Here is a 115,343-nt window from a genome sequence, read left to right on the forward strand (position 1 = left end):
TAGCAACCATCTTTTGATGGAACCAGAGTGAGTGCTGAAGCATTCACTCCGGTCGACACAGGCTTGCAATATCCACCGTCTTCATTCTCGCAAAAAGCGTGTTAGTCTCAAATCAATCTTGATTTGAAGTCAACAATGAAAACGTCCACCGATGAACTGCTGGTGTTCGTCACCGTGATCGACAGCGGCTCGATCACGGCGGCGGCCGAAAAGCTGGGACAGACCGTGTCCGGCGTGAGCCGCGCGCTCACGCGCCTGGAAAAGAAACTCGACACCGCGCTGGTGCGGCGCACGACCCGCCGCCTGCACCTGACCGAAGAAGGCGAGGCGTTCCTGCAGCGCGCGCGGGCGATTCTCGACGCGATGGAAGAGGCCGAGGAATCCGTCGCGCGCGGACGCGAGCGGCCGTCGGGGCGCTTGCGGGTCGATGCGGCGTCGCCATTCATGCTCCACTGCGTGGCGCCGCACATGACCGCGTTTTCGGCGCTGTATCCGGAGATTCGTCTTGAACTGACCAGCAACGAACGGATCGTCGATCTGCTCGAACAGAAGGTGGACATTGCGATCCGGATCGGCGCGTTGCAGGACTCGACCTTGCATGCGCGCGCGCTGGGCAGCAGCAAGCTGCGGGTGCTCGCGAGCCCGGCGTATCTGGCCGAATATGGCGAGCCGAAAACGGTGGACGCATTGCGCGCGCATCGGCTGATCGGCTTCACGGCGCCGGAGTATCTGAACCGCTGGCCGCTGCGCGAAGGACGCAAGGACAACGCCGCGTCGCTGAAGATCGAGCCGGCGATCACCGCATCGAGCGGCGAGACGCTGCGGCAACTGGCGCTGTCGGGCTGGGGCATCGCCTGTCTCGCGGACTTCATGACTGCCGCCGACATACGCGACGAGCGCCTCGTGCCGATTCTCGGCAACGTCTTGATCGACGAGCGCCAGCCGGTGAGCGCGGTGTATTACCAGAGTGCGTCGCTGGCGGGGCGCGTGCAGTGCTTTCTGGATTTCATCGCGGCGCGCGTCAAGCTTTAGCGGGGCGTTTCGTCTCGCGTTTTCCTTTTTCTGCTCACGACATAGGCCCGCTGCCCGTACAGGCACGGGCTTTTTTTCGCCGCAGCAGCTCGCAACCTGTGGGTCGCATGTTTCGGCGAGCATGCGGAATGTTTTTGATCGCATGACTCCGCGCGTTATTAACGTGTATATACAACTTAATGGGCAGGACGCGGCAAGCCTCTTCGTTTCAACTGCAGCCCAAACCGGGATTCACGAGACGAACAAGCCTGGCGGGCCTTCATCTAATGGAAAATCCCTAGCCCCGAAGCTCGAAAAACAAGTTGTATATACAAGACCGCCCAGCTAGACTTCTTGAAATTGTATAGACAGGACAACGACACCATGAAACTGACACCCGGCCACCTGACTCTCCCGCAACTGCGCCAGATCGCACGCCAGCATGTCCCGCTGCAACTCGATCCCGCCAGCCACGCCGCCATCGACGCCTGCGCGCAAGCCGTCGCCGACATCGCTGCGAAGGGCGAGCCGGCCTACGGCATCAACACCGGCTTCGGGCGGCTCGCCAGCACGCACATCCCGCACGATCAGCTCGAACTGCTGCAACGCAATCTCGTGCTCTCGCACGCGGTCGGCGTGGGCGAGCCGATGTCGCGTCCGGTCGTGCGTCTGCTGATCGCGCTGAAACTGTCGAGCCTCGGCCGCGGCCACTCGGGCATCCGCCGCGAAGTGATGGAAGCGCTGATCACGCTGTACAACGCCGACGTGCTGCCGGTGATTCCGGTCAAGGGTTCGGTCGGCGCATCGGGCGACCTCGCGCCGCTCGCGCATATGTCGGCGGCGCTGCTCGGCGTCGGCGAAGTGTTCGCGAAGGGCGAGCGCATGCCCGCCACCGAAGGTCTCGCGCTCGTCGGCCTCAAGCCGCTCACGCTGCAAGCGAAGGAGGGCCTCGCGTTGCTCAACGGCACCCAGGCATCGACCGCGCTCGCGCTCTACAACATGTTCGCGATCGAAGACCTGTACCGCACCGCGCTGGTGGCCGGCGCGTTGTCGGTGGATGCGGCAATGGGTTCGGTCAAGCCCTTCGACGCGCGCATTCACGAACTGCGCGGCCATCAAGGTCAGATCGACGCGGCGGCGTCTTATCGCTCGCTGCTGCAAGGCTCGGGTATCAACGTGTCGCACGCCGATTGCGACAAGGTGCAGGACCCGTACAGTTTGCGCTGCCAGCCGCAAGTGATGGGCGCGTGTCTGGACCAGATGCGCCACGCGGCCGACGTGCTGCTGCTCGAAGCCAACGCTGTCTCCGACAATCCGCTGATTTTCCCGGACACCGGCGAAGTGCTGTCGGGCGGCAACTTCCACGCCGAGCCGGTCGCGTTCGCCGCCGACAACCTCGCGCTGGCCGCCGCCGAAATCGGCGCGCTGGCCGAGCGCCGCATCGCGCTCCTGATCGACGCGACGCTGTCGGGCCTGCCGCCGTTCCTCGTCCGCGATGGCGGCGTCAATTCCGGCTTCATGATCGCCCACGTGACGGCCGCTGCGCTTGCGTCGGAAAACAAGACGCTCGCGCATCCGGCCTCGGTCGATTCGCTGCCCACTTCGGCGAACCAGGAAGATCACGTGTCGATGGCCACGTTCGCCGCGCGCAAGCTCGGCGACATCGCGGAGAACACCGCGAACATCCTGTCGATCGAACTGCTCGCCGCCGCGCAAGGCGTCGACCTGCGCGCGCCGCACAAGACCAGCCCGAGCCTGCAGAAGGTGATGGACGCGGTGCGCAAGGACGTCGCGCATTACGAGCTCGATCATTACTTTGCGCCGGACATCGCGGCGGTCACGAAGCTCGTGCAGGACGGCACGATCGCGAAGCTGAGCCCGTTCTCGTTCGTGTCCGAACAGTAAATGTCGAGTACGCGGATCTCGCCAATGAACGCACCGGCTTATCAGGGCATCAAGGACTTCATCCTCGCACGCATTCATGCGGGCGAATGGGCTGAAGGCGATCAGGTGCCCTCCGAAAACGAACTGGCACGCGAGTTCAACGTCGCGCGCATGACGGTCAACCGCGCGCTGCGCGAGTTGACCTCGGAGCAGGTGCTCACGCGCGTGCAGGGTTCGGGCACGTTCGTCGCGCGTCCCAAGTACGAGTCGACGCTGGTGGCGATCCGCAGCATCTCAGATGAAATCGTCGCGCGCGGTCATCGCTATCAGGCGAAGGTACTGCACATCGGCGCGAGCATCGCCGACGAGGCGCTCGCCGAAGAGATGCGGGTGAGCGCGGGCAGTCCGGTGTTTCATTCACGCGTGCTGCATTTCGAAAACGACGAGCCGGTGCAACTCGAAGAGCGCTGGGTCAATCCCGCAGTCGCGCCCGACTACGCGTTGCAGGACTTCACGAACACCACGCCGAACCAGTATCTCGTGCGCGTCGCGCCATTGCAGCGTGTGGAGTACCGGATCGAAGCGCTGGCGGCGGACGCCGGCACGCGCGAACTGTTGACGATGGACGAACTCGAGCCTTGTCTCGTGCTGCATCGGCGCACGTGGTCGCAAAGCCAGGTCGCGTCGATCGCCAATCTGTGGCATCCCGGCAGTCGCTACCGCTTCACCGGCCATTTCTGATGACGCTTTGCCGAATCTTTTGCTGAATCTTTCCTGAACCTCTCCACGCCTTCCGAGGGCCACCATGAACAACCCGAAACACATCGACCCGCGACTCGACCCCACCCGCACGATCCGCGCACCGCGCGGTGCGGAAAAGACCTGCAAGACGTGGATCGCGGAAGCCGCGTACCGGATGATCCAGAATAATCTGGACCCCGAAGTGGCCGAGCATCCGCACGCGCTCGTCGTGTACGGCGGCATTGGCCGCGCGGCGCGCAACTGGGACTGCTTCGATCAGATTCTCGCTTCGCTGAAGGATCTGAACGAAGACGAGACGCTGCTGATTCAATCGGGCAAGCCGGTCGGCGTGTTTCGCACGCATGCGGACGCGCCGCGCGTGCTGCTGGCCAATTCGAACCTGGTGCCGCATTGGGCGACGTGGGAACACTTCCACGAACTCGATCGCAAGGGCCTGATGATGTACGGGCAGATGACCGCGGGCAGCTGGATCTACATCGGCAGCCAGGGCATCGTGCAGGGCACCTACGAGACGTTCTTCTCGGTGGCGAACCAGCATTTCAACGGCGATCCGAAGGGCCGCTGGATTCTGACCGGCGGTCTCGGCGGGATGGGCGGCGCGCAGCCGCTCGCGGCGACGATGGCCGGCTTCTCGATGATCGCCGTCGAGTGCGACGAGACGCGCATCGACTTCCGCCTGAAGACGCGCTATGTCGATAAAAAAGCGAAGACGCTCGACGAAGCGCTCGCGATGCTCGACGCCGCGAAGCAGACCGGCAAGCCGGTGTCGATCGGTCTGCTGGGCAATGCCGCCGACGTGTTCGCCGAATGCGTGGCGCGCGGCATCACGCCGGATTGCGTGACCGACCAGACCAGCGCGCACGACCCGATTCACGGCTACCTGCCGCAAGGCTGGAGCGTGGCAGACTGGCGCGAGCGTCAGAAGACGGCGCCGGACAGCATCGTCACGCCGGCCAAGCAGTCGATGGCCAGGCAGGTGCAAGCGATGCTGACGCTGCAGGAACGCGGCGCGGCCACACTCGACTACGGCAACAACATCCGTCAGATGGCGCTGGAAATGGGCGTAGAAAACGCGTTCGATTTTCCGGGCTTCGTGCCGGCGTATATCCGGCCGCTCTTCTGCGAAGGCAAGGGCCCGTTCCGCTGGGTCGCGCTGTCGGGCGACCCCGAGGACATCTACAAGACCGATGCGAAGGTCAAGGAACTGATCCCCGACGATCCGCATCTGCACAACTGGCTCGACATGGCGCGCGAACGCATTGCCTTCCAGGGCCTGCCCGCGCGGATCTGCTGGGTCGGCGTGAAGGATCGCTATCGTCTGGGCCAGGCGTTCAACGAGATGGTGAAGAACGGCGAGCTGAAGGCGCCGATCGTGATCGGCCGCGATCACCTCGACACCGGTTCGGTGGCAAGCCCGAATCGCGAAACCGAATCGATGAAGGACGGCTCGGACGCAGTCAGCGACTGGCCGCTGCTGAACGCGCTGCTGAACACCGCGGGTGGGGCGTCGTGGGTGTCGCTGCATCATGGCGGCGGCGTCGGCATGGGCTTCAGCCAGCACTCGGGTGTCGTGATCGTCGCGGACGGCAGCGACGCGGCGCACCAGCGCCTGGGCCGCGTGCTGTTCAATGATCCGGCCACCGGCGTAATGCGTCATGCGGACGCCGGCTATGAACTCGCGCAGCAAACCGCGCGCGAGGCGGGTCTCAATCTGCCGATGCTGGGCCGCTGATCGTGTCGGGTGCCGGCAACATGGCAACGCTCACGCTGATTCGCGGCGCCGACCTCTTGGCGGCGCCGTGGAAGAATGGCGGCGGCGTCACGCGGGAAGTGGCGGCGTTTCCGCCGAACGCGGGGCTCAACGATTTCGTGTGGCGCGTGAGCATCGCCGATGTCGCGCAAGCCGGGCCGTTTTCGCGCTTTGCGGGCATCGATCGCACGCTGGTGCTGTTGTCCGGCGCGGGGATGGTGCTTGACGAAATGGACGTCCTCAAAGCGGTGAAATCGCACTCGTTGACGCAAGTACTCGACACCGCGCGCTTCGACGGCGAGGCGCACATCGACGCGCGGCTGACCGACGGCGCGACGCGCGACTTCAACCTGATGGTGCGGCGTGACGCGGCGCAGGGCGAAGTCGACGTGTGGCATGGCCAATGGCAGCAAAGCACGCAGCGTACCTTGTCGGCCGACGTGGCGCTGTTGTTCTGCGCGAGCGGTTCGGTCACGGTCGCACCTGGCGACCTCGAACCGCTGTCGCTCGACGCTGGCGACACGCTGCGCATCGACATGTCGAACGCGCTGCCATGCACGCTCGAAGGCGCGGGCGCAGTGCTCGCGATCAGCATCCGCTATACGCAAAGATGACGACGCTTCGCGTGAGCGCCCAGCCGCTGCACGGCACGCGCACGCGAACCACTACAGACAACGCAACGAGCTGCAACGAGCACGCGATGAAGCAAACCGTCTGGCATCACCTGAAGCTCTGCCCGCAGGGCGACCCTCAACACACGCTCGCCGATGCCGCGATCGCCGTCGAAGACGGCCGCATCGCATGGCTCGGCGCAGCTGCCGAATTACCCGCCCACTACGCTGCATGGCCACGTGAAGATCTGCACGGCGCATGGGTGACGCCGGGCCTTGTCGATTGCCATACGCATCTGGTGTACGGCGGGCAGCGCGCGGACGAATTCGCGCAGCGTCTGGCCGGCGTCAGTTATGAAGAGATCGCGCGGCAGGGCGGCGGGATCGTCTCGACGGTGCGCGCCACGCGCGCCGCGGACGAAGCCACGCTGTTCCGGCAAGCGGCCGCGCGGCTCGAACCGCTGCTGGCCGAAGGCGTGACGGCGATCGAAATCAAATCCGGCTATGGCCTCGATCTCGACAGTGAGCGCAAGATGCTGCGCGTCGCCCGGCAGCTGGGCGAACGCTATCCGGTGACGGTCTACACGACGTTTCTCGGCGCGCACGCGTTGCCGCCGGAATTCGCGGGCCGCGCGGATGCATATATCGACGAAGTCTGCAGCACGATGCTGCCCGCGCTCACCGCTGAAGGCCTGGTCGACGGGGTCGACGTATTCTGCGAGCGCATTGGTTTTTCGCTGGAGCAAAGCGAGCGTGTTTTCGACGCGGCACAACGCTACGCGCTGCCGGTGAAGATGCACGCCGAGCAGTTATCGAACGTCGGCGGCACGGCGCTCGCCGCGCGTCATCGCGCGTTGTCCGCCGATCACCTCGAATTCCTCGACGAAGCCGGCGTCGCCGCGATGAAAGAGGCGGGCACAGTGGCCGTGCTGCTGCCGGGCGCGTACTACTTCATTCGCGAGACGCAATTGCCGCCGCTCGACTTGCTGCGGCGCTACGAAGTGCCGATCGCGATTTCGACCGACAGCAATCCCGGCACGTCGCCCGCCACGTCGTTGCTGCTGATGCTGAACATGGCGAGCACACTGTTCCGTATGACCGTGCCCGAGGTGCTGCAAGGCGTGACGACGCACGCGGCGCGCGCACTCGGCAAAGCGGACACGCACGGCTCACTCCAGCTCGGGCGTGCGGCGGATTTCGCGGTGTGGTCGGTCGATTCGCTGGCCGAGTTGGCTTACTGGATTGGGCGTCCGCTGTGCGCACGAGTCGTGCGTGCGGGCGAGACTGTTTATACGCGCCGTGAACTGAACCAAGACCCGCGCTAAGACCTGAGAGACGACTTAAGCGATGACACAATCGAATCAATCGCTGTTCGCCGAACATGCGTACCTGCCGGATGGCTGGCGCCGCAACGTGCTGCTGGAGTGGAACGCGCACGGCACGCTCACGGCGGTCACGCCGGACACGCCGGCCGCGCCTGCGGGCGTGCGTCAAGCGGCCGGTCCCGTATTGCCTGGCATGCCGAACCTTCATTCGCATGCATTCCAGCGCGCGATGGCCGGCCTCACCGAGTATCGCGCCGTCAGCGGCACAGGCGCCGCCGACAACTTCTGGAGCTGGCGCGACCTGATGTATCGCTTCGCCGCGCGCATCACGCCCGAAGGCCTCGCTAGCGTCGCGCAATGGCTGTACATCGAAATGCTCAAGGCGGGCTATACGTCGGTGTGCGAATTCCACTACGTGCATCACGCGCAGGACGGCGGCCGGTACGCGAATTCGGCGGAGCTTGCGCAACGCGTGGTCGATGCGGCGTCGGCGAGCGGGATCGGCATGACGATGCTCCCGGTTCTGTATCAGTACAGCGGCTTCGGTTCGCGCGCGCCGCGCGACGATCAGCGGCGCTTCATCAATACGCCGGAGAGCCTGCTCGATCTACTCGGCACGCTGCGCGCGGCGCGTCCCGAGAGCGCCGCGCTGCGTTACGGCGTCGCGCCGCATTCGCTGCGCGCGGTCTCGGCGGAGTCGTTGCGCGCGCTGCTGGGCGGCATCGACGCCGATGCGCCCGTGCATATCCATATCGCCGAACAGACCGCCGAAGTCGACGCGTGCGTCGAAACCGAAGGCGCGCGGCCGGTGCAATGGCTGCTGGATCGCTTCGATGTGGACAGCCGCTGGTGCCTCGTGCACGCCACGCATGTCGATGCGAACGAAACGCTGGCGCTTGCGAAGAGCGGCGCGGTGGCCGGCTTGTGCCTGACCACCGAAGCCAATCTCGGTGACGGTATCTTCCCGGCACAGGAATATCTCGATGCGCAAGGGCGCATCGGTGTGGGCTCGGATAGCCATATCGGCGTCGACTGGCGCGCCGAATTGCGGCTGCTCGAATACGGCCAGCGTCTGACCCGCCGGCAGCGCAACGTGCTGGCGGCTGCCCAATCCACGCATGTCGCGGACCGTCTGTTCGACGCCGCGCTCGACGGTGGCGCGCACGCCACCGGCCGCGCGGTCGGCGCATTGCAGGCCGGGCGCCGCGCGGACTGGCTTGTGCTCGACGCCGATCATCCGAGCATCGCCGAGCACGCGCACGAGGCGTGGCTGTCGGGCGTTGTATTCTGCGAGCATGGCGACACGCCGATTCGCGATGTCTACGCGGGCGGCGACAAGGTCGTCGACAACCGCCGGCATCGCGATGAAGAGGGCGCTTACGCGCGCTATCGTACGGCGCTCGCGGAACTGCTCAAATGAGCCCACGTGGCTTGCTGAACCGATCCTTCGATCCCTTCGATTCGGGACTGACATGACTGCACTGAATACTCCGCCGGTTTTCTCGCTGCATCAGGGAAGCCTGCCGTTGCTGATCTCGATCCCGCATCTGGGCACGCAGATCCCCGCCGACATCGCCGCGACGATGACCCCGGTCGCACAACGCACCGACGATTGCGACTGGCATCTGGACCGTCTCTACGGGTTCGCCAAACGGATGGGCGCCTCGATTCTCGCGCCATCCTATGCGCGCTACGTGATCGACCTGAACCGTCCGCCCGATGGTGCCAACCTTTACCCGGGGCAGGACACGACCGGTCTGTTGCCGGTCGACACGTTCGACAAGGAACCCTTGTACCTCGTCGGCCATCTGCCGGACGACGCCGAAATCGCGCGCCGCCGCGACGCATACTGGCAGCCGTATCACGACGCGCTGAGCGGCGAACTCGCGGCGCTCAAGTCGAAGCACGGCAAGGTGCTGCTGTGGGAAGCGCATTCGATCCGCTCGCAAGTGCCGCGTTTCTTCGACGGACGTCTGCCGGATTTCAACTTCGGTACGTCGAATGGCGCGAGCGCGGTGGCGGGTGTGGCCGAGGAACTGGCCGCGCTGGTGGAGCGGCATGGCGGCTATACGGCGGTCGCCAATGGCCGCTTCAAGGGCGGCTACATCACGCGGCAGTACGGGCAGCCCGTGCAAGGCGTGCATGCAGTGCAACTCGAGTTGTCGCAGATCACGTATATGGAAGAGCAACTGCCGTATGCGTATGACGAAACGCTGGCCGCGAAGGTCGAGCCTTTGCTCGAAGCGCTCGTGACGACGGCGTTGGAGCGCGTGAAGGCGGCCTGACTGCGCGCCGCTGGCCGTTCGGGTTGCTTAAAGCGCACGCCACCTGAACGCCCTATAACAGGCCTAGGAAGCACCACCGTCGCTGTCGTTGAATTCTTCGCTTCACCACGCGGTTCACTCATGGGCTTGTCCGCAAGCCCATGAGTGAATCGCGTCGGCTTACACCGCGAAGGTGTAACAGCATGTGTCCGTGATTGTGTGTCGCCGATTTCGCGCGGAACGTAGTGGGCGTCGCACGTGTCTGCGTGCGCCATGTTGCATCAAACTCCGCGTGCCGCAAAAAAAGCCCCGCATGTGCGGGGCTTGCGATGCGTGCCGCGCCCATGGGGCACGGCATCACCACCATTAATGGCAGCGCTTTTCCCAGTGATGATGCACACGCACCTTGTGGCATTCCTGATGATGCTCATAAGCTTGTGCGGGAGCGATCGCGCTCAGGGTAACGACGGCTGCGGCAACGGCGAGAACGATTTTCTTCATTACAAAACCCTTAAGTCAATGTTGTGGAGCTACCGATCCAGCACGGGGCGTGCCGCATCGGCATAGAAGGATGCCACATTGCGCGGATCGAGCGTAGGAACACTGCACGGATCCGTGTGTCAATGCAACATACGGCACGTCGCGAGCGCCGGCAGAGGGGCGCGAGCGCGTGCAAGCGTGTATTTTCGACACATCAGCGCGCGGCTACGCCAACCGGCACGCCGGGATTGCGCGCAATGATGCGAAGCGGCTACCCTTTCAAAACGATGACGTGCGCAAGCGCGCCATCACGTCATCGGGCAAAAGATGGAAGACCCAGCGATGGAAGATTCCGACGAATTGCTGCTGCTCCCGGTCTGGCGAGCGAACCTGGTGCTGCTGACCCGCGAGGTCGGCGCGGCGACCCGTCTCGCGCGCATGATGACCTTCTCCGCGAGTTACCTGAAACTGATGCTGTCCGGTCAGCGAGAATTCAGCGAGGAATTCGTGCGCGGGATCGAAGCGGTCACGGGTTTGCCCGGGGGCTGGATGAACGTGCCGCACTCCGAGCACGACATTCCGCCCAACGCGCGCGAGGCGATCGACAACGAACAGCCGCTCGCGCGCTTTCGCGGCACCGCGCATCCGGTACGCAAGAAGACAGTGCTGCGCCCGCCCGAGCCGATCTTCGGTCAGTCGGGGCCTGCCAGACGCGTCGAGGAAGAGCCGCTCGACGTGGAGGCGCATCGGCGCCAGGTGCACTTTCGCCAGGTCCGCGAGCTGGCGATCCAGGAAGTGCGGCGCTTCGAGCGGCATCTGAGTCACGCGCCGGTGGAATTGTCGTCGATGCGCGCGAAGGTGGAGGAGGTGATCGCCGCGGCCGATCTCGACGATCCGATCCAGGCGGATCTCGCGGGCCGGCTGGAGCAGATCGAGAAACATCGCCATTTGCTGCTCAGGCATGTGGAGCGGCTGCAGGCGCTGCTGGTGCAGCTCGGCGAACAGGACTGACGCGGGCGGCGAGGGGCGGCTTGCCGCAGGGCGGTTCAACCGCTTCGCGGGCGTAAAGCCTCGCCAACCGCTCCGACCGCCCGCCCGATCACCCTCATCGCGCCGCGCACGCGCCCCTGCGCCGCGCATGAAACTCGGCTTCCAGCGTCCACGTCACGCCGTCCGGCGCGAGCGCGACACCGGTCCAGCAGAACGAGTCGCGCGTGATATCGGTGAAATTCCAGCGGATCGGCGTGCCGTCGGCATGTGTGCCGATCTGCACCAGATCGTTGCCGATGCGCCGGCCTCTCAGCTCATCGCGCTGGCCGGTCAGCGGATTGACGTAGGTGACGCGCCACACCCGCAGCGCCGCGTCCCAGATGCGTAACGTGGTGCCGTACATCGCGAGGTCCGCGTCGCCCGCAGCGTCGCCGCCGGCGGAACCGCCGCGCGGCGGCATGATCCATACGTCCTGCACGGCGCGGCCTTCCAGCACCCAGCCGAAATGAATCTCGCCGCGCCGCGGCGCATGCCGCAGATCGACGCGGTAATGCACCACGTCCATGTCCCAGCTGCCGATCAGCCAGCCGTACAGGTCGTCGTCGGCGGCGATGTCGGCGGCGCGCGCGGGCGCGCTCAACGCAGCGAGGAAGCCGCCTGTGAGGTCGGTTTCAAGTCTGTTCATCGTCGATACTCCACGGGCTCTAAGTCGGATCGACATCGACGGCATCGGCCGAACCGCACCCGCCGCCGATGTGCTAAAACCACGATACGGACTCAGCTGAGGTGCATCTTGGGGAAAATTGCCGTCACGTTGCAGCAGGCGCTCGGTTCGCGCGACCGCGACGGCGCGCGCGGCGCCACAAGCGCGCGGTCGCTCGCGCAAGGCGCGGGCTGGGACGCCGCGGATTTGCTTTGCACGTTCGGCCCCCGCGACCAGCCCTTCGAGGAACGGCACACGGGCGTATGCATCGCGATGGTGGTGGCCGGCTCGTTCGACTATCGCGCCGCGCCGGGCCGCGAAGTGCTCACGGCCGGCGCGCTGCTGCTCGGCAACCCGGGCGAGTGCTTCGAGTGTGGGCATCGGCACGGGGCGGGCGACCGCTGCATCGCGTTTCACTACGCGCCGGCTTACTTCGAGCGCCTTGCCGCGGATGCGGGCCTGGCGAGCGGTCAGTTGAATTTGAGGCGCGCGCGCATCCCGCCGCAGCGCAGGTTGGCGCCGCTGATCGCGCGGGCCTGTGCGGGCGCGCAAGCGGATGACGCGAGCGCAACCGTGTGGAATGAGCTGGCCGTCGAGCTGGCTGCCGCGACGCTGCGAGCGGCCGGCGCGCCGATGCGCGCTGCAGCGGCCGCGAGCGGCGCGGCCGGCGCTGTGGCCACGTCGCGCGTCGCGCAGGTCGTGCGCCTGATCGACGACACGCCCGCCGCGCCGCATACGCTGACGAGTCTCGCCGCCGTCGCTGGCTTGAGCGAGTTCTACTTCCTGCGCACGTTCCAGCGCGTGACCGGCGTGACACCGCATCAATACCTGTTGCGCGCCCGCTTGCGGGCTGCGGCGCTGCGCCTGCAGGACGGCGGCGCGAAGATAGTCGATATCGCGCTCGACTGCGGCTTCAACGATCTGTCGAATTTCAATCACGCGTTTCGCGCGGAGTTTGCCGCGAGCCCGCGTGCGTGGCGTGCGCGGGGCAGGGCGCAGCGCTCATGACGGGCAGGGTGGCGTTCGTCGCACTGGCCGCTGCTTTGACGCTAGGCGCACACGCCGCCTTCAGCTTCGCCGACGACGACGCGTCGGCCACCGCCAGCGACGACAGCGCGCCCTCGACGATGGAGCGCGACGTCCACCTGTTCACGATCCAGAAAGACGGCTCGATCGAGGAGCACGACGACACGGTGTTGCGGGCCCACACCACGAGCGGCGTCGACGACATCGCGCAACGCTACGTGTGGTTCAACAAGGACATCGAACAGGTGCAGCTGCTCGCCGCCGAAACGATCGACCCGAACGGCGCCGTCCATCCGGTCGGTCCCGAGGCGATCCGCGACGTGCAGGAGCCGCGCTCGGCCGGCGCGCCGAGTTTCGAGGACGGCGTGTTGCGCACGGTGATCTTCCCCGGCGTGGCGCCCGGCTCGCGCGTGCATCTGGCGTTTCGCAAGACCCGCGCGAAGCCGCTGCAGGCGGGCACCTTCGCGTATCTGGTCGAGCCCACGCGCGAGCCCGTCGAGCAGCAACGGCTGATCTTCGACCTACCCGCCGATGTGCCGCTCTATGCCGACGCGCGCGGCTACGTCGCCGTGCCGCCGGTGACGGCCAACGGGCGCACGCGCTACGAGTTCGACTACCGGCACGGTCCCTATGCGCCGCTCGAAGCGGGCGCGGTCGGCTACGCGAACTGGGGCGATCGGCTGATGGTGTCGACGGTGCCGGACTTCGCGAGCTTCGCCGCGCGCTATCGCGGGGCCGCCGCCGACCCGACGATGGACGACCTCGCGATCGTCCAGCTCGCCCAAAGCCTGACCGCCGGCGCCGCCGATCCGCGCGCGAAGGCGCAGGCGCTATACGACTGGATGCGTCTGAACATCCGCTACGTTGCGCTGTTTCTCGGCGAGACGGCCGCGATCCCGCACAAGGCGATCGACATCCTGCACAACCGCTATGGCGACTGCAAGGATCACGTCGCGCTGTACAGCGCGCTGCTGGCCGCGGTCGGCATCCGCAGCGAGGCGGTGCTGCTCAATCTCGGGCCGTACTACAGCTGGCCGGACGTGCCCGGTTACGGCGCGAGCGCGATCAATCATGCGATTGTCTGGATTCCTGAGTTGTCGCTGTTCGCGGATACGACGGCGGGCGGCATGGCCTTCGGCTATCTGTCGCCCGGCGTGATGGACCGGCCGGTGCTGCTGGTCGGCCAAGGCGTGTTGTCGCGCACGCCGGCCACGCAAGCGCGCGAGCGCACCGCGCGGCTGCAGATCGATATCGATGAAAGCGGCGCGGCGAACTACGCCTACCGCGTCGAGGACGCCGGCTACACGGCCGAGCTGGAACGCAATACGTTTCGGCGCGCGACCCGGCAGCGCGCGCAGCAGATCGCGGCGAATCGTCTCTTGCAGACGGGCTTGCACGGCACCGCGCAATTGAGCACCGACGACGTGTCCGCGACGAGCGGACCCTTCGCCACCTCCACCCAGGGAAGCGTCGCGAACTTCGTGTGGCGCGACGGCACGACGGCGGTGCCGGTGCTGTCGAGCCTGTCCGGCGGCATGGACTCGCAGGTGCAGACGTGGCTCGCCGAGCCGGCGCGGACCCAGCCGTGGGCGTGCATCGGCGGCGAATTCGACGAGACGCTGGAAATGACCCTGCCGCGCTTTGTCCGCATGACCGATTTGCCCACGGATACGGCGCTGCAGGACCGCTTTCTGACGTTCTCTTCGCGCTACGTGTTCGATCCCGCGACGCGGATGTTGCAGGTCAGCCGGCACCTGCGCGCCGCGTTCGGGCATCAGATGTGTTCCGCCAGCGACTTCGCCGACATCAAGGACGACCTCGTGCGGATCGAGCGCGATCTCGACGCGCAGCTGGTGGTCAAAGTCGCGAACACGAAGCCATAGCGACGGCCCTGGGCGTGAAGCGAGACCAGGGCCGCATGCGGTTCGACCTTACGTGCCGCTCTTCGTGACGATCGGCACCCAGGCGCCGCTCTTCACCTGATACAAGGTGGACGCGCCGCTCTTCAACGCGCCGGCGTTATCGAACGAGATCTTGCCGGTCACGCCGTCGAAATCGATCGCCTTCAACACGGGCCGGTACGTCGCCGGCGAACTCGATTTGGCCTGCTGCATCGCCTTGATCGCGGCCCACGCGCCGTCATAGCCGAACGGCGCATACGACAGGATGTCCTCGCCGTAGCGCTTCTTGTACTTCGCGGAGAAGTCCTTGCCGCCCGCCAGCTGCGCGAGCGGCCGGCCGTACTCCCAGGCCATCACGCCGTCGGCCGCGTCGCCTGCGAGCTTGATGAAGTCCGGGTCCATCACGCCGCCGCCGCCCACGAGTTGCGCGTTCAGGCCCAACTGCTTCATGCGCCGCGCGAAACCGGCCGCCTGGTTGTCCAGTCCGCCGAAGAACACCAGGTCCGCGTTGGTCCCCTTGATCTTGGTGATCTGCGTGCTGAAGTCCACCGCGTGATTGTCGGTGTATTCGCGCGCGACGATGGTGCCGCCGTGCGCCTTGACCGCCTTCTCGAACTCGTCGGCTTCGCCCTGGCCGAACGCGGTGCGGTCGTCGATGATCGCGATGCGCTTCGCCTTGGTCACGTCGACCGCATACGCGCCCGCGTTGCCGGCGTTCTGGCCGTCGGTGGAGATCACCATGAAGGTGTTCGCAAAGCCGCGGCCGGTGATGATCGGATTGGTGGCGGCCGGGTCGATCACCGGAATGCCGGCCTGTTCATACACCTGCGACGCGGGAATCGTCGTGCCCGAATTGAAGTGGCCCACCACCACCGCGACGCCCGAGTCGACCAGCTTCTGCGCGGCCTGTACGCCGATGCGCGGGTCGGCCTGGTCGTCCTGTGAGACGAGCTCGAATTGCGCCACCTTGTCGCCGATCTTGATCTTCTGCGCGTTGGCCTCGTCGATCGCGAGCCGGACGCCGTTCTCCAGGTCTTTGCCATAGCCGGCATTGGCGCCGGTCAACGGCGCGGCGAAGCCGATCTTCACCGGCAGCTCGTCGGCGAAACCGGCGAGCGGCGTGATTGCAAAGATGGCGCCAACGAACAGGGCAAGCGGTTTCAGCGTGTTGCGAACACTCATGGTCTCTCCTTCCATCGACAGTTCAGTGAGAAAGCGGCAAGAAAGTAACGCTGATCGACACGGGGACCGAGGGATCGGCTCGCGCGCATCGAGAGACTACGAATGATTGATCGCCCTCAACAATGCTGGAATACGCTCAGTGGCGCTCGCGGCGTTTATGTGCGGTCAATCTGGCGCGAATATAGAAAGCCAATTTCCCGCCGTCTTGGCAATTCGAGGCGTTTTGGATGAGCATTTCGGCACAGGCCGAAGGGCGGGCTGGCGGCGGGCTGGCTGGCGGGGCGGGTGCGCCGCCGCGTGGGTTGCGGATTTCGGCACATGCTTAAGAGCGTCCGGCGCGGCTGCGCCGGGCCGGTCGTTCATTTGGGTTTTCGACGATTGACCACGGGAATCGCGGTGGCCTTGGGCTTTGGTGAAAGCCTTCGCGCCAGGCAGCTTCGTGACGACGAAGCCCCTGACAGCCACGCGTCAAGCCACAGTCTTCAACGCTCGCCTTGCTGGCGCAACAATTCTTCTCGCAGACGCAGCAGCGGCGCTTTGGTGTCCTCGTCGGCCCAGGTATCGAGATCGTCGATCGCGCGCTGGCAGCCGTCGAGCACCAGGTCGAGGTCCACCGGCACGCCGTTGTTCAGCGCGAATTCGATGGTCTCGGCGAACTGCTGGCACTCGTCCTCGCCGTACGAGATGTCGAGGTTGTCGGCGATCACCTCGGCGATGTTGCTGCGTGCGCGGTCGTCGGGCGTCACCATCTCGACGATGCCGCGCGCGACCGCCGGCGAGTAGTACAGCGCAATGTCGAGCCATTGCGCCGGATCGAAATCGGCCTGGTCGAACTGGTTCTCGAAGTACTCGATCGCTTCCTGTTCGTGCGCTTCGTCAGCGTCGACGCTGATGCACAACTGCTCGAAAAATTCTTCCCGCTCGCTGCGGATATAACCGTCCATCGATGCCTCGTCTACTGAATGCCGAATGCCAGAAATTGCCGGGTGGACGGGCGAGTGCCTCGTCCACGCGGCACGCATTATAGGACGGCTGGCTGACGACACGGCCGCCTGGCCGCAGCCGGCCACGCGCACGCCGTGCGTGTCGAAAGCGATTGAGTGCCGGTTGCTGCCGGTTGCTGCCGCTTGCTGCCGCTTGCTGCCGCTTGTTGCTGGCAGTTTGCTGAGTGAAGGGAATGCCGGTGAATGCCGCCGAACACCAGTCAGCGGCCCGTCAATGGCGGCGCAACGCACCCCTAAGCCGTCTCCGCCACCCACGCATCGAACCACTCGCGCGGCTGCGCGATTTCGTTCTGCGCGGCCACCAGTTCCAGTTCATAACGTCCGGCCTGCCACGTCGTCTTGACCACCGCATTCACCGCGGCCAGCGTGTGCTCGAAAGCCGCGTGAATCGAATCGCCCAGCAGAATGCGCGCGACGAACACCGCACTCGTCAGATCGCCGACCCCCACCGGCTGCCGCGCGAACGGATAGAGCGGGCGTTGCCCCATCCACGCCTCGCGTTCGGTGACGACCAGCATATTGAAGCGGTCGGCGAGACTGTTGCGGTCGAGCAGATGTTTGACCAGCATCAGCTTCGGCCCGCGCGCGATCACTTCGCGGCAAGCCGTCACGGCTTCTTCGAGCGTCTCGATCTCGCGGCCCACCAACCGCTGCAATTCGAAGTGATTCGGCGCCATCGCGTCGGCCACTTTCGGCATGGTGCGCACGAGAAACTCCTGGATGCCCGGCTCGACCTTGCAGCCGCTCGCCGCGCCCATCGCCGGATCGCAGAAGTACCACGCGCGCGGATTGGCGGCCTTCACCGCCGTCACGATCTCCACCACCGACTGTGCCTGCTCGGGCGTGCCCAGATAGCCGGAGAGCACGGCGTCGCAGCGCGGCAGCATGCCGATCGCGCCGATGCCTTCCACCAGTTCTTCCATCTGCGACGCATCGATCGCGCTGCCGCTCCAATGGCCGTATTGGGTGTGATTCGAGAACTGCACGGTATTGAGCGGCCAGACATTGACGCCGAGCCGGCGCATCGGAAACACGGCCGCGCTGTTGCCGGCGTGTCCGAAGACGACGTGTGACTGGATGCTCAGAACATTTTTCGTCATGGTATGGCCCGCGCAACCGGTGATGCGCGATCAAAAGAAGCGGGAAGGTGCGCCGCGCCGAGGATCCGAGGTGAGCCCGTCGCCGCGCGGCAGAACTGCTTTCAGATGGTGCAAGAAAAATGCGCGCTTTGCATTGTCAGGAAACAATACATGAGTTTGCGGCGCGCGAGTCGATCCGTCCCTGCGTTTGTTGCGCCGAACCATCAGACAGAAGGCGCAAGGCAGGTCGGTGAAGCGAGTCGAGTCAGACCAGTTCGCGGTACAACGCCAGATAGCGCTCCGCCGATGCCCCCCAGCCGAAATCCTGGCGCATCGCGCGCCGTTGCGTGGCTTTCCACTCGGTGCGCCGGCCGTAGAGGGCGAACGCGCGGCGAATCGCGGCGGCCAGCCCCTTCGGTTCGAACCGTTCGAAGACGAAGCCCGTGGCGAGATCGTCGGCGAGATTTTCGAGCGATGCGTCCATGACCGTATCCGCGAGGCCGCCCACGCAATGGACGAGCGGTAGCGATCCATAAGCGAGCGCATACAGTTGCGTGAGCCCGCACGGCTCGAAACGCGACGGCACCGCAATCACGTCGCTGCCCGCGACGATAGTGTGCGCGAGCGTTTCATCGAAGCCCAGCTCCACCGCAACCGACTCCGGATGCGCGTGCGCGACCCGCTTCAGGCCGTTCTCCAGCGCCGGATCGCCGGTGCCGAACACGACCAGCTGGCCGCCGTGCTTGACGATCTCGGGCACCGCGCCGAGCAGCAGATCGAGGCCTTTCTGTTCGGTCAGCCGGCTCACCACGCCGAACAGCAGCACGTCGCTTTTCTGCGCGAGGCCGAAGCGCTTTTGCAGTGCTTCCTTGCACGCTGCTTTGCCGGCGAGGCGCGTGGCGCTGTAGTGAGTGTCGAGCAGCGCGTCGCCGGCGGGATTCCAGACGGTGTAGTCGACGCCGTTCAGGATGCCGCTCAGATCATGCGAGCGCTGGCGCAGCAGCCCGTCGAGTCCGCCGCCCTGGGCGAGCGTCTGGATTTCGCGCGCATACGTGGGGCTGACGGTCGTGATGCGGTCGCTGTAATAGAGCCCCGCCTTGAGAAACGACAGCTGCCCGTAAAACTCGATGCCGTAGACGCTGAAAAAATCGTCCGGCAGCGCGAGCTGGCCGAACTGATGCGCGGGAAAAACACCCTGATACGCGAGGTTGTGCACCGTGAACACGGAGCGCGCGAAGATGCGGCCATGCTGGCGTTCGGCCGCTTTCAGGTAGGCGGGGGCAAGCCCCGCGTGCCAGTCGTGCGCGTGGACGATCTGTGGCGACCACGCGCGGTCCAGTTGCTGCGCCAGTTGCGCGGCGACCCAGCCGAGCAGCGCGAAGCGCTGCGCATTGTCGCCGTAGGGCACGTGCTCGTCGTTCAGATACGGATTGCCAGGCCGGTCGTACAGCGCGGCGGCGCGGATCACGTAGACCACCAGACCATTCGACGGCAGCGTGCCCTGTTCGAGCGTCACGCCCGGCGTGTCGAAACGGCGCCCCAGTTGCGCGACCGGCCGCAGGTCGGCAAGACCGGCGAGCACGGCCGGAAAGCCCGGCAGCAGCACCCGCACGTCGGCGCCGCGCTCGATCAGCGCGGGCGGCAACGCGCCCGCGACGTCGGCGAGACCGCCCGTTTTGAGGAGGGGATACAGCTCGCTTGCGACATGCAGGGCGCGAATCGTCATAGGCCGGCTCTCGTTCCTGTGGGTGGGTTCCGCTGATTGGTCCGTGTGGTCCGTCTGGTTAGCGCAAGCTCGATCCGCTCGGGCATGCGTGGGCAGGCATGCCTGATGGTCGAACAGGTCAACAACCCGGCGGATTCATGCTATTCGCGGCGAGGCCCGCCCGCGCGCCGCGCGCGGGCCACGACTGCCCACCGGCCTTACGTCATCGTCTGCTTCTGCTGCAACGCCTCGGGCGTGACCAGCACGACGCCGTCGTCCGTGCGGTAAAAGCGCTCGGCATCGGCGGCCGGATCTTCGCCGATCACCGTGCCGTCGGGTATCGCGCAGCCACGGTCGATCACCACCTTCTGCAGCCGGCAACTCGCGCCGACCGTGACTTGCGGCAACAAGACTGCCTCATTGATATTACAGAACGAACTCACCTTCACGTTCGACGAAAGCACCGAGCGCGAAATCTGCGAGCCCGAGATCACGCAACCGCCGCACACGATCAGGTTGTTGCCGGAGCCTTGCAGCCCCTTCAGATCGCGCACGAACTTGGCGGGCGGCAACTGTTCCTGATACGTCCAGATCGGCCAGTTGCGGTCGTACAGATCGAGGGTAGGGATGGTCGACGCGAGGTCGAGATTGGCGGCCCAGTACGCGTCGATGGTGCCGACATCGCGCCAGTACGGCTCCACGTCCGGATTCGACGACACGCACGACATGCCGAACGGATGCGCGATCGCCGTGCCTTGCGTGACCACGCGCGGCAGGATGTCCTTGCCGAAGTCGTGATCGGTGTCGATGCTGGAGATGTTTTCTTCGAGCAGCGTGTACAGATAGTCGGCGCTGAACACGTAGATGCCCATGCTGGCGAGCGCCGTATCCGGGCGGCCGGGGATCGCCGGCGGGTCGGCGGGCTTTTCGACGAAGCCGCTTACGCGGCGGTGTTCGTCCACCGCCATCACGCCGAACGCGACCGCGTCCATGCGCGGCACCTCGATGCAGCCGACCGTGCAGTCCGCGCCGCTATCCATGTGATCGGCGATCATCCGCGTGTAGTCCATCTTGTAGATGTGGTCGCCCGCGAGCACCACCACGTATTTCGGCCGGATCGAGCGGATGATGTCGAGATTCTGGAACACGGCGTCGGCGGTGCCGCGATACCAGTGCGCGCCCTCCACCCGCTGTTGCGCCGGCCACAGGTCGACGAACTCGCCGAACTCGCCGCGCAGGAAGCCCCAGCCGCGCTGCAAGTGGCGCAGCAGCGAATGCGCCTTGTACTGCGTGACCACGGCGATGCGACGGATGCCCGAGTTCAGACAGTTGGACAGCGCGAAGTCGATGATCCGGTATTTGCCGCCGAAGTGCACCGCCGGCTTGACGCGCTTGTTGGTGAGCGGCCCGAGCCGCGTGCCCCGTCCGCCCGCGAGGACGATGGCGAGGGTGGTGCGCTGCACGTCGTTCAGCCGTGCCGAAGTGTCCATGTCTGCCTCCTTTGTTGACCGCGGTGGGCGCTTTGGCGTGTCGACCGGCGTTGGCGCGTTAGCGCCTGCTCCGGTGCCGTGCTTCAGCACTTACTCCGGTCCCATGCAAGATAGTTGCTGGTTTGTGTATGCCCCGGATGATCTGGTCACTTGCTCTGCGCTGATGATTGGTGTTGCCAGGCGCTCCGTCTTCGCGGGCCCGTCAGCTAGTTCTAGCACCGATTGCCGGCGAGCGAGAGAGTGAATTGCGCGGATGCTGTCCGCGCTCATCCTGCGCACGATCAACTGTTGCGGGGCGGACATCCGTGCGGCACGACACATAGAGCGCGATCTGAGAGGGGCAATATGCATGCCACGCTGGCCGCCGCGGCGCCCGGCCTGCGCGCGCGGCAGCGCGGTGGCGCGCCGCGTCGTAGAATCGTGCGCTCGTGGCCGCGGGTTCCGGCGCGTCGGCCAGCGCGCGCCCGCACTTCGCATGCTCCCTGCCAAGTCCTTTTTGCAAAATATATCGATGAGTCTTCGACGTTGTTGCCTGCTTGCGCTATTGACCGCTTCAGTATGCGCCGTTGCGCCCGCCGTTTCTTCTGCTTCTGCCGCCACGCTGGCGAACGCCGCCGCTGCCACGGCGGCAGCGAGTGACGCGAGCCCGGCCGCCGCCAGCGCCGCTGCGCCGTCCCGCGGCGACGCCGCCGGCGGCCCGGCGTATGGGCCCGAGCTGCAAGGCTTCAACTATCCCGCGCCGGTCGAGCGCTTCGAATTCATGTCGCAAGGCGTGCCGCTGCACATGGCCTACATGGACGTGAAGCCGGCGCATCCGAATGGCCGCACGGCGGTACTGCTGCACGGCAAGAACTTCTGCGCGGCGACGTGGGGCGCCACCATTGATCGGCTGAGCGACGCAGGTTATCGCGTGATCGCACCGGACCAGATCGGCTTTTGCAAATCGAGCAAGCCCGAGCACTATCAGTACAGCTTTCAGCAGCTCGCGCGCAATACCCATGCGTTGCTTGCATCGCTGGGCGTGAACGACGCGACGATGATCGGCCATTCGACCGGCGGCATGCTGGCGATCCGCTACGCGCTGATGTATCCGCACGAGACGCAGCAACTGGTGCTGGTGAACCCGATCGGTCTCGAAGACTGGAAGGCGAAGGGTGTGCCGTCGCTATCGGTGGACGAGTGGTATGAACGCGAGTTGAAGACGAGCGCTGAGGGCATCCGCCGTTACGAGCAAGCCACCTATTACGCGGGCCAGTGGCGCGCCGACTATGAACCGTGGGTGCAGATGCTGGCGGGGATGTACCGGGGGCCGGGCAAACAGATCGTCGCGTGGAATTCCGCGCTGCTGTACGACATGATTTTCACGCAGCCGGTTTTTTATGAACTCGGGCAGTTGACTATGCCCACGCTGCTGCTGATCGGCCAGAAGGACACCACCGCGATCGGCAAGGACGCTGCGCCTCCCGCAGTGCGCGCGAAGATCGGTCATTACCCGGAACTGGGCAAGGCAGCCGCGAAGGCGATTCCGCATGCGACGCTCGTCGAGTTCGCGGGGCTCGGACATGCGCCGCAGATGCAGGACCCGCAGGCGTTTCATAAGGCGTTGCTCGATGGGCTGGCGGCGCTGCCGACGATCCGCTGAGCGTTCAAAAGGCTTTCTGTCCCACCGTGCTCCTGCGTCGCTCGCCGCAGGCGAAACTGCATGGAGCTACTTTGCGGGTCATCCCGGATTGCCGGGGAGGCCGCTTGCGGACGGGCAGTAGCCGGGCCATGAACGGACCGGCGATGGTGCACGGCTACGGCGGCGGCATCTTCGGCATGCTTGCCGGCAGGGTTCGCCAGACCGTCAGTGTGAGAATCGTCGGCGATGGTCGCAACCACTGGCCTGCCGTGCACCTCGATGATCTCGCCACGGCATATCTGAGCGCGATCACGCTCGCCACGCCGCTCCCGGCGCTAGCGTACGGCAGTGATAATCCAGACTACGATCACTGCATCCTGCATTCGTTGGGAAACAGTCAGCGCAGCTTTGCGGCTCGCGAGATTAGCAACTCGTGCGAGGCGCTTTACAGAAATGGCGCAATGCTTTTGCCGCGCGAAAGAGCGTATCACCTATGTGTCCTGCAAAATGTGCAGACCGTGAGAGGACCATTTGCGGTCAACGAGATTCTGCATGCATGCCGACGTCAAAATCAGATGTAGGACAGACGCCGTTGACGATTGCAGCCCTGAGATTCGCAAGATTCGATTTCGATATCGTTCATTGACCTGGCCCGGTGGAGACGTGGCCTGACCCCGGCACGAACGGCTGCTTCAGGAAAATGCCAAGGTTCGCTTCGGGTCCGCATTGGGCCGGTCGAGACGGAGCTGACATGCCGGGTTTAATACCCAGATATCGCCGACAGCTACCCAGAAACGTAGTAGACACTTCCGAGCCGCCGCCACCGTGTGGAGCGTCGGACAAACAGGCCGCACATCATGACCAGACCGGGCAGACTGTGCCGCTCAGTCGGTCGAAGCGCCAAAGCAGCGCCCGCACGAACGCGCCTTGCCTAGTCGCAGGCGCCCGGCACTCACTTTCGCCTCACCACCGCAGTCGCACCGGCAAAGCCACAAACCATCGCCGGCGTACCGATCGGTGGTCAGTTGGCCGAACACCTCACCGCCCCGCAGCGCAGGTGAGCCCGGTCGGGACCGCCACACACGACGCTGCTCACGGCAGCCGCAATCCCGCGTTCGGCCGCCCTCTACCGCCGCCAACCTAGCAGTCACGTGGCCGCCGCACCGGCACCTCCAGAGCCACACGTCGGCGCCGCGATATTGAAGCGCGACAAGATCGCCGAAGGTGCGACCAGCGACATCGCGGCTCGGCGGAAAAGGCCATTCATGCGGCAACGGGGGACGGATACGCGGGTTCACAAAAGGTAAATGGAATTCGGCATCCTACTCTCGAGGCGCAACTGCCAGCCTTCGATTGCGGGCTACGCGTTGGCGGCCATCAACTCTTCACGCACTTGCGCGCCGATCTCGAACGAGCGCAGCCGCGCGTCGTGATCGTAGATCTGCGCGGTCAGCATCAACTCGTCCGCGCCGGTCTGGGCGATGATCGACCGCAGTCCTTCGCGTACCGCGTCGCGATCGCCCAGCGCGGTGCACGCGAGCGAGTGTGCAACGTTGTCCAACTCCATCTCCGATGCGTCCAGCCGCTCGACCGGCGGCTGCAACTGGCCCGGCGTGCCGCGCCGCAGATTGATGAACTGCTGCTGCAGCGACGTGAACAGAAGCCGCGCTTCGTCGTTGGTCCCGGCGGCGAACAGATTGACGCCGACCATCGCATACGGCTTGTCGAGTTCCGCCGACGGCCGGAACTGCGAGCGATAAACCTGCAGCGCGGTGATCATGTAGTCGGGCGCGAAGTGCGACGCGAACGCGAACGGCAAGCCGAGCGCCGCCGCCAGCTGGGCGCTGTACAGCGACGAGCCCAGCAGCCACAGCGGCACATGCAGCCCCGCGCCCGGCACCGCGCGAACGCGCTGGCCCGGCACCGGATCGGCGAAATAGCGCTGCAGCTCGACGACGTCGTCCGGGAAAGACTCCGCGCTGTTTTGCAGATCGCGGCGCAGCGCGCGGGCGGTGCTTTGATCGGTGCCGGGCGCGCGGCCGAGGCCAAGATCGATCCGGCCCGGATAGAGCGACGCGAGCGTGCCGAACTGTTCCGCGATCACGAGCGGCGCGTGGTTGGGCAGCATGATGCCGCCGGAGCCGACGCGGATCGTCTTCGTGCCGCCGGCGACATGGCCGATCACCACCGAAGTCGCCGCGCTCGCGATGCCTGTCATGTTGTGATGTTCCGCTAGCCAGAAGCGGCGGTAGTTCCAGCGTTCCGCATGCTGCGCGAGGTCGAGCGTGTTTCTGAATGCGTCCGCCGGCGTGGCGCCCGCGGCGACCGGCGAGAGGTCGAGGACCGAGAAGGGGATCATTGTCTGTTCACTTGCTGTTTGCGGCGCTTTCGCGCGATAGGGCATTGTGGCAAAGCCTGAGGTTTTCTGCTGACCGCGTGACGATGTCCACGTTCATCGAAGGGGGTTTGTGTGCGTTCAAGCAGCCATTACGTGCGACGGCGATATGCATATAGACGATCGATATTCAACAGGCGCATGCGGTGCCGCTAGGCTGGAGCCCTCGGCCAGGTCGATTTCGAGCGGGTGGCGGCATGATCGACCCTCTGGCCACGCCACCCCGATCCATGGCCACGCCGTGCAGGGCTCGATTGGCGTGCTGCGTGGCGCGGAAATTGCGACCCTACCGTGCCGATGCACACGCCGCATCGTCGCGTGAGCCATGCTTTTGGTGACCGTACGTCGCTCGGCATTCGAGAGTACGGTGGAAACATCGGCGCGACGACGCGCCCGGTCTATTCCGGCGACGCGGTTCGCAAGCCCTTTTATCCCAGGCTATCCGAACGACGTGTCGGAATGATCTGCCATGTTACGAAGGAGTTTTACATCTCATGAGTGTCGCAAACGAATTCCGTACCCGAGGCTTCGAAGACGTGCGTTGCACGCTGATCGAAGGCGAGGAAATCGCGCTCGTCGATGTGCGCGAGGAAGATCCGCACGCGCGCAGTCATCCGCTGTTTGCCGCCAGTCTGCCGCTGTCGCGGCTCGAACTGGAGGCGCCGGAACGCTTGCCGCGACCGGCGGTCCCGATCGTTGTGTTCGACGCGGGTGAAGACCTCGCGCAACGCGCCGCGCAACGTCTGACCGAACTGGGCTATACCGACGTCGCGTTGCTCGAAGGCGGCCTGCAAGGCTGGCGCGAGGCGGGCGGCGAGCTGTTTCAGGATGTCAACGTGCCGAGCAAGGCTTTCGGCGAACTGGTGGAGAGCGTGCGCCACACGCCGTCGCTCGGCGCGCCGCAGGTGCAGGCGCTGCTCGATCACGGAGCCGACGTGGTGGTGCTCGACGCGCGCCGCTTCGACGAATATCAGACCATGAATATTCCCGGCAGCATCAATGTGCCGGGCGCCGAACTGGTGTTGCGCGCTCGCCAGCTCGCGCCGAATCCGGCCACGCAGATCATTGTCAATTGCGCGGGGCGCACGCGCAGCATCATCGGCGCGCAGTCGCTGATCAATGCGGGCATGCCGAATCCGGTCGCGGCGCTGCGCAACGGCACGATCGGCTGGACGCTTGCGGGTCAGCCGATCGCGCACGGCGGCTCGCGCCGCTACGAACCGGTGATCGACGACACGTTGCGTCTGGCCACCGCCGACGCCGCGCGCGCGGTGGCCGATCGCGCGCGCGTGGGCCGCACGTCGCGCGACGAAGCGCGCCGCTGGGCGGGCGAAGCGGTGCGCACCGTGTATCGCTTCGACGTGCGCTCGCCGGAGGAATACGAAGCGGGTCACGTGCCCGGTTTTCGCAGCGCGCCGGGCGGGCAGCTGGTGCAGGAAACCGAGCGCTTCGCGCCGGTGCGCGGCGCGCGCGTGATTCTCGCGGACAACGACGGCGTGCGGGCCAACATGAGCGCGTCGTGGCTCGCGCAGATGAACGTCGAGGTGTACGTGGTCGATGGTCTGACGGCTGCGGATTTCGCGGAAAAGGGCGCGGCGCCGCCCGCGCGTTATGCGAGCGCGCCACCCGCCGTCGATGAGATCGCGCCGGCCGAACTGGCCGCGCTGCTGCAATCGCCGGGCACGGTCGTGCTCGACTTCACGAGCAGCGCCAATTATGTGAAGCGGCACATTCCGGGCGCGTGGTTCGTGATTCGCAGCGACCTGGACGCAGCATGGCGCAAGTTGCCGGATGCGCAGCGGTATGTGGCGACCTGCGGCAGCGATCAGCTTGCGCGCTTTGCCGCGCCCGATCTGGCAGCGGCGACCGGCCGCCCGGTGCAGGTGCTCGCTGGCGGCACGGCGGCGTGGGTCGAAGCGGGCTTGCCCGTCGAAAGTGGCGCAACGCGGCTTGCTTCGCCGCGCATCGACCGTTACCAGCGTCCGTATGAAGGCACCGACAACTCGCGCGAGGCGATGAGCGCATACCTGGAGTGGGAGTATGGACTGGTCGAGCAGCTCGAACGCGATGGCACGCATGGGTTTCGCGTGATCTGAAGCGGGTTTGCGGATCGGCGGCTGCTGCGGGTGTGAGTAACGGCGTCAGTGAGCGGGCGCGGCGCATCGCCGCGCCCGCTTAGCCTCGCCGCTCAACAAAAATCCGCCTATTTGCTTAGCAGAATAATGCGTTTGTCTTATACGGAAGCGTGCCTTATCGTCGATGGCAAAATCACTTCATTCCATCGGGCAAGCGCCGCCATGCCGACCTTCCGTTTTTCCTTCGATATCCTCTCTATTTTTCGCCGCGCGTGGTCGAGGCCGCTCGGCGCCGTCGCGCTGGCGATCTCGGGTGTGGTTTGGGCCGCACCTTCGCGCGCGGCTGATCTGCCGGTGCTGAAGGTCGGCGATCAGTCTTTGCAGACCCGCGGCATTCTCGAAGCGTCCGGCCAGTTGAAAGACCTGCCGTATCGGATCGAATGGTTCAACTTCCCGGCGGCGCAACCGCTCGGCGAAGCGTTGAACGCGGGTGCCGTCGATGTCGGCGGGCTCGGCGACGCGCCGCTCGTGTTTGCGCTCGCGGCAGGCGCACGGGTGCGGGCCGTCGCGGCGACCCGCTCGAATCCGCTGGATCTGGCCATCGTCGTCGGCGCGCAGTCGCCGCTGAACGACGTGGCGAGCCTGAAGGGCAAGCGCATTGCGACGACGCGCGGCTCGATCGGCCACTATCTCGCGCTTGCCGCGTTGAAGAAGGCTGGCGTGCCCGCGACCGGGGTCACGTTCGTGTTCCTCGCGCCAGCCGATGCGAAGGCGGCGCTCGCGTCGGGAAGCGTCGATGCGTGGTCGGTGTGGGACCCGTACACGGCGCTCGGCGAAGCGCGTGATCACGACCGCATCATCGCGAACGGGGTCGGCCTGTCGGAAGGGCTCAGCTACCAGGTGGCGACGGAACGCGCGATCGCCGACAAGCACGCGCAACTCGCCGACTTCCTGCGGCGCGTGGCGATCGGGCAGCGCTGGGCGCTGTCGCATCCCGACGAAGTCGCGGCGATGCAGTCGCGCGTGACCGGCCTGCCGGTCGATGTGCTGAAGACCGTCTATCAGCACGGCCAGGTCCATCCGGTGACGATCGACGACAGCGTGGTCAGCGCGCAGCAGCACACCGCCGATACCTACGAAGCCGCCAAGGTGATTCGCGCGCATCTGGACGTGCGCACGAGTTTCGACCGCAGCTTTCCGTTGCCTTGAGGCGAGCAGTGACAGCGTCCGCATGAATGCGCGGCGGGGGAATGACACACCCGTGATGCACTGCTTGATGGCGATGTGTTTGGGGCGCGTCGATCAGGCAGTCGCATGTTGCGCAATGCGCACGCCGAACGCGTGATGCTCGTGATGTGCCGCTCGTCAGACGCCCCGGCAGCGGACCCGATGATCGAAGCGTCGCAGCCGCTGCACGACATGAACGCCGCAGCCAGCGCGGCCGCCATGACGAGCGAACTGGCAGCCACGAAATTCGCGCCAAACTGCCCTCGCAGAAAGCGTCTCACGCCCGCGCAAACATCTGCAAATTCGGTGTAAACGCGCTCTCGTCTAAATCGCCCAATGCGATTAAATTGAATGCACTTGGAAGGCTTATCGAGGGACCAGGGCGACCAGACAAGCGGCGGTTTGCCATTCCGGCGATGGCGCAAGGTGTGTAGCCAAGGTTGCTCACCGCTACGTCCGGAACCAGACCGCTGCGTGTCGTCCGAGGTGCTTCGTATCGCGGCCGGTGGCCGCTTCACTTCCGGTTGACCGTATCAACCGACCTGGCGACGCTTTGTACAGCGTCGCCTTTTTGCTTCTGGCGACGCTTTTTTCGCGGCTCGGGCCGCCTCGGCAAAGAACCGCGCGCCAGCTTGCAGTCCGCCGCCGCAACGAGCGCGGCACCTGTGCCGCATTTTCTTCGCGCCATTGCGATGTGCCGCGCAGACTTCCTCGAAGCGCAGGGTTGCAATCGGCTGGCGGACACGCCGGCCACGCGCCGACTTGCCCGTCTCGCTCGCGGTTTTCCGCGTGCGCGGTTATCGTTGGAGCAGACACTACACACCAGAAGGCGCGCGCACGCCGCGCATCTGAACAGGGAATTCGCTGTGAGCCTCAAACTGCTTACCGTCGCGATGTTGGCCGCGTGTGTCGCGCTGACCGGCTGCGACGATCAACAGAGCGACCGCGCCGTGCAAAAACTCAAGGACTTCTTCAACGCCGTCAAACCGGATGCGTTGCTGCTCAGGAACATGACGCCGGGCGTCACGAGCGAAGCGCAGATCCGCGAGCAGATGGGCAAGCCGGAAACCGAGCGCACGTTCACCGACGGGTCGAAGCGCTTCGAATATCCGCGCGGTCCGCCAGGGCTGAACACGTACATGGTCGACATCGACCGTGACGGCAAACTGCAAGCCATCACGCAGGTGCTGACCGCCGCCAACTTCGCGAAGATCCGCTTGGGTATGAGCGAGGACGAAGTGCGCCGGCTGCTCGGCAAGGCGGGCGAGATCGCGGTGTTTCCGCTGAAGCCGGAGACCGTGTGGAGCTGGAAGTGGCGCGAAGGCGGCGTGACCCAAGAAGGTTTTTTCAACGTGCACTTCGACAGGGATCTGAAGGTGTACACGACATCGCGTTCGGACGTGATACGCGGGCGCTAGAACGCAGAAGCGAAGACAGAAAGCGGGGTAAGCATGATACGTCGACGTCGATCCAGCCGTATCGGGCTGGTGTTGGGAGGCGGCGCCGCGCGCGGCTGGGCGCACATCGGGGCGATTCGCGCGTTGCAGGACGCGGGCATCAAGCCCGATGTGGTGTGCGGCACGTCGATCGGCGCGCTGGTGGGCGCCGTGTATGCGAACGGCGACCTGGACTGGCTGGAGGAGTGGGTGTCGCGGCTCACGTGGCAGACGGTGGTGCGCCTGCTCGATCTGCGCATCTCGGGCGGCCTGCTCGGCGGGCGCAAGGTGATCCAGCTTTTCGCGGACAAGTTCGACGGCCGTTCCATTGCGCAGTTGAACATGCCGTTCGCGGCGGTCGCCACCGAACTCGATACGGGCCGCGAAATCTGGCTGCAGGACGGCAGCACGGTCGACTCGGTGCGCGCGTCGATTGCGATCCCCGGCATTTTCACGCCGGTGTGGCACAACGGCGTGTGGCTGGTGGACGGCGGCCTGTGCAACCCGGTGCCGGTGTCGGTCGCGCGCGGCATGCGGGCGGACTGCGTGATCGCGATCGACCTGAACAACGACATTCTGAACGGCCGCGATTTCGGCGGCGCGGTGGTCGAAACGCCTTCGCTCGATCCGGCTGCGCCGCCGCCGGTGGCCTTGCGCCGCAACGGCAAGCCCTGGCCGCGCTGGCTCGCGCCGGCCGACGGGGCGGTCACCGACGACGTGCGCGTGCCGCCCGCGCCGAGCGCGCGCGTGCCGTCGATGCTGAGTTCGATCGCGCAAAGCATCGACATCATGCAGGTGCGGATCTCGCGCAGCCGGCTTGCCGGCGAGCCGGCGGATATCCTGATTCAGCCGCGCCTGGGCGGGATGGGGATTTTCGATTTTCACCGCGCGGCGCCGGCGATCGAGGAAGGGCGCGCGGCGGTCGAACAGATGCTTCCGGCGATTCGCGCGCGGCTGGGGATGGATTAGGCCAACGACGAGCAAAAACGACGAGGCGACGAGGCGAGCGAATCGGCCGGCCTCGCGTCAAAAGGCAGCCTGTGCCTTCGCGCGATCCGGCACGACGCATGAACCGCCTTCGTGGCTCGCCCCTGACCGATCGGCACACAACGCCTGTGCCGTCCGCCCGGCACCGACTTTACGCATCCCTCAGCGCGCCTGGTCTATCGCAAAAGCGACCCGAAACTTGCGAAATCGCCGCGGCGCGTGCCCTCCGCGCCGGGCCTTACAAAAACATATCTCCCGCAAAACCAAGCGCTAACGGCTCCCGTCGCTCGAAACCGTGCGATGTTGCATCGCAGCACAGTGCGCTCCCGCCATTTGAGAAATTGATTTTCGCTTGAGAGACTCCGCGCCATGCCGGACGAGTCGGGCAGGCGCAAGCCGCCGCCGTCCGTGACACTTTCAATAAACCTGGATGGAGACGCGCGTGTTCCTTTACGGCTTTGGTCCGGTGTTGCTGGCCGGCACGATCCAGACGATCGAACTGTCCGTCCTGTCGCTGGCCGCCGCCGTGCTGCTCGGCCTCGCGGGCGCGGCGGCGAAACTCTCGTTCAACCGCCCGCTGCGGTCCATCGCGACCGGCTATACGACACTGATCCGCTCGGTGCCCGATCTCGTGCTGATGCTGCTGCTGTTCTACAGCATTCAGATCGCGGTCAACAATCTCACCGACGCGCTGGATCTGCCGCAGTTCGACATCGATCCGTTCGTGGCCGGCGTGCTCACGCTCGGCTTCATCTACGGCGCGTACTTCACCGAGACCTTTCGCGGCGCGTTTCTGGCGGTGCCGCGCGGCCAGCTCGAAGCGGGCAGCGCGTACGGCATGAGCGGCGTGCGCGTGTTCACGCGCATCCTGTTTCCGCAGATGATGCGCTTCGCGCTGCCCGGCATCGGCAACAACTGGCAGGTGCTGGTCAAGGCGACCGCGCTGGTGTCGATCATCGGCCTCGCCGACGTGGTAAAGGCCGCGCAGGACGCGGGCAAGAGCACCTTCAACATGTTCTTCTTCATTCTGATCGCCGCGCTGATCTATCTGGCGATCACCACGGTATCGAATCTCGTGCTGATCTGGCTGGGCCGGCGCTATTCGATCGGCGTGCGCCACGCGGAGCTCTGAGCGACCATGATCGACATCCTCAATCAATTCTGGCGCGCGTTCCTGTTCTGGGACGGTCAGCGCATCTCGGGTCTCGCGGTCACGCTGTGGCTGCTGGTGGCGTCGATCGGCATCGGCTTCGTCGTGTCGATTCCGCTCGCGGTCGCGCGCGTGTCGAAGAAGCGCTGGCTGTCGACGCCCGTGCGCATCTACACCTACGTGTTCCGCGGCACGCCGCTGTACGTGCAGTTGCTGCTGATCTACACCGGCATCTACAGCCTCGCGTTCGTGCGCTCGCACGACCTGCTCGATGCGTTCTTCCGCAGCGGCTTTCACTGCGCGATTCTCGCGTTCGCGCTGAACACCTGCGCGTACACCACGGAGATTTTCGCCGGCGCGATCCGTTCGACTTCGCATGGCGAAGTGGAAGCGGCGCGTGCCTACGGCATGAGCTGGTTCACGATGTACCGGCGCATTGTGATACCGTCCGCGCTGCGCCGGGCGTTGCCGTTGTACAGTAACGAAGTGATCCTGATGCTGCACGCCACCACGGTCGCGTTCACGGCCACGGTGCCGGACATCCTGAAGGTGGCGCGCGACGCGAACTCGGCCACCTACCAGTCGTTCAATGCGTTCGGTCTGGCGGCGCTGCTTTACCTGGTGGTGTCGTTTGCGCTGGTCGCCTTGTTCCGGCGCGCCGAGCGTCATTGGCTGGCCTATCTCGCGGTGCGCGCGCATTGAGCGCGCGCTGTTGGCCCCGGGCGGCGCCGCGCATGCGCGCCGTCACAGATCGATCCGTATTTTCAAAAGGGAGAGCATCTTGCTCCACACCACCCAGACCGAAGCCTGCAAGCTCGCCGTGCAGGACATCCACAAGCGCTACGGCGACAACGAAGTGCTCAAGGGCGTGTCGCTCAACGCGAACAAGGGCGACGTGATCAGCATCATCGGCGCGAGCGGGTCGGGCAAGAGCACCTTCCTGCGCTGCATCAATTTTCTCGAACGGCCGAACGCCGGGCAGATCGTCGTCGACGGCGAAACGGTCAAGACGAAAGCCGATCGCGCCGGCAATCTCGAAGTGGCCGATCACAAGCAGTTGCAGCGCATCCGCACGAAGCTCGCGATGGTGTTCCAGCACTTCAACCTGTGGGCGCACATGAACGTGATCGAGAACATCGTCGAAGCGCCGATTCACGTGCTGGGTCTGAAGCGCAAGGAAGCCGAAGACCGCGCGCGCGAATATCTGGAGAAGGTCGGCCTCGCGCCGCGTCTGGAAAAGCAGTATCCGTCGCATCTGTCGGGCGGCCAGCAGCAGCGTGTGGCGATCGCGCGCGCACTGGCGATGAACCCGGACGTGATGCTGTTCGACGAGCCCACGTCCGCGCTCGATCCCGAACTGGTCGGCGAAGTGCTGAAGGTCATGCAGAAGCTGGCCGAGGAAGGCCGCACGATGATCGTCGTCACGCACGAAATGGGTTTCGCGCGCAACGTGTCTAACCACGTGATGTTCCTGCATCAGGGCCGCACCGAAGAGGAGGGTCTGCCCGCCGAAGTGCTGAGCACGCCGCGCAGCGAACGGCTCAAGCAGTTCCTGTCCGGCAGTCTTAAGTAACGCGCGGCTCGCGCAGTCGCGTCATACCACCCAGCGATGGCCCGCACGCCCAGCCCGGCTCGCACCACCCAGGTCGCCATCGTCGCGCTGCCGCCCGTGTCGATGTCGGGCGTCGGGCCGATTGTCGACGCGCTCAATCTCGCCAATGAAATCGACGGGCGCGCGCTGTACCGCATCCAGGTGTGTTCGTGGGACGGCCGCGCGGTGCCGCTCGCGGGCGGCGCGCAGTGGCCCGCCGACGCCGCGTTCGGCGACGCGATCGCGTGCGACTGGCTGATCATCGTCAGCGAACGGTTTCAGCAATTCGCCGACTATCGGCTGTTTCTCGCCAGTCTGTCGCGCGTCGGCCAGCGCACGCCGCTCGTCACCGGCATTCATCACGGCGTGTGGTGGCTCGCCATGGCGGGGCAGTTGTCCGGCTACCGCGTGAGCGTGAACTGGGAAACCTATCAGCAGTTCTCCGAGCAGTTCGAGCGCTCCATCGTCACCCAGCAGATCTTCGAAATCGACCGTGATCGGGCCACCTGCGCGGGCGGTCAGGCGACCGTCGACTTCATGCTGGCGATGATCGGCCGCGAGCACGGTCCCGAGCTGGCCGACCGGATCGCCGACGCGCTCGGCGTGGGCGTATTGCGCGCAGGCGAGGAGCGCCAGCGCATTCCGTTCGTGACCGCGCCGGGCGAGCGCCATCCGCGTCTGAACGATGCGTTGCTGCTGATGGAAGCGAACATCGAAGACCCGCTCACCACCGATGAAATCGCCGGTCTCGTGGGTGTGTCGCGGCGGCAACTGGAGCGCCTGTTCCGCCAGTATCTCGGCTCGATGCCGTCCAAATACTATCTGGGGCTGCGGCTGTCGAAAGCGCGCACGCAATTGCAGCGCACCAGCAAGTCGGTGGTGCAGATCAGCCTCGCGTGCGGGTTTTCGTCGGCGGCGCACTTTTCGAATGCTTATCGCGAACGTTTCGGTGTCACGCCGCGAGAGGATCGACGCAACTGGATCGACAAGCAGACCGGCGCGAGCGGCGTCGCGGCGAGCGAGCCGCGCCCGGCCGCGCTGATCGAGCGGCCCGATCTGGCGGATTGAAGCGATTGAAGCGATTGCGGCTGCATGCCTCGAAGCTCCCGGCCCGCCGCGCGCGCGGAACCTCATAGAAAGCGTCGCGTATGCGCAAGACGTATCGCGCGCGGTTTCCTACACTAGCTGTATTACCTCTCACCCGTAACGAGGATTTGCCATGAACGACCTGACTGTGACACGCCAGACCTTCGACGAAGTCATGGTGCCGGTGTTTTCGCCCGCCGCCTTCGTACCGGATCGCGGTCTCGGCTCACGCGTCTGGGATACACAAGGCCGCGACTATATCGACTTCGCCGGCGGCATCGCCGTTACCGCGCTCGGCCATGCGCACCCCGAGTTGCTCAAGGTGCTGCACGAGCAGGGCGGCAAGCTGTGGCACATCGGCAATGGCTACACCAACGAGCCGGTGCTGCGTCTGGCGAAACGTCTCGAAGACCTGACCTTCGCCGACCGCGCGTTCTTCGCCAACTCGGGCGCGGAAGCGAACGAAGCGGCGTTGAAGCTGGCGCGCCGCGTGGCGTTCGACCGTCATGGCGCCCACAAGGCCGAGATCATCTCGTTCACGCAGTCGTTTCATGGCCGCACGTTCTTCACCGTGAGCGTCGGCGGCCAGCCGAAGTATTCGGAAGGCTTCGGCCCGGTGCCGGCCGGCATCACGCACTTGCCGTACAACGACATCGAAGCGGCGAAGAAGGCGATCGGTGCGCAAACCTGCGCGGTGATCGTCGAGCCGATCCAGGGCGAAGGCGGCGTGATCCCCGCCGATCCGGCGTTCCTGAAAGCGCTGCGCGAAGCCTGCGATCAGCACGGCGCGCTGCTGATTTTCGACGAAGTGCAAACCGGCGTAGGCCGCAGCGGCTATTTCTACGCGTACCAGGACACCGGCGTGACGCCCGACATCCTGACCACCGCGAAGGCGCTCGGCAACGGCTTCCCGATCGGCGCGATGCTGACCACGAATGAACTGGCCGCGCATTTCAAGGTCGGCGTGCACGGCACGACCTACGGCGGCAATCCGCTCGGCTCGGCGATCGCGGAGAAGGTGGTCGAACTGGTCAGCGACCCGAAGCTGCTCGAAGGCGTGCGCGCGCGCGGCGAGGCGCTGAAGGGCCACCTCGCGAAGCTCCACGAGCGCTTCGGTCTCTTTACGGAAGTGCGCGGCAAGGGGCTGCTGATCGGCGCGGAACTGACCGACGCGTTCAAGGGACGCGCGAAAGACTTCGTCACCGCGGCGGGCCAGCACGGCGTGATCATGCTGATGGCGGGTCCGGACGTGCTGCGTTTCGTGCCGTCGCTGATCATGCCGTTCGACGACATGAGCGAAGGCTTCGAGCGTCTGACGAAGGCCTTCGCGGAGATCGCCGGCGCGACTGCGCAAGCGGCGTCGCGTTGATTCACGACACCGTTTTCATGCGCCGGCAGATGGGCCCGCGCATGCGTCACATTCAACAGGATCGATGATGTTCTTCGTACGTCCCGGCCGCCTCGCCGATCTCGATGCACTCGAACATATGGCGCGCACTGCGCAACCGGTGCTGCATTCGTTGCCGCACGACCGGCGCGCGCTCGAAGCGCGCGTCGCGTTGTCGGAAGACTCGTTTCGCGCGGATGTCGATTTTCCGGGCGAGGAGTTCTATCTGTTCGTGCTCGAAGACAGCGAGAGCGGCAAACTGATGGGCACCGCGAGCATCGTCGCCGCGGCCGGTTATTCGGACCCGTTCTACGCGTTTCGCAACGACGCGCTGATTCATGCGTCGCGCGAACTGCACGTGAACCGCAAGATTCACGCGCTGACCATGTCGCACGAACTGACCGGCAAGAGCCGGCTCGCGGGTTTTTACATCGACCCGTCGCTGCGCGGCGAGCCCGCCCCACATCTGATGTCGCGCGCGCGGATGATGTACATCGCCGCCAATCGCAAGCGCTTCACGCCCGAGGTGTTCTCGCTGCTGCTCGGCGTCACCGACGAGAACGGCGTGTCGCCGTTCTGGGAAGCGGTGGGCCGTAAGTTCTTCGGCCGCAATTTCGCCGACATCGAAATCGAATCGGGCGGCCGCAGCCGCACCTTCATCGCCGAAGTGATGCCGACCTATCCCGTGTACGTGCCGCTCCTGCCGGAAACGGCGCAGCGCGTGCTCGGCGAGCCGGATTCGAAGGCCCTGCTGGCGTATGAAATTCACCTCGAGGAAGGCTTCGAGACGGATCGCTTCGTCGACATTTTCGACGCCGGGCCGGTGCTGACCGCGCAGGTGGATCGCAGCGCCTGCGTCACGCGCAACGAAACGCGGCTGGTCCGCGAGTCGGCCGCGGCGCACGGCTCGACGTATCTGATCGCGCATAACGGCGCGGCCGGCGAATTCCGCTGCGTGCTCGGCGAGTTGGCCGCGGGTAAGGCGGCGGGCGCGTCGCTGTCGCACGCGGCGCGCGCCGCGCTCGGCGTGGAAGAGGGCGATGCGGTGCGTTGCGTGCCGCTGCATGCGCCGCATCAGGATGAACAATCGGGAGACGCGCAATGATCGTCGTTCGCGTTGTACAACGAGGCGATGTGGACGCGTTGATGCGGCTCGCGCAGGAAACCGGCCCGGGCCTCACCACCTTCAAGCCGGACCGCGAGGCGCTGGCCGCGCGGGTCGAACGTGCGCGCCGCACGATGGAAGACAAGGCCGAGCCGCATGAAGCGGGCTACTTCTTCGTGATGGAAGACACCGACACCGGCGACGTGGCCGGCGTGTGCGGGATCGAAACGGCGGTCGGCCTGCGGCAGCCGTTCTATAACTATCGCGTGAGCACCGTGGTGCACGCGAGCCAGGACCTCGGCATCTGGACGCGCATGCGCGCGCTGAACATCTCGCACGACCTGACCGGTTATGCCGAAGTGTGCTCGCTGTTTCTGAGCCCGCGTTATCGCACGAGCGGCGTGGGCGGGCTGCTGTCGCGCTCGCGCTTTATGTTTCTCGCGCAGTTTCGCGAGCGTTTCCCGCAGCGTTTGTGCGCGGAATTGCGCGGCCATTTCGACGCGGAAGGCACCTCGCCGTTCTGGCGCGCGGTCGGCTCGCATTTCTACCAGATCGATTTCAACGCGGCGGACTACCTGAGTTCGCATGGCCGCAAGGCGTTTCTCGCTGAGTTGATGCCGCGCTATCCGGTGTATGTCGAGCTGTTGCCGGAAGAGGCGCAGCGATGCGTCGGCCTCACGCATAGCGACACCATTCCCGCACGCCGCATGCTCGAAACGGAAGGGCTGCGCTATGAGAACCACGTCGATATCTTCGACGCGGGTCCAGTGCTCGAATGCCATATCGCCGACTTGCGCACCGTGCGCGAAAGCGTGCTGGTGCCCGTCGAGATCGTCGATACGGCGGCCGCCGCGCCGCAGGATGGGCCCAGGTCGATGGTGTCGAATACGTCGCTGGGCGATTTTCGCGTCGGCGTAGTGGCCGGGGTGCCGCAAGACGGCGTGTTCCGTCTGCGCGCGCCTGAAGCCGCCGCACTCGGCGTCAACGCAGGCGACCCGGTGCGGGTGCTGCCGCAGAAACACAAACAAGGATGATCATGAGCGAGCTTTTCATCGACGGCGAATGGGCCGCCGCCACCGGACCCGCATTCGCATCGCGCAACCCCGGTACGGGCGCGACGGTGTGGGAAGGCAACAGCGCGTCGGCGGACGATGTCGATCGCGCCGTGCGCAGCGCGCGCCGCGCCTTTCCGGCGTGGTCGGCGTTGAGCCTCGACGAGCGTTGCGGCGTGGTGCGCCGCTTCGCCGCGCTCGTCACTGAGCGCAAGGAAGCGCTCGCCGAAGCGATCGGCCGCGAGACCGGCAAGCCGCTGTGGGAAGCGCGCACCGAAGCGGCGTCGATGGCGGCGAAGGTCGAGATCTCGATTCAGGCCTACAACGAACGCACAGGCGAAAAGCGTTCGGCGATGGCCGACGGCACCGCGGTCTTGCGGCATCGCCCGCATGGCGTGGTGGCCGTGTTCGGGCCGTACAACTTTCCGGGCCACTTGCCCAACGGGCATATCGTGCCGGCGCTGATCGCGGGCAACGCGGTCGTGTTCAAGCCGTCCGAACTCGCGCCCGGCGTGGCCGCCGTCACCGTGCAGATCTGGCGCGACGCGGGCTTGCCCGCCGGCGTGCTGAATCTGGTGCAGGGCGAAAAGGAAACCGGGATTGCATTGGCAAATCACCGGCAGATCGATGGCCTGTTCTTCACCGGTAGTTCGGACACCGGAACATTGCTGCACAAACAGTTCGGCGGCCGGCCGGAGATCGTGCTGGCGCTGGAGATGGGCGGCAACAATCCGCTCGTGATCGGCCCGGTCGCGGACGTGGATGCCGCCGTGCATCACACGATTCAATCGGCGTTTCTCTCGGCGGGGCAGCGCTGCACGTGCGCGCGCCGACTCTTCGTGCCGAACGACGCGTTCGGCGACCGCTTTGTCGAACGCCTCGTCGATGTCACCTCACGCATTAGCGTCGGCGAATATAACGCCGATCCGCAGCCCTTCATGGGCGCGGTGATTTCGGCCCGCGCGGCGTCACGGCTCGTCGCCGCGCAGGAACGGCTGCTTGCCGACGGCGCGAAGGCGCTGCTGAAGATGGAGCAGCGCGATCCGCAACTCGGCTTCGTCACGCCGGCGATTCTCGACGTGACCGGCGTGAAGGATCTGCCCGACGAGGAGCACTTCGGCCCGCTCGCGCAGATCGTCCGCTACGGCAGCTTCAATGAAGCGCTGGAAAAAGCCAACGACACCGAGTTCGGCCTGTCCGCGGGCCTGCTCGCCGACGACGAAGCGCTGTGGACGCATTTCCAGCGCACCATCCGCGCGGGCATCGTCAACTGGAACCGGCCGACCAATGGCGCGTCGTCCGGCGCGCCGTTCGGCGGTCCGGGCCGCTCGGGCAATCACCGGCCGAGCGCGTACTACGCCGCCGACTACTGCGCGTACCCGATGGCTTCCGTCGAAAGCGCGCAACTGCAAATGCCCGCGAGCGTCTCGCCGGGCCTTCAATTCTAAGGATCGACGATGCAAGCCACTGAAGCCAATTTCGATGGCCTGGTCGGCCCGACTCACAACTACGCGGGGCTGTCGTTCGGCAACGTCGCGTCGCAGAACAACGAGAAGTCGGTGGCGAATCCGAAGGCCGCGGCGCGCCAGGGTCTGCGCAAGATGAAGCAGTTGGCCGACCTCGGTTTCCATCAGGGCGTGCTGCCGCCGCAGGAGCGTCCGTCGATGCGCCTGCTGCGCGAACTCGGTTTCTCCGGCGACGAAGCGACGGTGATCGCACGCGTCGCGAAGAACGCACCCGAGTTGCTCGCGGCGGCGAGTTCGGCCTCGGCGATGTGGACCGCGAACGCGGCGACCGTGAGCCCCTCGGCCGATACGCACGATGGCCGCGTGCATTTCACGCCGGCCAATCTGTGCAGCAAGCTGCATCGCGCGATCGAACACGAATCGACGCGCCGCACGCTGCGCGCGATGTTCAACGATGCCGACCGTTTCGTGGTGCACGAGGCGCTGCCCGGCACGCCGGCGCTCGGCGACGAAGGCGCGGCGAATCACACCCGCTTTTGCGCGGACTACGGCGCACGCGGCGTCGAATTCTTCGTGTACGGCCGCAGCGAATATCGTCGCGGTCCGGAGCCGAAGCGCTTTCCCGCGCGTCAGACGTTCGAGGCGAGCCGCGCGGTCGCGCACCGTCACGGGCTGGCCGATGCGGCCACGGTGTTCGCGCAGCAGAACCCCGACGTGATCGACGCGGGCGTGTTCCATAACGACGTGATCGCGGTCGGCAACCGCAACACGCTGTTCTGCCATCAACTTGCGTTCGTCGAGCAGAACGCGGTGTACGACGAACTGCGCACGAAACTCGCGGACATGAGTGCCGCCTTCAACGTGATCGAAGTGCCGGACGCGCAGGTGAGCGTGGCCGATGCCGTCACGTCGTATCTGTTCAACAGCCAGTTGCTGACGCGCCCGGACGGCAAGCAGGTGCTGGTGGTGCCGCAGGAATGCCGCGAGAACGCGCGCGTCGCGGCCTACCTCGACGAGCTGGCTTCGCACGCGGGCCCGATCGACGACGTGCTGGTATTCGATCTGCGCGAGAGTATGAAAAACGGCGGCGGCCCGGCGTGTCTGCGGCTGCGCGTGGTGCTCGACGACATGGAGCGCGCGGCGGTCGCGCCGGGCGTGTGGATCGACGACGCGCTGTTCGGCCGCCTGGACGCATGGATCGAAAAGCATTATCGCGACCGCCTCGCGCCGGCCGACCTGAGCGATCCGAAATTGCTCGTCGAGTCGCGCACCGCGCTCGACGAGCTCACGCAGATTCTCGGTCTGGGCTCGCTGTATGACTTCCAGCGCTGAACACGCGATGCCTGTTCCGATGATGCTCGACGATCTGCTCGCCTATACGCTGGCGGGGACGCGGCCCGCCGCGCATGACGCGCAAGGCGTAGGCGCGAACGGCGTGCGCTGGTCATGGCTCGACGACGGCGTGCTCGTGATGGAGCCCGCCGCGCCGCGTGCCGATGTGCGCAGCGTGCTGGTGTCGGCCGGCATCCACGGTGACGAGACCGCGCCGATCGAATTGCTGTCGCGGCTGGTGCACGATATCGCGCAAGGCGGCGCCGCGCTGACGTGCCGTCTGCTGGTGATTCTCGGCAACGTCGACGCGATGCGCGACGCGGTCCGTTATCGCGACGACGATCTGAACCGGCTTTTCAGCGGCCGTCATCAGGAGGTGCCGCACAGCCATGAAGCGCCGCGCGCCGCGGCGCTGGAGCAGGCCGCGACGCGCTTCTTCGCGGCGGCGCCGCAGGCGTGCGGCGCACGTTGGCATATCGACATGCATACCGCGATTCGCGCATCAGCGTTCGAGCAGTTCGCGTTGCTGCCGCATACCGGCAAGCCGTTTTCTCGCGCGATGTTCGAATGGCTCGGCGACGCGCGCATCAGCGCGGTACTGTTGCACACCACCAAAGGCAACACGTATTCGCACTTCACCGCGCAGACCTGCGGAGCCTATGCGTGCACGCTCGAACTGGGCAAGGTGCGCCCGTTCGGCGAGAACGATCTGACGAGCTTCGCGGGCGCGGACGCAGCGTTGCGGCGTCTGCTGGCAAGCGCGCCTGCGAACGCGGACGCTGCAATGCCGCGCGTGTTCACGGTGATCGGCCAGCTCACCAAGCAAAGCGAGGCGTTCGAATTGCTGTTCGCGGCGGACGTGCCCAACTTCACGCCGTTCGCGAAAGACACCTTGCTCGCGCGCGACGGCGAGTATCGCTACACGGTGCGTCACGACGAGGAGCGCATCGTGTTTCCAAACGCGACGGTCAAGCCTGGCTTGCGCGCCGGTCTGCTGGTGATCGAGACCACTGCGGATACCTTGTCGCAACTTGTCTAGACATGCGGGCCGGCTGTCTCCCGAACCCTGTAGAATCCCGCGCGTCGCGGCTGTTGCACCGCACCACGCCAGTCGCGCGAGTCTGGATCGCACTCCCGCGCGGCAAGCCTGTCCGCCTGACCCGGCTCCGTTCATTCAATACCGTAGAGGAACACCCGTAATGAAGATGAATTGGCGAAACATGGCCGCGCTCGCGCTGTTCGCGGCGACGGCGGTTGCGGCGGGCGCCGCGTCGGCGGCGCAGATCGAGGAAGTGCGCTTCGGCGTCTAGGCGTCGTATGCGCCGTTCGAATCGAAGTCGCCGTTGGGCGAGCTGCAAGGTTTCGATATCGATGTCGGCAACGCTGTGTGCGCCAAGCTGAAGGCCAAATGCGTGTGGGTCGAGAATTCGTTCGACGGCCTGATCCCGGCGCTGGCGGCACGCAAGTTCAACGCGATCAACTCGGACATGACGATCACGGATCAGTGCCGTCAGGCGGTCGATTTCACCGATCCGATCTACACGATCCCGAATCAGATGATCGCGAAGAAGGGCAGCGCTCTGCTGCCGACGCCGGCCTCGCTGAAGGGCAAGCACGTGGGCGTGCTGCAGGGCACGATTCAGGAAACCTACGCAAAGGCGCGCTGGGCGCCGGCTGGCGTCGACGTCGTGCCGTATCAGACCCAGGACCAGATCTACGCCGACCTGGCGTCGGGGCGGCTGGACGCATCGTTCCAGGACGCGGAAGCGGCATCGAAAGGCTTTCTGAAGAAGCCGCAAGGCGCGGGATTCGAATTCGCAGGTCCGGCCGTGACCGATGAGAAGTTGCTCGGCGCGGGCGTGGGCTACGGCATCCGCAAGAACGACAAGGCGCTCAAGGATGCGCTGAACGAGGCGCTGAAGGAACTGAAGGCGGACGGTACGATTGACCGCCTTGCCGCGAAGTACTTCGACGTGAAGGTCGTGTTGAAGTAAAACGCGACGAAGCTGGATTCTGATGCAAACGGCCGCAAATTGCGGCCGTTTGCATTTGGCCTTCGGCAAACGACGACACTCGCGTCGAGCGCGATGTCGGCCAGCCGTTCAGCGCGCGTTCGCTTCGGGTTGGTCGAGATAGTCGAACACCACCTCACTCAGGTCCACCGTCAGATTGGCGACCAGACGGCGCGCCTCGACGCCACGCAGTATCGTCGATTCGCGTGCCGATCGCCGCCCAACCCCTCACCAATTATTTCGAGATATTGCGTCGCTGCCGTGTCCGGGCCTGACGGGCTGCGCTAAAATCGGCGGGCATACCGTCGGCGTCACGGGCTCACCCGGGTCAACGAACGCGCGCCACGGGGCGGCTAAAACCAAAATACAGCGGCAAGCGCCGAAGGCGCCGCGCGGGGGAACGGAATGACCACCATCGCAATCGAGACTCAGAGCCGGACCGGCGCGGCGGACGACGCGCCATTGCTCGCCAGCTTCGCCCGGCAGCCGATTCTGAACCGCGACGGCATGCTGTGCGGCTACGAGATCAAGGTGCGGGCTGCGGCATTGCCGCCGGTCGAAGCAAACGTTGCAAACGTTGCAAACGATGCAATCGATGCAAGCGAGGCGGCAGACCCCGATGCATTGCCGGGCCGCGCGAGCGATCCCGCGCAACAGGTGGCGCGAGGCATCGTCCGCGGCCTGGTTCAAGGCGATGTGCGCGGTGCGCTCACCGGGCATATCGCGTACGTCGACGTCAGCCGCGAAATGCTGCTCGACGATTTCATTCTGCGGCTGCCCGCCGATCGCTTCATGTTCGAGCTGTCGCCCGCACTCGAGGTCGACGACGAACTGATCGCGCGTATCGTGCATCTCCATGGCCGGCGCTATCGTTTCGCGCTCGACGAGGTGACGCAGCCCAACGAGGCGTTCGCCAGACTGCTGCCTTATGCCGAGGTCGTCAAGATCGACCTCGCGGGTGCGCCGCGTGCGCTGCTGCCCAAGCTCGCGAGCGTGCTGAAGTCGGCGGGCAAGCTGCTGCTCGCCTCCGGCATCGATACCCAGGCTGATTTCGAAGCGACGCAGGCACTTGGCTTCGACCGCTTTCAGGGCTACTTTTTCGCGCGGGCGCAAAGCTCGGCGTCCCGCCGTGTCAGCGCGCCGCGTCACGCGCTGCTCAATTTGCTGCAATTGCTGGCGGGCGATCCCACCGTCGCGCAACTCGAAGCCGAACTGAAGCTGAATCCGGTGCTGGTGATGCACCTGATGAAGCTTGCGAATTCGAGCGGTCTCGCAGTCGGCCATAAGGTAACGACGCTGCGCGACGCGATCAACGCGACCGGCACCGACCGCATCGCGCGCTGGACGCAATTGCTGCTCTATGCCGACGGCCGCAAGGTCGCGCTCGAGGACGACCCGTTGCTGCAACTCGCGGCGACCCGCGCGCGCTTCATGGAACTGGCGATCGAGCGCCTGCCCGAGGCGGGCCGCGACGAGGCCGACGCGGCGTTTCTGACCGGCGTGTTCTCGTTCGTCGACGCCGTGTTCGGCGGCTCGCTCGAAAGCACGTTGAACGTGCTGACGCTGTCGCGTCCGATCCAGGCCGCGATCCTGCGTCGCGAGGGCGTGCTGGGCCGACTGCTGAGCGTGGTCGAGGCACTGGAGTGCGCGCAGTGGGAGAAGCTCGCCGCGTTGTGCGAACGCCTGCAGCCGTTGACGCTGGAAGAGGTCGCGCAGATGGGGCTGGCCGCGGGCGCGTGGGCGGGCGTCGCGGACCGCAGCGCGCAAGGGTTGGAAAGGATCGAGGATTGACGCGTGAGGGCCGCACGCGCCGCGGCGCTAAAGCTCGAAGCCGGCGCCACGTCATGGACCGCATGAACTACGGAGGGCGCGTGGCTCGCATGCGCGGCACCCGCCGGACTGAACAGACTCGAACAGCGTTGAAGCAGGGCAGATACTAAATTGGTGAGAGTGAATTCGAAGCACCGTGATCAACGATCACGCCACGTCCTCACATCGTCTCCATTTCCCGCATCTGCCCCAAGCCAAAAAAACGCCCTAACTCCTTCGCCAGCTCGTTCAACACGCTCATCTCCTTCTGCGAGATGCGGCGCGGCTCCTGAGTATGAGACCAGTCGCCGTATAACAGCGCGACCGTCTGGTCGCTCTCATCGACGACCGGCAACAGCACGAAGGCGCGGGTGTCGTCGAACGAGCGGCGGAACCATTCCGGTAATCGCGCGACGATCTTCGGGTCGCGCGCGTTCTCGATGAAGATGCCCACCGAATTCGCAATGGCCAGATGAAACACGTCGGGCTCGAACGCGCTGTTGAAGGTCAGCTTCGGCAGCGCCGCGTCGGTCTTCGGACCAAGACCGAGGCGCGCCTTGAACGTGCCGTTGCTGTGCTTGACGAAGACCACCGTGCGGGCGAAGCCGAGGCCGGCCAGCACGGTTTCCGCGGCCATCGCGAGGGCCGGCGCGAGCGGGCTGCCGTCGGGCAGGTCGCGCAGATCCTTGACGCCCACCGCGATGCGCGCCTCGGGGTCGAGCGCCTCGCGCGCGATCGCATCCGCATTCGCGCGCAGCTCGACGATCTCCGCCATCACGCCGTCGCCGCCTTCCTCGCGGGCAAGCGCGACGCTCATTTCGAGCAGCACCTCGGGGTCCGTGTTCAACGCGCCGCTATATTCCTGCGCGAGTTCGGCGATGCGCGCCTCGCGTTCCCAGTCGGGCATGCTCTGCTGGGTCAGCACGCCGGCGACCGCTGTCGAGTAATTGGTGATTGCGCGCAGCCACTGCACCTGGCGCGGCTGCTCCACGTCCTGCGGATCGAACTCGCCCATGCCCGAGCGGATCATGTCGGGCAGACGCCAGCGCACGGCGGCTTCGGCGCCGATCTCGTCGAACGTCACGCCGAGCACCAGCACGCAGGCATCGGCTTCGAGCGTGCCGTCGTCGATATGCCGGCGAATCTGGTCCCACTCGGCGTCGAGATAGAACACCACCAGCAGCTTGCCGATCTGCCGCATCAGCGTGCAGACCACCGCTTCCTCGCCGGCGCGCAGATCGCCGCGCTCGGTCAGCTTGCGCGCGACGCAGCCCGACAGCAGCGTGCGGTTCAGTTCCAGTTTTGCGTCGATGCGGCGCGGCGCGCTGTGATGAAAGTGATCGACGATCTTCAGGCCGACGACGAGATGACCGACCGCGTCCATGCCGAGCACCATCAACGCGCGCGACACGGTGGTGATATTGCCGCCGAACGCCATGTACATGGCCGAGTTGGCGAGCCGCAGCACTTTTTGCGTCAAGGCGAAGTCCGACAACACCACTTGCACGAGGCCCGTGAAGTCGAGGTCGTCATTGTTCATCGCCGCCATGGTGGTGCGCAGCGACTGCGACAGCATAGGGAAATCGCCGCGCTCGCTCATTCGCGTCCAGAGCCGGTCGAGCACTGCCGCTTTTACCATGTGAGTCCCGCAAGAACCATACACGTTCCAATGATTGCCACGCCGGCTGGTGGCCGGCTTGTTCCGCTGCGTAAGCGCTGCGCCCGCATGGCTAGGCGCAGTGCAGGTGAAGCGTGCGCGCTTCGAAACGCTGCGCGAGTTCTTCCGAGGGCAGCGCCTTGCAGACGAGCCATCCCTGAATATGATCGCATCCCATCTCGGTGAGCAGCGTGCGCTGCGCTTCCGTTTCTACGCCTTCGGCCACCAGTTCGAGATCGAGTGTCTGTGCGAGTCCGACGACCGCGCTAACGATTGCCTGATCGTTGCGCGAGGTTAGCAGATTCTCGACAAAACTCCGGTCGATCTTGAGCTTGGCAAGCGGAAATCGTTGCAGGTAAGCGAGGCTCGAATAGCCGGTGCCGAAATCGTCGACGGCAAAGCGGATGCCCATCGCGGTGAACTCTTCGAGCAGCCCCTTCGCGTGGGCCGGGTCGTGCATCAGCAGGCTTTCGGTGATCTCGAACACGAGGCGGCGTGGATCGATGCCGGTCAGCGCGATCGCCTCGCTCACGGAGTCCTTGAAGCGCGGATCGCGGAACTGCTGCGGCGACACGTTCACGGCCACGTATTGCAGCGAGATGCCTTGAGCGTCCCACTGGATCAACTGCATGCAGGCGACCTTCAACACCCAGTTGCCGAGGAAGTTGATGAGACCGATCGACTCCGCGAGCGGAATGAACATCGACGGCGGCACGAGGCCATGCACCGGATGCGCCCAGCGGATCAGCGCCTCGACGCCGACCACGCCGTGCGTGCGGCTGCTCGTGATCGGCTGGAAGTGCAGCGAGAACTCGCCGTTGCGCACGCCGTCGTACAGGTCGGCTTCGAGCTTCAGGCGTTCGGCGTCGGCGGGGTTGTCGTCCGGCACATAGAACGCGAGCGTGTTGCCGCCGGCCGACTTGGCTTGCAGCAACGCATGATCGGCCCAGCGCAGCAGGTGGGTGTCGTGCGCGGCGGTGTCGTTGGCGTGGCGCACATCGGGATAGAGCGCGATGCCGATGCTCGCCGACAGATGCACCTGCTGGCCCTTGAACACATAGGGCTGCTGGATCGCCGTCAAGAGGCGCCGCGCCAGCGCTTCGGCGGTGGCGGCCGCGTCGGTGCGGCTCGCGGCGGGCTTCACGAGGATCGCGAACTCGTCGCTCGCCACGCGCGCCACGGTCTCGCCCGGACTCGTCATGTTCAACAGACGGCGCGACGTGTCGCGCAGCATCTCGTCGCCGGCGTCGTAGCCGAGCGCGCGGTTCACGCGCTGATAGTCGTCGAGGTCGAGCAGCAGGAGCGCCGCCGGCGTGCCGTGCGCGTCGGCCTGCTGCTGGGCGTCGAGCAGCGCGGGCAGCAGCGCCGACTGGTTGGGCAGACTGGTCAGACGATCCAGATGCAGCGCCTGGGTCAGACGCTCCTCGGTGGCGCGCCACGCCGACACGTCGAAGCCGGCGATCGCATAGCCGTCGATGCCGTCATGGATGCTGCGCACCACGCGCAGTTCGACGGTGATCGGATAGGTCAGCGACTTGATCAGGCCGAGCGTCGCCTTCTCGACGTTGCCCGTGCTGGACGCGCGCGCCAGCAGCGCGTCGAGGCGCGGCACGTCGGCGGGCGCGACGAGGTCGTGCAGCGCGATCGTCTCCAGATACTCGCGGTGGTAGCCGATGAAGCGCAGGCTCGCGTCGGACACATAGATGAAGCGCAGCGCGGCATCGACGTGCGCCAGCAGGTCGACGGCGCCGACCACCTGTTCCAGTTGCGCAGCGCGGCTCGCGCCGGTCTGCTGAGTGCCGTCCACGCGCCGGCCGAACGCACGAAGCCGGTCGATGACCGTGCGCAAGGAGCCCCGGCGGGGCGCGGTGATCCTGTTCGCTTCCATGTTTGTCGCTGGCAACCTGTGTTCGTCTGGCTGTCGGGGCGGTCTCCGGCTCCGCCGGTTGGGCGGTTAAGCCGTATCACGCCGCCCCATCAGAACGAGATAACGACCCGCGCCGGAAAATCTTTAGCGGGTGCAGCAAAAAACAACCGCTCAGGACGCGGGGGCGAACGACCTGCATACGCGCGGGCGGCGGCGCGGGCGCAATTCGGTTAAAGTGGCGGCGCTTCATGTCGTTAATAGGGCAACCCTTAATATGCAGCGCCGGCCGTGACGTCGCTGCCGCGTAGCTTTTACGAACACTTGCACCGATGATCCATGTCCGAACGTCATTCTGCCAGGACCCGTGCCCGGCGCATCGAGGTGCCTGACCCGTCCGCCGGGGCCGGTGAGACGACGGCCGCCGCGCAGTTCGTCTATCTGGGCCGCCAGCCGATTCTCGATCGCGACGGCGCGATCAATGCCTATGAGCTGCTGTTCAGAGCCGGTGCGCATAACTACGCCGAGATCGACTGCGACACCCAGGCCACCGCGCAGGTCGTCGCGCATACGATCGGCGGGATCGGTGTGCAGGCGGTGCTCGGGCATCACCGCGGCTTCGTCAACATCGACCGCGCGCTGCTGTTCAACGACATCGTCCATCTGATGCCGCCCGAGCGTTTCGTGCTCGAGATCCTCGAAACCGTCACGTTCGACGCGCAACTGACGCGCCGCCTCACCGAGTTGCGCCGCGCTGGCTTCCAGGTCGCGCTCGACGATGTCAGTGAACCGTCGGACGAGCTGATCCACGTGCTGCCGCACACGGATATCGTCAAGATCGACTTTCTGCAGACCGGGCGCGCCGCGCTCGGCGAACTGGCCGCTATCGTGCGTAGCCACGGCAAGACCTTGCTCGCCGAGAAGGTCGAGACGCGCGCGGACTTCACGCTCGCCCGCGAGCTGGGCTTCGATCTGTTCCAGGGCTACTTCTTCGCGCGGCCTCAGGTGCTGACCGCGCCGCGCAGCCGCTCGCTGCGGCCGGGCCTGCTGCGCCTGCTTGCGCTGCTCTCGCGCGATGCCGGCATCGGCGAACTCGAAGCCGAGCTGAAGCTGAACCCGAGCGTGGTGGTGCAGCTACTGCGGCTCGTCAATTCGAGCGCGTTCGGGCTGGGTCGCAATATTGCGTCGCTGCGCGAGGCGATCATCGCCACCGGCACGCGGCAGATCGCGCGCTGGGCGCAACTGCTGCTGTACGCGGACAGCGGCGATCTGCCGTGGCGCGCCGATCCGCTCGTGCAACTGGCTGGCACGCGCTCGCGGTTCATGGAGTTGACCGCGAGCTGGCTGCGCCCGTCCGATGACAAGTTTGCCGATGCCGCGTTCATGACCGGTATTTTTTCTCTGGTCCACGTGGTGCTCGACAGCACGCCACGGAGGGTGCTGGAGAAACTCGGCCTCGCCCCGCACATTCGCGAAGCGATCGTCGCGCGCACGGGCGAACTCGGCGCATTGTTGCGTCTGGCCGAAGTGGCGGGCGAGGGCGGCGACGCCGCGTCGGTCGCCGCCGCGCCCGAGGCGCCGGCCGGCTTTGCGGCGCTCACGCCGGATGTGTTGTCGGAGCTGAATCTGTCCGCCGCGGCGTGGTTCGGCGCGCATGTCGAGGAAACGGGCGGGTGAGCCGGGCGGCATGCGCCGAGGGGTCTTTCGGGCCGCGTCATACGCAGTTCGCGGGTCCGTGATTCAATAGAGAGTGCAGCGACGAACGGGGTTGCGCCGAACGCCGCCACGCCCCAGTCATTCGACAAAGCTTATTTGACAAAGCGCGCGCACCCGCGCGAGGAGGAGCAGATGCAGAGACGATTTCTATCGATGGCGCTGGCAGCCGTCATGTCGGCTGGCTTCGCGATCTATTCGCTGAGCGCGTCGGCGACGCTCAAGCCGGGCGAAGAAGCGCCGCCGTTCACCGCGCAGGCGTCGCTAGGCGGCAAGACCTACACGTATTCGCTCGCCGACGAGTTGAAGAAAGGGCCGGTGGTGCTGTACTTCTATCCCGCGGCCTTCACCAAGGGCTGCACGATCGAAGCGCACGAGTTTGCCGATGCCGTCGACGAATACAAGAAATACGGCGCGACGGTGATCGGTGTCTCGCACGACAACATCGACACCTTGACGAAGTTTTCGGTCAGCGAATGCCGCAGCAAATTCCCGGTTGCGGCGGACGCCGATTCGAAAGTGATCGGCGCTTATGACGCGGGCTTGCCGATGCATAGCTCGATGGCCAACCGCGTGTCGTACGTGATCGCGCCGGATGGCAAGATCATCTATGAATACACGAGCCTGTCGCCGGAGAAGCACGTCGAGAACACGTTGAAAGCAGTCAAGGATTGGGCTGAAACGCATAAGCAGCCGTAATGCCGGGCCTGATTGCGGCGGCGCGTTTTTCGCATGGGTTCTCTGCGCTGAGAATGCGGCGTCGCTCGTGCCAGGCTAGATTCCTTTTTGCCGGGTGAGCTAGCGATGCCGATTGTCGTTGCGTTGATTGCGCTGATCGCGCTGGTGTACGGTGCGGTGCGGGCGTTCTATGGGTTGCAGGCGGCGTTCGGGCTGGCCGTTGCGGTCGGCGTGGCCGTGCTGGCGGCGGCGCTGCTGATTGCCGCCGCGGCGTATTGGTGGCGACGCCGCCAGGAAGTCGCACCGAACGTCCGCGACGGCGACTGGACGCATGAGCTCAAAGGCAGTTGGGGTTCGGTGCGGCTCGCGGCCGGCAAGCGGCTGTGCGAGATTCACGTCGGCGAGGAGCGGGGCGCTTATATTTTTGCCGATTTGCTGGACGCTGAGCTCGAGCACCGCAATGGTGTATCGCAGGTCGCTTTGAAGGTCAAAGACGCGAGGCATGGCGATTGGCTCGTGCCGATGTCGGGTGAGCGGCAGGCCAAGCAATGGCAGCGGATTTTTTTGCTGGCGAGGGAGCAGAAGCTTTGAGTTCTCTTTGCCGTTGAGGACGCCGTGGGTGGGGTGCGCATCAAACGCACAACCCACGGCGCAATCACGCAACCGCGCGAAGCTATCACGCAGACGGCGCAACCCCGCTGCTACGCGCCTTCCTCGACTCCCAGCGCACGCGGATCCGATCCATATACAGATACACGACCGGCGTCGTGTACAGCGTGAGCATCTGACTGACGATCAGGCCGCCGACGATCGCAATCCCCAGCGGCGCGCGCAATTCCGCGCCTTCACCGCGTCCGAACGCGAGCGGAAACGCGCCGAGCAGCGCCGCGAAGGTGGTCATCATGATCGGCCGGAAGCGCAGCAGACAGGCCTGGAGAATCGCGTCGCGCGACGACATGCCCCGCCGCGACGCTTCGATCGCGAAGTCCACCATCATGATCGCGTTCTTCTTCACGATGCCGATCAGCAGGATCACGCCGATCAGCGCGATGATGCTGAACTCCGTCTTGAACAGCAGCAGCGCGAGCAACGCCCCCACGCCCGCCGAAGGCAGCGTCGACAAAATCGTCAGCGGGTGGATATAGCTCTCGTACAGCATCCCCAGCACGATATACACCGCCGCTAGCGCGGCCAGAATCAGGATCGGCTGGTCGGACATCGACTGCTGGAACGCCTGCGCCGTGCCCTGGAAGCTGCCGTGGATCGTGCCCGGCATGCCGATCTGCGCCATCGTGTCGTAGATCACCTGGGTCGCGGTCGACAGGGACACGCCCGGCGGCAGATTGAACGAAATCGTCGAGGCCACGAACTGGCTCTGGTGATTCACCGATAGCGGCGTGGTCCCCGGCCCGAAGCTCGCGATCGCCGACAACGGCACCATGGTTTCCTTCGACGTCGACACCGCCGAGCCCGACGACGCGCTCGACTTGCCGCTCGCCGCGATCGAGTTGATCGCCTGGTTGCGCGCGGAGTCGGCGGCGATGCTCGCCGCGCTCGACGCGGTGGTTCCCGCCGCGCCGCCGGTGGCCGCGCTGGTGGTGGCGGTGGTCGCCGCGGTTTGCTTCGAGGTGACCGTGCCCGCCGGCGCATTGGTGGTCTGCGCGCCGCTCGCGCTACCGCCCGACGTGCTGACGTAGATCTCTTTGAGCATTTCCGGGCTTTGCCAGTACTGCGGCGCGACTTCCATCACGACGTGATACTGGTTCAGCGGGTTGTAGATGGTCGACACCTGGCGCTGGCCGAACGCGTCGTACAAGGTGTTGTCGATCTGCGCCGGCTTGATGCCCAGGCGCGACGCGGTGGCGCGGTCGATCGTCACCATCGATTCGAGGCCGCCTTGCTGCTGGTCGGAATTGACGTCCGCGAGCTCCTTGCGAGCCTGCAGCGCCTCGGTGAGTTTGGGCCCCCACAGGTACAGGTCAGGCGTGGAGTCGGCGAGCAGCGTGAACTGGTATTGCGCGTTCGACTGGCGTCCGCCCACGCGAATGTCCTGCACCGCCTGCAGGAAGGTGCGCGCGCCGGCCACGTCGCCGAGCGGCGCGCGCAGCTGCTGGATCACCTCGTCGGCGGACAGCTTGCGCTCGCTCTTCGGCTTCAGCGACACGAACATGAAGCCCGAGTTGGTCTGGCGGCCGCCGGTGAAGCCGACCACGCTATCCACCGCCGGATTCCTGCGGACGATGTCCATCATCTGCGAGAACTTGCCTTTCATCGCCTGGAACGACGTGCTCTGATCGGCCTGAATGCCGCCGACCAGCCGCCCGGTGTCCTGTTGCGGGAAGAAGCCTTTCGGCACGATCACATACAGCCAGATGTTCAGGCCGATGGTCAGCAGCAGGATCGTGACGATCAGGCGCGGATGCAGCAGCGCCCAGCCGAGCGTGCGCTCGTAGCCGCGCTGCATCGACGTGAAGCCGCGTTCGAGCCAGCGGCCGAAGCGGCCTTCTTCCTTCTTTTCGTGCGACTCGCGCAACAGGCGCGAGCACATCATCGGCGTGAGCGTGAGCGAGACGACCAGCGACACGGCGATCGCCAGCGACAGCGTCAGCGCGAACTCGCGGAACAGCCGGCCGACGATGCCGCCCATCAGCAAAATGGGCAGGAACACCGCGACCAGCGAGATGCTGATCGACATCACCGTGAAGCCGACTTCGCGCGCGCCGAGAAACGCCGCCTTCATGCGCGGCACGCCGTTCTCGATATGGCGGGAGATGTTCTCCAGCACCACGATCGCGTCGTCGACCACGAAGCCGGTGGCGATGGTCAGCGCCATCAGCGACAGGTTGTCGATCGAAAAGTCCAGCATGTACATCGCGCCGAACGTGCCGATGATCGAGATGGGCACCGCCACGCTCGGGATCAGCGTGGCGCGCCAGTTGCGCAGGAACAGGAACACCACCATCACGACCAGCGCCACCGCGATCATCAGCGTGCGCTCGGTGTCCTTCAGCGACGCGCGGATCGTCGTGGAGCGGTCCACGGTGGGCAGGATGTCGACGTCGGACGGCAGCGACGCATGCAGCTGCGGCAGCATCGCCTTCACGCGGTCGACCGTTTCGATGATGTTGGCGCCCGGTTGACGGTACAGGATCACCAGCACCGAGCGCTTGCCGTTGGCGAGGCCGAGGTTGCGCAGATCCTCGACCGAATCGACCACCTCGCCCATGTCCGACAGCTTGACCGCCGCGCCGTTGCGATAGGCGATCACCAGATCCTTGTATTGCGACGCCTTGCTCGCCTGGTCGTTGGTGTAGATCTGCACGCGGTTCGCGCCGAACTCGATCGAGCCTTTCGGGCTGTTCGCGTTGGCGGCGGCCAGCGCCGCGCGCACGTCTTCAAGACCGATGCCGTAGTGCGAGAGCGCGTGCGGCTGCAGTTCCACCCGCACGGCCGGATTGGCCGAGCCGCTCACGTCCACTTCGCCGATCCCGTCCACCTGCGACAGCGACTGCTGCAGCACGGTGGCCGCCGAGTCGTACAACTGGCCGGCGGTCAGCGTATTCGACGTGAGCGCGAGAATCAGAATTGGCGCGTCGGCGGGGTTGACCTTGTGGTACGTCGGATTGCTGCGCAGGCTGGTCGGCAGATCGGCGCGGGCGGCGTTGATCGCGGCCTGCACGTCGCGCGCGGCGCCGTCGATGTCGCGGTTCAGGCCGAACTGCATCGTGATCCGCGTCGAGCCCACCGAACTCTGCGAGGTCATTTCGGTGACGTCGGCGATCGAGCCGAGATGCCGCTCGAGCGGACTCGCGACACTGGTGGCCACGGTCTCCGGGCTCGCGCCCGGCAACGTGGCCTGAACCGAAATGGTCGGGAAATCGACCTGCGGCAGCGGCGCGACCGGCAGTTTGGTGAACGCGAAAATCCCGGCCAGCGCGAGTCCGATCGCGAGCAGCGTGGTGGCGACCGGGCGCGAGATAAACGGACGCGACAGGTTCATCGCTCAAGTCCCCGCATCGGTGGCGGGCGGCGCCGACGGTTTGCCGCGGTTGAAGCGTTCGCGTGCGCGGCGGGCGAGCGAATCGAACGCGAGGTAGATCACCGGCGTGGTGAACAGCGTCAGCAGCTGACTGACGATCAGCCCGCCCGCGATCGCGATACCGAGCGGCCGGCGCAGCTCCGAACCGGCGCCGGTGCCGAGCATCAGCGGCAGTGCGCCGAGCAGCGCGGCGAGGGTGGTCATCAGGATCGGCCGGAAACGCAGCAGACACGCCTGGTAGATCGCTTCGCGCGGCGGCTTGCCTTCCTCGCGCTCGGCGTACAGCGCGAAGTCGATCATCATGATCGCGTTCTTCTTCACGATACCGATCAGCAGCACGATGCCGATGATGCCGATGATGTCCAGATCATGCCCGGTGATCAGTAGTGCGAGCAGCGCGCCGACCCCGGCCGAGGGCAGCGTGGAGAGAATCGTGATCGGATGGATGAAACTCTCGTACAGCACGCCGAGCACGATGTACATCGTGACGATGGCCGCGAGAATCAGGAACAGCTCGTTGGCCAGCGACGCCTGGAACGCGAGCGCCGCGCCCTGGTAGCGCGTCTGGAACGACGCCGGCAAGCCGATGTCCTTCTCGGCCTGGCCGATCGCCCTGACCGCCGCGCCGAGCGACGAGCCCGGCGCGAGGTTGAACGACACCGTGGTGGCCGGGAACTGGCTCAGGTGCGTGACGAGCAGCGGCGCGGGCTGTTCGATGAACTTCGCGATGGCCGACAGCGGCACCTGGCCGCCCGTCGACGTGGAAGAGGGCAGGTAGATCGAGTTCAGCGAGTCGGTGTAGTGCTGCATCTCCGGCAAGGCTTCCAGAATCACGCGGTACTGGTTCGACTGCGTGAAGATGGTCGAGATGATGCGCTGGCCGTACGCGTCGTACAGCGCGCTGTCGATGGTGGCCGGCGTGATGCCGAAGCGCGACGCGGTGGCGCGGTCGATCTCGATGAACACCGAGCGGCCGTTGTCCTGCAGATCGGTCGCCACGTCCGCGAGTTCGGGCGCCTGCTTCAGGCGGTCGACGAGCTTCGGCACCCACGTCGCGAACTCGGTGATGTTCGCATCGGTCAGCATGAACTGGTACTGGGTCGGGCTCACGGTCGAGTCGATGGTCAGATCCTGGACCGGCTGCATGAAGAGCGTGGCGCCCGCGATGTGCGCGACATCCTTCTGCAACTGGCGGATCACCTCGCTCGCGGTGTTGCTGCGGTCGTCGCGCGGCTTCAGGTTGATCAGCATGCGGCCGCTGTTCAGCGTGATGTTGCTGCCGTCCACGCCGATGAACGAGGTGAGGCTTTCGACATCCGGGTTCTTCAGAATCTGCGCGGCGAGTTCCTGCTGGCGCTCGGCCATCGACGCATACGACACCGACTGCGGCGCCTGCGTGATCGCCTGGATCACGCCGGTATCCTGGACCGGGAAGAAGCCCTTCGGAATGAAGACGTACAGCAGTCCGGTGAGCACCAGCGTGAGCACGGCGACCACCAGCGTGGAGCGCTGCCGGTTCAGCACCCACGTGAGCGCGACCGCATAGCGGGCGATCACCCAGTCGATGGCGCGGTGCGCCTTTGCCTCGAAGCGGTGGCTCTCATGGGGCGGCGAGTGGCGCAGCAGTTTCGCGCACATCATCGGCACCAGCGTGAGCGACACGACCGCCGAAATCACGATGGTCACCGCGAGCGTGATCGCGAACTCATGGAACAGCCGGCCGACCACGTCGCCCATGAAGAGCAGCGGGATCAGCACGGCGATCAGCGACACCGTCAGCGAAATGATCGTGAAGCCGATCTGCTTCGAGCCCTTCAGCGCCGCTTCCAGTGGCGCTTCGCCGTCTTCGACGTAGCGCGCGATGTTCTCGATCATCACGATCGCGTCGTCGACCACGAAGCCGGTCGCGATGGTCAGCGCCATCAGCGACAGGTTGTCGAGCGAGAACCCGCACAGGTACATCACGGCGAGCGTGCCGATCAGCGACAGCGGCACCGACAGGCTCGGAATGATGGTCGCGTAGACGTTGGCGAGGAACAGGTACATCACCAGCACCACCAGCACCACGGACATCGCCAGTTCGAACTGCACGTCGCGCACCGACGCGCGGATCGTGGTGGTGCGGTCGGTGACGATCTGCACGTCGAGCGCGGCGGGCAGCGCCTGCTGCAATTGCGGCAGCAGCGCCTTGATGCTGTCCACCACCTGGATCACGTTGGCGCCCGGCTGGCGCTGCACGTTCAGGATGATCGCCGGCGTGTTGTCGACCCACGCGCCGAGCTTGGTGTTCTCCGCCCCCTGCACGATGTTCGCGACGTCGGTCAGCATCACCGGACGGCCGTTCTTGTACGCGATCACCGCGCTCTTGTACTGGTCGGCGTCGGTCAGCTGATCGTTCGAGTTGATCGTGTAGTTGCGCGTCGGACCGTCGAAGTTGCCCTTCGGCGTATTGACGTTCAGGTTCGAGATGGTGGTGCGCAGGTCGTCCAGATTCAGGCCATACGCGGCGAGCGCGCGCGGGTTCGCCTGAATCCGCACTGCGGGGCGCTGGCCGCCCGACACGCTCACCAGACCCACGCCCGCGACCTGCGAGATTTTCTGCGCGAGACGCGTGTCGGCCAGGTCCTGCACCTGGGTCATAGGCAGCGTCTTCGAGGTGATCGCGAGCGTGATGATCGGCGCGTCGGCCGGGTTGACCTTCGCGTAGATCGGCGGCGCGGGCAGGTCGGACGGCAGCAGATTGCCCGCCGCGTTGATCGCGGCCTGGACTTCCTGCTCGGCGATGTCGAGCGGCAGATCGAGGCTGAATTGCAGCGTGATGATCGACGAGCCGGCCGAGCTTTGCGACGACATCTGATTCAACGACGGCATCTGCCCGAACTGCCGCTCGAGCGGCGCGGTCACGGACGACGTCATCACTTCCGGGCTCGCGCCCGGATAGAAGGTCTGCACCTGGATGGTCGGATAGTCGACCTGGGGCAGCGCGGACAGCGGCAAAAAGCGCAGCGCGACGAGGCCGACCAGCATGATCGCCGCCATCAGCAGCGCGGTGCCGACGGGACGCAGAATAAAAGCGCGGGATGGATTCATGCGATCAGTGCCGTGCCTTTATTGCGAAGCTTGCGAAGCGTGTCTGCCGTGATGCGCATGGGCGCCCGACGCGCCCGACGCGGCGGCCGCGCCGCTCGCGCCATGCGCGCCGGAGGCGGCGCGCGGGCGGTCGGCCGGAATCGTGATCTTCGCGCCTTCGCGCAGGCGGTCCGAACCGTCGGTCACGACGCGCTCGCCGACCTGCAGGCCCGATTTGATGCTGGTGCGTTCGCCGTCCACCGGGCCGGTCTTGACCGGGCGCACCGTGACCGTGTTGTCCGGCTTCACGACGTACACGAACTGGCCCATCGAGCCGTTGAGCACGGCCGTGGTCGGCACGATCACCGCGTCCTTGATGGTGTCGACCAGCAGGCGCGTATTCACGAACTGATTCGGGAACAGCTTGTTGTCGTCGTTCTGGAAGATCGCGCGCAGCCGGACCGTGCCGGTGGTCGTGTCGATCTGGTTGTCCATCGTCTTCAGCGTGCCGGCTTCGAGCGACCGGGTGTTGCTGCGGTCGTACGCGGTGGCCGACAACTGCTCGCCGTTCTGCGTGTGCTGGATGATCTGCTGCAGGTTGTCTTCCGAGGTGGTGAAGATCACGCTGATCGGCTGCAACTGCGTGATCACGACGATGCCCGTGGAGAGGCTCGACGTCACGTAGTTGCCCGGGTCCACCTGGCGCAGCCCGACGCGGCCCGACACCGGCGCGGTGATGCGCGCGTAGACGAGGTCGAGTTTGAAGCTGTCGATGTTCGCCTTGTCGGACTTCACGGTGCCTTCGTATTGGCGCACGAGCGATGCCTGCGTATCGACCTGCTGGCTCGCGATCGAGTCCTGCGCGAGCAGCGTCTGGTAGCGCTTCAGGTCGAGGCGCGCGGTTTGCAGCAACGCCTCGTCGCGCACCAGCGTGCCTTGTGCGTTCTCCAGCGAGATCTGATAGGGGCGCGGGTCGATCTGGGCCAGCACGTCGCCCTTCTTGACCATCTGGCCTTCCTTGAAATACACGTCCTGCAACACGCCGCTCAACTGCGGCAGCACCGTGACCGTGGCGAGCGGGGTGACCGTGCCGAGCGCGGTCAGCACTACCGGCATCTCACCTTGCGTGGCGGCTGCCACATGGACCGGTTGCGGCATGTTGGCCATGCCGCCGCCGCGCCCGCCCCGGCCGCCGCTGCGGGCGCCCGAAGCGCCGCTGGCTCCGCCCGCGGCGCTTGCGCCGCCGTCGGGACCGCCCCACGGATGCCAGCGCCACACTACGACCCCGAGAATCACCAGCGCCGCGACGATCAATGCGATGTTGCGGCCGCGGTGCCGCTTCGCCACCCCGGGGCCGTGCTCTGGCGCGCCCGTCGGGGTCCCGCCGGAGGACGGTTGGGAAGCCGGAGCGGCAGGGCGTTGGGATTCCGGATGCTTTTGTTGTTCGTCCATCAGTTCGGTCAGGTGGCTGGCTTGGATGTGAGCCGCTCGCGCGGCCGCCGCTATGAAAGTTCGGCGGACCGGCGCGCGCGCGGCATGACAGGCGGTTTCGACAGCGGGTGCGCCGTGCTTGTTCAGCGCGATGCTACCCAAGGCGCAGGGCAGAGATGGTAACGCAATGCGGCGTCATCACCGTTTTGCCGAGCCGTTTTCGATGCCGACTACGGCTCGCCGGGCGAGCGGCCCGCGACGGGGAATGCATGATCCTACGTTGCGGGGTCTGTAACAGTCCACCCGCGTATTTTTCTTTTGATTACGAAGGTTACAGTCACGCCCGTAGCTGGCGCTAGCCGGCTCGCGGCGGCGCCGCGGCCTCAGGTGTCGAGCCGGCGCCCCGGCGTGCCGCCGATCTCGGCGACGATCTTGCCGATGCACTCGAGCAGCGCCGGCGCGGCGCGCGAGATCAGCCAGTCGCGCGGACACTGGTCCGCCGAGCCGCCGCAATTGACCGCATAGCGCTCGCCCGACGGGCCGACGAAGCCCAGCGCGATCGCGTTCAGGCCGTCGTGCCACTCGCCGGTGGCGATCGCGAAGCCGCGCTCGACGGTTTCCTGCAATGCGCTTTCGAGGCGGCTGCCGAGGTAGCCCCAGTCATCGCCTTCCACCTCCTGCAGGCCGGCCAGCAACTTGTCGCGCTCTGGCTGAGTGAGCGCCGCGAGATACGCGCGGCCCACCGCAGTGCGGCTTAGATTCATCCGTGAGCCGATCTCGAGGCGCGACACCAGCACCGCCGAGCGTGGTCGGATCGCGTCGATCACCACCATGTCGAGACGGTCGCGCACGGCCAAGTGCACGGACAGCGCCGTGCGTTCGGCGAGTTCGATCAGGAACGGCCGGGCGCGCGCGCGGATATCGAAGTTGCGCAGAAAGCCGTTGCTCAGCTCCAGCACCGATGAGGTCAGCACGAAGCGCTCGCTGTCAGGCAGCCGGAACAGGAAGCCGGCGCCCACCAGCGTGGCGGTGATGCGCGAGACGGTCGGCTTGGGAATGCCGGTCAGTTCGGTGAGTTCGCGATTGCTGAGCGGGGCGTCGGCGGCCGCCACCGAGCGCAGCACGGTCAGGCCGCGGGCAAGCGCCGTGACTTCATCGCCCGAGCCGTCTTTGTCTTTGACCGGTTCGGCGGCGGTTCTGGAGTGAGAAGATCGGTTCATGTTTTTGTGAAACTTTATTTCAATTTATTCGTTCTCAACCCGCTTTACACACCGAGCCGCAGGAGGGCGCCGGGGCCCCGCAGACCGGCTGTTCAGGGAATTTCTCATAGAACAGTCCATTGTATTGGGAGATTTTGCCGTGTTGAATAACGCCTCATTAGATTTTGCTTGACTTAGTCAGCATAACCATAAAAAATGGAATCCTATTTCGAAAGCCGATTCAGATCGCGCAATTCCAGTTCTGAACTCGCCGCGGTTCGCGCAGTCTCCGGCCAGCGTATTCTCACCGTTCATCGTCATAGCCCGCACCGGGCATCACAGCGGCGGCCCAACTTTCGAATACCGTCTCTCAGGTTCTAGCACGGCCCTCGGAATGGCTAGAACTTTTTAAGGCGTCACGGCAACGTGACGCCTTTTTTTTAGGCCGCCCTTTCATTTCAACGCGCAAGCAACGAGACGGTCGCGATACCCAGAATGGTCATCACCAGCGAGGCGCCGACATGGATGGCGATCTCGCCCGCCGCCCAGCCGAGCCGTCCGTCCTGCAGGCGCTGCACGACTTCCGCCGAGAAGGTGGAGAAGGTCGACAGGCCCCCCATGAGACCGGTAATCACGAACAGCCGCCATTCCGGCGCGAGTTGCGGCGCGCGCGCGAATCCCGCGACCGCGACGCCGATCACATAACCGGCGATCACGTTGGCAGCGAGCGTGCCGAGCGGCAAGCCGTTGAAAAGCCCGTTCAGACGGAAACCGAGAAACCAGCGGAACAGCGAGCCGAGCGCGCCGCCCACGGCGACAGCGAGAAAGGACCAATACATGGGAGCAAACCTGGCAAAACCGGGTGGACAAGCCGGGCTGTACGGGCGACGCGATGCCGCGTCCGTAGTCATCCGGGCGTAGCAGGCATCATCGGCCCCGAGGGCAGTTAAGGGAGAATGCCATCTCCAGCGCGAAAGTCTAACATCCGCCGAAGCATGTGGGGACAGGTCCGCGCCGCGACGGCAGCACGCGCTTCGGCTTCGTGAAGTTCCCTCGAGGTGGCACGGGCACCACCTGATCGGACTTTGAGGGTCCGCTGCGCGCGGCCCGCTCGCATCCAGCGGACTCAGGGCGGGTGCGGACATGCGCTGATTGGCGTGCGGCCCGCGCGCTCGCGCGGAGCAGGCGCGACCTGACGCCGTCCGCTACTCCGGAGTCGCCGAAATCCTGTGGATCGACAGATCCGCGCCGTTGTACTCCTCTTCCTGGTCGAGCCGCAAACCCACCGTCAGGCGGATCACGCCGTACACGAGCGTGCCGCCGAGCGTCGCCACCACGATGCCGCCGAGCGTGCCGAGCAGTTGCGAGCCGAGCGACACGCCGCCCATCCCGCCGAGCGCGCGCAGTCCGAAGATCCCCGCCGCGATGCCGCCCCACGCGCCGCACAGGCCATGCAGCGGCCACACGCCGAGCACGTCGTCGATGCGCCAGCGGTTCTGCACGCACGTGAACATATAGACGAACAGCGCCCCCGCCATGCCGCCCGTGACCAGCGCGCCGAGCGGGTGCATCAGATCCGAGCCGGCGCACACCGCCACCAGGCCGGCCAGCGGACCGTTATACGTGAAGCCGGGGTCGTTGCGGCCGGCGAACCAGGCGGTCAGTGTGCCGCCGACCATCGCCATCAGCGAATTGACCGCGACGAGGCCGCTGATCTTGTCGACGGTTTGCGCGCTCATCACGTTGAAGCCGAACCAGCCGACGGTCAGCACCCATGCGCCGAGCGCGAGAAACGGAATGTTCGACGGGGGATGGGCGGCGATGCCGCCGTCGCGGTGATAGCGGCCGTTGCGCGCGCCCAGCAGCAGCACGGCCGGCAACGCGACCCAGCCGCCGAATGCATGCACCACCACCGATCCGGCGAAGTCGTGAAACGGCGCGCCGAACGCCTGCGTGAGCCAGGCCTGGATGCCGAAGCGGTTGTTCCACGCGATCCCTTCGAAGAACGGATAGATGAAGCCGACCAGCACGAAGGTGGCAAACAGCTGCGGATTGAATTTCGAGCGCTCCGCGATGCCGCCCGACACGATTGCCGGAATCGCGGCAGCGAAGGTCAGCAGGAAGAAGAAACGCACCAGCGCATAGCCGTCGTGCGCGGCGAGCGAATCGGCGCTGCCGAAGAACTGCACGCCGTACGCGATGGTATAGCCGATGAAGAAATACGCGATCGTCGAGACCGAGAAATCCACCAGAATTTTGACCAGCGCATTGACCTGATTCTTCTTGCGGACCGTGCCGAGTTCGAGAAAAGCGAACCTGCATGCATGGCCAGCACCATGGTGGCGCCCAATAAAAGAAAGAGCGTATCGGTGCCGGTTTTCAAACTTTCCATCGATGTGTCCCGCTTATGCCAAAAAAGCGGGCATTGCAAGCAAGAAGCGGGCCAAATCTGTGCCCATGAGCGTCGAGCAGGTGCAAACCAGCACCGGGATGGGATTTGCCTGGGCAACGGTGTCGGCGTCGTCTGTATGTCGAGGTGCATGGAAGCACCAATTAAGTGCATCGTGGGCCGAACGCAGCAGATGTGCTCCAGATAAGGGCGCAATATTCGTTTTTTATTACATTTCATTCAATATCCTGACGAAGGACGGGCGTTGGCCATGCGGGTCACCGGCGCCGGCCAGCCGTCTTTGTCTTCTTTGGCAAACGCCGACATAATGAGCCGACTTTTCCGCCCGATTCGCCGGCTCACCACCTCCAATGCGCACGCATGAGACTGACCACTAAAGGCCTGCTGCTGATCGCGATCCCGGCCGTCTTCGAACTGGCACTGCTGTCCGGGTTGATCGAGGCGCAATCCGACGCGGCGCAGGCCGAGCGCTGGGCTCTCCATAGCGGCGACGTGCTGCGCCAGACCGCCGCGGTGGCCGATCCGGTGTTGAGCGAATCGGTGGCGCTGCGCGGCGCGGTGCTCGGCGACAACGCGCGCTTCGCCACGCCGGTGGCGGTGTGGGTGGACGTCGACCGGCGCATCGATCGTCTGGCCGAACTGGTCGCCGACAATCCAGCCCAGGTCGAGCGGGTGGTGCAGATGCGCCAGGCGGTGCAGGCGTACCGCCAATGGTCCGACCGGATTCAGGACCTGTTGCGTTCAGGACGGCGGCACGATGTGCTCGACCGTTTCAGCGAGCTTAGCCGGGCCGACGTGCTCGATCGTTTCCGTCAGCAGGTGCTGGCGTTCCAGGCCGAGGAGCGCCGCCTCGATACGCTGCGCTCGACTGCCGCCAGTGTCGCGCGCGAACGGCAGCAGAGCTTGATCATCGCGGCCGCGGTCGGCTCGCTGCTGTTCGTCGCGCTGGCCGTCTGGCTGTTCACGCGCGGCGTGCGCGGGCGTCTCGCGCGCCTGTCCGACAACGCCGGGCGTCTCGCAAGCAACGAGCCGCTCGCGCCCTTCGGCCCGGGCCGCGACGAAATCGCCCGGCTCGATCTGACCCTGCACGAGACCAGTCGGCGCCTGCTCGAAGCCGAACGCATCGAGGCGCGCTTCCGTGCGGATCTCGCGCGGCGCGCCGGCGAACTGGCGCGGATCAACGAGACCTTGCGGCAGCAGACCCAAGACAACGAGATGTTCATCTACAGCGTGTCGCACGATCTGCGGGCGCCGCTGGTGAATCTGCAAGGCTTCTCGAAAGAGTTGACCCGCGCAGGCGATGAACTGCGCGCGGCGGTGCGCGAGTCGTCGCTCGCCGCCGGGCCGCGCCAGCGGATCGAGCGGGTGATCGACGAGGACATCGGCGAGGCGCTGCATTATCTGCAGACGGCCGTCTTGCGCGCGTCGCACATCATCGACGCGCTGCTGCGGCTGTCACGGGTGGGGCGTATCGAGTATCGCCGCCAGAAGGTGGAAGTGCGCGATGTCGTGCAGCGCGTGGTCGATGCGATGCAAGGCTCGATCCGGGCGCGGCGCGCTCACGTCAGCGTTGGCGACTTGCCGGCGGTCTGGGGCGACGCCACCGCGCTCGAACAGGTGTTCGCGAACCTGGTGGGCAATGCGGTGAACTATCTGGATCCGGCGCGCGCGGGCAGGATCGAAATCGGCACGACGCCGGCGCCGCCGGGCGTCCATTCGTTACGCATCTTCTATGTGCGGGACAACGGCCTGGGAATTCCGGCAGTGGCTCTGCCGCGCCTCTTCAACGCGTTCCAGCGGCTGCACGGCAATGCGACGGCGGGCGAAGGAATCGGCCTTGCGCTCGTGCGCCGGATGGTGGAGCGGCACGGCGGACGCGTGTGGGCGGAGTCGAAAGAAGGGCAGGGCACGACCTTTTATCTGTCGCTGCCCGAAGCGGGTGCGCGGGCCGAGGAAAGCGCCGGCGTCGCGATCCTTGCAACCGAGCGCGACGCTCGCTCGAACCAGCGAGGCCGCGACCGCGCGAGCGCGAGTGACAACCCGGCCGCGCATTCCGCCAATGCCGGGCCCGGCGTGGGCATGCGGTAGTTTCGCCAAGGGCGTGCGCCGCTCAGTGTGCGCCGCTCAGTGCACGGCAAAGAGCCGCCGGGGCTTGAGCAGCCTGCTGCCGCGAATCCACCAGTAACAACCACAGGCAATCAGAATGGCGACTCCCGCCATGACTTCGAGCGGAGCGGCCTGCACGCCGGGCAGGCCGTCGATTGCGAACAGGCCGCGCACGCCGATCAGCAGCGCCGCCCACAGCGAGCACGCGGCCTGTACCAGCATGCGCGTGCCGGTCAGACGACGCGCGCGGTTGTCACGCGACCAGTTGGCCGGCGTGCGCGCACAGAAAAAAGCAATTGCCATCAATGCGATGGCGAGAATGACAATCCAGTCGGTCAGTTCCATCGAAGCACACTCCCAAGTCACCTGTGACTATAGGAAGGTGTTCTGCTGCGAACTATCGGACAAATCTCAAACGTGGATTCTTCTATTTCAATCACGCGAGCGCCGTTGGCCGTGAGGGCCTGGCGCTCGCCGTCGAACCCGACGGCGGTGGCTTAGAGTTCGATCCGCGTGCCAAGCAGCACGAGGAACTGGCGCAGCCATTCAGGGTGCGCAGGCCAGGCGGCGGCCGTGACAAAATTGCCGTCGGTGACGGCGGCGTCGACCGGGATGTCGGCGTATTCGCCGCCCGCCAGTTTCACTTCAGGCGCACACGCGGGGTACGCGGATATGCGCTTGCCGCGAATCACGTCGGCGGCGGCCAGCAGTTGCGCGCCGTGACAGACGGCGGCGATCGGCTTGCCCGCTTCCGCGAATTGCCGCACCACGTCGATCACTTTGGGATTGAGCCGCAGATATTCCGGCGCGCGGCCGCCGGCGATCGCGAGCGCGTCGTACTGGCGCGGATCGGCGTCGTCGAACGAGGCGTTGAGCGTGAACTGATGCCCGGGTTTTTCGGTGTAGGTCTGGTCGCCTTCGAAATCGTGGATCGCGGTTTTCACGCGATCGCCCGCTTTCTTGTCCGGACAGACCGCGTCGACGATATGGCCGACTGCCTGCAGCGCCTGAAACGGCACCATTGTTTCGTAATCCTCGGCGAAGTCGCCGGTGAGGAACAGAATCTTCTTTGCCGCCATCGAATGCCTCCAGTTGATCAACGGAACACACTGAATCCAGCTTGACGTTCATCGACGCGCATCAGCGCCCAAGCAGTCTACTCCATCGCGTTTGACAGAACCGCGACGGATCGCAATGGGCCGATCGAAGGCGGCGGCGCTTGCCGCGAATGCGGTTTCAGGTGGCCGTCAACGCTGGCAAGTGCGGCAACGGCGTATGATGAGCGCGTTTTCGCACACGCAAGCCGCTCGACACGGCTCAACTCCAGACATGACTTTATCGGTTCATTCTTCGTTGCTGCGCCGCGCGGCGTTCGTGGTGCTCGTGTTCGGCGGCCTGGCCGCGTGCCAGAAGAACGACGCGTCGGCAGGGCAGGTGGCCGGCAAGCTCAACGACGCCGCGCAGGCCGCCGGCCAGAAGCTCGATCAGGCGGCGAGCTATGTCGGCCAGCAGGTCGACGCGACCAAAGCCGCCGCGCAGCAGAACCTCGAATCCGCGTCCGCGCCGTCGATCACGATCGACCCCAACGCGCTCGCCTCGACCGCGCAGGCCAATCTGCAAAACGCCGCGAGCTCGGCCAATGCGCAGCTCGGCAAGGCCGCGTCGCTCACCGGTCAGAGCCTCGAAGCGGCGGGGCACAAGCTGCAGCAGTGGTCGGCGCAGAACTCGGCGTCGTCGGCGAACGCTTCCGCTTCGTCGTCGGCCGATTCCGCCGACGCGCAAAAGCAGATGGACAAATGACTGGCACGCCGGTCCCGGCAGCCGTTTGACAGTTCGATTAAATGTAATTAGCATGGTTACACATTGTCGTTGCCGGACGGGTTTGCTGTGAATACGAGTAGCCGGTTTGCGTTTGCGGTGCATGTGCTCGCGCTGTTGTCGCTGCAGGAGGGCGTGCCGCTTTCGTCGGAGATGATCGCGGGCAGCGTCAACACCAACCCCGCGCTGATCCGGCGGCTGCTCACCATGCTGGCCGAGGCGGGTCTCACTACGTCGCAGCTCGGCTCGGGCGGCGGTGCGCTGCTGGCGCGCGCGCCCGGGCAGATCAGCTTGCTCGACGTGTATCGCGCGGTGGACGATGCGCAGTTGTTCGCGCTGCATCGCGAGGAGCCCAATCCGGCGTGCATGGTCGGGCGCAATATTCAGGGCGTGCTGCGCGGTATCATCGACGAAGCGCAGCAGGCAATGGAGGCGTCGCTCGGCGCGCGCACGCTGGCCGACGCCACGGCGGACGTGGTGCGTGCCGAGAAGCAGCGGATGCGCAAGCGGCGTTCGCAAGGATGACGCAGCAGCGAAGCAGCATGGGAAGACGCGTGGTCAGCGGTTGCAAGCTGCGCGCCTGAAAAACGGACGGGGCCCAGGCCTCTTTTCTTTTCGCCATATATGTAATCAATGTAGTTACATATAGATCAATCGCAGGAGTATTGAAATGAGCCAGCAACTGAAGATCGCCTTGTTTGGCGGGACCGGCATGATCGGTTCGCGGATCGCCGCAGAAGCGGCCCGTCGCGGGCATCATGTGACGGCGCTCGCGCGCAATCCGACGCGCGTGCCGGCTGACGTCGCCAATCTGACGGCGGCGCAGGCCGATTTGCTCGATGCCGCGAGCGTCGGCTCCGCGGTGCGCGGTCATGACGTGGTGGCGAGCGCCTATGCGCCGCCGCAGGACAACCTCGCGACGCTGAGCAAAGCGACCCGTGCGCTCGTCGAAGGCGTGCGCGGGGCGGGTCTGAAGCGTCTCGTCGTGGTGGGTGGCGCCGGTTCGCTCGAAGTCGCGCCGGGCAAGCAACTGGTCGATACGGACGGGTTTCCTGGCCCGTACAAGCCGATCGCGCTCGCGCACCGCGATGCATTCGACTACTACCGAAGTATCACGGATCTCGACTGGACCTTCTTTGCGCCGGCCGCGCTGATCGCGCCGGGCGAGCGCACCGGCACGTTCCGCACGGGCGCGAACACCTTGCTGAGCGACGCCGAAGGCAATAGCCGCATTTCCGCCGAGGACTACGCGATCGCATTCGTCGATGAGCTGGAGCAGGGGCGCTTCGTGCGTCGGATCGCGACGGTGGGTTATTGAGGCTGAGGCGGGCGCGTGTCGCGGGTTGACGTTGGCGTGGTTGCGCAGAAATGCGACTGCGTTGATGAGCACCTTGTCGAAGGATGCGATGAAGCGGCGCCGTTATAGTGCCGCTTCGCCGCTTCGCCGCTTCGCCGCTTCAGCGCTTTTGCCACCCGGCGCAAGCGCCCTAACATTCGGTTACGCATGTTCGGTCGCGCCCGATAAAACTACGGCTAAACTGGCGTCTCCCGTTTTCCTGCGGATTGCCATGCTGTCATGCCCGTCGCGGCGTGAGTCCGAGGCTACGCCGTCCAACGGCGGCCAGCCGGCGACTCGCGCCGCTCTTCATTTTTCCTCAGACCAGCCCGGCCCCGGCGAACGCGCCAGCGTGCGCGCGAGAATCGGCGCGCGTTTCGGCACATGGGCCGCGGCGTTCTGCGTCGCGCTGCTCCTTTGCGTGAGCTGGCTGCCCGCGCAAGCGCAGGCCGCCGGCGCCGCGACCAGCACGCCGGTGATTCCGGCTTTGCAAAGCCTGATCAACAGTGCGACGGTGACGGCCACACCCGCGTCCGCCGCCTCGGGCGCGTCGGCGGCCGACGCGGCGTCCGCGCCGTCGCCGGCGAGCCAGGCTGAGCTCGCGCACTCGCTCGACAGCGTGATCGCCACGCTGGACAACGATCGCCAACGCAGCGCGCTCGTCAGCCAGCTCAAGAAGCTGCGCGACGTGTCGCAGAACATCGCGCCGGCCGCAGCCGTGCCCGCGCAGCCGAGCCCCGGCCTGCTCGGCGCGATCGCCTCGGGCATCGCGTCGTTCGAAGCCGACGTGCACCAGGGCCGCACGCCTATGCGCTATTGGGGTGGGCGCTTCAATGCGGCCGCCAACGAGCTCTACACGATCATTTCGAGCCAGGGGCGGGAGAGCTTCGGCAACGTTCTGCTCTCGATGCTGGCCATGCTGGCCGGCTGGGGCGCGTGCGCCGCCGCGCTGATCTATCTGCAACACCGGCTGCACCGGCGCTTCGGCATCGTCATGGGGCTGAATCCGAATCCCACCACGCGCGAACTGCTGATCTTCGCGCTGCGCCGCGTCGGCCCGTGGATCATCGCCTTCGTCGCGGCGCTGCTGTTCGTGCGCGCGATGCCCGACGCGCTCGGCCGAACGCTCGGCATGGTGGTCGCGTATGCAATCGTCGCGGGCGCGGTGTTTTCCGCGATCTGTCTGATCATGTTCTCGCTGTTCGGATCGGGACATCGGCGCATCGCGGTGCGCCTCCTGATCGATCACGCGCGCCGCGTGCTGTTCGCGGTCGGCGTGTGCGGCGCGCTCGGCGACGCGGCCGTCAATTACGACGTCGCGCATCAGATCGGCACGAACCTCGCCGCGCTGATTTCGACGGTCGCCAACATGACGGCCGCGGTGCTGGCGGGCTACTTCGCTCTGGCGTTTCGCCGGCCGGTCGCGCATCTGATCCGCAACCGGCCGTACGAGCAGCGCAACCACCACAAGGCCGCGACCGATGCGTTCGACCTGCTTGCGGCGCTCTGGCATGTGCCTGTGCTGGTGCTGGCCACGGCGTCGGTGGTCGCCACGCTCGGCGGCTCGGGTTCCAGCGAAAACGTGCTGCAGATTTCAGTCGTGACCGCGTTGATGCTGGTGCTGGCGTTTTTCCTGTCGGCCATCGTGCTGCGTATGACGCGTCCGCGCAGCGCGCGCGCCCGTCGCCGCTCGCCGTATCTGACCCGCTTGCTGCGCTTTTTCGGCACGCTGCTCACGCTCTTCATCTGGCTGTTCTTCTTCGAGCTCGCGGCGCGTCTGTGGGGCGTGTCGCTCGCGGCGATGGTCGAGAAGAACGTCGCGGCGCGCGGGATCGCGCACGCGGTGACGGCGATCGTCGCCACCGTGTTCATTGCGTGGCTGCTGTGGATTCTGGTCGATACGGCGATCACCGAGGCGCTCAACCCGGGCAGTCCGCGCAACAAGGCGCGCAGTCCGAGCATGCGCGCCCGCACGATGCTGCCGCTCGTGCGCAACGTGCTGCTGGTGTCGATCATGACGATCGCCGGCATCGTGACGGCGGCCAATCTCGGCATCAACGTGACGCCGCTGCTGGCGGGCGCCGGTGTGATCGGTCTCGCGATCGGTTTCGGCGCGCAGTCGCTCGTGACCGATCTGATCACGGGCCTGTTCATCATCATCGAAGATACGATTTCGGTCGGCGACTGGATCGATGTGGACGGCGGCCATGCGGGCACGGTGGAGCATCTGTCGATTCGCACCGTGCGTCTGCGCGACGGCCAGGGCGCGATTCACGCGATTCCGTTCTCGCAGATCAAGATCGTCAAGAACCTGTCGCGCGATTTTGCCTATGCGGTGTTCGAAGTGCGGATGGCGTTCTCCACCGACGTCGATCAGATCACGCAACTGATTCGCGAAGTCGGCGCGGATCTGATGGCCGACTTCCGCTATCGGCGCGAGATGCTCGGACCGATCGAGGTGTGGGGGCTGGACCGCTTCGACCCGAACTGGATGGTCGTGAAAGGGCAGATCAAGACGCGGCCCCTGCAGCAATGGAGCGTGGCGCGCGCGTTCAATCTGCGGCTCAAACTCAAAATGGACGAAGCCGGCATTGAGATTCCGGTGCCGCAGATGCGCGTCTACACGTCGTCGAAGGATAGCGAGGGGCAGCCTTTGCAGGATGACGAAATGTCCGGGTTCGTCGCGCATTCGCACGAGCAGGTGATGCGTCCGGCCACGGCGGGGCCGGCGGCGCGGGCCGCGCATGCGCCGCTTGCGGTGGCGCGCGATGTGTCGCACGAGCCGCGTCCGGCGCCGCCGCCGACAGGGCAGACCGCGCCGATTCCGCCGCAGATTCCAACGGCGGGCGAAGGCGGGGGGAAGGGGTGACCAGGCGGCGTGCGTGAAAATCCGCGGCATGCGCCGCTGCGACGAAGCCGTTCAGACGGGCGCCGTTGCGTCCACCGCGCGAACGATGTCGTTCACATGCGTCGTGATCTGCGCGCCCGGCACGCCGTAAATATGCAATGAGATGGCGGGCGCCTCGCTGCTATTGCCCAGCCGATGAATCCCGCCGCGCCCGCCGCGCACGAACGACACCGCGCCCTGGCGGCGCGTCTGTGTGCGCGAGGCGCTTGCGCAATGCTGCGCGCCGTTCCATTCGAAGATCGTTTCGCTCAACCTGCCCTCCAGCACCGCGTAGCCGCACCACGTGTGATGCGCGTGCACGGGGCTCGCCTGGCGAGGCTGCCACACCAGCGCGGCAATCGCGTAGCGGCCGTGCGGATCGGCGGCGAGCAGGTGGCGGCGGTAGGTTTGCGCCGAGCCTTCGCGCTGCGCCGGCGTGAGAAACGTCGGGTCGGCGGCCGCTTCGGCCAGCGCGATGCGCAGGCTGCGCGCGAAGAAGGTCGAGTCCGACGGCTCGGGAAAATGCACGCAGGCTTCGAAGATCGCGTCCAGCGTGTCGCAAAGGCGAGCGAGCGGGGCGCGCTGGCGCGCGCGCTCGTGGCCGCTCGAGGACCGGTGCAATTGAGCGTCGGCGGCGGTTTGGGCGGCTTGCGCGAGCGGCGCATGAGACTCGGGGAGTCGGTCGAACGAGGGTGCGCGGAGGCCTTGGCTCATGGTCTTGGCGCAGCGGCATCGCTGCTTATCGGTTGTTTTCGGACAGCGATATTTATACCTGTTTCACCGGAGAAAGAGTTTCCATATAATTCCCCTCGAAACCTGAAAAGTAGAATAATTCCCTATGGGGGTGACATGATGGGAATGGATATCATCGATCGGAAGCTGCTCGAACTGCTGCAGGAAGACGCGACCATGCCGATCGCCGAGTTGGCGCAGCGCGTGAATCTGTCGCAAACGCCTTGCTGGAAGCGGCTGCAGCGTCTGAAAGAGGCGGGCGTGATTCGCGCGCAGGTGGCGCTGTGCGACGCGCGCAAGCTCGGCGTCGGCACGACGGTGTTCGTCGCGGTGCGCACCAACCAGCATACCGAGGCGTGGGCGCAAACCTTCACGCGCGCCGTGCAGGACATTCCCGAAGTGGTGGAGGTGTACCGGATGAGCGGCGAGACCGATTACCTGCTGCGCGTGGTGGTGTCCGACATCGACGATTACGATCGCGTCTATAAACTGCTGATCGCTGCTGTGCCGTTGTATGACGTGAGTTCGAGCTTCGCGATGGAGCAGATCAAATATTCGACGGCGTTGCCGGTGCGGCCTTCGGCGGTCACTTAGCGGCGTGGCGCAATCTGGCGCGGCTCTGTGCACTCAGGTGCGGCGCTTGCTGCAGTGGAAGCGTGACGGCCGCGCCGCGATTCGCAGGCCCCGTGTTCCGGCGCTCCCGCTCGGACAAACCGCTTCGGCTACCCCGCCGGATGAGCAACAACCCAAGTCACGGGAAGCACGCACCGGCCGCCGCGTCGCTTGCAGCACTTACCGCCCACCGCCGCCCCACCACTGCAAGCCATGTGCAAGCCTCCTGGGCGTAGAATGCCGCCTTCCCAAACACCATTCGCAACTGCTTCGCGAACCGAGCCCGCCTCATGAACAAACCGCCGCGCAAGAAGAACCCGACCTTTGGTATCGCCGTCTTCATCGTGGTCGCGATCCTGGTGGTGATTGCCACGCTGTTCTACAACGCGATCCGGGAAAAGCACGAGTTCGAAAGCCAGAACGCGCAGGCGCCGTCGATTTCATCCGAAGCTGCGGCAGCGGCGACGGCCGTGAAGCCCGCAAGTGGCGCGGCGCAGTAACCCGGCGCGTGGGCGTCGGCGAGATGCGTCGTACCGGCTGATCTTAAGAGCCGCGCTGACACCGCACGACGCCGCACGCCACGCAGCGCTCACCCGCACACCGCCGCGCCGCACGCCCTGAGCGCTTCACATCACTCTTCCGGCAACCGGATCACACTCGCATCCTTGCGGATCAGCGCCGCCGCAGCCAGCATCTGCTTGCACTGATGGGCGAGCAGTTTCATGTCGTGCACCGCATCCGCCGAATACTCCGGCGACTTCTCCGTTTCGACCACCATCGCATCGAGTTCGCGGCTCAGCAGTTTGATCTGCTCGGCATGGTCGACGGGCAACGGGGTGCCGGCTTCGGCTTCGGTGAGATTGTCGCGCACGACGCTCAGCACGCGTTGCAGCGGCTGTAGCGATACATCTTCGGCTTGCTGTTGTTGCTGCGCGGAAGTGCGCAGCAAAGGCGCGGCCGCGGTGATCTGCGAAGCGAGCACGTGACTGCGCACCAGCAGGCCGTTCAGCTCAGGCACGAACATCTGCGCGGACTTCGGTTCTAGCATCATCCGCTGAAACGCCTGGCCCAGATTGGCGAACGCCACGTGCACGTTCTTGCGCGCGAGCCGGTAGCGGTAGTCGCGGTCGAGCGCGACCGCGGCGGCCACGGCCGCAGCGGATGCGCCGGCCGCCGGCTTGGTGGTCGTAATGCTGACCGCCGGGGCGCTGGCGCCCGCGTTGGTGTCCGCAAGCGGCCGGATCGTGCCGTTGCTGGCCGCCGCGGCGATCTCAGCGCCACCACTGCCGCCACCGCCAGCTGTCGCCAACGCGGCTGCCCCGAACCCGATTGCCGGATCGGCCATCGCCGCGGCCGGGGCACGCGCGCCGGCTTCCGTTACCGCGGCCACCACCGCGGCGGCCGGCTTGCCGCTCCACCACCAGCTCGCTTCCAGATACTGCCGCGTCGCATTGATCATGGTGTTGACGAGCTTGCCCATCAACCGGTATTCCCAGTAGGGGAACAGATGGCTTGCCGCGATCGCGATCGCGCAGCCCACCACCGTGTCGATCGCGCGTTCGCCGATGATGCGCATGCTGCCCGGCGCGAGCAGATGAAACAGCAACAGCACATACGACGAGGTGAACACCACGCTCGCCGTGTAGTTGAACAGGAGCAGGCTGTAGCTCATCACCATCGACGCGAACATCGCCACCATCAGGATGTGCGGCTCCTTGACGAAGATGATCAGCGCGATGCTCGCCGCGCAGCCGATCAGCGTGCCGACGATCCGCTGCCCGTTGCGCTGTTTGGTGAGCGAATAGCCGGGCTTCAGGATGATGACGGTGGTCATCACAATCCAGTACGCGTTGGTGAGCGGCAGCAGGCGCCCCAGCCAGAAGCCCACCGCGACCGCGATCGTCACGCGCAACGCATGACGGAAGCTCGGCGAGGCCATCGTCAGGTTCGAGAGGATTTGCCCGAACGGCACGCGGCGGCTCGATACGAAGCGGCTGAGCGCCTGGTCGATGCGCAATTCGGTTTCGGTCGCGCTGGGTTCGCTCGACAGGCTCTTGCGCATCTTGTCGATCAGCCGCGTGGCGCTCCAGATGCGCCGGAAGCTGGACGACACCGCCGAATAGGCCTCGGGGTTCTGGGCCGGCATCTCCTGCTTGCGCATCAGCTCGATTTCGAACTCGATCGCACGCAATTCCGCCTTGACGTTCACGCGTCTGCGCGGCGCCTGGTTCTGCAGCACCGCGAGCCCGATCTCCTCGAGGTCCTCGGCGGCCTTGCGAATCAGGTCGCGATAGAACACCAGCAGATCGGAGCCGCCGAACGTGGTGCGCACCAGCGAGTAATCCGTGTGCGCGCCGACGAACAGCTCGTGCAGGTCGACGGTGTTGATGAACAGATTGAACAGCATCGCGCGGCGCGGTTCGAGCTTGCCGCGCTTGAGCTTGGGCAGATTACGCAGCACGATGTCGCGCGCGGCGTCCTGACGCTCCACCGCGGCGATCTGCTTGTCGACCAGCACGCGATAGCACTCGTCCAGATCGTTGTCGAGATCGTAGAACGCGGCGCGCGCGAGCAGATAGTCGGCGCACGCGAACACGCTTTCGGCGAGCGCCTGCTGCTCGATCCGATGCAGCATCCAGCGGCTGACGAAAGTCGACCAGTAGGTGTACCAGAGACCGCCCAGCAGAATCCATGACGCGTTGACGAGCGCCTGCATCGGCGTGAAGTGCTCCTCCAGCGTCATGATCATCATGAACAGCGTGGCGAAGCTGATCTGCGGCCAACGGTTGCCGTACACGACGATCAGCGACAGCACGAAGGTGAGCGGCACGACCGTGCACCACAGCGCGATCGGGTTGACCGTGGCGAGGCCGGTGGCGAGCGCGGACAGAAAGCCGATCACCGTGCAGGCCAGCATTTCGTTGTGCTTGTACTTCAGCGGGCCCGGCATGTCGACGACGCACGCGCCGAGCGCGCCGGTGGCGATCGTGAAGCCCAGTTCACGATTGTGAAATACGATCAGGCACAGTAACGCCGGTAACGACACGCCGACCGCGATGCGCAGGCCGCCATAAAAGTACTGGCTGTAAAGGAATTTTTTTATCTCAACCGAATAGCGCATCGACTACCTGACTTCCATTCACTGAGCAAACCGCGATTGAAGGGACGGACCCAAACTGCCGTCGAGTCTAACTGATTTTGTGGGCGATCTGACCTCATCCGTTTGGCCAGGTTATGCCCTGGGAGCGCGTTTGTTATGCTGTCGCTTCACTGTCTGACGCGGCACGCACGTTGCGTTCGCACCGCGCGCCTCATCCGGAATCCATGCTCCAGCTCTTCTATTCGAACCGTTACGAAACGCTGGTCGGCGCATTGCTCGACGACCTGGCGCAGGCGCCCTCCGATCCGTGGACCGCGCAGCCCGTAATCGTCCCCAGCGCGGCGGTGCGGCGGCGGCTCGAACTCGATATCGCCGCGCGCCAGGGCATTTGCGCGAACGTCGATTTCGGCTATCTCGCGCAATGGCTGTGGGCACAGATCGGTCGCGTGATCGAGGTGCCGAGGCATTCGCCGTTTGCGCCGGACCGCCTCGTGTGGCGTTGCTACCGGCTGCTGGGGGAGGCGGACGACGCGCTGCCATGGAATGCATCGCCGCGTCTGCGCACCTATCTCGACGCCGCGGACGCCTCGATGCGCTACGAACTGGCGCGCCGCGTGGCGACCGTGCTCGACCACTATCTGACGTATCGCCCGGAATGGCTGCTGCAATGGCAGAAGGGCGGTTCGATCTTCGCGAGCGGCGCGGCGCACGACACCGGCCCGCGTCTGGTTGGCGCGAGCGAGGCGGCGCGCGAGGACGAACGCTGGCAGGCGGCGCTGTGGCGCGCGGTGCTCGCCGAAGTGGCGGACGTCGCGGGAAATGCGCAAACGTCCGCTGCCGCGTTGCCGCCGGCCTATCGCTTTCTGGACGAAATCGGCACGCTCGACCTCGAGGCGATTTCGCAAGCGCAGTGGCCCGAAGGGGTCAGCGTATTCGCACTGCCGACCATGCCGCCCCTGCACGTCGCGTTGCTGCGTGCGCTGTCGCGCTGGGTCGACGTGCGTCTGTACGTGATGAACCCGTGCCGCGAGTTCTGGTTCGACGTCGTCAGCGAGGGGCGCGTGCAGGCGCTCGACGCCGCCGGGCAACTCGACTATCAGGAAGTGGGCCATCCGTTGCTCGCCGAATGGGGCCGTCAGACTCAGGCGCAGCTGCACATGCTGCATGAACTGACGGAGAGCGCCGCGTCCAGAGAGACCGGCGATTTCACCGAAAACCCTGAACCGAGCTGGCTGGCCGCCGTGCAGAACGGCATCCTCGATTTGCGCGAGGGTGCGGATGCCGATGAACTGCCGGTCGAGCGAGGCATCGAGGTTCACGTATGCCATAGCCTGTCGCGGCAGCTCGAAGTGCTGCACGACCGCCTGCTTGGCTGGTTCGACGAGTTCGACGATCTGCAGCCTTCCGACGTGCTGGTCGCCGTCTCCGATCTCGCGGCGGCCGGTCCGCTGATCGACGCGGTGTTCGGCACCACGCTCGCCGGCGACACGCGCCGCATTCCCTATCGGATCACCGGCTTGCCGCCGTCGCAGGCCAATCCGGTCGCGCGTCTGCTGCTCGACTGGCTTGCGTTGCCCGAGCGCAGCGTGGGCGCCCCGGACCTGATCGAGTGGCTGCGGGTCGACGCGATCGCCGTGCGTTACGGCATCGACGCGAACTCGCTCGAAGCCGCGCAGGAATGGCTTGCGGCAGCCGGCGCACGGCGCGGACTCGCGCCGCTCGAACCCACGGGCGAACATGTGCCGGTGGCCCGTCACACGTTCGCGGATGCGCTCACGCGGCTGTACCTTGGCTATGCGATGCCCGAGGGCGGCGAACCGGTCGATGCTTGGTTGCCGGTCGAAGGCGCGGGCGGCTCGGACGCCGAATTGCTCGGCCGCCTGTCCCGCTTCGTCGACGACATCGACACCTTCGCGGCGCGCTGCGCGGTCGAACAGACGCCGGCCGAATGGTCGCGTCTGCTGCTCGACACGCTGGCGCAGTGCTTCGACGGCGGCGTCGAGTTTGCCGAAACGCTGGCCGCCGTGCGCGACGCGGTCGACAAGATGAGCGATGCGATGCATGCCGGCGCCGAGAACGTCATGCTGCCCGCCGCGGTCGTGCGCGGCGCGCTCACCGAAGCGCTCGACGACCCGGCGCGCGGCGGCGTGCCATGGGGCAGTGTGACGTTTTCGTCGCTCACCAGCTTGCGCGGTTTGCCGTATCGGATCGTGTGCCTGCTCGGCATGGACGACGGCGTGTTGCCGAGTCTCGCGCGCGCCGATGAATTCGACCTGATGGCCGCGTTCGGCAAGGCCGGCGACCGCCAGCGGCGCGACGACGAGCGCAATCTGTTCCTCGACCTGCTGCTGGCCGCGCGCGACCGGCTCTTCATCGCGTACACGGGCCGCAGCATTCGCGATAACGCGCCGCTGCCGCCGGCCGCGCTGGTCGACGAACTGCTCGACTACCTCGCGCAGGTGTCGGCGGGCGAGCACGCGAGTCCCGCCGAGGTGGAGCATGCGCGTCATGCGTTCATCGTCGAGCATCCGTTGCAGGCGTTCGCGTCCGACTACTTCTCCGCGCAGCGCGAATTGTTCAGCTACGACGCCGATCGCGCGGAACTGGCGACGCTGCTCGCCGCCCCGCAGCATCCCGCCGCCGCACCGTTCTTCGATCAGCCGTTGCCGGCGGAACACGCGTCGCCCGTCGCGTTCGACGAATTCGTGCGCTTCTGGCGTCATCCGGCACGGGCGCTGCTGCGCGATCGCCTCGGCATCGTGCTGTCGGATGCGCAAGGCGAATTGCTCGACACCGAGCCGTTCGAACTGGACTACGCGGGGCGCGATGCATTGGCCGATCGTCTGCTGCCCGTGTTGCTCGACACCGGCGCCGAAGAAGATGACGGCGTGCTGTTCGAGCGCGTGCGCCGCGTTGCGGCCGCGAGTCCCGAGTTGCCGGGCGGCGCCACCGGCGCGGTATGGCGTGCGCGCGAACTCGGCGCAATGCGCCAGCTCGCCGCGAGCGTGCGCCGCGAAGTGGCCTCGGGCGTCGAGCGTTTGCCGTTCGTGCTCGACATCGCGCCGCGCTGGCCCGACAGCGCGGATATCGCCGGCGCGCTGTTCGGTCCGCACGACGCGGCGCTGCGCGAGGCCGCCGAAACGCCGCTGCAATTGCACGGCACATTGAATTTGCTGACCGGAACCGGACAAGTGATTTTTCGTTACGCCAAAGCGACCGCGCGCGACTACCTGTCGGCCTGGCTCGCGCATCTGGTCTATTGCGCCGCGCGGCCGGACGGGCCGCGACGCACCGTGTGGCACGGCAGCGGCGAGAGCTTCGAGCTCTCGCCGGTTGCCGCTCCGCTCGACGAACTCGCTGCGCTCGCCGCGCTGTTCAAGGCCGGCCGCAGGCTGCCGCTGCGCTTCTTTCCGAAGAGCGCGTGGACGCGCGTCAGCGAAAGCGATTCGGCGGCGCAGAGTGTCTGGATCAACGATCGCGTGCGCAGTGAATCCGACGACCCCGCGTTGCGCATCGCACTGCGCGGCACGCCGCTCACGCTCGACGAACCGTTCGGCAGTCTCGCGTCGATCGTGTTCAAGCCGCTCGTCCAGCACCTGCGGAGGGCGTCATGAGCGGCGCCGTGCGCAGTGCCGCGCTGGTCGCGGACGAACTCGACGTCTTTGCGTGTTCGCTCGACGGCGTCAATCAGATCGAGGCGTCGGCGGGGACCGGCAAGACCTGGAACATCTGCGCGCTGTACGTGCGGCTGCTGCTCGAAAAGAACCTGAACGCGGATCAGATCCTGGTCGTCACGTTCACGAAGGCGGCGACCGCGGAATTGCACGAACGCATTCGCGGGCGCCTCGCGGAACTGCATCGCGCGATCGAGATAGACGACGACGGCGGCGATCCGTTCATCCAGCGTCTCTTTGAAACGACGCTCGCGCCGCAGCGCGGCATCGAGCGCGAGGACGCGCTGAAGGTGGTGCGCCGCGCGCTGCGCACGTTCGATCAGGCCGCGATCCACACGATTCACGCGTTCTGTCAGCGCGCGTTGCAGGAAGCACCGTTCGCCGCCGCGATGCCGTTCGCGTTCGAGATGGAAGCCGACGACGCCGCGCTGCGCTTCGAAATGGCCGCCGATTTCTGGCGCGAGCAGGTGGAGCCCGTGGCCCATGCGCATCCCGCGTTCGCCGCGTGGCTGGTGGCCAAACGCGCGGGCCCCGCTTCACTCGACGAGCAACTCGCGCGGCGTCTGAAAAAGCCGTTGGCGCGGTTGCGCTGGGGCGTGCTCGATGCGAACGGCGGCAGCGCCGATCCGCGCCTGGACTTCGATGCCGCGTGCGCGCTGTGGCACGCGCAGCGCGATGCGATCGTCGATCTGCTCGCGCAGGCGCAGGAGCGGCTGAGCAAGACCACGCACAAGCACGAACACGTGAGCGCCGCGATCGCCGCGTGGACCGACTACTTCGCGCAGGGCGACTGGTATGCGCCGCCGCCGAAGGCCGCGCTGAGGCTGACGGTGTCGGCATTGAAGAAGGCCACCAAGGTCAAGTTCGAACCGCCGGAACATTCGTTCTTCGAGCATGCCGAGGCGCTCGCGGCCGCCGTGGTCGCGTCCGAAGCCGCGCAGCGCGCGCGCTGGCTCGAACTCGTGCAGACGTGGCTCGACTACGCGCCCGCCGAACTCGCCGCGCGCAAGCGCACGCGCCGGGTAGTCTCGTTCGACGACCTGCTGTCGAATCTGTATCGCGCGCTCGCCGCTCACCCTTGGCTTGCCGAGGCTTTGCGCACGCGCTATCCGGCCGCGCTGATCGACGAGTTTCAGGATACCGATCCACTGCAGTTCGCGATCTTCAGCCGGATCTTCGCGCCGGCTGGGCCGCTGTTTCTGGTCGGCGATCCGAAGCAGGCGATATACAGTTTTCGCGCGGCGGATCTGCACACCTATCTGGCGGCGCGCGCGGCGGCGTCCGCGCGCTACACGCTGGCGGTCAATCAGCGCTCGACCGCGCCGATCGTCGAGGCTTGCAACCGGCTGTTCAAAGCCAATCCCGATGCATTCGTGCTCGAAGGGCTCGACTATCAGCCGGTGCGCGCCGGCGAGCGGCGCCGGCCGCCGTTCGCCGATCCCGGCGCGGATGCGGGCGATTTCCGCGTCTGGACCCTGCCGCAAGGCGACGCCGCGTTGCCCAAGCGCGACGCGCAGCGCGAAGCGAGCGAAGCGTGTGCGGCCGAGATCGTGCGTCTATTGCGTGGGGCGCGCGCAGGCACGGTGACGATCGGCGACGTGCCGCTCGCGCCGGGCAACATTGCGGTGCTGGTGCAAACGCACAAGCAGGGCAGTCTGATCAAACGCGTGCTGGCGGCGTGGGGCGTCGGCAGCGTGGAGCTGGCGCAGGCATCGGTGTTCGCGACGCTCGACGCCGAGCAGATCGAGCGCGTTCTGGCCGCCGTCGATACCCCCGGCGATCTGCGCCGTCTGCGCGCGGCGCTGGCAACCGACTGGCTCGGTCTCGACGCCGCCGCGCTGTGGCGTCTGGAGCAGGCCGCCGACGCGCCTCCGTGCGCCGACGACCCCGCGCACGCGGCCGACGCGATGGGCTGGGTCGAGCGTTTTTCGCGCTATCGCACGTTGTGGCACGAGCGCGGCTTCGCGGTGATGTGGCGCACGCTGATGCGCGAGCTGCGGGTCGCGCAACGGCTCGTCGCCGGACCGGACGGCGAGCGCCGTTTGACCAACGTGAACCATCTCGCCGAACTGGTGCAGGCGCGTGCCGCGACGCAGCCGGGCATCGCGCCGACCTTGCGCTGGCTCGCCGCGCAACGCGCGCAGGGCGGCGGGGAGGACGCGCAGTTGCGGCTCGAATCGGACCGCAACCTCGTGCAGATCGTCACCGTGCACAAGTCGAAGGGGCTCGAGTACGCGGTGGTGTTCTGTCCGTTTCTGAACGACGGCGGCTTGCGCGAGCCGCCGTCATCCGGCTTGCCCGACGCGCGGGAGTACCACGACGAAACCGGCGAGGCGGTGCTCCATTACGGTTGCGACGACGAAGAGGCCGAGCGCGCGTCGCGTTACGCAGTGCGCGAGCAGGCTGCGGAGCGCGCGCGGCTCGTCTATGTGGCGCTGACTCGCGCGGTGTATCGCTGCTATCTGGTCGCGGGCACCTATCTGTCGTCGCGCTCGACCAAAGAATCGCGCCGCAGCGTGCTGAACTGGCTGGTGGGCGGCGGCGGTCACAGCTTCGACGAGTGGCTCGCCGAGCCGCCCGACGAGGCTGAGTTGTCCGCGCGCTGGCAGGCGCTCGCGGGCGGCCCGCTCACGCTGCAGGCGCTGCCGCAAGTGGGGCGCCGCACGCCGTTGGACAACCTTCAGGACCACGGCGCGCAGATGCAGGCGCGAGTCAATCGCAGGCCGTTGCGCGATCAGTGGCGCATGGCGAGCTTCAGCGGCCTGATCGCGGCCGGCGGCAAAAACGGGGAGGCGCGCACGCCGGTGGAGGACGTGCGGCCCGATCACGATGAGATCGCCGATGCGCTTGGGTCCGCGTCCGTGGCCGCGCCCGCGCCGCCAACACCGTCGCATGTGGAGGACGACATCCTCGCGTTCCCGCGCGGCGCGGCTGCGGGCGACTGTTTGCACCGCATGTTCGAGCTTGCGGATTTCACCGATCCGCGCACATGGTCCGATGCGATCCGTGGCGCGCTGCACGAGCGGCCGGCGCCGGCCGCGCCCGAACTCGCCGCGCGTCTGCCCGCGATGATGCACAACCTGATCGCCGATGTGGTGGGCACCGAACTCGTGCCCGGCATGGCGCTGGCGCGGCTCGATCCGCGTCGGCGCCTGAACGAACTCGAGTTTCTGTTTGCTGCGCCGTCGCTCGATTTCCCCGCGTTGCGCGAACTGCTGATCGAACACGGCTATTCCGACGTCGCGCTTGAGCCCGGCGTGTTGCGCGGCTTCATCAAAGGATTTATCGACATGATCGTCGAGCACGAGGGACGCTTCTGGATCGTCGACTGGAAGTCGAACCATCTGGGCGAGAACGCCGCCGACTATGCCGCGGCGCCGCTCGAAGCAGCCATGGCGAGCCACGCGTATCACCTGCAGGCGCTGCTTTATACGGTCGCGCTGCATCGCTACCTGAAAACGCGGGTGCGCGATTACGCGTACGACACGCATATCGGTGGCTATCTGTATCTGTTCGTGCGTGGCGTGCGTCCTCATTGGCGCGATGCCGATGGCCCGGCCGGCGTGCATATGCGGCGGCCCGCGTTCGAACTCGTGGCGCTGCTCGACGCGGCGATGATCGGAGGCGTCGCATGAGCACGTTCGAACAGAGCCTCTCGGCGCCGCCCGAACTCGACGACATCGGCGTGAATCTGCCCGCGCCAGCCGACTTCAGTCTCGCGCTCGCCGAAGGTTTCGCGCGCCGCATCGGTACGCTCGCGCGGCGCAGCGGGGCATCGGCCGAAGCGGCGAAGTGGGCGGCGCGAGGCGCGTTTGCCGCGAGTCGCGCGACGGCCGAGGGCCATGTGTGCGTGCCCCTTGCCGTGCTCGCGCGACGCTTCGAGGCAGCGAGCGCCGAGGTGCGCGCGGCGTTGCTGGCGAGCGGCATGGCCAGCGATGGGTCTCCGAGTGCTGCGGCGTTGCGGCCGCTGGTGATCGACGGCCAGGGCCGGTTGTATCTGGCGCGGTACTACGACCACGAGCGGCGTCTGGCTCGCGCGCTGGTCGCGCATGCTCGTGAGCGCGATACATCGGAGCGGGCCGATCTCGACGCTGACGCCCAAACACTCCGTACGCGCGTGCTGCACTATTTCGGCCCGCCGAAAGACGACGAGGTCGACTGGCAACGTGTCGCGGCAGTCATGGCGCTGTCGGGGCGCCTGACGATCGTCAGCGGTGGACCAGGCACCGGCAAAACCACCACCGTGGTCGGCGTGCTTGCCTGCCTGCTCGATGCCCGCGCCGATTTGCGGATCGCCCTCGCGGCACCCACCGGCAAAGCCGCGCAACGAATGCAGGAAGCGCTGCTCGCGCGCGCCAGCGCTTTGCCGCCCGAACTCGCCGCGCGTTTGCCGCAGACTTCGTACACCTTGCATCGTCTGCTCGGCTCCGGGCCGGGAGGGCGTTTCCGTCATCATCGCGACAATCCGCTTCCGTACGATGTGGTCGTGATCGACGAGGCGTCGATGATCGACGTCGCGATGGCCGCGCATCTGCTCGATGCGATCGCACCCCAGACGCGTCTCGTGATGCTCGGCGACAAGGACCAGCTCGCCGCCGTCGAAGCGGGCGCGGTATTCGCCGAACTCAGCGCGCGGCCCGCCTTCACGCCGGGCGGCGTGCAGCGGATCGCGCGGGCGCTCGGCATCGAAGAGGCACGGCTCGCGCGGGCCTTGCCGCGCGAGTCGCCCGACTTCGACGAAAAGTCGGCGGATTTTTTCGCGCCGATCGAAGCGCCGGACGATTTCGATACCCCACCCGATGATCTATTCCCGCATGCCGCGCAGCCGGACGAGTTCGATCGACCACCCGCGGGCGACCTGTTCGGGGGCACCGAGCCGCTCGATGAGACGAACGCGGCGCGATCATCTTCGTCGCGGGCTCGCTCAGCGGCGTCGGCAAGCGATGCTGAGGGCCCGCTTGCCGACCGCGTCGTCTGGCTCGAGCGCAACTACCGGTTCGGTCTCGAGTCGCCGATCGGCCGTTTGTCGCTCGCAATCCGCGCCGGCTCGGCGAGCGCGGCGCTCGGCGTCCTCCAGGCCGATCCTGCCGAAGCGTGCCCGGCGGCACTGTACGAAGATGCGCACGCGACGCTGGCCGAGCGCACCGTCACGCGGCTTGCCGAAGGCTTCGCGCCTTATGCCGACGCGCTCCTTGCGGCGCTCGCAGCCGACACGCCGGACCCGTTACCGCTGTTCGACGCATTGAACCGCTTCCGCATCTTGTGCGCGACCCGTTCCGGCCCGCGTGGCGTCGATCAGGTGAATGCAACGATGGCCGCCCAGGTGCGGCGCGCCGCCGGTGTGACGCTGGCGGTCGGCGCGCAATGGTTCGCGGGGCGTCCGGTGATGGTGTCGCGTAACGATTACGCGCTGGGTCTTTTCAACGGCGACATCGGTATCGCGCTGCCCGGTGCGAGCGGTGCGTTGCGCGTGTATTTCCGGACCGGCGACGGCGGTCTGCGGGCGGTGTCGCCCGCAGCGCTGCCGCCTCACGACACCGCTTTCGCCTTGACGGTTCACAAGTCGCAAGGCTCGGAATTCGAGCACGCGGTGCTGATGCTGCCGTCGGCGTTCAGCAGGGTCTTGTCGCGCGAACTCGTGTACACGGCGATCACGCGGGCGCGCGAGCGGGTGGAGGTGATCGGCGCGCGCAGTGTGCTGGCGCAGGCGATCGCGACGCCGACTCAGCGTGATTCGGGGCTAGCCGCGCGGATCGCGGAAGCGTGGAGGCGCGCTGGGTAGTGGCGTGATGGTGGCGAGCGTGGTGCCTGTATTCAACTCACGATCCCATCCGCCTGCACGCGCGCGTCGACGCGATTGCGCATCGTTTTCCGATACCACAGCGTCCACAGCGCCAGCCCGACGTAGATGCCATAGCCGATGAACGGCGACACCACCAGGAAGCGCTCGATCGGCCACGTGAGCGCCATCCACGCGCGCAGCGCGGTTTCGCAGGTCAGGCCGGCGCCCCATACCAGCGTCATCAGCCGCATCGACGAGGCAAGGCGCGGCCGCTCACGCCACAGCGCTTCGAAATGCGCGGCGCCGCCTTCCATTTCGCGGGCGACGGTGGCGCGCGCGAGATAGAAGATGAGCGGCCGGCGCATCGGCAGCGACAGCAGAAACACCACGCCGATCGCGCCGGACACCAGCGACTCGCGCAACAGCAGCATCCGTGGACTGCCGCCGAGCGCCATTGCCGCGATGGACAGTACGATGCCCGCGACCACCATCACGCTGAGCGCGTCGACGCGGCGAAAGCGCGCCAGTTCGATGAGGCTCCAGACGATCGGCGGCACGGCGGAAGCGATCAGCGCGCCGGTCTCGCCGAGACGCGGCAACGCGAGCCGGTAAGCGAGCCATGGCAGCAGAAAATTGACGGCCAGTTCGGCGACGAATCCAGGACGAAGCTTCATATGAATTTACGCTGTAAGCGAATAGCGCAGTATTGACGAGGCCGCCTTGGCAATGCAAGTAGTTTCTGCCATCGGCCGGCGCACCCGATCACCGATGATACGTAGCGGGTGGCAAGTGCCGTCCATAGCGCTTGTACACTTACGTCTCCTAGCCCGAGCCAGCCTCATGACATCCCGTTATCCGATCCCGCCGAACGAAATCGAATTGACCGCCGTGCGCGCGCAGGGAGCCGGCGGCCAGAACGTCAACAAGGTTTCGAGCGCGATTCATCTGCGTTTCGACGTGCACGCCTCGTCGCTGCCGGAAGTGCTGAAGATGCGCCTGCTCGCGCTGTCCGATCACCGGGTCACGCGCGACGGCGTCGTGATCATCAAGGCGCAGGAGCATCGGACCCAGGAGATGAACCGCGCGGCAGCGCTGGCGCGGCTCGACGAACTGATCGAAAGCGTCAGCGTGACGCGCAAGCCGCGCGTCGCGACCCGGCCGACGCGTGCGTCGAACCGGCGCCGTCTGGAGAGCAAGGCCAAACGCAGCGAGATCAAAACCGGCCGTGGCCGGGTGGGCGACTAGCGATTGGCGCTAGCGCTTGCCGCGGCCGGTGGGACGCGCATCCGGGTTCGCTGCGCTCGGCACGAAATCGACGCACAGCACGTGCGTGCCGTCACGTTCGAACGCGATGGCCGCGGTGTAGCAGTCCTGACCATCCGCGAGCGAATAATGCGGCCCCATCATCGCGACGCGTCCCGGGGCGGCGAGTGCATGCTTGAAATAGGCGCGCCGCGACCAGTTGCTGCGCGACTCGCAGTAGAGCGGCGCGAGCCGCAGCGGGGGCGGCGGCAACGACGCGGCCGTGACCGATGGCTGGGTCTGTTCCCCCATGCCGTCGGTGATGAACACCCGCCGTGCTTCGCGCAGATGCCACATTTTTTGCGCGGCCTGGCGCAGATCGCCGGTTGCCTTGAAGGTCTCGACGGCGCTCAGCACCGCCTCGGCGAATCCTTCGAAGCCGAGCCGCTGGTGGCCGGCGTGCGCGCGTTCGTAGTCGGCGAATTTGGTCCAGATCGACTCGATCAGCGCCGGCACCTTCGCGCATGCCGCCTGCACTGAACTCTTCGGCTGGCCGAGCCAGAAACCCTGCACGAAATCGACGTCGGCCTGCATCAGGATCATCAGTTCCTCATCGGTCTCGACGCCTTCGGCCAGCACCAGCGTGCCGGACTGATGGAGCATCGCGATCAGGTGGCTGATCATCGAATCGTCGCCCTCGCGCTTGCCCGCGCGCGCCACCAGCGAGCGGTCGAGCTTGACGATGTCGGGGCGGAACCGCCACACCCGGTCGAAATTCGAAAAGCCGGTGCCGAAGTCGTCGATCGCGATCAGGAAGTCGCGCGGCTGCGACGCGGTGAGCATGCTGGCGACGGCGGACTCGTCGTCGGCGGGCTGCTCCAGCACCTCGATCACGATGCGCTCCTGCGGCAATCCGAAATGCGCGGACAGTTCATCGATGAAAGCGCGTTGCGGCCAGCCGGTCTCGAACACCTGCGGACGCGTGTTCAGGAACAGCCAGCCGGTGGTGATGCCTTGCTCCATGAAATTCGCCACATGCAGGCAGCGGGCGATGCGGTCGAGTTCGCGCGCATCGGCGGCCGAGCGGGTGCCGGAAAAGAGCACTTCGGGCGACACCGGCAGCCCGACCGGATCGAACGCGCGCAGCAGCCCCTCGTAGCCGACCACACATTGATGCGTGACCGACACCACCGGCTGGAACACGCTATGCAAAGTCAGCGCGCGCCAGGTCGCGGTCCAGCCGGACTCGCCGCGTCCCAGATGCGGAAGCAGGCCGCTCAGGGTCAATTCGCTGACGGATGGCATAGAAGCGGGCACGAGAATAGACATGGAGACTTCGCGGCTAACGGATGATGGGGCGCGCAAATCAATGCGGCGCGCAATGGATGCACTGCCCCCGCGTAGGCAGGGCGAATCCGGTTAAGCCCAGGAACGCGGAGATCGATGCCAGCCATGCTGGACTCCGGCGGAATTGGTCAGAAGTCAAGATCAGTCTAGCAGTTTGCAATTCCCATGAATGTGCGGGTAATCACAGACTTTGGACCGGCGAACTCGGTAGGCAAACCGGTCGCAGAGAGCCTGTCTGGCAACGGTGTCGCGCGAACTTGCGCCAGAGGTTGGCACGCGCTTGCCTCGTGTGAGACCGATTCTCAATCGCAATCAGCTGCTTGCATGAAGGCGAGCGTAGCAGGGCGGCAAGTGGCCGCCCGCCAAACTCCAGGCGCGGACGGTGCTTAACGCTGCGCACGTTTCGCCATGTTTCTCCATGTGTTGCCAGGCGCACATTCGGTGCTCGCCAGCAGGTTGGCTGGGCGGCAGGTATGCTGCTGCTTTTCGTGAAAGGGAGAGCAAGCATGTCGGAAATCGCGGTGGTGGCAATCTCGGTGGCGAAGCCGGGCTATGAGGAGCAGCTGCGTCAGGCGCTCGAAGGTATTGTCGGGCCGACGCGCAAGGAGCCAGGCGCGCTTCAGTACGACCTGCATCGCGACGTGCAGGAGCCGCGCCGGTTTGTGTTCGTCGAGCGGTGGGAGAGTCAGGAGGCGCTCGCGGCGCACGCGAAATCCGCGCACATCGCGGCTTACAGGACGGCAGTGGCGGATTGGGTCGAACGCGCGGAAATTCGCGTCGTGTCGAAGATCGCCTGAGCATTCAGACTCAGACTCAGAGTCAGGCGAGCCGCATAAGGCGATTGATGCGCATGGCCGGAGTCGGCTGGCGTTTCAATCGCAGTTCTCTTTAGTGGGTGGCTTGCGGGACGTCGAGGATCAGGATGATGGTCCAGTCGGCATCGCCGTCATGGTGGTACTGGCGTTCCGCGACGATAAACGGTTGCTGCTTGCCGTCCGGGCCGAGAAACAGCACATCGCCTTCCATCGGCAGGCACTCGACGGGCGGCAGCGCGAGGAACGCTTCCTGACCGCCGCGCGGCATCAGTTTTTCAATTTTGCGAGATGCTGCTTCGGTCCACTCGATATCTAGCTGGATATTGCTCATGCTGTCCTCCGCACCGAGGTGCGCACGGGTTAGGGGATGCCGGCCGGGTGCCGGTTGGTGCGCGACTGTAGCACACCGACCGCCAGGCGCCGAATGCCTGGCATGGTCCGTCGGAGCAGGCGTTCACACCGCGCTTCGGGGGGCTGGTGCCGGCGCTCCGCCGCGCGTTGCGGCGAAGGTTCGCGGGACTTTTGCGAGTGCTCCCGGAAGTCCCCAAGAGTCCATTAGACAGCAAAAAAGCCGAAGCCGGCAGTGCTGGCTTCGGCTGTGCGCCTTTGCGGCGAGGGCGCGGTGCGCGGCCCCAGGCTGTGCTTACGAACCCGAAGCGTCGGCCTTCTTGTGGTGATGCGGAGCCGTTTTGTGATGTTTCTCGGGCATCGCTGGCGCGCTTTGCATGGCTTGCTGACGGTTCTGCAAATCCTGCGCCCGCTGTTCGACATCGGCGGCCTTCGCCGGATCGATGCTCATCGTGATGCCGTTGTCCTGCGCGTAAGCCGCGCCCGTGATGGCGGTGAGGGAAACCAGGATTGCCACGGATACTTTTTTCATCGTTACCTCCGCAGTTGGTTGTGGACCCGAGTATTGCCTGTCCAGTGGAAAGACAATGCATTCTAGCCAGCAATCTCCGCTCCAGCAGACGGTTTGTAACTGCCTTAACGATTTGTTACAACTCCTGGTTTCCGAGTCGTGCTCGGTCGCGACACGGGCAATTCCATACGCATCAAAGCATTCGCTTGTCTGAATTTTCAGAACCATCCGATTGCGCGATACACATGAAATTGCGCGATTCCAACGAGTTCATGGAGTGCGATCTCGGCGGCCACCAGATTGTCATAGCGCGGGAGTACACCGAGACGTGCGTGCCGCGCGCTCGAAATGAGCGGCTGCGGCGCAACGCCGAAACAACGAAAGTCGAGCAACGCGCGCCGCATCTGGTACGCGGACGTGACCAGTATCAACGTGTCGTAGCGCGATTGCGCCAGGATGGCCGAGACGTTGCGCGCGTTTTCGTACGTCGTGCGGCTGCTGGTTTCCAGCACGATGTCCGTACGCGGCACGCGCTGGCGCAACAGGTAGGGCAGATAGGTGTCGGCCTCGGTCGCCTCATGCCGCTGCGGATTGCCGCCGCTCACGATCACCTGGCAGGTGGCCGCCGTTTGTTTGCAGGCGGCATAGTTGTCCGCGCTCACCTTGATGCGGGTGAGGACGTCGCGTGGCGGCACGAGCATGTCGCCGTCATAAACGGTGCCGCCGCCCAGCAGGATGATCGCGGTGCGCGGTGCAAATATGGCGGACGCGGGACCCGGCTCGCGCGGCTGCACGAGATCCAGCAACGGCCCGGTCAGCCAACCCGCGGCGAGCAGCCAGAACAGGACGAGCGTGAACAGGACAAGGGGGCGGCGGGCGCGCTTCCATCGCACGATTGCTGCAAAAAAAAGCGCTAATAAAGTGAATAGAATCAATTTAAATGGGGTAACGTATGTCTTTCGGGACAAATCTACGGGCCTGCTATCGCGCCGCAGCGGTTGCATCGCCGGCTCTTGGACAGAACGCTATCATGCCGTTCGACGGGGGTTCCGAAACTAGACCAGGCAGCACCTGGCGGAATGGGCCTTATGAAGTACGGTCAGTTCCAGCCAAGGGCGGGTGCCATGCGCGTCACTGGTGGCGCGGTGACGTGTTGGGCATAGATGTGTCATAGCTGCACTTTAAGAAAGAAGTGAGATGACCACGTATTCCAACGAAGCGGTACTTGAAGCGCTGCGGCGGGCGCAATATCGTCAGGTCCCTTGGGCCAGAAGGCCGGGCGTTTTCCAATATCTTCGCGCACTGGGCCTGATGGACACCGTACGGCAGCGCACCGTCGCTCCGGCACCGGGCTTTCATGCCCCTGTCGACATCGCCGTGCTCACCGAGCGGGGCAAAGCCGAGTTTGCGCGGCTCGCACATGACGAACGTCTACTCAGCTGGACTGCACAGCGGATGAACGATTACGTCGTCGCCCCAGTCGAATCCCGCTCCACCGCCGCCCTCGAAGTCCGGTCTTAAGTCCGCGGGCGGGTGACGCGGGTCCCCCTGATGTTCGGCGGCAGGCAGTGGTTTTCGCTCTCCGTTCAAAAAAGGACTGCCGTTTGACGGCCGTGCGCAGGTTCGCGCAAAAAAAAGCCCGTATCGCGAGGATACGGGCGTACCGGAATTACTACTGCCACGCTGTGCTAATGGCGTTGAATCAGACTGGTCCCGGCGCCGCGTGGTTCCCTGATTATTCAAGCGATAGTGCCTAGGTGTGATTCAAGGCCCTGCCAATAACGCTCATGGTGCGCCAAATCTGGCAGTAGCCGACGCGTGACGGTCGACCAAGCTGCCGCCACCCGCGTCAGGCAACCACACCTCCCGCACTCAATCGCATCAACGATGGCGCGCCCCATCTTCCCGAGGCGTATCAGGCCGCGCCCGTACATTACTGGCAATATCGCCGCGCAAGTCGCCGCGCGGCGCCGGAGGCGTGAAATCGCGGTTGTGCGTTTCGCTTTGCTGCCAGGCTTGGAGCGCCGCCGCACGATCCGGCCGCCAGTTCCAAGCCTGTGGGCGCTGTTGTGCAAGCGCCGGTGCGGCCATTGATGAAATCACAATGCCGCACAGAAGCAGTGACATTGGTTTCATGCGAAGCTCCCGTCAAGCCCATCTGACTCAAGGCCTGTTTGCATACGTATAAAGGTATGCCGGGGCGCGAAAGCACGCTGTAAGTAATAGTAAATGGATGTTTCATCGCCCCGCCGGCGCGTTGTTCTTCGAGGAGTCTGACGCCGCGTATAGCCGGGCGCACGGGAGGGACGACGGGATTGAGCGCGCCCGATGGCGGTGCCCATGACAAGGCCCGCGGATGCCGACATGCGTCGGACGGCCAGATGCACGCCGGGCGCCCGCAGGCGCCCGGAGGTGAAACAGGTTCTGGCGTCAGGCCATCTTGACCGGCGCGCGCCACGACTCTGGATTGGTCCAGAACGCGCCGCGCAGGCGGTCACGGCTCGGAGGTGCCGGCGGTTTGGCAGCCGACGCGCCAATCCGGCCGCGCAGTGAAATTTCGCGGCCGCTCGTGCCGAGTCGTTTAACTATTTCGGCGAGCGTACCATCGGCTTGCCATTCGTCGAAGCGACGGCGGCAAGTCGGCGGTGACGGATAGCGGCCCGGCAGTTTCGACCAGCCTTCGCCGGTCGACAGCACCCAAAGCACGGCGTTGACAACCGCGCGCGCTTCCACGCGCGGCCGACCGCGCCGTTCGCTCCGTGCCGGTTCAGCACAGAACAACGCCTCGACCAGCGCCCACTCGTTGTCTCTCAAATCGTCGAACAGCATCATGTTTCACCTCAGCGAAGCTAACTCCGGTGCGCTGCCCCGCGCCGCGCACTCTCCATGCACTCGATAGGCGAGTGCCAAGGGGGTCGGGCTTGCCACGGTCTGCTTTTGAGGCAGAAGTCATGGCGCCGATCCTGTGTGCAGGTAAATGCAGGAAGTGTGCCAAGTTGATTCCGACTGCCTCGAAGCCCTGTGACGGCGGGCCAGCGCGGGCGCTAGCTAGGGGCGTATAAGAATCTAAAAAACCCATCTCGCAAATCAGGACAATCACCAATCTTGTGCACCGAGGCCCGACCAACGTGCGTTTGCGCCGTATTGCTGCATTGCAGCGAAAATCATCCTGAGAGGGCGTGTCGCTTTTTGGCCTTACAATGCGCATCAAATGACGCTATTGATGAGCCTGATAAATGAATGTGACGCTGCGTCAACTCAGGGTTTTCATCGAGGTCGCGCGCCTGCAAAGCTTCAGCCGCGCCGGCGATGAAATCGGCCTGACGCAATCGGCGGTGAGCCGCTGTGTGCGCGAACTCGAGGGCGAAATCGGCCTCAAGCTGATCGACCGCACGACGCGCGACGTACAACTCACCGATGTGGGCGGCAACCTGGTGTCGAGCGTGTCGCGTCTGTTGTCGGATCTCGACGACGCGCTGCGCGAAATCCGCGAAATCGGCGAACAGCGGCGCGGACGCGTGGTAGTGGCCGCAAGTCCGACGGTCGCCTGCCGGCTGATGCCGCGCGTCGTGGCGGCATGCGGACGGCAGTTTCCGTACATTGCACTGGGCCTGCGCGACGACGTGCAGAGCGACGTGGTGCGCAAGGTCAAGTCCGGCGAGGTCGATTTCGGCGTGGTCATCGGCCCGTTTTCCGCCGACGACCTGCTTGGCGAAGCGCTCATGACTGACTCGTTCTGCTTCGTCTCGCGCGACGACCACCCCCTCGCGGCGCAGGAACAGGTGGCGTGGACTGACCTCGAGGGCCAGCAGCTCGTGTTGCTCGACTACGCGTCGGGCAGCCGGCCCATCATCGACGCTGCACTGCAGGAATACGGCGTGAGCGCCACGGTGGTGCAGGAGCTTGGGCATTCTGCGACCGTTTTTGGGCTGGTCGAGGCGGGCGTCGGCGTGAGCGTGCTGCCGTGGCTGGCCTTGCCGCTCCCGGCTGGGGCTTCGATGGTGGCGCGACCGCTCGTGCCGCGAGCCGAGCGCACCGTCGAACTGGTGAGGCGGCGCGACCGCTCGCTGTCGCCCGCAGCTGAGGCGGTGTGGGGCTTGATCCGTCAATTGCCGGCGCGGGCGGAGGATCTGAGCTAGATTCCGCGACGCGGGTAGCTGAGGCTCCAAGTCCTCTCCCGGCGCCTCGAGGCGGGCGCAAGCGTGCTAACGTGGTTTGGCGCTCCCTGCATCGGCTGGTGCTTCGATGGTGGCGCGAAAACGCGTGCCGCGCGAGGCGCCCCGGTGCGGCGGCGCGACCGCATGCCGTCGCCCGCGACCCGGTGGGCTCTGGGTCTGCCAGCCGCGTCGCGATTCACGCGGTCGTACGCGCGGGGCCGAGGGTTACCGCCCGGCGGGCAGCACACTTTGCCGCAACCGTCCGTTTGCCCTGACCCGGCCGGCTGCCGGCTGCGGACTTCGCTGCTTCTACGACGGGCGCCGCGCTAAACTATTACCTTTCTTGAGCATCAGCCCTTATTTTTCTCCGTGCGGAAGCCTTGATGAGCGAACTGGATCTGTCTGTGCCATCCATCCCGAATGCGCGCGACGCTGTGCGCGCGCTGCGTCCTTCGCAAATTCGTGAAGTCGCCAACGCCGGTTTCGGCGTCGACAACGTGCTGCCGTTCTGGTTCGGCGAGTCCGACCGGGTCACGCCAGCCTTCATCTGCGACGCCGCCAGCTCCGCGCTGGCCGCCGGCGCGACGTTCTACACGCATAACCTAGGCATCGCACCGTTGCGCGCGGCGCTCGCGAACTACGTCGGCGAACTGCACGGCGCGACCTCACAGGAGCACGTCGCGGTCACGAGCGCCGGCGTCAACGCGTTGATGCTTGCCGCGCAACTGGTCGTGGGCGCCGGCGATCGTGTCGTCGCGGTGACCCCGCTCTGGCCGAATCTGGTCGAGATTCCGAAGATTCTTGGTGCGCATGTCGAGACGGTCGCGCTGGGCTATGGCGAGCGCGGCTGGCAGCTCGACGTCGAGCAGTTGCTGGCGGCGCTGACGCCTGACACGAAAATGCTCCTGATCAACTCGCCGAACAATCCGACCGGCTGGGTGATGAGCCGTGACGACCAACGCACCGTGCTCGCGCATTGCCGGCGCCACGGCATCTGGATCGTCGCCGATGAAGTCTACGAGCGTCTCTACTATGGGGCCTCAGCCACGTCCACGGCGAGCGGCGCACAGGCCCGCACCGCACCGTCGTTCCTCGATCTCGCCGCGCGCGACGAGCGCGTGATCTGCGTGAACTCGTTCTCGAAGGCGTGGCTGATGACCGGCTGGCGACTGGGCTGGATCGTCGCGCCGTCCGAATTGATGGACGATCTGGCCAAGCTGGTCGAGTACAACACCTCGTGCGCGCCGTCGTTTGTCCAGCAGGCGGGCATTGCGGCCGTCGAGCAGGGCGAGCGCTTTACCCGGGAACTGGTGCACGATCTGAAGGTGTCGCGCGACCATCTGGTGCGCGCGCTTTCGGCCGTGCCGGGTGTCGACGTCAAGGCGCCACCCGGCGCGATGTACCTGTTCTTCTCGATGCCGGGTGCGTCGCGTAGCCTGGAGCTGTGCAAGGCCCTGGTGCGCGAAGTGGGGCTGGGTGTGGCGCCCGGCAGTGCCTTCGGTCCGCAGGGCGAGGGTTTCGTGCGCTGGTGCTACGCATGCGACACGGCGCGGCTCGACGCAGGCGTCGAGCGTCTTCAGCGGTTCCTGGCGCGGCACGGTGCCGTTTAATGAGTCGGGTGGAGAAATAGCCGGTCTGGCGACTGAAAAAGCCTAATAAGCAGGCGGAATTGTCGCCGGGTTTTCTCCGTTTTTCCGCTCAGGTTCGCCGGCTGGGGCGCGGCCAGAAAATGCGCTGGGGATTTCGCCTTTACGCACTGATTGTTTTTGCGTAATATGGCGCTCAGTCACGCGATTCCTTTTCAGGAATATCGCTGCTCCGTCCGGCTGGGTTTGGCTCGATAGTCTGTTTCGCCTCCCCCCGGTGCGTGCTCCCATCAATATGACCGATCAGAATCGGGCGAGCGCGTCTTCAGTTCCATATCGTCTGTTTGATCCGGTTCTTTGACCACAGGGTCTGACCTAGCTGCATGAATACCCAAGAGGCGAAGATCGTCCTCGAGACTGCCTTGATCTGCGCGCAAGAGCCGTTAAAGCTCGGCGAGCTGCGCAAGCTCTTTGCCGACGGCGTGTCGGCAGACACCGTTCGGACTTTGCTCGAAGACCTCAAGCAGGACTGGTCTGGGCGCGGTGTGGAGCTGGTCGGGTTGGCGTCGGGCTGGCGGTTTCAAAGCAAGCCCGCGATGCGCTCGTATCTGGATCGTTTGCATCCTGAGAAGCCGCCGAAATATTCGCGCGCGGTGCTCGAAACGCTCGCGATCATTGCCTACCGGCAACCGGTGACGCGTGGCGATATCGAAGAGATTCGCGGCGTCACGGTGAATACGCAGGTCGTCAAGCAGCTCGAAGATCGCGGCTGGATCGAAGTGATCGGTCATCGTGACGTGCCGGGCCGTCCGGCGTTGTACGCGACCACGCGGCAATTCCTCGACGATCTGGGGCTGACCGCGCTCGACGAATTGCCGCCGCTCGCCGATCCGTCGGCGCAGCTGAATGTGGATCTGCTCGGCCAGCATGCGATCGAGTTTGCCGATAGCGAGGCGGGCGAGATAGTACAGGAGTCGGCGGTGGGCGAAGGCGAGGCCGGCGAGCACGAATCGGTGCAGCCGCCAGCCGAAGTGCTGGTCACAGACGCAACTGGGGCCGGGTTGCGCGAAGCCGAATCAGCCAGCAACGCCGCCGAAGCCATTCCGGCGCCGGTGCCCCAACCAGACGCGCTCGACGCGCCTGCCGCGCAAGAACATGCCGAAACGGCACATGCAGCATCGCGGGCCGGCATCGCCGAGTCCGCGCAGAACCACGATCCGGTCTCCCAGGCCGATCCGGCAATAACCGCGCACGACTCGGGCGCACTCCGCAATACGGAGCGCGCCGCCGAGCCGAACCCGACCACGGCGGCGCCCGGCGATCCCGAAGATCGTCGCGATGCCGCGCAGGACGCAGGCGTGCTGACCGACGACGAACCCGAGTCGCGCAGCGCCTGACGTAACCGAACTTTTTTGCCGCGCCCGCAACGGGCGTGCGCGACCTGACATTTTGAGGTTGTTTTGACACATACCCACGACACCGATTCGTCCGAATCCGAGCGCGCCGTGCCGTCGGCGCGGGCCGACGAAGCGCGCACCACGCCAGCGTCGGCAGGCGAAGGCGAGCGCCCGGCACAGAGCGCGGAAGCAGAGGGCGAAGACCGTCCGCGCCGCGGCCTGCGTCGCGGACCGCGCAGCCTGATAGCGCGGCGCCGCGCCGGGGCGAAGGCGAAGGGCGCCGAAGGGGCGTCGGCGCAAGGCGCGCCGGTCGTCACCGAGGCGCCGCCGGACGGCGAGGTGGTCGCGCAAGTGCGCATGCCGCGCAAGGACGCGGGTGCCAAGGGTCAGGGCTCGCGCCGCAACGCCCAGGCGGGCGGCGCGAAGCGCGAGGGTGGTCAACGCGACGGCGCGCCGCGCGAAGGCCAGCGTGAAGGTCAGCGCGAGCGCCAGCCGCGTGAAGGCGGTCAGCGCCAGAATCGCCATGGCGGCGAAGCGGCGGCAGCTCCCGAAGCGGGCCAGGACGATCTGTTCTCGTACGTGACTTCACCCGCATTCGACGCGGACAACAGTGCCACCGGCGGCGTGCGCGCGCCGATGCTGCGGCGAGGCAAACCGGCCGCGCCCAAGCGCGTGCTCGCGGCGGACGACGACGCGCCGAAGCTGCACAAGGTGCTGGCCGAAGCGGGCATGGGTTCGCGCCGCGACATGGAAGAGTTGATCGTCGCCGGACGGGTTTCGGTGAACGGCGAGCCGGCTCACATCGGCCAGCGCATCATGCCGACCGACCAGGTTCGTATCAATGGCAAGCCGGTCAAGCGCAAGCTGGCCAACAAGCCGCCGCGCGTACTGCTGTATCACAAACCGACCGGCGAAATCGTGAGCCATGCGGATCCGGAAGGCCGCCCGTCGGTGTTCGATAACCTGCCGCCGATGAAAACCGCCAAATGGCTCGCGGTCGGCCGTCTCGATTTCAATACCGAAGGTCTGCTGATGCTGACCACGTCGGGCGACCTGGCAAACCGCTTCATGCACCCGCGTTACAGCGTCGAGCGTGAATATGCGGTGCGCGTGGTCGGCGAACTCGCCGAAGGCATGCGTCAAAAGCTGCTGAACGGCGTCGAACTGGACGACGGTCCGGCGAACTTCTTGCGCATCCGCGACGGCGGTGGCGAAGGCACGAATCACTGGTATCACGTCGCGCTTGCCGAAGGGCGTAACCGCGAAGTGCGTCGTATGTTCGAAGCGGCCGGCCTGATGGTCAGCCGCCTGATCCGTACGCGTCACGGCCCCATCTTGCTGCCCAAGGGCCTGAAACGCGGCCGTTGGGAAGAACTCGAGGACAATCAGGTGCGTGCGCTGATGGCGTCGGTCGGCCTGAAGGCGCCGGCGGAGGAGCGCGGTGGCCGCAGCTCGGCGCCGGAGCGCAAGCAGCCGGACCCGATGCAAACCTCGATGGGCTTCATCGGACGGGAACCCGTGTTGATGTCGCATAGCCGGTTCGAACAGCAGCCGCGCGGCCAGGGCCGGCGCGGCGCGGCGGGCGGCGGTGCCTCGGGCGGCGGCGCGGGTGCCGGTTTCGGCGGCGGCTACGGCAACCGTGGCGCGGGCCGCAGTGCCGGTGGTTTCGGCAGCGCGCTGGGCGGAGGCACGGGTGGTCCGCGGGGCGGCCGTGAGGTCGACGGCAATCGCGCGCCGTCGCCTGGCGGCAATCGCACCGGCGGCGGCAAGCGTGCAGGTGGCAGTGGTGCAAATTCGGGCGGCAATCGCGGCCCCGGCGGCAACCGCGGCGGCAACGCCAATCGCGCGGGTGGCGGCAATGCCAACCCGGGCGGCGCCAATCGTGGCGGTGGCGCGCCGCGCGGCCGTTCGCGCGGCCGTTAAGCCGCGGGCTTTGCGTCGCCTGACGGCGGTCGTGAATCGTTTTTTAACGATTTTGCGGTCGCCGTCCGATTCGATCGCCGCTCGCCGCGAGTCTCAAGCAAAGCATGAACCCGCGGTGTATGCGAAAAATGGGGCAGGGCTAGTTCGCCCCTACTTGTCCGGCCGCGCAAGCCGCCTTGCAAACGGCCCGCAACGTTTGCGCATCGTCGAAAGATTCCCATGAAATCAAGCGGAAATGCGCTTCCCACGGCGTTCTGCGGTTTGCGTTTGTCCCGAAAAATGGCTACAATCGCGAAGTCGCTGGGCGTGCGGCTTTTCACGTGCGGCTCAGGTGCGACCACAGGTAATAAGATGATGGGCGTTTAGCCCATTTTTTTTTGCCGCTCAGTTCATCGTGGTTCGGCATCTCGGGTTCGCACTAACGTGCGCCGGCTTGGCGCGCGGCCCGCATTGGTTGTTTGCAAAACAGGCGGCAGGCTCGCTGCGCGAACATCTAAGAGGGCACTGTGCAACTGACGGAACTGATTGAAACCACGGTCGTGGGACTCGGCTACGAGCTCGTCGATCTCGAGCGCACCGGGCGCGGCATGTTGTGTATCTATATCGACCAGCCGGCCGGCATTGCGATCGAAGACTGCGAGAAAGTCACGCGTCAGCTCCAGCACGTTCTGACGGTCGAAAATATCGATTACGAACGGCTTGAAGTGTCGTCGCCGGGTCTCGACCGCCCGCTGAAAAAACTGGCGGATTTCGAACGCTTCGCAGGCAGCGAAGTGGTAATCACATTGAAAAAGCCATTGGACGGACGGAAATCGTACCGGGGCATCCTGCATGCTCCGCAAGGCGAAACGATCGGTCTGGAATTTGAAGGGAAGGAAGGCGCCGCGATGCTCGATTTCACGCTCGCGGACATGGACAAAGCACGCCTCGTTCCGAAAGTTGACTTTAGGAGCCGCAAACAATGAGTCGCGAAGTGTTGATGCTGGTGGATGCGCTGGCACGCGAGAAGAATGTCGACAAAGACGTGGTATTTGCCGCGCTCGAGGCGGCTCTCGCTTCGGCCTCCAAGAAACTCTTCGAAGAAGACGCGGACATCCGCGTCCATATCGACCGTGAAAGCGGCGAGCACGAAACGTTTCGCCGCTGGAAAGTGGTGCCGGACGAAGCCGGCCTGCAGGAGCCGGATCAGGAAATACTGCTGTTCGAAGCACGCGAACAGAAGCCCGAAATCCAGCTCGACGAGTACATCGAAGAACCGGTGCCGTCGATCGAATTCGGCCGTATCGGCGCGCAGGCCGCCAAACAGGTGATCCTGCAGAAGGTGCGCGACGCCGAGCGCGAGCAGATCCTGAACGACTTCCTCGAGCGCGGCGAGCACATCATGACCGGCTCGGTGAAGCGTCTCGACAAGGGCAACTTCATCGTCGAAACCGGGCGTGTCGAAGCGCTGCTGCGCCGCGATCAGCTGATTCCGAAGGAAAACCTGCGCGTGGGTGACCGCGTGCGCGCCTACATCGCGAAGGTCGATCGCACCGCGCGCGGTCCGCAGATCGAGCTGTCGCGCACGGCGCCCGAATTCCTGATGAAGCTGTTCGAAATGGAAGTGCCGGAAATCGAACAGGGCCTGCTGGAAATCAAGGCGGCTGCCCGCGACCCGGGCGTGCGCGCGAAGATCGGCGTGGTCGCGTACGACAAGCGCATCGATCCGATCGGCACCTGCGTCGGCATTCGCGGTTCGCGCGTGCAGGCGGTGCGTAACGAGCTTGGTGGCGAAAACGTCGACATCGTGCTATGGTCGGAAGATCCCGCACAGTTCGTGATCGGCGCGCTCGCGCCGGCAGCCGTCCAGTCGATCGTCGTCGATGAAGAAAAGCACTCGATGGACGTCGTCGTAGACGAAAACGAACTGGCGGTCGCGATCGGCCGCAGCGGCCAGAACGTGCGTCTTGCCAGCGAACTCACCGGCTGGCAGATCAACATCATGACGCCGGACGAATCTGCGCAGAAGCAGAATCAGGAGCGCGGTGTACTGCGTGACCTGTTCATGGCGCGTCTCGATGTCGACGAAGAAGTTGCCGACATCCTGATCGACGAAGGCTTCACGAGCCTCGAAGAGATCGCTTATGTGCCGCTCAACGAAATGCTCGAAATCGAAGCATTCGACGAAGACACCGTTCACGAACTGCGTAATCGCTCGCGCGACGCGCTGTTGACGTTGGCGATCGCGAATGAAGAAAAGGTCGAAAATGTAGCGCTCGACCTGAAGAGCCTGGACGGCATGGACGCCGACCTGCTCGCCAAGCTGGCCGAACACCAGGTCCAGACGCGCGACGAACTCGCCGAGCTGGCCGTGGATGAACTGGTCGAGATGACCGGAATGGAAGAGGATGCCGCTAAGGCGTTGATCATGAAAGCACGTGAACACTGGTTCCAGTGAGAAATGACCATGGCGCACTAAATTGAACGCGGCCGTCAGGCCGCATGACCCGATGCTAACCGCAAGGAATAGGTCCTTGCATTAAGAGGAATGAATGGCGAGTAACAACGTAGCCCAATTTGCCGCGGAACTGAAAATGCCTGCAGGCGTGCTGCTCGAGCAGCTGCAGGCGGCGGGCGTCCAGAAAGCGAGCGAAGACGATAACCTGTCCGAGGCGGACAAGGCGCGTCTGCTCGACCACTTGCGCAAGTCGCATGGCTCGAACGATGCCGACAAGCGCAAGATCACGCTGACGCGCCGGCATACATCGGAAATCAAGCAATCCGATGCGACGGGCAAAGCTCGCACCATTCAGGTCGAGGTGCGCAAGAAGCGCACTTTCGTCCGCCGCGACGAAACCGCCGCTGAAGGCGGGGATGCATCGAATCATGCGGCTGAAGGCGCCGAGGTCGACGACCTCGAGTTGCAGCGCCGTGAAGAGGAAGCACGCCACGAAGCCGAACTGCTCGAGAAGCAGGCTCAGGAGCTGAAGGCGCGCCAGGAACAACTCGAACGCGAAGAAGCCGAGCGTCAGGCGCGTGAGCAGGCTGCTGAAGCCGAGCGCCGTCGCGCGGAAGAAGAAGCCGCGAAAAAGCGCGCAGCGGCTGCGGCCGAGGCGGCAGCCCGCGAGAAGGTCCCGCAGACGGCGCAAGCTGCACAGCCGGTGGCCGCGAAGGCCGAACCGGCGCCTGCCAGGGCAGCGGAGCCGGTGGTCGCCAAGGAAAGCGAGCAGGACGACGAGCGCGCAGCGGCTGAACGTGCTGCGCAACGCGAAGCCGCGAAGAAGGCAGAAGACGCAGCGCGTCAGGCTGCCGAGAAAGCGCGTGCCGAGCAGGAAGAAATCGCCAAGCGCCGTGCGGCGGCGGAAGCCGAAGCGCGCGCCATTCGCGAAATGATGAGTACGCCGCGCAAGGCGCAGGTGAAGGCGCCGGAACCGGCACCGAAGCCCGCCGAGCCGGCCAAGGCCGCGGAAGCCAAGGGCACCCTGCACAAGCCGGCACGTCCGGCTGGTGAAGCAGCGGCGCGTCCGGCGGCAGCCCGCAAGCCGGCTGCTGCGGCTCCGGCCGCTACCACCACGCCGTCCGCCGGCGACAAGAAGAAGCCTGGCGGCGGCAAGGGCGGCTGGCAGGACGACGCAGCGAAGCGCCGCGGCATCAAGACGCGCGGCGATACGAGCGGCGGTGTCGATCGTGGCTGGCGCGGTGGCCCCAAGGGTCGCGGCAAGCATCAGGATCAAAGCACCACGTTCCAGGCGCCGACCGAACCGATCGTGCGCGAAGTGCACGTGCCGGAAACCATCACCGTCGCCGATCTGGCGCACAAGATGGCGGTGAAGGCTTCGGAAGTGATCAAGTCGATGATGAAGCTCGGCCAGATGGTCACGATCAACCAGATGCTGGACCAGGAAACGGCGATGATCATCGTCGAGGAGCTGGGCCATCACGCGGTTGCGGCCAAGCTGGACGATCCGGAAGCCATGCTGGTCGAAGGCGAAGTGTCGGATGCGGAAGCACTGCCGCGTCCGCCGGTCGTCACGGTCATGGGTCACGTCGACCACGGCAAGACCTCGCTGCTCGACTACATCCGCCGCGCGAAGGTGGCAGCGGGCGAAGCGGGTGGCATTACGCAGCACATCGGCGCTTACCACGTCGAAACGCCGCGTGGCGTGATCACGTTCCTCGACACGCCGGGTCACGAAGCCTTTACGGCGATGCGTGCCCGCGGTGCGAAGGCAACCGACATCGTGATTCTGGTGGTCGCCGCCGACGACGGCGTGATGCCGCAGACGAAAGAAGCGATCGCCCATGCGAAGGCAGGCGGCGTGCCGCTCGTCGTCGCGATCAACAAGATCGACAAGCCGGATGCGAATCCGGAGCGCGTGAAGCAGGAACTCGTCGCGGAAGGCGTCGTGCCGGAAGAATACGGTGGCGATTCGCCGTTCGTGTCGGTGTCGGCCAAGACCGGCGCGGGTATCGACGACCTGCTCGAAAACGTGTTGCTGCAAGCCGAAGTGCTGGAACTGAAGGCACCGGTCGACGCACCGGCCAAGGGTCTCGTCATCGAAGCGAAGCTCGACAAGGGTAAGGGTCCGGTCGCAACGATCCTGGTCCAGTCGGGCACGCTGAACCGCGGCGATGTGGTGCTGGCAGGCAGCGCATACGGTCGCGTGCGAGCCATGCTCGACGAAACCGGCAAGCCGACCAAGTCCGCCGGTCCGTCGATCCCGGTCGAAATCCAGGGTCTGTCGGAAGTCCCGCAAGCCGGTGAAGAAGTCATCGTCATGCCGGACGACCGTAAGGCGCGTGAAGTCGCGCTGTTCCGTCAGGGCAAGTTCCGCGACGTCAAGCTGGCCAAGCAACAGGCCGCGAAACTCGAGAACATGCTGGAACAGATGGGCGAAGGCGAAGTGCAGTACATGCCGCTCATCGTCAAGGCCGACGTGCAAGGTTCGCAGGAAGCTTTGGTGCAGTCGCTGCTCAAGCTGTCGACCGACGAAGTGCGCGTGCAGATCGTGCACGGCGCCGTGGGCGGCATCAGCGAATCCGACGTCAACCTGGCTACGGCTTCGAAGGCGGTCATCATCGGCTTCAACACCCGTGCGGATGCGCAGGCTCGCAAGCTGGCGGAAGCCAACGGCGTCGATATCCGCTACTACAACATCATCTACGACGCAGTGGATGACGTGAAGGCCGCGATGTCGGGCATGCTGGCGCCGGAGAAACGCGAAGTCGTGACGGGTACGGTCGAAGTGCGTCAGGTCTTCAAGGTGCCGAAGATCGGCGCGGTGGCCGGCTGTATGGTCACGGACGGCTTCGTCAAGCGCTCGTCGTCGGTGCGCGTGCTGCGCAACAATGTCGTCATCTTCACGGGCGAGCTCGATTCGCTCAAGCGCTTCAAGGACGACGTGAAGGAAGTCCGTCAGGGCTTCGAGTGCGGTATGTCGATCAAGAACTTCAACGATATCGTCGAAGGCGATCAGTTCGAAGTCTTCGAAGTTACCGAAGTCGCGCGTTCGCTGTAAGTCACGCGGCAAGGCTCAACGGGCGGAGCGGGCTTCAACGCCCGCTCCGCCCGTTGTTTTTGGGCCAACCGGTTCGTGCCCACTGTCTGGTGCCCGCGATTCGGCGCCCGGAGCAGGTCGGCGGTCAGGTTCCGATCGACCGCGTCGCTTGCCGGCCGCCCCCATGACGATGCACGGCCGCGAACAATTTTTTGCATCCGTCACCACGGATCACACAACACCATGCCTAAGAAACGTTCTTCTCCCAATCGCAACGTGCAAATCGCCGATCAGATCCAGCGCGATCTGTCCGAGTTGCTGCGCGAGGTCAAAGACCCGCGCATCGGCATCGTCACGATTCAAAGCGTCGAGCTGACGCCGGACTACGCGCACGCGAAAGTCTATTTCACGACGCTGACCGGCGACCCGCAGCACACGCTCGACGCACTCACGCACGCAGCCGGCCATCTGCACAATCAGTTGTTCAAGCGGCTGCATATCCATACGGTGCCGACGCTGCATTTCCATTACGACAAAACGATCGAGCGGGCTGTCGAAATGTCGCGTCTGATCGACGAGGCGAACGCCAATCGCGCGAAAGAAGATTGAGCGCGCCGTGAGCCGAGGCGTTTGCCGCGATGCCGAATTGCGCTGCGTCCCGTGCTGTTTCCCGTATTCATTGACGTCTCTCGCCTTTCTGACATGACCGCACCTCAACGCCCCCGCGTGCCGCGTCGCGCGCTCGACGGCGTGCTGCTACTCGACAAGCCGCTCGGCCTGTCGAGCAACGACGCGCTGATTCGCGCAAAGCGTCTCTATCTGGCAAAGAAGGCGGGCCACACCGGCACCCTCGATCCACTGGCGACCGGCCTGTTGCCGCTGTGTTTCGGCGAAGCCACGAAGTTTTCGCAAGACCTGCTCGAAGCCGACAAGACCTACGAGGCCACCATGCGCCTCGGTATTCGCACGACCACCGGCGACGCCGAAGGCGAAGCGCTCGCCACGCGCGACGTGACGTGCGATGAGGCGGCCGTGCAGGCCACTTTGCCGCAGTTCCTTGGCGATATCGTTCAGGTTCCGCCGATGTATTCGGCGCTCAAGCGCGACGGCAAGCCATTGTACGAATACGCGCGCGCGGGCCAGACGGTCGAGCGGGAAGGGCGTCAGGTGACGATTCACGCGCTTGATTTGCTGGCCTGCGCGCTGCCCGACGTGACGTTTCGCGTGACGTGCAGCAAGGGCACGTATGTGCGCACGCTGGCCGAGGATATCGGCGAAGCGCTGGGGTGCGGCGCGCATCTGATCGCGTTGCGGCGCACCGGCGTCGGCGCGTTGACGCTGGCGAATTCGGTGACGCTCGACGCGCTGTCCGACGCCAACGAGAGCCAGCGTGATGCGTGGTTGCAACCGGTGGACGCGTTGCTGTCGACGTTCCCGCTCGTGCGGTTGAACGAAGAACAGACGCGCCGCTTCCTGCACGGCCAGCGTCTGAAGCTCTCGGAACTGGACATTGCCGGCGACGCAGTGACTGCGCCGCGCGTCAGGGTGTATGCCGGGCAAGGCCGCCTGCTGGGTGTCGCGAAGCAAGGCGAGGGCGTGCTCGCGCCCGAGCGGCTGGTGGTGACGACGGCGAGTTAGATCGCTCGCACCGATCTCAGGCAAAGGCGCGAGCGCGGCGATGCATTCGCCAACGCGCCCTTAGCCTCGACACTCCGACGAAAAAAAGGCGGGACCGCTATCGAGCGGTCCCGCCTTTTTTCATATCGCCCGGTTCGTTGGACTGAAGCGGTGCCTCAATGCGCGGCCGCAGCCGCCGCACCCGCATCGCCACCGGCGCGTTCCGGCCGTGTAATCCAGATCAGCGCGATCAGCGCGACGAAAATGCCGGCGGACACGAAGAACAGATCGTTCACGCCCAACTGCGCGGCTTGCTGCGTGGCCATCGTATTGAACAGACCGTATGCCTGCGGCTGACTGAACCCCGCCGCGCCCATCTGGCGAATCGACTGCTCGAACACCGGGTTGTACGCATTGGCCTGCTCCGCCAGTTGCGCGTGATGCATGATCGTACGGTGATCCCACGCGGTCTGGAAGACCGAGGTGCCGATGCCGCCGCACATGATCCGCACGAAATTCGACAAGCCCGACGCCGCGGGAATCCGGTTGCCCGGCAACCCCGACAGCGTGATCGATACGAGCGGGATGAAGAACCCGGCCATGCCGATCCCCTGAATCAGGGTAGGCATCAGTAGCGAATACGTGTCGACGCCGGTCGTATAACGCGAGCGCATCCAGAAACACAGCGCGAACACGAGGAACGACAGCGTCGCGATATAGCGCGGATCGGTGCGCGGCAAAATCTTGCCCGTGATCGGCGACAGCAGCACGGCGAACAGGCCGACCGGTGCCATCACCAGACCGGCTTCGGTCGCGGTGTAGCCGATATCGGTTTGCAGCCACAACGGCAACAACACGAGATTGCCGAAATAGAGTCCGTAGCCCACCGACAGCGCGATGGTGCCGCCCGTGAAATTGCGCCGGCTAAACAACGACAGGTCCACCACCGGATGCTCGGCCGTCAATTCCCACACGATGAAGAACGCGAGCGCGATCACCGCGACCAGCGCCAGCACGACGACGGTCGTCGACGAGAACCAGTCGAGATCCTTGCCCTTGTCGAGCATCACCTGCAGCGAGCCGACCCAGACGATCAGCAGGCCGAGGCCGACGCCGTCGATCGGCGCTTTTCTGATCACCGAATCGCGATTGCGGAAGATCATCCACGTCGCCACGGCGGCGATCGCGCCGACCGGGATGTTGACGTAGAAGATCCACGGCCACGAGATGTTGTCCGAAATCCAGCCACCCAGAATCGGACCGGCCACGGGTGCGATCAGTGTGGTCATCGCCCACATCGATAACGCCATCGGCGCCTTCGCACGGGGATAACTGGCGAGCAGCAGCGTTTGCGAGAGCGGGATCATCGGGCCGGCCACCGCGCCTTGCAGCACGCGCGAAGCCAGCAGAAACGGCAGCGTCGGCGCGAGGCCGCACATCCATGACGAGATCACGAACAGAACGATCGACGCCATGAACAGGCGCACCTGTCCGACGCGGTCGGTGAGCCAGCCGGTCAGCGGCACGGAGATCGCGTTCGCGACCGCGAACGAGGTGATCACCCACGTGCCCTGGTCGGCCGACACGCCGAGGTCGCCGGAAATCGACGGGATCGACACGTTCGCGATCGACGTGTCGAGAACGTTCATGAACACGGCGAGCGACACCGCGATGGTGCCGATCACCAGCTGCGCGCCCTCGAGCGGCGGATGAGGGACTTGCGCCTGAGCCTGAGCCATTAAAGAAGCCTTCTATGAATCGTCGTTCGGCTCGTATCAGCTCTTCGCGGCGGCCTTGGCCGGGCCGGCTTGCGTCGACTTCTGCGAGCCGCCGTTCGGGCCAGCGTTTTCCGCGATGATACGAGCGATTTCCGCGTCGGCTTCGTCGCCGTATTTGTCGAAGACGTTGGTCTGATAGGCCGTGTTCGGCGCCTGGCCGAGCTGGCCGCCCGTATCGTCCTTGATGTTCACATCGGCTTGCATCGACAGGCCGATGCGCAGCGGGTGTTTGTCGAGTTCCTGCGGGTCGAGCGCGATACGCACCGGCAGACGCTGCACCACCTTGATCCAGTTGCCGGTCGCGTTTTGCGCGGGCAACAGCGAGAACGCCGAACCCGTGCCTGCCGAGAAGCCGACCACCTTGCCGTGATACGGCACCGACGAACCGTACACATCGGCCGTCAGGTCCACCGGCTGGCCGATCCGCATGTGCTTGAGTTGTACTTCCTTGAAATTGGCGTCGACCCACACGTTGTGAAGCGGCACGATCGCCATCAACGGGGTGCCCGGCGACACGCGCTGGCCGACCTGCACCGAGCGCTTGGCGACATAGCCGGTCACGGGCGCCGGCAGCACGTTACGCGCGTGGTTCAGGTACGCGTCGCGGACCTTCGCGGCGGCGGCCTGCACGTTCGGATGGTTCGCGATCGTGGTGTTGGCGGTCAGCGCGCGGTTCGACGCCAGTTGCTGCTTGGCGGCGTCGACCGCGGCTTGCGCGCTCTTCACTGCGTCGCGGGCGTGCGAGATCTCTTCCTGCGACACCGCGCCGGTTTGCGCGACCGTCAGACGGCGCTTCAGGTCGTCCTGAGCGCGCGACAGATCGGACTGACGCAGTTCGACTTGCGCCTGGTACTGGTTGTCGTCGGCGAACAGGCCGCGCACCTGGCGCACCGTTTGCGCGAGATTCGCCTCAGCCTGTTCCAGCGCGACGCGCGCGTCGGCCGGATCGAGCACGACGAGCGGATCGCCCGCCTTGACGACTTGCGTGTCGTCCGCGTTCACCGCGATCACGGTGCCTGTGACCTGCGGCGTGATCTGCACGACGTTGCCGCTCACGTAGGCGTCGTCGGTGTCTTCATGGAAGCGCGCGACGAGGAAGTAGTACAGGCCGTAGGCGACAGCCGCGAGCAGGATCACGATGACGAGCAGCGTCATCATGCGCTTGCGTTTGCCGCTGTTCGCCGGTTGCGACGGCTGTGGGTTAGCCGCGGGCTGCTGGGGGGTGCTCATTGATGTGCTCCGGATTCTCTTGAACGTCGTCGTTTATTCGGGTGTTCGTGCGAGTGTTCGATCAGGGATCAGGGTGCGCTGCGCGCGCTCAGTTCGCAGCGGCAGTCGCGGCGGTGGACGATGCCGGGGCATCGGTCGGCACCACGAGGCCGGTCTGCGTGGCGTCGAAACCGCCGCCGAGCGCCTTGATGAGGCCGATCTGCAGATTGCGGCGGCGCATCTTCAGGCTCGTCACCGTCTGTTCGGCGGCGAGGCGGTTATCGTCGGCGGTTAGCACCTGCAACTGCGGCGACAGGCCGGCCTTATAGCGGATCACCGCCAGCTGATATGCCTTGCTCGACGCGTCGAGCGCGCGTTGTGCGTCGCCCTCTTGCCGGTCGATCGAACGGATCGACGCCACTTGCGTCGAGACGTCCTGGAGTGCGTTGATCAGCGTCTGGTTGTAGTTCGCCACGTCCAGGTCGAAGTCGGCATAGCGGCCCTTCAACTGCGAGCGCAGTGCGCCGGCGTCGAAGATCGGCAGGTGGATCGCCGGGCCGAACTGGATCTGACGGCTCGACGCGGTGAGGAAACGGCCCCAGCCAAATGCGTCGAAACCGAAGCCGGCTGCGAGGTTGACGTCCGGGAAGAACTCCGCTTTCGCTTCCTTCACGTCGTGCATCGCTGCTTCGACCTGCCAGCGCGCCGCGACGATGTCCGCGCGCCGCGCGACGAGGTCGGCCGGAATATTGTTCGGCAGCGCCACCGTGTCGCCGCCGGTCAGCGTCGGTTGGGCGATTTGCAGGCCACGATCCGGACCCTTGCCGAGCAGCGCGCCCAACTGGTAGCGCACGACGGTGATCTGGCCGTCGAGGTCGGTCAGGTTTGACTGGCTGGTCGCGATGTTGCCGGCCGCGGTTTGCCTCTCGACGTTGGTGTCGAGGCCGGCCGTTACGCGGCTGTCGGTGATGCGGCCGACGTCCTGGCGGTTGGCGATTTCGTGCTCGGCGATTTCACGGAACGCGTACAGCTGCGCGAGCTGGTTGTAGGTGCTCGCCACGGACGCGGCGAGCGTCACGCGCGCCTGTTGCATGTCGGCTTGCGCAGCTCTTTCCTGCGACACGGCCTGGCCGAGGCGCTGGCGGTTCTTGCCCCACAGGTCGAGATCCCACGAGGCGCTCGCGAGCACGTTGTTCTCGCTATACCAGGTGCCGCCAAACGGAGGCGGGTAGATCGAATTCTCGGAAAATATCTCGCGAGTCCACGAATAGCTGGCGTTGACCTTGGGGAACAGCGCCGAGCGCGAAGACTCGATATACGACGATGCCTTCGCCAGACGCGCCTGCGCCTGCGCGATCGACGGGCTGCCGTCGAGCGCTTCGGCGATCAGCTTGGGCAGTTGCGGGTCGCCGAACTGGTTGGCCCAGTCGAGCGACGGCCATTGGCCGCCTTCGCCGGGCAGACTCTGCGTGGATTCGTACTGCGTCGGCGACGACATCTGCTTATCGCTCTTCACGCCGATGTAGTTCGCGCACCCCGTGATGGCGAGCGCCGTCACCGCGGCGGCGACGGCGGCCCGGCTCGGAAGCGCGGGAGCGGACAGAAAAAGGGATTTCATCGCTCGACTCTTTCAGAGGAATGTAATGATGGACGCTGCAAGCAATTTATTGGGATTTGCTATCAAGATTGCTAGCTGCATCACGGGTAAGGCCCGTTTGTTCGCCGGCATTGACGAGTACGCGGCGCAGCATGCTCTTCAGGAAGCCTACTTCCTCGGGGGTGAAACCGCCCAGCAGGCTGTCCAGCACGCCGTTGAAAATCGCCGGCATCCTGGCCGCGATCGCCTCGCCTTCCGGGGTCAGCGCGAGGCGCACGACGCGCCGGTCTTCATTGCTGCGCACCCGGGTCAGCAGGCCGCGCTTTTCGAGCCGGTCGATCAACCGCGTGACCGCGCTCGCGTCGATCCCGTATTCACGGGCCAGTTCGGCGGCCAGCAGGCACTTTCCGCTCGCCACCATGAACAGGATGCTGCCTTGCTGGCTGGTGATGCCGAGTTCGGCCATGCTCCGCTGCGTGACCAGATTCGAGAGGGTGGATCTCACTCGCGAGATCAGGTAGCCGACGCTTTCACCTAACTGATATTCGCGAGGATCCGACGTTGGGGTAGGGGACGGCTCCGGCATGGCTTTCGTGCGAATGCAATGGTTGACTAGGCAGGATTATAGGGCGCGGTTGATTGACGCGGCAAGCGTTATTACAGCTTAGGCAAGGGTCTTTCCGCTTTGGACAAATAATAGGGCGCGATTTTCCGTAGCCTGCGCGGGCGGATTCGGCCTGCGAGAAGGGCGTTGCGGCAGCGGCGGCGCCTGGTCTATCAGGGAATACCCAGAAAGCTTCATCGTGGCGTGCTACAATATTGGGTTCCCAAAAGTGCGCTTTGGGCTTGTCGTGGTTGGTAGCAGTAACGTAACCGGCATAAGCAAGCGGTAAGCAAGCGGCGCACTCCAACTGTCTCCAGGTTTCCTATGACTCGCGCCCTACGCAACATCGCCATCATTGCCCACGTCGACCACGGCAAGACTACGCTCGTCGACCAGCTCCTCCGCCAGACCGCCACGTTCCGTGACAACCAGCAGATCGCCGAGCGCGTGATGGACTCGAACGACATCGAAAAGGAGCGCGGCATCACGATCCTTTCGAAGAACTGCGCGGTCGAGTACGAAGGCACTCACATCAACATCGTCGACACCCCGGGCCACGCCGACTTCGGCGGCGAAGTGGAGCGCGTGCTGTCGATGGTCGACTCGGTGCTGCTGCTGGTCGACGCCGTTGAAGGCCCGATGCCGCAAACGCGCTTCGTCACCAAGAAGGCGCTGGCGCTCGGCCTGAAGCCGATCGTCGTGATCAACAAGGTGGACCGTCCGGGCGCGCGCATCGACTGGGTGATCAACCAGACGTTCGACTTGTTCGACAAGCTGGGCGCGACCGACGAACAGCTCGACTTCCCGATCGTCTACGCGTCGGGCCTGAACGGCTATGCCGGCCTGAGCCCGGACGTGCGCGAAGGCGACATGCGCCCGTTGTTCGAAGCCGTGCTCCAGCACGTGCCGGTGCGCCCGGCCGATCCGGATGCGCCGCTGCAGTTGCAGATCACTTCGCTGGACTACTCGTCGTACGTCGGCCGTATCGGCGTGGGCCGCATCACGCGCGGCCGTATCAAGCCGGGCATGGCTGTCGCCGTGCGTTCGGGCCCGGACGGCGCGATCCTGAATCGCAAGATCAACCAGGTGCTGTCGTTCAAGGGCCTCGAGCGCGTGCAGGTCGACTCGGCTGAAGCCGGCGACATCGTGCTGATCAACGGTATCGAGGAAATCGGCATCGGCGTGACCATTTGCGCACCGGAACAGCCGGACGCGCTGCCGATGATCACCGTCGACGAACCCACGCTGACGATGAACTTCCTCGTCAATTCGTCGCCGCTGGCCGGCCGCGAAGGCAAGTTCGTCACGAGTCGTCAGATTCGCGACCGCCTGATGAAGGAACTGAACCACAACGTCGCGCTGCGCGTGAAGGAAACCGGCGACGAAACGACGTTCGAAGTGGCGGGCCGTGGCGAGCTGCACCTGACCATTCTCGTGGAAAACATGCGCCGCGAAGGCTACGAGCTGGCCGTGTCGCGTCCGCGCGTGGTGATGACGGAAGTCGACGGCGTGAAGCACGAGCCGTACGAAAACCTGACAGTCGACATGGAAGACGGCCACCAGGGCGGCGTGATGGAAGAGCTGGGCCGCCGCAAGGGCGAAATGCTCGACATGGCATCGGACGGCCGTGGCCGTACGCGTCTCGAGTACCGCATTTCCGCGCGTGGCCTGATCGGCTTCCAGTCGGAATTCCTGACGCTCACGCGCGGCACGGGTCTGATGAGCCACACGTTCGACTCGTACCAGCCGGTCAAGGAAGGCGCGGTCGGCGAGCGCCGCAACGGCGTGCTGATTTCGCAGGACGACGGCGCGGCGGTTGCGTACGCATTGTGGAAGCTGCAGGATCGCGGCCGCATGTTCGTGTCGCCGGGTGAGCCGCTGTACGAAGGCATGATCATCGGCATCCACAGTCGCGACAACGACCTGGTCGTGAACCCGATCAAGGGCAAGCAGCTGACCAACGTGCGTTCGTCGGGTACCGACGAAGCAGTGCGCCTCGTGCCGCCGATTCAGATGTCGCTGGAATACGCGGTCGAGTTCATCGACGACGACGAGCTGGTCGAAGTCACGCCGCAGTCGATCCGTCTGCGCAAGCGCTACCTGAAGGAACACGAGCGCCGTAGCGCAAGCCGCAAGGGCGCGGTGGACTAAGCGGGCCTCGGCCTGAGGTAGTTCGCGGCGATCTGCGGTAGTACGTTGCACACAGACGCCACGCAGAAGCCACCTTCGGGTGGCTTCTGCCGTTTCTGGGCCTGGGAACGTGGCGCGCCATTGCCCGTGGTTCGTCAGTCGTTCGTTCACGTTTTTCACAGAAGTGTGTTGCGAGTCCTGAAAGAGCGGCAAAAGCCCGTCGCGACGGGCTCGAGCGGCAATTCGCCTGCTATCTGGACTATTCGTTCTGTGCTATGCTCCCCGGGTGCAAAGTTTTAGGTCCTTCCAAGCAAGACTTGATTCGCGCAATCCGCTAAACGGTCAGGCCGTGTCGCGGAAGGTTCTGTAACCCGCTATTTCTCGAGAAACTCGAAGAAAGGTGAGCGTAAAAATGATGAAGCAATTCCAGTCGAACTCTTATCTGTTCGGCGGCAATGCTCCGTACGTAGAAGAAATGTACGAAGCGTATCTCGATAATCCGGCGTCAGTGCCCGAGAACTGGCGCAGCTATTTCGACGCATTGCAAAACGTTCCTGCATCGGACGGCAGCAATGCCAACGACGTGGCCCATGGCCCGATCGTCGAATCGTTTGCACAACGGGCCAAGGCTAACGCCTTCATCCCGCGCACGCCTGCCGGCGGCGAAGATCTCGCTACGGCCCGCAAGCAGGTTTATGTCCAGTCCCTCATCGGCGCATATCGTTTCCTCGGCTCGCAATGGGCCAATCTCGATCCTCTGAAGCGTCGCGAACGTCCCGCCATTCCCGAACTCGAACCCGCGTTCTACGACTTCACCGAAGCCGACATGGACCAGGAGTTCAGCGCCACGAATCTGTATTTCGGCTTCGAGAAGGCCACGCTGCGCGAGATCGTGAAGGCATTGCGCGACACGTATTGCGGCACGATCGGCGCCGAGTACATGTACATCAGCGATCCGGAACAGAAGCGTTGGTGGAAGGAGCGTCTCGAGTCGATCCGCTCGACGCCCAACTTCACCAAAGAAAAGAAGAAGCACATCCTGAACCGCCTGACGGCCGCTGAAGGCCTCGAGCGTTTCCTGCACACCAAGTACGTCGGCCAGAAGCGCTTCTCGCTCGAAGGCGGCGAAAGCTTCATCGCGTCGATGGACGAAGTCGTGCGTCACGGCGGCGCCCGCGGCGTTCAGGAAATCGTCATCGGCATGGCTCACCGCGGCCGTCTGAACGTGCTGGTCAATACGCTCGGCAAGATGCCGGCTGACCTGTTCGCCGAATTCGAAGGCAAGCACGTCGACGATCTGCCGGCCGGCGACGTGAAGTACCACAAGGGTTTCTCGTCGGACGTCTCGACGGAAGGTGGGCCGGTTCACCTGTCGCTCGCGTTCAACCCGTCACACCTCGAAATCGTCAACCCGGTAGTCGAAGGTTCGGCGAAGGCCCGTATGGACCGTCGCGGCGACGACAGCGGCCTGCAAGTGCTGCCGGTGCAGATCCACGGCGACGCGGCTTTCGCGGGCCAGGGCGTCGTGATGGAAACGCTGAACCTCGCGCAAACGCGCGGTTACGGCACGCACGGCACGCTGCACATCGTCATCAACAACCAGATCGGCTTCACGACGTCGGATCCGCGCGACTCGCGCTCCACGTTGTACTGCTCGGACGTCGTCAAGATGATCGAAGCGCCGGTGCTGCACGTGAACGGCGACGATCCTGAAGCGGTCGTTCTGGCAACGCAGCTGGCGATCGACTTCCGGATGCAGTTCCACAAGGACGTCGTCGTCGACATCGTCTGCTTCCGCAAGCTGGGCCACAACGAGCAGGACACGCCGGCCGTCACGCAGCCGCTGATGTACAAGACGATTGCGAAGCACCCGGGCACGCGCGCGCTGTACGCTGAAAAGCTGGTGCAACAGGGCGTGATCAAGGCCGACGACGCGGACGAATACGTCAAGGCCTACCGCAAGGCAATGGACGAAGGCCATCACACGGTCGATCCGGTGCTCTCGAACTACAAGAGCAAGTACGCGGTGGACTGGGTGCCGTTCCTGAACCGCAAGTGGACCGACGCAGCCGACACGGCCGTGCCGCTCGCGGAACTGAAGCGCCTCGCCGAGCGCATCACCACGATCCCGGAAAACTTCAAGGTTCACCCGCTGGTCGAGCGCGTCATCAACGACCGTCGCGCGATGGGCCGTGGCGAAGCGAAGCTCGACTGGGGCATGGGCGAACACCTGGCATTTGCGTCGCTGGTCGCGTCCGGCTATGCGGTGCGCCTGACCGGTCAGGACTCGGGCCGCGGCACGTTCACGCACCGTCACGCGGTGCTGCACGATCAGAACCGCGAGCGCTGGAACGACGGCACTTACGTGCCGCTGCAGAACATCGCCGAAGGTCAGGCGAAGTTCACGGTGATCGACTCGGTGCTGTCGGAAGAAGCAGTGCTGGGCTTCGAATACGGTTACTCGACCGCTGAACCGAATACGTTCGTCGCATGGGAAGCGCAGTTCGGCGACTTCGTGAACGGCGCGCAAGTCGTGATCGACCAGTTCATCTCGTCGGGCGAAGTGAAGTGGGGCCGCGTCTCGGGCCTGACGATGCTGC

General features: G+C 65.4%; 84 protein-coding genes, 3 pseudogenes and 1 riboswitch (1 of these 88 running past the window's edge). Of the genes and pseudogenes, 56 read left to right on the forward strand and 31 right to left on the reverse strand.

The annotated features are described in order from the left end of the window. Positions 1-135 precede the first annotated feature (135 nt). The 8 genes from PQR02_RS13200 to hutG all read left to right on the forward strand — a co-directional run bounded on the left by PQR02_RS13200 (position 136) and on the right by hutG (position 9,628). Complete coding sequence (locus PQR02_RS13200) at positions 136-1,032, forward strand: LysR substrate-binding domain-containing protein (RefSeq protein ID WP_408230895.1); 897 nt, start codon at positions 136-138, stop codon at positions 1,030-1,032. A 363-nt stretch (positions 1,033-1,395) separates the two neighbouring features. After that, positions 1,396-2,916: a histidine ammonia-lyase gene (gene hutH / locus PQR02_RS13205; protein WP_408230898.1), complete on the forward strand. Its 1,521-nt coding sequence runs from the start codon at positions 1,396-1,398 to the stop codon at positions 2,914-2,916. 24 nt (positions 2,917-2,940) lie between these two features. After that, on the forward strand, positions 2,941-3,636 hold the full coding sequence (hutC, locus tag PQR02_RS13210) for a histidine utilization transcriptional repressor HutC (RefSeq protein WP_408230901.1): 696 nt from the start codon (positions 2,941-2,943) through the stop codon (positions 3,634-3,636). A gap of 64 nt (positions 3,637-3,700) precedes the next feature. Beyond that, positions 3,701-5,389, forward strand: coding sequence for a urocanate hydratase (gene hutU, locus PQR02_RS13215; RefSeq protein ID WP_408230904.1), 1,689 nt, complete (start codon positions 3,701-3,703; stop codon positions 5,387-5,389). Between the two features lie 20 nt (positions 5,390-5,409). Next, positions 5,410-6,021 carry a HutD/Ves family protein gene (locus tag PQR02_RS13220; protein WP_408230907.1) on the forward strand — a complete coding sequence of 204 codons (612 nt, stop codon included), beginning with the start codon at positions 5,410-5,412 and terminating at the stop codon, positions 6,019-6,021. 86 nt (positions 6,022-6,107) lie between these two features. Then, positions 6,108-7,343, forward strand: a complete 1,236-nt coding sequence (gene hutI, locus PQR02_RS13225; RefSeq protein ID WP_408230910.1) for an imidazolonepropionase — start codon at positions 6,108-6,110, stop codon at positions 7,341-7,343. Positions 7,344-7,365: 22 nt separating this feature from the next. Then, positions 7,366-8,763 (forward strand): formimidoylglutamate deiminase, encoded by a 1,398-nt coding sequence (locus PQR02_RS13230; RefSeq protein WP_408230913.1) that lies wholly within the window; start codon positions 7,366-7,368, stop codon positions 8,761-8,763. 52 nt (positions 8,764-8,815) lie between these two features. Continuing rightward, positions 8,816-9,628 carry an N-formylglutamate deformylase gene (gene hutG / locus PQR02_RS13235; RefSeq protein WP_408230916.1) on the forward strand — a complete coding sequence of 271 codons (813 nt, stop codon included), beginning with the start codon at positions 8,816-8,818 and terminating at the stop codon, positions 9,626-9,628. A 345-nt stretch (positions 9,629-9,973) separates the two neighbouring features. Here the strand turns inward: hutG and PQR02_RS13240 are convergent, their stop codons facing one another. Beyond that, complete coding sequence (locus PQR02_RS13240; protein WP_408230919.1) at positions 9,974-10,108, reverse strand: hypothetical protein; 135 nt, start codon at positions 10,106-10,108, stop codon at positions 9,974-9,976. Between the two features lie 321 nt (positions 10,109-10,429). Between PQR02_RS13240 and PQR02_RS13245 the strand changes: the two genes are divergently transcribed. Continuing rightward, entirely contained in the window at positions 10,430-11,098 is a 669-nt protein-coding gene (locus tag PQR02_RS13245) for a hypothetical protein (protein WP_408230922.1), read from the forward strand. Between the two features lie 94 nt (positions 11,099-11,192). Here the strand turns inward: PQR02_RS13245 and PQR02_RS13250 are convergent, their stop codons facing one another. Then, a complete protein-coding gene (locus PQR02_RS13250) occupies positions 11,193-11,762 on the reverse strand; it encodes a hypothetical protein (protein ID WP_408230925.1) in 570 nt (189 codons plus the stop codon). A 108-nt stretch (positions 11,763-11,870) separates the two neighbouring features. On the opposite strand from PQR02_RS13250, the gene PQR02_RS13255 reads away from it, so the two are divergent. Together PQR02_RS13255 and PQR02_RS13260 are read left to right on the forward strand one after the other, a co-directional pair. Then, complete coding sequence (locus PQR02_RS13255; protein WP_408230928.1) at positions 11,871-12,788, forward strand: helix-turn-helix transcriptional regulator; 918 nt, start codon at positions 11,871-11,873, stop codon at positions 12,786-12,788. Continuing rightward, positions 12,785-14,689: a DUF3857 domain-containing transglutaminase family protein gene (locus PQR02_RS13260; RefSeq protein WP_408230931.1), complete on the forward strand. Its 1,905-nt coding sequence runs from the start codon at positions 12,785-12,787 to the stop codon at positions 14,687-14,689. Before PQR02_RS13255 ends, PQR02_RS13260 begins: the two co-directional genes overlap by 4 nt. 48 nt (positions 14,690-14,737) lie before the next feature. Here PQR02_RS13260 and PQR02_RS13265 read toward each other — a convergent pair whose 3' ends face one another. From PQR02_RS13265 to glgC, 5 genes are all read right to left on the reverse strand, one after another. Then, the gene (locus tag PQR02_RS13265; RefSeq protein WP_408230934.1) at positions 14,738-15,889 is read right to left on the reverse strand and encodes a branched-chain amino acid ABC transporter substrate-binding protein; all 1,152 of its coding nucleotides are present in this window, start codon (positions 15,887-15,889) and stop codon (positions 14,738-14,740) included. A 482-nt stretch (positions 15,890-16,371) separates the two neighbouring features. Next, on the reverse strand, positions 16,372-16,833 hold the full coding sequence (locus PQR02_RS13270; RefSeq protein WP_149672765.1) for a hypothetical protein: 462 nt from the start codon (positions 16,831-16,833) through the stop codon (positions 16,372-16,374). 293 nt (positions 16,834-17,126) lie between these two features. Then, positions 17,127-17,993, reverse strand: a complete 867-nt coding sequence (gene pdxY, locus PQR02_RS13275; RefSeq protein WP_408230938.1) for a pyridoxal kinase PdxY — start codon at positions 17,991-17,993, stop codon at positions 17,127-17,129. 244 nt (positions 17,994-18,237) lie between these two features. Continuing rightward, a complete protein-coding gene (gene glgA, locus PQR02_RS13280; RefSeq protein ID WP_408230941.1) occupies positions 18,238-19,698 on the reverse strand; it encodes a glycogen synthase GlgA in 1,461 nt (486 codons plus the stop codon). 197 nt (positions 19,699-19,895) lie between these two features. Beyond that, positions 19,896-21,167 carry a glucose-1-phosphate adenylyltransferase gene (gene glgC / locus PQR02_RS13285; RefSeq protein WP_408230944.1) on the reverse strand — a complete coding sequence of 424 codons (1,272 nt, stop codon included), beginning with the start codon at positions 21,165-21,167 and terminating at the stop codon, positions 19,896-19,898. A 511-nt stretch (positions 21,168-21,678) separates the two neighbouring features. Between glgC and PQR02_RS13290 the strand changes: the two genes are divergently transcribed. Together PQR02_RS13290 and PQR02_RS13295 are read left to right on the forward strand one after the other, a co-directional pair. Then, positions 21,679-22,809: an alpha/beta fold hydrolase gene (locus tag PQR02_RS13290; RefSeq protein WP_408230947.1), complete on the forward strand. Its 1,131-nt coding sequence runs from the start codon at positions 21,679-21,681 to the stop codon at positions 22,807-22,809. 278 nt (positions 22,810-23,087) lie between these two features. Further along, on the forward strand, positions 23,088-23,369 hold the full coding sequence (locus PQR02_RS13295) for a VF_A0006 family four-cysteine protein (protein ID WP_408231196.1): 282 nt from the start codon (positions 23,088-23,090) through the stop codon (positions 23,367-23,369). Between the two features lie 779 nt (positions 23,370-24,148). Here the strand turns inward: PQR02_RS13295 and PQR02_RS13300 are convergent. Continuing rightward, the gene (locus PQR02_RS13300) at positions 24,149-25,147 is read right to left on the reverse strand and encodes an LLM class flavin-dependent oxidoreductase (RefSeq protein ID WP_408230950.1); all 999 of its coding nucleotides are present in this window, start codon (positions 25,145-25,147) and stop codon (positions 24,149-24,151) included. Positions 25,148-25,677: 530 nt separating this feature from the next. Here PQR02_RS13300 and PQR02_RS13305 point away from each other — a divergent pair. The 16 genes and pseudogenes from PQR02_RS13305 to PQR02_RS13380 all read left to right on the forward strand — a co-directional run bounded on the left by PQR02_RS13305 (position 25,678) and on the right by PQR02_RS13380 (position 44,880). Beyond that, positions 25,678-27,279 carry a rhodanese-related sulfurtransferase gene (locus PQR02_RS13305; RefSeq protein ID WP_408230953.1) on the forward strand — a complete coding sequence of 534 codons (1,602 nt, stop codon included), beginning with the start codon at positions 25,678-25,680 and terminating at the stop codon, positions 27,277-27,279. A 201-nt stretch (positions 27,280-27,480) separates the two neighbouring features. After that, positions 27,481-28,467, forward strand: a complete 987-nt coding sequence (locus PQR02_RS13310; RefSeq protein WP_408230956.1) for an ABC transporter substrate-binding protein — start codon at positions 27,481-27,483, stop codon at positions 28,465-28,467. A gap of 884 nt (positions 28,468-29,351) precedes the next feature. After that, positions 29,352-29,903, forward strand: a complete 552-nt coding sequence (locus PQR02_RS13315) for a hypothetical protein (RefSeq protein WP_408230959.1) — start codon at positions 29,352-29,354, stop codon at positions 29,901-29,903. Positions 29,904-29,936: 33 nt separating this feature from the next. Continuing rightward, complete coding sequence (locus PQR02_RS13320; RefSeq protein ID WP_408230962.1) at positions 29,937-30,890, forward strand: patatin-like phospholipase family protein; 954 nt, start codon at positions 29,937-29,939, stop codon at positions 30,888-30,890. A gap of 460 nt (positions 30,891-31,350) precedes the next feature. Continuing rightward, positions 31,351-32,040 carry an ABC transporter permease gene (locus tag PQR02_RS13325; protein WP_408230965.1) on the forward strand — a complete coding sequence of 230 codons (690 nt, stop codon included), beginning with the start codon at positions 31,351-31,353 and terminating at the stop codon, positions 32,038-32,040. A 6-nt stretch (positions 32,041-32,046) separates the two neighbouring features. Then, positions 32,047-32,760 (forward strand): ABC transporter permease, encoded by a 714-nt coding sequence (locus PQR02_RS13330; RefSeq protein ID WP_408230968.1) that lies wholly within the window; start codon positions 32,047-32,049, stop codon positions 32,758-32,760. A gap of 79 nt (positions 32,761-32,839) precedes the next feature. Beyond that, on the forward strand, positions 32,840-33,631 hold the full coding sequence (locus PQR02_RS13335; protein WP_408230971.1) for an ABC transporter ATP-binding protein: 792 nt from the start codon (positions 32,840-32,842) through the stop codon (positions 33,629-33,631). A gap of 36 nt (positions 33,632-33,667) precedes the next feature. Then, positions 33,668-34,717 (forward strand): GlxA family transcriptional regulator, encoded by a 1,050-nt coding sequence (locus PQR02_RS13340; protein WP_408230974.1) that lies wholly within the window; start codon positions 33,668-33,670, stop codon positions 34,715-34,717. A 151-nt stretch (positions 34,718-34,868) separates the two neighbouring features. After that, positions 34,869-36,104 (forward strand): aspartate aminotransferase family protein, encoded by a 1,236-nt coding sequence (locus PQR02_RS13345; RefSeq protein ID WP_408230977.1) that lies wholly within the window; start codon positions 34,869-34,871, stop codon positions 36,102-36,104. A 67-nt stretch (positions 36,105-36,171) separates the two neighbouring features. Next, the gene (aruF, locus tag PQR02_RS13350) at positions 36,172-37,227 is read left to right on the forward strand and encodes an arginine/ornithine succinyltransferase subunit alpha (protein WP_408230980.1); all 1,056 of its coding nucleotides are present in this window, start codon (positions 36,172-36,174) and stop codon (positions 37,225-37,227) included. After that, positions 37,224-38,261 (forward strand): arginine N-succinyltransferase, encoded by a 1,038-nt coding sequence (astA, locus tag PQR02_RS13355; protein WP_408230983.1) that lies wholly within the window; start codon positions 37,224-37,226, stop codon positions 38,259-38,261. The genes aruF and astA overlap by 4 nt, the downstream gene beginning before the upstream one ends. Positions 38,262-38,263: 2 nt before the next feature. Next, the gene (astD, locus tag PQR02_RS13360; RefSeq protein ID WP_408230986.1) at positions 38,264-39,727 is read left to right on the forward strand and encodes a succinylglutamate-semialdehyde dehydrogenase; all 1,464 of its coding nucleotides are present in this window, start codon (positions 38,264-38,266) and stop codon (positions 39,725-39,727) included. A gap of 9 nt (positions 39,728-39,736) precedes the next feature. Next, positions 39,737-41,077 carry an N-succinylarginine dihydrolase gene (gene astB, locus PQR02_RS13365; RefSeq protein ID WP_408230989.1) on the forward strand — a complete coding sequence of 447 codons (1,341 nt, stop codon included), beginning with the start codon at positions 39,737-39,739 and terminating at the stop codon, positions 41,075-41,077. After that, positions 41,061-42,116: a succinylglutamate desuccinylase gene (astE, locus tag PQR02_RS13370; RefSeq protein ID WP_408230992.1), complete on the forward strand. Its 1,056-nt coding sequence runs from the start codon at positions 41,061-41,063 to the stop codon at positions 42,114-42,116. The genes astB and astE overlap by 17 nt, the downstream gene beginning before the upstream one ends. A 160-nt stretch (positions 42,117-42,276) precedes the next feature. Beyond that, a pseudogene (locus tag PQR02_RS13375) lies at positions 42,277-43,071 on the forward strand (ABC transporter substrate-binding protein). Between the two features lie 423 nt (positions 43,072-43,494). Then, on the forward strand, positions 43,495-44,880 hold the full coding sequence (locus PQR02_RS13380) for an EAL and HDOD domain-containing protein (protein ID WP_408230995.1): 1,386 nt from the start codon (positions 43,495-43,497) through the stop codon (positions 44,878-44,880). Positions 44,881-45,079: 199 nt separating this feature from the next. Here PQR02_RS13380 and PQR02_RS13385 read toward each other — a convergent pair whose 3' ends face one another. Together PQR02_RS13385 and PQR02_RS13390 are read right to left on the reverse strand one after the other, a co-directional pair. Further along, positions 45,080-46,537: an HDOD domain-containing protein gene (locus tag PQR02_RS13385; protein WP_408230998.1), complete on the reverse strand. Its 1,458-nt coding sequence runs from the start codon at positions 46,535-46,537 to the stop codon at positions 45,080-45,082. 91 nt (positions 46,538-46,628) lie between these two features. Next, positions 46,629-48,443 carry a putative bifunctional diguanylate cyclase/phosphodiesterase gene (locus PQR02_RS13390; protein ID WP_408231001.1) on the reverse strand — a complete coding sequence of 605 codons (1,815 nt, stop codon included), beginning with the start codon at positions 48,441-48,443 and terminating at the stop codon, positions 46,629-46,631. 315 nt (positions 48,444-48,758) lie between these two features. Here PQR02_RS13390 and PQR02_RS13395 point away from each other — a divergent pair, with 315 nt between their 5' ends. The 3 genes from PQR02_RS13395 to PQR02_RS13405 all read left to right on the forward strand — a co-directional run bounded on the left by PQR02_RS13395 (position 48,759) and on the right by PQR02_RS13405 (position 51,401). After that, on the forward strand, positions 48,759-50,096 hold the full coding sequence (locus PQR02_RS13395) for an EAL and HDOD domain-containing protein (RefSeq protein WP_408231004.1): 1,338 nt from the start codon (positions 48,759-48,761) through the stop codon (positions 50,094-50,096). Between the two features lie 171 nt (positions 50,097-50,267). After that, positions 50,268-50,831, forward strand: a complete 564-nt coding sequence (locus PQR02_RS13400) for a peroxiredoxin (RefSeq protein WP_408231007.1) — start codon at positions 50,268-50,270, stop codon at positions 50,829-50,831. Positions 50,832-50,936: 105 nt separating this feature from the next. After that, entirely contained in the window at positions 50,937-51,401 is a 465-nt protein-coding gene (locus PQR02_RS13405) for a hypothetical protein (RefSeq protein WP_408231010.1), read from the forward strand. A gap of 85 nt (positions 51,402-51,486) precedes the next feature. On the opposite strand, the gene PQR02_RS13410 is transcribed toward PQR02_RS13405, so the two are convergent. The 6 genes and pseudogenes from PQR02_RS13410 to PQR02_RS13435 form a co-directional block, all read right to left on the reverse strand. After that, positions 51,487-54,810 carry an efflux RND transporter permease subunit gene (locus PQR02_RS13410; RefSeq protein ID WP_408231013.1) on the reverse strand — a complete coding sequence of 1,108 codons (3,324 nt, stop codon included), beginning with the start codon at positions 54,808-54,810 and terminating at the stop codon, positions 51,487-51,489. A 3-nt stretch (positions 54,811-54,813) separates the two neighbouring features. Continuing rightward, positions 54,814-57,939, reverse strand: coding sequence for an MdtB/MuxB family multidrug efflux RND transporter permease subunit (locus tag PQR02_RS13415; RefSeq protein ID WP_408231016.1), 3,126 nt, complete (start codon positions 57,937-57,939; stop codon positions 54,814-54,816). A gap of 18 nt (positions 57,940-57,957) precedes the next feature. After that, entirely contained in the window at positions 57,958-59,370 is a 1,413-nt protein-coding gene (locus PQR02_RS13420) for an MdtA/MuxA family multidrug efflux RND transporter periplasmic adaptor subunit (RefSeq protein WP_408231019.1), read from the reverse strand. Positions 59,371-59,732: 362 nt separating this feature from the next. Further along, positions 59,733-60,569 carry an IclR family transcriptional regulator gene (locus PQR02_RS13425; RefSeq protein ID WP_408231022.1) on the reverse strand — a complete coding sequence of 279 codons (837 nt, stop codon included), beginning with the start codon at positions 60,567-60,569 and terminating at the stop codon, positions 59,733-59,735. Positions 60,570-61,006: 437 nt separating this feature from the next. Continuing rightward, positions 61,007-61,387 (reverse strand): fluoride efflux transporter CrcB, encoded by a 381-nt coding sequence (gene crcB, locus PQR02_RS13430; RefSeq protein ID WP_408231025.1) that lies wholly within the window; start codon positions 61,385-61,387, stop codon positions 61,007-61,009. Positions 61,388-61,462: 75 nt separating this feature from the next. Then, positions 61,463-61,524: riboswitch (Fluoride riboswitch) on the reverse strand. A 229-nt stretch (positions 61,525-61,753) separates the two neighbouring features. Then, positions 61,754-62,940: pseudogene (locus PQR02_RS13435) on the reverse strand (ammonium transporter). 378 nt (positions 62,941-63,318) lie between these two features. On the opposite strand from PQR02_RS13435, the gene PQR02_RS13440 reads away from it, so the two are divergent. Then, positions 63,319-65,046 carry a sensor histidine kinase gene (locus PQR02_RS13440; RefSeq protein WP_408231028.1) on the forward strand — a complete coding sequence of 576 codons (1,728 nt, stop codon included), beginning with the start codon at positions 63,319-63,321 and terminating at the stop codon, positions 65,044-65,046. Between the two features lie 36 nt (positions 65,047-65,082). Here the strand turns inward: PQR02_RS13440 and PQR02_RS13445 are convergent, their stop codons facing one another. Both PQR02_RS13445 and PQR02_RS13450 read right to left on the reverse strand, forming a co-directional pair. Next, positions 65,083-65,409, reverse strand: a complete 327-nt coding sequence (locus tag PQR02_RS13445) for a hypothetical protein (RefSeq protein ID WP_408231031.1) — start codon at positions 65,407-65,409, stop codon at positions 65,083-65,085. A 152-nt stretch (positions 65,410-65,561) separates the two neighbouring features. Continuing rightward, positions 65,562-66,143 carry a DJ-1/PfpI family protein gene (locus PQR02_RS13450; protein ID WP_408231034.1) on the reverse strand — a complete coding sequence of 194 codons (582 nt, stop codon included), beginning with the start codon at positions 66,141-66,143 and terminating at the stop codon, positions 65,562-65,564. Between the two features lie 250 nt (positions 66,144-66,393). On the opposite strand from PQR02_RS13450, the gene PQR02_RS13455 reads away from it, so the two are divergent. The 4 genes from PQR02_RS13455 (at position 66,394) to PQR02_RS13470 (ending at position 71,087) form a co-directional block, all read left to right on the forward strand. Then, positions 66,394-66,864 carry a BCAL1086 family glycoprotein gene (locus PQR02_RS13455; RefSeq protein ID WP_408231037.1) on the forward strand — a complete coding sequence of 157 codons (471 nt, stop codon included), beginning with the start codon at positions 66,394-66,396 and terminating at the stop codon, positions 66,862-66,864. Between the two features lie 87 nt (positions 66,865-66,951). Beyond that, a complete protein-coding gene (locus PQR02_RS13460; RefSeq protein WP_408231040.1) occupies positions 66,952-67,407 on the forward strand; it encodes an Rrf2 family transcriptional regulator in 456 nt (151 codons plus the stop codon). A gap of 145 nt (positions 67,408-67,552) precedes the next feature. Beyond that, on the forward strand, positions 67,553-68,200 hold the full coding sequence (locus PQR02_RS13465; RefSeq protein ID WP_408231043.1) for an NAD(P)-dependent oxidoreductase: 648 nt from the start codon (positions 67,553-67,555) through the stop codon (positions 68,198-68,200). Between the two features lie 250 nt (positions 68,201-68,450). Further along, complete coding sequence (locus tag PQR02_RS13470) at positions 68,451-71,087, forward strand: mechanosensitive ion channel family protein (RefSeq protein WP_408231046.1); 2,637 nt, start codon at positions 68,451-68,453, stop codon at positions 71,085-71,087. Between the two features lie 51 nt (positions 71,088-71,138). On the opposite strand, the gene PQR02_RS13475 is transcribed toward PQR02_RS13470, so the two are convergent. After that, positions 71,139-71,819, reverse strand: a complete 681-nt coding sequence (locus tag PQR02_RS13475; protein WP_408231049.1) for a cysteine dioxygenase family protein — start codon at positions 71,817-71,819, stop codon at positions 71,139-71,141. 138 nt (positions 71,820-71,957) lie between these two features. Here PQR02_RS13475 and PQR02_RS13480 point away from each other — a divergent pair, with 138 nt between their 5' ends. Further along, positions 71,958-72,431 (forward strand): Lrp/AsnC family transcriptional regulator, encoded by a 474-nt coding sequence (locus tag PQR02_RS13480; RefSeq protein WP_408231199.1) that lies wholly within the window; start codon positions 71,958-71,960, stop codon positions 72,429-72,431. Positions 72,432-72,739: 308 nt separating this feature from the next. Then, a complete protein-coding gene (locus PQR02_RS13485) occupies positions 72,740-72,949 on the forward strand; it encodes a hypothetical protein (protein ID WP_408231052.1) in 210 nt (69 codons plus the stop codon). A gap of 131 nt (positions 72,950-73,080) precedes the next feature. On the opposite strand, the gene PQR02_RS13490 is transcribed toward PQR02_RS13485, so the two are convergent. Beyond that, positions 73,081-75,570: an FUSC family protein gene (locus tag PQR02_RS13490; protein WP_408231055.1), complete on the reverse strand. Its 2,490-nt coding sequence runs from the start codon at positions 75,568-75,570 to the stop codon at positions 73,081-73,083. A 203-nt stretch (positions 75,571-75,773) separates the two neighbouring features. Between PQR02_RS13490 and recC the strand changes: the two genes are divergently transcribed. The 3 genes from recC to PQR02_RS13505 are packed head-to-tail and all read left to right on the forward strand — an operon-like array spanning position 75,774 to position 85,005. Further along, positions 75,774-79,163, forward strand: a complete 3,390-nt coding sequence (gene recC, locus PQR02_RS13495; RefSeq protein WP_408231058.1) for an exodeoxyribonuclease V subunit gamma — start codon at positions 75,774-75,776, stop codon at positions 79,161-79,163. After that, positions 79,160-82,858 (forward strand): exodeoxyribonuclease V subunit beta, encoded by a 3,699-nt coding sequence (gene recB, locus PQR02_RS13500; protein WP_408231061.1) that lies wholly within the window; start codon positions 79,160-79,162, stop codon positions 82,856-82,858. Before recC ends, recB begins: the two co-directional genes overlap by 4 nt. Further along, the gene (locus PQR02_RS13505) at positions 82,855-85,005 is read left to right on the forward strand and encodes an AAA family ATPase (protein ID WP_408231064.1); all 2,151 of its coding nucleotides are present in this window, start codon (positions 82,855-82,857) and stop codon (positions 85,003-85,005) included. The genes recB and PQR02_RS13505 overlap by 4 nt, the downstream gene beginning before the upstream one ends. 32 nt (positions 85,006-85,037) lie before the next feature. On the opposite strand, the gene PQR02_RS13510 is transcribed toward PQR02_RS13505, so the two are convergent. Further along, positions 85,038-85,679, reverse strand: a complete 642-nt coding sequence (locus PQR02_RS13510; RefSeq protein ID WP_408231067.1) for a VC0807 family protein — start codon at positions 85,677-85,679, stop codon at positions 85,038-85,040. A gap of 166 nt (positions 85,680-85,845) precedes the next feature. Here PQR02_RS13510 and arfB point away from each other — a divergent pair, with 166 nt between their 5' ends. Next, positions 85,846-86,250 (forward strand): alternative ribosome rescue aminoacyl-tRNA hydrolase ArfB, encoded by a 405-nt coding sequence (gene arfB / locus PQR02_RS13515; RefSeq protein WP_408231070.1) that lies wholly within the window; start codon positions 85,846-85,848, stop codon positions 86,248-86,250. Between the two features lie 9 nt (positions 86,251-86,259). Here the strand turns inward: arfB and PQR02_RS13520 are convergent, their stop codons facing one another. Next, positions 86,260-87,552: an EAL domain-containing protein gene (locus PQR02_RS13520; RefSeq protein ID WP_408231202.1), complete on the reverse strand. Its 1,293-nt coding sequence runs from the start codon at positions 87,550-87,552 to the stop codon at positions 86,260-86,262. Between the two features lie 548 nt (positions 87,553-88,100). On the opposite strand from PQR02_RS13520, the gene PQR02_RS13525 reads away from it, so the two are divergent. Then, entirely contained in the window at positions 88,101-88,391 is a 291-nt protein-coding gene (locus tag PQR02_RS13525) for a putative quinol monooxygenase (protein ID WP_408231073.1), read from the forward strand. Between the two features lie 91 nt (positions 88,392-88,482). On the opposite strand, the gene PQR02_RS13530 is transcribed toward PQR02_RS13525, so the two are convergent. The 3 genes from PQR02_RS13530 to PQR02_RS13540 all read right to left on the reverse strand — a co-directional run bounded on the left by PQR02_RS13530 (position 88,483) and on the right by PQR02_RS13540 (position 90,203). Further along, on the reverse strand, positions 88,483-88,740 hold the full coding sequence (locus tag PQR02_RS13530; protein WP_007182306.1) for a hypothetical protein: 258 nt from the start codon (positions 88,738-88,740) through the stop codon (positions 88,483-88,485). A 312-nt stretch (positions 88,741-89,052) separates the two neighbouring features. Then, positions 89,053-89,289, reverse strand: a complete 237-nt coding sequence (locus PQR02_RS13535) for a hypothetical protein (RefSeq protein ID WP_408231076.1) — start codon at positions 89,287-89,289, stop codon at positions 89,053-89,055. Positions 89,290-89,486: 197 nt separating this feature from the next. Then, positions 89,487-90,203 (reverse strand): YdcF family protein, encoded by a 717-nt coding sequence (locus PQR02_RS13540; protein WP_408231079.1) that lies wholly within the window; start codon positions 90,201-90,203, stop codon positions 89,487-89,489. Positions 90,204-90,465: 262 nt separating this feature from the next. On the opposite strand from PQR02_RS13540, the gene PQR02_RS13545 reads away from it, so the two are divergent. Further along, the gene (locus tag PQR02_RS13545; protein ID WP_408231082.1) at positions 90,466-90,789 is read left to right on the forward strand and encodes a hypothetical protein; all 324 of its coding nucleotides are present in this window, start codon (positions 90,466-90,468) and stop codon (positions 90,787-90,789) included. A 360-nt stretch (positions 90,790-91,149) separates the two neighbouring features. On the opposite strand, the gene PQR02_RS13550 is transcribed toward PQR02_RS13545, so the two are convergent. After that, positions 91,150-91,404 (reverse strand): hypothetical protein, encoded by a 255-nt coding sequence (locus tag PQR02_RS13550; RefSeq protein ID WP_408231085.1) that lies wholly within the window; start codon positions 91,402-91,404, stop codon positions 91,150-91,152. 297 nt (positions 91,405-91,701) lie between these two features. Further along, a pseudogene (locus tag PQR02_RS13555) lies at positions 91,702-92,097 on the reverse strand (transposase); the annotation flags it as partial. Positions 92,098-92,504: 407 nt separating this feature from the next. Here PQR02_RS13555 and PQR02_RS13560 point away from each other — a divergent pair. From PQR02_RS13560 to truB, 9 genes are all read left to right on the forward strand, one after another. Continuing rightward, positions 92,505-93,407 carry a LysR family transcriptional regulator gene (locus PQR02_RS13560; RefSeq protein ID WP_408231089.1) on the forward strand — a complete coding sequence of 301 codons (903 nt, stop codon included), beginning with the start codon at positions 92,505-92,507 and terminating at the stop codon, positions 93,405-93,407. Between the two features lie 401 nt (positions 93,408-93,808). Beyond that, the gene (locus PQR02_RS13565; protein WP_408231091.1) at positions 93,809-95,035 is read left to right on the forward strand and encodes a pyridoxal phosphate-dependent aminotransferase; all 1,227 of its coding nucleotides are present in this window, start codon (positions 93,809-93,811) and stop codon (positions 95,033-95,035) included. Between the two features lie 359 nt (positions 95,036-95,394). Continuing rightward, positions 95,395-96,408: an SMC-Scp complex subunit ScpB gene (gene scpB / locus PQR02_RS13570; RefSeq protein WP_408231094.1), complete on the forward strand. Its 1,014-nt coding sequence runs from the start codon at positions 95,395-95,397 to the stop codon at positions 96,406-96,408. A gap of 63 nt (positions 96,409-96,471) precedes the next feature. Further along, positions 96,472-98,331 (forward strand): 23S rRNA pseudouridine(2605) synthase RluB, encoded by a 1,860-nt coding sequence (rluB, locus tag PQR02_RS13575; RefSeq protein WP_408231097.1) that lies wholly within the window; start codon positions 96,472-96,474, stop codon positions 98,329-98,331. Positions 98,332-98,837: 506 nt separating this feature from the next. Beyond that, a complete protein-coding gene (rimP, locus tag PQR02_RS13580; protein ID WP_007182297.1) occupies positions 98,838-99,296 on the forward strand; it encodes a ribosome maturation factor RimP in 459 nt (152 codons plus the stop codon). Beyond that, on the forward strand, positions 99,293-100,768 hold the full coding sequence (gene nusA, locus PQR02_RS13585) for a transcription termination factor NusA (RefSeq protein ID WP_408231100.1): 1,476 nt from the start codon (positions 99,293-99,295) through the stop codon (positions 100,766-100,768). Before rimP ends, nusA begins: the two co-directional genes overlap by 4 nt. A 94-nt stretch (positions 100,769-100,862) precedes the next feature. After that, positions 100,863-103,829 carry a translation initiation factor IF-2 gene (infB, locus tag PQR02_RS13590; RefSeq protein WP_408231103.1) on the forward strand — a complete coding sequence of 989 codons (2,967 nt, stop codon included), beginning with the start codon at positions 100,863-100,865 and terminating at the stop codon, positions 103,827-103,829. A 222-nt stretch (positions 103,830-104,051) separates the two neighbouring features. Further along, complete coding sequence (gene rbfA / locus PQR02_RS13595) at positions 104,052-104,417, forward strand: 30S ribosome-binding factor RbfA (protein WP_408231106.1); 366 nt, start codon at positions 104,052-104,054, stop codon at positions 104,415-104,417. Positions 104,418-104,510: 93 nt separating this feature from the next. After that, a complete protein-coding gene (gene truB, locus PQR02_RS13600; RefSeq protein ID WP_408231108.1) occupies positions 104,511-105,446 on the forward strand; it encodes a tRNA pseudouridine(55) synthase TruB in 936 nt (311 codons plus the stop codon). 155 nt (positions 105,447-105,601) lie between these two features. Here truB and PQR02_RS13605 read toward each other — a convergent pair whose 3' ends face one another. The 4 genes from PQR02_RS13605 to PQR02_RS13620 form a co-directional block, all read right to left on the reverse strand. Then, positions 105,602-107,164 (reverse strand): DHA2 family efflux MFS transporter permease subunit, encoded by a 1,563-nt coding sequence (locus PQR02_RS13605; RefSeq protein WP_408231111.1) that lies wholly within the window; start codon positions 107,162-107,164, stop codon positions 105,602-105,604. 36 nt (positions 107,165-107,200) lie between these two features. Further along, positions 107,201-108,433 (reverse strand): EmrA/EmrK family multidrug efflux transporter periplasmic adaptor subunit, encoded by a 1,233-nt coding sequence (locus PQR02_RS13610; RefSeq protein ID WP_408231114.1) that lies wholly within the window; start codon positions 108,431-108,433, stop codon positions 107,201-107,203. An 88-nt stretch (positions 108,434-108,521) separates the two neighbouring features. Next, a complete protein-coding gene (locus PQR02_RS13615) occupies positions 108,522-110,030 on the reverse strand; it encodes an efflux transporter outer membrane subunit (RefSeq protein WP_408231117.1) in 1,509 nt (502 codons plus the stop codon). A gap of 46 nt (positions 110,031-110,076) precedes the next feature. Beyond that, entirely contained in the window at positions 110,077-110,595 is a 519-nt protein-coding gene (locus tag PQR02_RS13620; RefSeq protein ID WP_408231120.1) for a MarR family winged helix-turn-helix transcriptional regulator, read from the reverse strand. Positions 110,596-110,937: 342 nt separating this feature from the next. Between PQR02_RS13620 and typA the strand changes: the two genes are divergently transcribed. Further along, the gene (gene typA, locus PQR02_RS13625) at positions 110,938-112,764 is read left to right on the forward strand and encodes a translational GTPase TypA (protein WP_408231123.1); all 1,827 of its coding nucleotides are present in this window, start codon (positions 110,938-110,940) and stop codon (positions 112,762-112,764) included. A gap of 391 nt (positions 112,765-113,155) precedes the next feature. Continuing rightward, positions 113,156-115,343: the 5' portion of a 2-oxoglutarate dehydrogenase E1 component gene (locus PQR02_RS13630; protein ID WP_408231126.1), read on the forward strand. The gene runs 674 nt beyond the window's last position; the window shows 2,188 of its 2,862 coding nt (coding positions 1-2,188); it begins with the start codon at positions 113,156-113,158; its stop codon lies beyond the right edge, outside the window.

It is taken from the genome of Paraburkholderia sediminicola (assembly GCF_046026895.1).
In the GTDB taxonomy this organism is placed as follows: Bacteria; Pseudomonadota; Gammaproteobacteria; order Burkholderiales; family Burkholderiaceae; genus Paraburkholderia; species Paraburkholderia sediminicola_C.

Bases quoted from the DNA above. Each gene is read 5' to 3' on its own strand.
- PQR02_RS13200 (WP_408230895.1), top strand. From the start codon at position 136: ATGAAAACGTCCACCGATGAACTGCTGGTGTTCGTCACCGTGATCGAC.
- hutH (WP_408230898.1), top strand. From the start codon at position 1,396: ATGAAACTGACACCCGGCCACCTGACTCTCCCGCAACTGCGCCAGATC.
- hutC (WP_408230901.1), top strand. From the start codon at position 2,941: ATGAACGCACCGGCTTATCAGGGCATCAAGGACTTCATCCTCGCACGC.
- hutU (WP_408230904.1), top strand. From the start codon at position 3,701: ATGAACAACCCGAAACACATCGACCCGCGACTCGACCCCACCCGCACG.
- PQR02_RS13220 (WP_408230907.1), top strand. From the start codon at position 5,410: ATGGCAACGCTCACGCTGATTCGCGGCGCCGACCTCTTGGCGGCGCCG.
- hutI (WP_408230910.1), top strand. From the start codon at position 6,108: ATGAAGCAAACCGTCTGGCATCACCTGAAGCTCTGCCCGCAGGGCGAC.
- PQR02_RS13230 (WP_408230913.1), top strand. From the start codon at position 7,366: ATGACACAATCGAATCAATCGCTGTTCGCCGAACATGCGTACCTGCCG.
- hutG (WP_408230916.1), top strand. From the start codon at position 8,816: ATGACTGCACTGAATACTCCGCCGGTTTTCTCGCTGCATCAGGGAAGC.
- PQR02_RS13240 (WP_408230919.1), bottom strand. From the start codon at position 10,108: ATGAAGAAAATCGTTCTCGCCGTTGCCGCAGCCGTCGTTACCCTGAGC.
- PQR02_RS13245 (WP_408230922.1), top strand. From the start codon at position 10,430: ATGGAAGATTCCGACGAATTGCTGCTGCTCCCGGTCTGGCGAGCGAAC.
- PQR02_RS13250 (WP_408230925.1), bottom strand. From the start codon at position 11,762: ATGAACAGACTTGAAACCGACCTCACAGGCGGCTTCCTCGCTGCGTTG.
- PQR02_RS13260 (WP_408230931.1), top strand. From the start codon at position 12,785: ATGACGGGCAGGGTGGCGTTCGTCGCACTGGCCGCTGCTTTGACGCTA.
- PQR02_RS13265 (WP_408230934.1), bottom strand. From the start codon at position 15,889: ATGAGTGTTCGCAACACGCTGAAACCGCTTGCCCTGTTCGTTGGCGCC.
- PQR02_RS13270 (WP_149672765.1), bottom strand. From the start codon at position 16,833: ATGGACGGTTATATCCGCAGCGAGCGGGAAGAATTTTTCGAGCAGTTG.
- pdxY (WP_408230938.1), bottom strand. From the start codon at position 17,993: ATGACGAAAAATGTTCTGAGCATCCAGTCACACGTCGTCTTCGGACAC.
- glgA (WP_408230941.1), bottom strand. From the start codon at position 19,698: ATGACGATTCGCGCCCTGCATGTCGCAAGCGAGCTGTATCCCCTCCTC.
- glgC (WP_408230944.1), bottom strand. From the start codon at position 21,167: ATGGACACTTCGGCACGGCTGAACGACGTGCAGCGCACCACCCTCGCC.
- PQR02_RS13290 (WP_408230947.1), top strand. From the start codon at position 21,679: ATGAGTCTTCGACGTTGTTGCCTGCTTGCGCTATTGACCGCTTCAGTA.
- PQR02_RS13300 (WP_408230950.1), bottom strand. From the start codon at position 25,147: ATGATCCCCTTCTCGGTCCTCGACCTCTCGCCGGTCGCCGCGGGCGCC.
- PQR02_RS13305 (WP_408230953.1), top strand. From the start codon at position 25,678: ATGAGTGTCGCAAACGAATTCCGTACCCGAGGCTTCGAAGACGTGCGT.
- PQR02_RS13310 (WP_408230956.1), top strand. From the start codon at position 27,481: ATGCCGACCTTCCGTTTTTCCTTCGATATCCTCTCTATTTTTCGCCGC.
- PQR02_RS13320 (WP_408230962.1), top strand. From the start codon at position 29,937: ATGATACGTCGACGTCGATCCAGCCGTATCGGGCTGGTGTTGGGAGGC.
- PQR02_RS13330 (WP_408230968.1), top strand. From the start codon at position 32,047: ATGATCGACATCCTCAATCAATTCTGGCGCGCGTTCCTGTTCTGGGAC.
- PQR02_RS13340 (WP_408230974.1), top strand. From the start codon at position 33,668: ATGGCCCGCACGCCCAGCCCGGCTCGCACCACCCAGGTCGCCATCGTC.
- PQR02_RS13345 (WP_408230977.1), top strand. From the start codon at position 34,869: ATGAACGACCTGACTGTGACACGCCAGACCTTCGACGAAGTCATGGTG.
- aruF (WP_408230980.1), top strand. From the start codon at position 36,172: ATGTTCTTCGTACGTCCCGGCCGCCTCGCCGATCTCGATGCACTCGAA.
- astA (WP_408230983.1), top strand. From the start codon at position 37,224: ATGATCGTCGTTCGCGTTGTACAACGAGGCGATGTGGACGCGTTGATG.
- astD (WP_408230986.1), top strand. From the start codon at position 38,264: ATGAGCGAGCTTTTCATCGACGGCGAATGGGCCGCCGCCACCGGACCC.
- astB (WP_408230989.1), top strand. From the start codon at position 39,737: ATGCAAGCCACTGAAGCCAATTTCGATGGCCTGGTCGGCCCGACTCAC.
- astE (WP_408230992.1), top strand. From the start codon at position 41,061: ATGACTTCCAGCGCTGAACACGCGATGCCTGTTCCGATGATGCTCGAC.
- PQR02_RS13380 (WP_408230995.1), top strand. From the start codon at position 43,495: ATGACCACCATCGCAATCGAGACTCAGAGCCGGACCGGCGCGGCGGAC.
- PQR02_RS13385 (WP_408230998.1), bottom strand. From the start codon at position 46,537: ATGGTAAAAGCGGCAGTGCTCGACCGGCTCTGGACGCGAATGAGCGAG.
- PQR02_RS13390 (WP_408231001.1), bottom strand. From the start codon at position 48,443: ATGGAAGCGAACAGGATCACCGCGCCCCGCCGGGGCTCCTTGCGCACG.
- PQR02_RS13395 (WP_408231004.1), top strand. From the start codon at position 48,759: ATGTCCGAACGTCATTCTGCCAGGACCCGTGCCCGGCGCATCGAGGTG.
- PQR02_RS13400 (WP_408231007.1), top strand. From the start codon at position 50,268: ATGCAGAGACGATTTCTATCGATGGCGCTGGCAGCCGTCATGTCGGCT.
- PQR02_RS13405 (WP_408231010.1), top strand. From the start codon at position 50,937: ATGCCGATTGTCGTTGCGTTGATTGCGCTGATCGCGCTGGTGTACGGT.
- PQR02_RS13410 (WP_408231013.1), bottom strand. From the start codon at position 54,810: ATGAACCTGTCGCGTCCGTTTATCTCGCGCCCGGTCGCCACCACGCTG.
- PQR02_RS13415 (WP_408231016.1), bottom strand. From the start codon at position 57,939: ATGAATCCATCCCGCGCTTTTATTCTGCGTCCCGTCGGCACCGCGCTG.
- PQR02_RS13420 (WP_408231019.1), bottom strand. From the start codon at position 59,370: ATGGACGAACAACAAAAGCATCCGGAATCCCAACGCCCTGCCGCTCCG.
- PQR02_RS13425 (WP_408231022.1), bottom strand. From the start codon at position 60,569: ATGAACCGATCTTCTCACTCCAGAACCGCCGCCGAACCGGTCAAAGAC.
- crcB (WP_408231025.1), bottom strand. From the start codon at position 61,387: ATGTATTGGTCCTTTCTCGCTGTCGCCGTGGGCGGCGCGCTCGGCTCG.
- PQR02_RS13440 (WP_408231028.1), top strand. From the start codon at position 63,319: ATGAGACTGACCACTAAAGGCCTGCTGCTGATCGCGATCCCGGCCGTC.
- PQR02_RS13445 (WP_408231031.1), bottom strand. From the start codon at position 65,409: ATGGAACTGACCGACTGGATTGTCATTCTCGCCATCGCATTGATGGCA.
- PQR02_RS13450 (WP_408231034.1), bottom strand. From the start codon at position 66,143: ATGGCGGCAAAGAAGATTCTGTTCCTCACCGGCGACTTCGCCGAGGAT.
- PQR02_RS13455 (WP_408231037.1), top strand. From the start codon at position 66,394: ATGACTTTATCGGTTCATTCTTCGTTGCTGCGCCGCGCGGCGTTCGTG.
- PQR02_RS13465 (WP_408231043.1), top strand. From the start codon at position 67,553: ATGAGCCAGCAACTGAAGATCGCCTTGTTTGGCGGGACCGGCATGATC.
- PQR02_RS13470 (WP_408231046.1), top strand. From the start codon at position 68,451: ATGCTGTCATGCCCGTCGCGGCGTGAGTCCGAGGCTACGCCGTCCAAC.
- PQR02_RS13475 (WP_408231049.1), bottom strand. From the start codon at position 71,819: ATGAGCCAAGGCCTCCGCGCACCCTCGTTCGACCGACTCCCCGAGTCT.
- PQR02_RS13480 (WP_408231199.1), top strand. From the start codon at position 71,958: ATGGGAATGGATATCATCGATCGGAAGCTGCTCGAACTGCTGCAGGAA.
- PQR02_RS13485 (WP_408231052.1), top strand. From the start codon at position 72,740: ATGAACAAACCGCCGCGCAAGAAGAACCCGACCTTTGGTATCGCCGTC.
- PQR02_RS13490 (WP_408231055.1), bottom strand. From the start codon at position 75,570: ATGCGCTATTCGGTTGAGATAAAAAAATTCCTTTACAGCCAGTACTTT.
- recC (WP_408231058.1), top strand. From the start codon at position 75,774: ATGCTCCAGCTCTTCTATTCGAACCGTTACGAAACGCTGGTCGGCGCA.
- recB (WP_408231061.1), top strand. From the start codon at position 79,160: ATGAGCGGCGCCGTGCGCAGTGCCGCGCTGGTCGCGGACGAACTCGAC.
- PQR02_RS13505 (WP_408231064.1), top strand. From the start codon at position 82,855: ATGAGCACGTTCGAACAGAGCCTCTCGGCGCCGCCCGAACTCGACGAC.
- PQR02_RS13510 (WP_408231067.1), bottom strand. From the start codon at position 85,679: ATGAAGCTTCGTCCTGGATTCGTCGCCGAACTGGCCGTCAATTTTCTG.
- arfB (WP_408231070.1), top strand. From the start codon at position 85,846: ATGACATCCCGTTATCCGATCCCGCCGAACGAAATCGAATTGACCGCC.
- PQR02_RS13520 (WP_408231202.1), bottom strand. From the start codon at position 87,552: ATGCCATCCGTCAGCGAATTGACCCTGAGCGGCCTGCTTCCGCATCTG.
- PQR02_RS13525 (WP_408231073.1), top strand. From the start codon at position 88,101: ATGTCGGAAATCGCGGTGGTGGCAATCTCGGTGGCGAAGCCGGGCTAT.
- PQR02_RS13530 (WP_007182306.1), bottom strand. From the start codon at position 88,740: ATGAGCAATATCCAGCTAGATATCGAGTGGACCGAAGCAGCATCTCGC.
- PQR02_RS13535 (WP_408231076.1), bottom strand. From the start codon at position 89,289: ATGAAAAAAGTATCCGTGGCAATCCTGGTTTCCCTCACCGCCATCACG.
- PQR02_RS13545 (WP_408231082.1), top strand. From the start codon at position 90,466: ATGACCACGTATTCCAACGAAGCGGTACTTGAAGCGCTGCGGCGGGCG.
- PQR02_RS13550 (WP_408231085.1), bottom strand. From the start codon at position 91,404: ATGAAACCAATGTCACTGCTTCTGTGCGGCATTGTGATTTCATCAATG.
- PQR02_RS13560 (WP_408231089.1), top strand. From the start codon at position 92,505: ATGAATGTGACGCTGCGTCAACTCAGGGTTTTCATCGAGGTCGCGCGC.
- PQR02_RS13565 (WP_408231091.1), top strand. From the start codon at position 93,809: ATGAGCGAACTGGATCTGTCTGTGCCATCCATCCCGAATGCGCGCGAC.
- scpB (WP_408231094.1), top strand. From the start codon at position 95,395: ATGAATACCCAAGAGGCGAAGATCGTCCTCGAGACTGCCTTGATCTGC.
- nusA (WP_408231100.1), top strand. From the start codon at position 99,293: ATGAGTCGCGAAGTGTTGATGCTGGTGGATGCGCTGGCACGCGAGAAG.
- infB (WP_408231103.1), top strand. From the start codon at position 100,863: ATGGCGAGTAACAACGTAGCCCAATTTGCCGCGGAACTGAAAATGCCT.
- rbfA (WP_408231106.1), top strand. From the start codon at position 104,052: ATGCCTAAGAAACGTTCTTCTCCCAATCGCAACGTGCAAATCGCCGAT.
- truB (WP_408231108.1), top strand. From the start codon at position 104,511: ATGACCGCACCTCAACGCCCCCGCGTGCCGCGTCGCGCGCTCGACGGC.
- PQR02_RS13605 (WP_408231111.1), bottom strand. From the start codon at position 107,164: ATGGCTCAGGCTCAGGCGCAAGTCCCTCATCCGCCGCTCGAGGGCGCG.
- PQR02_RS13610 (WP_408231114.1), bottom strand. From the start codon at position 108,433: ATGAGCACCCCCCAGCAGCCCGCGGCTAACCCACAGCCGTCGCAACCG.
- PQR02_RS13615 (WP_408231117.1), bottom strand. From the start codon at position 110,030: ATGAAATCCCTTTTTCTGTCCGCTCCCGCGCTTCCGAGCCGGGCCGCC.
- PQR02_RS13620 (WP_408231120.1), bottom strand. From the start codon at position 110,595: ATGCCGGAGCCGTCCCCTACCCCAACGTCGGATCCTCGCGAATATCAG.
- typA (WP_408231123.1), top strand. From the start codon at position 110,938: ATGACTCGCGCCCTACGCAACATCGCCATCATTGCCCACGTCGACCAC.